We start from the raw sequence: 113,658 nt of genomic DNA, 5'->3' as shown, positions 1-113,658 counted from the left end.
GCCCGTTTCCCGGGCTAATGTGTGCTGCGTACAGCGCGGACGCCGCGCACAGTGGACGCCCGCGCACAACCGACCGTCGGAGGGACAAGGCCGTGGAGGTCAAGATCGGCGTGCAGCACGCGCCCCGCGAGATCACCCTGGAGAGCGGGCAGTCCGCCGAGGCCGTCGAGCGCGCGGTAGCCGACGCGCTCGGCGGCAAGGCGCAGGTGCTGAGCCTGGAGGACGAGCACGGCCGCAAGATCCTGGTCCCGGCCGACCGGCTCGCCTACGTCGAGATCGGTGAGCCGAGCGCTCGCAAGGTCGGCTTCAGCGCACTCTGAGCGGTCCGCACGACGGCGGCGGGGCCCGGTGAGATTTTCCTCACCGGGCCCCGCCGCCGTTGTGCGCCGGTGCGCCGCGGCCCGCCCCCCTCGATCAGGATTGCCCCCGCTTGGGCCCGGGTAGGACCGGCAGGACCGACACGTGATCACGGGTCGGTCCGGTCCGCACACGGGAAGGACGCGCCATGATCTTCTGGGAAGCGCTCGGCTCGGTACTGATCGGTCTCGCCATCTCTTACGGAGCGAGCCGACGGCTGCCCCGCCGACTGCCCGCCACGCCCCTCGTCCTGTCCACCGGCCCCGGCGCGGCGCTCTTCGGCGCGATGATCGCCCACACGGTGCTGGGCTCGGGCTACTCGGTGGTCGTCCTCATGGTCGCGCTCGGCTTCGCCGCGGCCCTGCTGTCGCTGCTCATCCGGCCCCGGACCGGCCGCCGCCGGTCGGTCCCGGCCTGAGCGGCCGGGCGCCGGGCCGGGCCGCGGCGCTGTGAGCCGCCGCCCGATCCACGAAAGCCCGCCGCCGGACAGGACCTAGGCCGCCAGGCCCAGCGCCGACATCCGCTTGGTGTGCGCCTCGGTGATCCGCGAGAACATCCGGCCGACCTCGGCCAGGTCGAAGCCGTCGGCCAGCCCGCCCACCAGCATCGTGGACAGCGCGTCACGGTCCGCGACCACCCGCTGCGCCTGCGACAGCGCCTCGCCCATCAGCCGCCGGGCCCACAGCGCCAGCCGCCCGCCGACCCGCGGGTCGGCCTCGATCGCGGCCCGCACCTTCTCCACCGCGAAGCTCGCGTGGCCGGTGTCGTCCAGCACCTGGAGCACCAAGCCGCGGGTGTCGGAGTCCAGCCGGGCCGCCACCTCGCGGTAGAAGTCACTGGCGATCGAGTCGCCCACGTACGCCTTGACCAGGCCCTCCAGCCAGTCCGACGGCGCGGTCTGGCGGTGGAACCCGTCCAGCGCCGCCGCGAACGGCTCCATCGCCGCGGTCGGTGCCTCGCCGACCGCCGCCAGCCGGTCCCGGAGCCGCTCGAAGTGGTGGAACTCGGCCGAGGCCATCTTCGCCAGCTCCGCCTTGTCCTCCAGGCTGGGCGCCAGCTTGGCGTCCTCCGCGAGCCGCTCGAAGGCGGCCAGCTCGCCGTAGGCGAGCGCCCCGAGCAGATCCACCACCGCGGCCCGGTACTGCGGGTCGGCCGCGGCCGTGGCCCAGTCCTGGGCGGCGATCCCGGTCGGGGTCTTCTCGGTCTCAGGCGTATCAGACGTCTCCATGGAGCGCACAATAGTCCGCCCGACGTACCGGGGAAGGCCCTGGTCAGCCAAGTCCCTCCACGCCCCGGTTCGGGTTGCCCGGTCACAGATGCGCACTTCCGGGGTACAGTGGTATTTGCACCCGTCGAGTATCGGCGGGTCGTTCCACGAATGCGGATGCCCGGTCGGTGGCCCGATCGGCTCCAACACCCGACCGCCCTCCGCGCGGCGCGCATCTCATGCGTACGGCAGGAGGGACCCGCTCGCGGCGTGATCGCTCGAGCGAAGGCAGTGGTCCCGCGCCGAATCGGCCACCAAGGCCGGTGTACCCGGGCGCCGTGCGACCCCCTTCGCCGCCTCTCGCCGCGTCTCACAGAAGAGGCAAGCATCCTGACCACCTTCCGAGACCTCGGGATTCTCCCCGAGACGGCCGAAGCCCTTGAGGCCGTCGGCATCACGTCCCCCTTCCCCATCCAGGAGATGACGCTCCCGGTCGCCCTCTCGGGCTCCGACGTCATCGGCCAGGCCAAGACCGGCACCGGCAAGACGCTGGGCTTCGGCCTCCCGCTGCTGGAGCGCGTCGTCGTCGCCGCGGACATCGAGGCGGGCCGGGCCAAGCCCGACCAGCTGACCGACGCCCCGCAGGCGCTCGTGGTCGTCCCCACCCGCGAGCTGTGCCAGCAGGTCACCAACGACCTGCTGACCGCAGGCAAGGTCCGTGCCGTCCGCGTGCTGTCGATCTACGGCGGCCGCGCGTACGAACCGCAGGTCGAGGCCCTGAAGAAGGGCGTCGACGTGGTCGTCGGCACCCCCGGGCGGCTGCTCGACCTGGCGGGCCAGAAGAAGCTGCGGCTCTCCTCCGTCAAGGCGCTCGTCCTCGACGAGGCCGACGAGATGCTCGACCTGGGCTTCCTGCCCGACGTCGAGAAGATCATCAACATGCTCCCGGCCAAGCGCCAGACCATGCTGTTCTCGGCGACCATGCCGGGCGCCGTCATCGGTCTCGCCCGCCGCTACATGTCGCAGCCCACGCACATCCGCGCCACCGCGCCGGACGACGAGGGCCAGACCGTCGCCAACACCACCCAGCACGTCTTCCGGGCCCACTCGATGGACAAGCCGGAGGTCGTGGCGCGCGTGCTGCAGGCCGACGGCCGCGGGCTCGCGATGATCTTCTGCCGTACGAAGCGGACCGCCGCCGACATCGCCGATCAGCTCGCCCGCCGCGGGTTCGCCTCCGGCGCGGTTCACGGCGACCTCGGCCAGGGCGCCCGCGAGCAGGCGCTGCGCGCCTTCCGTAACGGCAAGGTCGACGTCCTCGTCTGCACCGACGTCGCCGCGCGCGGCATCGACGTCGAGGGCGTCACCCATGTGATCAACTACCAGTCCCCCGAGGACGAGAAAACCTATCTGCACCGCATCGGCCGCACCGGCCGCGCGGGCGCCTCGGGTATCGCCATCACGCTCGTCGACTGGGACGACATCCCGCGCTGGCAGCTGATCAACAAGGCGCTGGACCTGCCGTTCACCGACCCGGAGGAGACGTACTCGACCTCCGCCCACCTGTTCGAGCTGCTGAGCATCCCGAAGGGCACCACCGGTATCCTGCCGCGCGCCGAGCGCACCCGGGCCGGGCTGGGCGCCGAGGAGGTCGAGGACCTCGGCGAGACCGGCGGCCGCGGCCGCCGCTCCCCCGCCGCCGCCGCGCCCGAGGAGCGCCCCGCGCGCCGCACCCGTACCCCGCGGGTACGCCGCCGCACCCGCGGTGGCCAGACGGTGGACGGCTCGGCCCCGGCCGAGACCGAGGGCACCGAGTCCGCGACCGAGCCGCGCCGCCCGCGCCGCCGTCGCCGCACTCGTTCCGGTGCGACGGGCGACACGGACACCGCGGCCGTCACCGCCGTCGACACGGTGGAGGCGACCCCGCCGCCGGAGGCCCCGGCGGCCGAGGAGACCCCCACCAAGCCGCGCCGCCGCACCCGCGCCAAGGCCGCCGCCCCTGAGACGGCCGCCGAAGCAGCGGTCGCCACGGCCGAGGGCACGACGGAGGCCGCCGAGGAAACCCCGGCCAAGCCCCGCCGCCGCACCCGCGCCAAGGCAGAGACAGCCGAAACCGCGGTAGCCACGGCCGAGAGCACCACCGAGGCCGCCGAGGAAACCCCGGCCAAACCGCGCCGCCGCACCCGCGCCAAGGCCGCCGCCCCTGAGACGGCCGCCGAAGCAGCGGTCGCCACGGCCGAGGGCACCACCGAGGCCACCGAGGAAACCCCGGCCAAGCCCCGGCGCCGCACCCGCGCCAAGGCGTCCGCCGAGACGGCCGAGGCCGGGACCGAGGCGGCGGAAGCCGCCACGGCCACACCGCGCCGCCGCACCCGGGCCAAGGCCGCCACGGAGGAGACGGCGGTCGCGGAGACCGAGGCCCCCGCCAAGCCGCGCCGCCGCACCCGTACGACGGCCAAGGCCACGGAGGCCACGGAGGCCACGGAGGCGACCGCTCAGCCCGACGAGGCCGAGGCGAAGCCGGTCCGCCGCCGCACCCGCACCCGCCCGGCGACGGACACCACACCGGACGCCTGACGGCACACGGCACCCGACGGGGCCTGATCCGCAATCGCGGATCAGGCCCCGGGCGCGTCAGCCCCCAGCCCCCCCAGCTCCCGACCGACGCCCAGGGCGTCACAGCCCTCGCCGCACCGGCCCACCGGCTACGTCGGCCCCGCTGCGCCGGACCCGCGTATATCCCGAAGTGCTAGCCCCGGGAAGTCGTCCAGCCCCGCCAAACCCCCGCGCACCAGGCCGGGCACGCGGCCCCACGGCGGACCACTCCACCGGGTACGTCAGCCCGGCTGCGCCAGACCCGCGTATGCCCCTATGCACCAGACCCGGGGAGCCACCCGAGCGCGCAGTCCTCGGCGCACCGGCCCACCGGCTACGTCGGCCCCGTTCCACCAGACCCCGCGCACGCCCGAAGCGCGAGCCCCGGTCGTCCAGCCCCGCCAGACCCCCGGCACGCCAGACCCGGGCACGCGGCCCACGCCACCGGGTGCGTCGGCCCCGTTGCACCAGAGCGTGCGGAGTACGCCAGCCCGGGCACCGTCAGACCCCCCTGCGCGCCCGCGCTCAACCGGGCGCATCCGCCGCGCCATGCGAGCCCGCGCCGGGACCCGCCGGGGCGGGTGTACGCCCGGCGGGGTCCGGCGGGACCGGGTCCGCTGAGCCGCCCTGAAACCCTGGCGGGAAGCCACAACGTACCGCCCATTCACGCCCCGTTCTCGGTGCCCTGTATAGCCTCGTCCCCATGAGCAGGCCGCCGTTTCTCACCCTTCCTACGGGCGTCCGCGCCCATCGTCTCTCGACCGCGCGCGGCGAGTTCGCCGTGCATGACGCGCGGCCCGGCCGGGCGGTGCGGGGGGCCGTGTTGCTGGTGCCGGGGTTCACCGGGAGCAAGGAGGACTTCATCGCGCTCCTGGAGCCGCTGGCCGCCGCCGGTTTCCGGGCGGTCGCGGTCGACGGGCGGGGGCAGCACGAGAGCCCCGGGCCGCGCGACGAGGCCGTCTACGCGCAGGACGAGCTGGCGCGGGATCTGCTCGCGCAGGCCACGGCGGTGGCGGACGACGCGGGGCCGGTCCATGTGCTGGGGCACTCCCTCGGCGGGCTGATCGCACGGGCCGCCGTGCTCCGCGCCCCCGCCGCCTTCGCCTCGCTCACGATCATGAGCTCCGGGCCCGCCGCCATCGCGCCCCCGCAGCGGGAACGCACCAAGCTGCTGATCGACGCGCTGGGCGTGATGGACATGGAGTCCGTCTGGCAGGCGATGCGCGAACTCGATCCGCCCGAGGCGGCCGATGAGGTGACGCCACCCGGCGTGCGGGACTTTCTGCACGCGCGCTGGATGGGCACCGTTCCGGAGCAGCTGATCGCCACCGGGCGGCAGCTGAACGCCGAGCCGGACCGGGTCGGGGAGCTGGCCGCGACGGCGCTGCCCAAGCATGTGCTCTCGGGTGAGGTGGACCACGCCTGGCCGGTGCCGCTGATGGACGGGATGGCGGAGCGGCTGTCCGCCCGCCGGACCGTGATCGAGGGCGCGGAGCACTCCCCCAACGCCGAACGGCCGCATCCCACGGCGGACGCGCTGATCAGGTTCTGGAAGAACCTCGGCTAGACCTCGGCTAGTACTGCGCCTGGAGGTGCTCCCAGAAGCCGTCCCGCAGCGCCCGCCGCAGATCGGCGTGGGCACGCAGCGACAGCCGCAGCATCCCCTCCGCGTCGATCAGCAGCTCCTGGTCGACCGAGCCGGGCAGATAGGGGTGGCCGGGCAGCAGGTCGGCGAGGCTCTCGCGGCCGCGTGCGGAGAGCCACTGGGCGGCGATCTGGGCGCCGATGAAGCGCACCTCGTCGCGGGAGGGCGCGGGCCCGCACAGCGGGCTGTCGCCGTTCGGCTCGTAGCCGGTCGCCCGCCGGGTGACGTACGGCTTGCAGAAGTCGAGGTCGAAGGTGCGCTGGCTGTCGACCTCCCACAGCAGCGGCTCGGCCTGGTTGCGCCCGTCGAGGGCCTCGATGCCCCACAGATGGACGCGCGCGCCGTACCCCTGGGCGGCCTCGACGGCGGAGACCAGGTCCTCGTCGCCGCCGATCAGCACGGCGTCGCCGATGGCCCGGTGCCGGGCGAGGGATTCCAGGTCGGAGCGGATGAGCGAGTCGACGCCCTTCTGCTGGTTGTTGGCGTTGAGGTTGCCCAGCCGGACCTTGACGTCGGGCAGCTCGGCGATGCTCTGCTGCTCCGGGGTGTGGATGCGGCGCCGGGCCCCGTCGAACCAGTAGACCCGCAGCAGCCGGCTGTCCGGGAAGATCATCCGGGCTTTGTCGATGAACGCCTCGATGATCCCCTCCGCGTCGAGCTCGAAGGTCCGGCGGTCCTCCGTTCCGGCGACGAGCCGCCCGGCGGCCGCGTAGACATATCCGGCGTCCACGAAGATCGCGTGGGTGGAGGGGGTGGTCGCGACCTCGGCGAGCACGCGATGCAGCAGCTCGTTGGTGCGCTCGATGCCGTCGACGATCGAGGCGAAGTCTGGTTGGCCCGGAGGCATCACGTCACTCATACGCGGCTCATTCTCCGGGCCCCCGCCGGAGAGGCACAACCGGACTCCCTCTCATCGGCTGACCGACCGGTCGGACGCCCGACCAGGGAATACTTAGTCTGGCGAAAAATTTCATTAGCGTAGGGAATCTTTTCAAGGCATGCTGGGTTGAACAGGTTGTGGAACGCGCGGCAGCGAAGCCGCGCGTCTCGCGTACAGACCAGTTCTCCAGCAGGAGGATCAGACGAAGGGAGAAGCCTTGCAGCGCTTCGAGATCATGCGCCTTGACGATGTCGACGGCAACGCCGTGGACAGCACCGTCGTGGACGCCGCCTCCGTCAACCGGATCGTGCAGCAGGCCGCCGCGATCGGCCAGCGCATCTACATCCGTCCAGCCGAAACCGCCGCCCGGTAGTAGCACCGCCGCAAGCGAAGCACCAGACGCAGACGAGTCACCGATGCGAGTGACGACGCGCGTGACAACACAAGTGACGTATTACCGCAGCCGCCCCCGTACGCCGTCGTACGGGGGCGCTTCGCGTGGGGCCTGCGCCGCCCGGCGCACGATCTCCGCGTAGACCTCGGGGTCGGTGGTGTACTCGCCGAGCCGACAGGTCTTACGGCTGCCGTGGTAGTCGCTGGAGCCCGTGGTGAGCAGCCCGTGCTCGGCGGCGAGGGCGCGCAGCCGGGCCCTGGTCGGCTCGTCGTGGTCCATATGGTCGACCTCGACGCCGTCGAGACCGGCCGCGGCCAGCTCCCCGATCGCGCTCTCCGGTACGCACTCGCCGCGCTTGACGGCCAGCGGATGCGCGAAGACGGCGACCCCGCCCGCGCCCTTGATCAGCCGGACCGCCTCGAAGGGGTCCAGCTCGTGCTTCTCCACGTACGCCCGGCCGCCGTTCGACAGCCACTCCGAGGAGAACGCGTCCGAGACGGTCTCGACGATGCCCGCCTCGACCATCGCGGTAGCGATGTGCGGCCGTCCGACGGCCCCGTCCCCGGCGATCTCCGCCACCCGCTCCCAGGTGACGGGCACGCCCAGCTCGCGCAGCTTCCCCACCATCGCCCTGGCCCGGGGCACCCGGTCGTCGCGCACCAGCTCGCGCTCCCGCGCCAGCTCGGGCTCGACCGGATCGAAGAGATACGCCAGCATGTGCAGGCTCACCCCGCCCAGACGGCAGGACAGCTCGGCGCCGGTGACCAGCTTCAGCCCGTCCGGCAGCGCCCCGGCCGCCTCCTCGTACCCGGCGACCGTGTCGTGATCGGTCAGCGCGACGACGTCCAGCCCGGCCGCGGCGGCATTGCGCACCAGCTCGGCGGGGGTGTCCGTACCGTCCGACGCGGTGGAGTGGGTGTGCAGGTCGATGCGCACGAACGCGGGCTCCCAGCAATAACAGGGTGAACGGACGGCCTGCTTCAGGGTAACCGCACCACCGGGCATGCCCGCGTCAGGGTGCGACCGGCCGAGCCTTGCGCGAGCCGTACGCAAGCCATAGTCCACGCCTTACGGCAGCTTCAGGACAGCAGCCGCGGCGACAGCGCACCGCACGGCACCAGATCCACCTCGGCGCCCGCGTCCCGCAGATCGGTGAGCACCATCTCGTCGTACATCAGCAGCCCGGTCCGCTCGGGCCAGACCACCGCCCACAGCCACAGCCCGCACGCCTCCCCCGCGAACACCGCGCGGTCGTCCGGGGTGCCCTCGACGTGCCACAGCGGGGTCGGCCGCCCGGCGGCCAGCACCTTGACGTGCGGCGGCTTGTCCACCCGCATCCCGGGCCCGGGATCGGGGCCGGGGATGCCCGCGTACCGCGCGCCGAGCCCTACGCCCAGCTCCTCCGCGATCAGCAGCAGCTCCCCCGGGCCGCCCAGCGGGCCGGGGCCCGAGCAGGCCACGACGGTGGCGCGGCCGCCGTTGCGGTCGTCACCGGCGCACGCGACCCCGGTGAACAGCCAGCCGACGGGCAGCGGCCACGGCATCCATACGGGCACCCGGGCGCGGTTGGTGACGACCACGAGCGCTTCCACGCTCGGCGGGACGACCGGCTGGACGGGGTGCACCGTGCCGTGCACACCGCACTGCCAGGAGTCGGCGAAGAGACCGGGCGCACGCACGCGGCCACCGCACTTCGGGCAACTGGGTTCGCCCCTCATAGGGCCCCACGGTCCTCCCCGCCCGTCTCCACGTCAAGGACGATCACCCGTGTGGAGGGGACCGGGCCTCAGGCCAGCGGAACCCCGGATCTGGCCGGATCGCGCAGGTCCGTACCGTGCCGCAGCCAGCGGTCCTGGAGCGCCCCGGCGCCGTGGACCCGCTTCCACGCCGCCTCGTTCCCGGTCATGGGCAGCAGCGGCAGGAACCGCACCGGCTCCATCGGCGCGATCAGCTCCAAGTCCTCGACCAGACCGCCCGGTTCGCCGACCAGTACGGAGGTGAAGGGCGCCCCGGTCCACAGCGGGCCGCCCAGCTCCAGCGACGCGCCCGGGGCCACCACCACGCCCTCGACCTGCGGCGAGGCGGCCAGCACGGCGAGCGGCCGCAGCACCTCGTCCAGGACGGCGGAGCCGGGGCCGGGGCCGCCGCCGCGCACGGTGAGGACGAGCTCGGCGCGCGGGCCGCGGAGATGGTCGGCGATGGCGGCGGTAGGGTCGGTCATCGGATGGTCCGACATGCCGAGGGTGGCGTACCGGACGACGTTCCCGTCCGCGCGGAAACGCAGCACCTCGATGCGGTCCGTACCGACGAACGTGATGGCGGCCCGGGCGTCCGGCTCGCCCAGCGCGGTGGTCAATCGGGCCTCGACCAGCTGCAGAACGTCTGACATGCGGTGAGCATAGATCGCGTATCGAACGGGCAAAGCGGCGGCTTGACGGTTCTGCCGACTGATAGCCTTGCTGCCTGCCCAGGGAAATACGTCGTCCCCCACGGGGGACCGGCCGGAGGAGGTGGGGGCCGCGGTGGATCCTAGTCGACCGTGCAGTACCGACAGTTCTCCCGTCGTTTCCCCTTGGTATGCGGCTTCATGATCTGAGACCTCCGTACCCCACCGCCTCGCGGTGAAACACGCGAAGTCTCCTCGCATCAAGGGCACGTGACGGCAGAGCGCCTTCGTAACGCATCTGTTCCGTTCTCCGCGAACTCCGTCAGCGTCATCGCACGGAGCGCCGCCCGCTTTGCGGACGTACGTACGCCTCAGGGGAGTGCCGTACGTCCACCTTCCGGGCGCAGCGCTGCGCCGCGCGCCCGCCGCTGACGGCCGGCCCGTGAAGGAGCCCGCCATGTCGATGATCCGTGACCTGCGTGCAGCCGTCCGCCCCGCCCTGCGCCGCGCCCACAACACCAGCAACTACGACGCCACCCGCGACCCGTCGGTCACCAGCGCGGTGGTCGACTGCGCCGTCTACCGCGACGGGAAGCGGGTCAGCGACCACGTCAGCCCGGCGCACGCGATGGAGCGGGTGCGCGCCGAGGGCGGGTTCGCCTGGATCGGGCTGCACGAGCCGACCGAGCGCGAGTTCGCGGGCATCGCACAGGAGTTCGGGCTGCACCCGCTGGCCGTCGAGGACGCGGTGCAGGCGCACCAGCGGCCGAAGCTGGAGCGGTACGACGACAGCCTGTTCACCGTCTTCAAGACCATCCACTACGTGGACCACGCCGAACTCACCGCGACCAGCGAGGTCGTGGAGACCGGCGAGGTGATGTGCTTCACCGGCCACAACTTCATCGTGACCGTGCGGCACGGCGGCCAGGGCTCGCTGCGCGCCCTGCGCCACCGGCTCCAGGAGGACCCGGAGCTGCTGGCCAAGGGTCCCTCGGCGGTGCTGCACGCCATCGCCGACCAGGTCGTGGACGGATATCTCGCGGTCGCGGACGCCGTCCAGGACGACATCGACGAGGTCGAGATCGAGGTCTTCTCGCAGGCGACCTCCCGGCGCGGCGGCGACGCGGGCCGGATCTACCAGCTCAAGCGTGAGGTGCTGGAGTTCAAGCGGGCCGTCTCGCCGCTGCTGCGGCCGATGCAGCTGCTGAGCGAGCGCCCGATGCGGCTGGTGGACCCGGACATCCAGAAGTACTTCCGGGATGTCGCGGACCATCTGGCCCGGGTCAACGAGCAGGTCCTGGGCTTCGACGACCTGCTGAACTCGATCCTCCAGGCGAACCTGGCGCAGGCGACGGTCGCCCAGAACGAGGACATGCGCAAGATCACCTCCTGGGCGGCCATCTGCGCCGTCCCGACGATGATCGCCGGGATCTACGGCATGAACTTCGACTACATGCCGGAGCTGCACTGGAGGTTCGGCTACCCGATGGTGCTGGCCGTCACGGTGGGGATCTGCTTCACGATCCACCGCGGCTTCAAGCGGAACGGCTGGCTCTAAGGGGTGTCGGCCCGGGGCGGCTCGCGGTCCCCCAGGACGACGAGCACGAGCCCGCCGAGGATCACCGCGAGCGCCGGGTAGGCGGCCACCGGCGGCTGCTGGTCCAGCCACACCGCCGCGATCAGGGCCGCGCCCGGCGTCTCCAGCAGGATCGCGGTCGACGTCACGGACGGGCCCAGGCCCTTGACCACCCGGTTGATCAGCGTGTGCCCGAGCAGCTGCGCGGTGACCATCAGCAGCACCAGCCGCAGCCAGGTGTCCCCGTTGTAGCCGTGCAGCCGCGCGCCCGCGACCAGGCAGGTCAGCAGCAGGAAGAGGCTGGCCGTGGAGTAGCAGACGTAGGTGTACGCGGTCGTGCTCGCCACCCGGCGCACCTCCGCCCCCAGCACCACGTACCCGGCCCCGGCCACGCCGCCCACCAGCGCGAGCGCGTCGCCCGCGAGGGCTTGCGGGGAGGCAGACAGGTCGACCCCGGTGAGGATCACCACTCCGAGGAACGCCAGCAGCGTGCCGAGGATTGCCACCGGGCGCGGGCGGTGGCCGCGCAGCCGCAGCAGCAGCGCGGTCCAGATCGGGGTCGTGGTCACCAGCGCGGTCGAGGAGGCCACGGAGGTCATGTGCAGGCTCGGCAGCCAGGTCCCGAAGTGCAGCGCGAGCAGCGCCCCCGAGGCGACGGAGAGCCCCACCGCCCGGCGCCCCATCCGGCGCAGCTCGCCCCGGTGGCGCCACAGGGCGAGCGGGGTGAGCACGCCGACCGCCATGGCGTTGCGCCAGAACGCGACGGCGAGGGCGGGGGCCGCGGTCGCGGCGGCCAGCGGCGCGGAGAGCGACACCCCGGCGACGGCGACCGCGAGCAGGGCGGTGTCCAGGGCCGGGTGCGGTGGGGTGGCGACGGCGGTGGGTGCGGGGACGGGGTGGGCGGAGCGCGTCGTGGGCACGGGCTCAGCGTAAGGTGCGTGCGGCAGGTATGGAACTGTCGTTTCGGTGGGTGGGATGTGCGGAGGGCACCGGCCCCGCTGTCCTAGGCTGTTCGCATGACGCAGACGCCGACGCCGACTCCACTGGACGCCATGGACCCGATCGACCGCGCCCTGGTCGAGGAGGCGGCCAAGAAGTCCGCCCTCGTCTGGGTTCAGGGCTCCGAGGGTGCCGCCCGTGCGCTGTGGCACATCTGGCACGAGGGCGCCGTCTGCCTCGTCGGGGACGGCCCCGACGAGCAGCCGCTGAAGGGGCTCGGGCTCGTGGACGGCGGCGCCGCGACCGTGACCCTGCGCAGCAAGGACAAGGGCGGGCGGCTGGTCGGCTGGACCGCCCGGGTGGTCGAACTCGCCCCGGACGGCGAGGCGTGGACCGCGGCCGTCGGTGAGCTCAAGGGCAAGCGGCTGAACGCGGCGGACGCGGACACGATCGCGGAGCGGTGGGCCCGGGAGTGCCGGGTGCTGCGGCTGGAGCCGGTGGCGGAGGCCGCGCTCGTGGCGGCGGAGACGGGTTCGCTCGCGGCGGCGCCGCTGCCCACCTCCGCCGTGACGCGGCAGCCGATCCCGGCGGGGCTGCCGAAGCTGATCGCCCGCGGGAAGCGGGCGCGCAAGGCGGGCTAGCCCGTCGCGCCCGCGGGGGACGGGCCTACGTCCCCGTGGGGATCTGCTGGCCGTAGTCCACCACGTGGTCGTCATCCGGTGCGGCCAGCTTGAAGTCCTTGTTCCAGTCCGCGAGCCGGATCACCCCCGCGTCGCCCGCGCGCTCCAGCCGCAGCGGGTACGGGCGGCCCTCCAGGGAGACGTCGAGCGTGCCGCCGCCGCCCTGGCCGCCGAGGATGCGGATCGTGCGGATGCCACCGACCTCGCCCCGGTCGCCCGCGGTGATGGTGCCGTGCAGGCCGAGCAGCCCGTCCAGCATGACGCTCTTGTCCGTGAAGCCGCTGAGCCGCTTGTACGCGGGGTCCCCGGACGGCACCTTTACGTACTTGTCCTCAAGCTTGCCCGCGGCGGCCGCGTCACCGCTGTGGCCGCCACTGCCGCCGCTGCCGCCGCCGGCGCCCTGGTGCGCCCAGAAGCCCGCGTCCGCCTTGAGGTACAGCTCCTCGCCCACCCGCAGCAGTTCGTACCGGCTGCCCTTGGTGGAGACGACACCGGTGCCGCCGTCGCCCTTCAGCTTCATGTCGACCTTGTAGGTGCGGCCCTTGGACATGAGGCTGCCGGACAGATGGACCGCGTCCGCACCCCCGGCCGCCGTCCGCGCCTTGCTCTCGATCTTGGTGGCGGGGAGCTTGCCCACACCGTTCGTTCCCGCGTCGGGGTCCGCCGTCTCCCCTTCGCCGCCGCACGCGGTGAGCGTCGCGGCCAAGCCCGCGCACATCACCGCGACGAGAGCCGTGTTCCGGATGCGCACGTCCGCTCTGCCTCCTGATGCCGGTCCGGTGCAGTACGGCAGCGTACCGGTGCCGTACGGAACTGTGCGCAGGGCGCCGGGAGCCGCTCGCCCGGCGGCGGGGCAGAACGGGGCAGGCTAGCCTGAACCAGGCGATGACGCACGGATGCGGCAGAGAAGGAGGCGCAGGAGATGCCCGCAGGCGCCTCGCGGATCTACGTCTCGCATCTGGCCGGGATCGCCGTCTTCGACCCGAACGGCGACCAGGTCGGGCGGGTGCGCGACCTGGTGGCGATGCTGCGGCTGGCCGGGCGCCCGCCGCGGGTCCTCGGGCTGGTCGTCGAGGTGGTCACCCGCCGCCGTATCTTCCTGCCCATGACGCGGGTGACCGGCGTGGAGTCGGGCCAGGTCATCAGCACCGGCGTGGTCAACATGCGGCGCTTCGAGCAGCGCCCCACCGAGACGCTGGTCCTCGGCGAACTGCTGGACCGCACGGTGCGGGTGGTGGAGACCGGCGAGGAGGTCACCGTCCTGGACGTGGCGATGGCCCAGCTGCCCGCCCGCCGCGAATGGGAGATCGCCAAGGTCTTCGTACGCCGCGGCAAGAGCGGTGCGCTGCGCCGCCGCGGCGAGACGCTGACCGTGGACTGGTCGGCCGTCACCGGATTCTCGCTGGAGGAGCACGGGCAGGGCGCGGAGAACCTGCTGGCCACCTTCGAGCAGCTGCGCCCCGCCGACCTCGCCAACGTCCTGCACCATCTGTCCGCCAAGCGGCGCGGCGAGGTCGCGGCGGCGCTGGACGACGAACGGCTCGCGGACGTCCTGGAGGAGCTGCCCGACGACGACCAGGTGGAGATCCTCGGCAAGCTCAAGGAGGAGCGCGCGGCCGACGTCCTGGAGGCCATGGACCCGGACGACGCGGCCGACCTGCTGTCCGAGCTGCCCGAACGGGACAAGGAGCGGCTGCTGGCCCTGATGCGGCCCCGGGAGGCCGCCGACATGCGGCGGCTGATGTCGTACGAGGAGGGGTCGGCGGGTGGGCTGATGACCACCGAGCCGATCGTGCTGCGGCCGGACGCCACGGTCGCGGAGGCGCTCGCGCGGGTGCGCGTCCAGGACCTCACCCCGGCGCTCGCCGCCCAGGTGTATGTGTGCCGCCCGCCCGACGAGACGCCCACCGGGCGCTATCTGGGCACCATCCACTTCCAACGGCTGCTGCGCGACCCGCCGTTCACCCTCGTCGGCTCGGCCGTGGACACCGATCTGCGGCCGCTGCGCCCGGACACCCCGCTGCCGGTGGTCGCCGGGCATCTGGCGACGTACAACCTGCTGGCGGCGCCGGTCGTGGACGAGGGAGGGTCGCTGCTGGGCGCGGTGACCGTGGACGACGTCCTCGACCATCTGCTGCCCCCCGACTGGCGGGAGCGCGAGCTGTACGGCGGCCCGGAGATCCCGGAGGTGGGCGATGGACGGTGACGGCGGCCGTCTCGACCGGCCCAAGGAGCGCCGCCGCAGTCCGCTGCCGCGCTGGGACCCGGAGGCGTTCGGCAGGACGTCGGAGCTGATCGCCCGCTTCCTGGGCACCGGCCGCTTCATCGCCTGGATGACGGTCTTCGTCGTCGCCTGGCTGGCCTGGAACACCCTGGCCCCGGGCCCGCTGCGGTTCGACCCGTTCCCGTTCATCTTCCTGACGCTGATGCTCTCGCTCCAGGCCTCGTACTCGGCGCCGCTGATCCTGCTCGCCCAGTACCGGCAGGCCGACCGCGACCGCGTCAACCTCGAACAGGACCGGGCGCGGGACGAGCGGTCCATCGCCGACACCGAGTTCCTGACCCGGGAGATCGCGTCGCTGCGCACCGGGCTGGGCGAAGTCGCGACGCGGGACTGGATTCGCTCCGAGTTCGAGGGGCTGGTCCGGGAACTGGACGAGCGGCGGCCCGCGCCGTCGCCCTCGCCCTCGCCGTCGTCCGCGCCCTCGCGTGAGGAACGCGACCGCTGACGGGCTTACCGGCGCGTACCCCCGGCGCCGTACCATCTCCATATGGCTACCGACACTGTCCCGGCACCGAGCGAAGACGCGGTGCGCACCGCGCTCGCCACGGTCAACGACCCGGAGATCCACAAGCCGATCACGGACCTCGGCATGGTCAAATCCGTCGAGATCGCCGCGGACGGCACGGTCGCGGTGGAGGTCTACCTCACGGTCGCCGGCTGTCCGATGCGCGAGACGATCACCAGCCGGGTGCGGGACGCGGTGAGCCAGGTCGACGGCGTGACCGGGGTCACGGTCGAGCTGGATGTGATGAGCGACGAGCAGCGGCGCGAGCTGGCGACCTCGCTGCGCGGCGGCAAGGCCGAGCGCGAGGTGCCCTTCGCCCAGCCCGGCTCGCTGACCCGGGTGTACGCGGTGGCCTCCGGCAAGGGCGGCGTCGGCAAGTCGTCGGTGACGGTCAACCTGGCCGCCGCGATGGCCGACGACGGGCTCAAGGTCGGTGTCGTGGACGCCGACATCTACGGCCACTCGGTGCCGCGCATGCTGGGCACCGACGCCCGCCCGACCCAGGTCGAGGACATGATCATGCCGCCGTCGGCGAACGGCGTGAAGGTGATCTCGATCGGGATGTTCACCCCGGGGAACGCCCCGGTGGTGTGGCGCGGGCCGATGCTGCACCGCGCCCTCCAGCAGTTCCTGGCCGACGTCTACTGGGGCGACCTCGACGTCCTGCTGCTGGACCTGCCGCCGGGCACCGGTGACATCGCGATCTCCGTCGCCCAGCTGGTGCCGGGCGCCGAGATCCTGGTCGTGACGACGCCGCAGCAGGCGGCCGCCGAGGTGGCCGAGCGGGCGGGCTCGATCGCCGTCCAGACCCATCAGAAGATCGTCGGCGTGGTGGAGAACATGTCCGGGCTGCCCTGCCCGCACTGCGACGAGATGGTCGACGTCTTCGGCACCGGCGGCGGCCAGTCGGTCGCCGAGGGGCTGTCCCGGACCACCGGGACGACGGTGCCGGTGCTGGGCTCCATCCCGATCGACGTACGGCTGCGCGAGGGCGGCGACGACGGCAAGCCGGTCGTGCTGTCCGACCCCGACTCCCCCGCGGGCAGCGCGCTGCGGGCGATCGCGGGCAAGATCGGCGGACGGCAGCGGGGCCTCGCGGGCATGTCGCTGGGCGTCACACCGCGCAACAAGTTCTGAGCGGACGAACAGACCGCACCTACGTGCGCGGGGGCGGCCTCACCCATGAGGCCGCCCCCGCGCACGTGTTACCGGCGCTATGCGTCGTAGCCGGTGATGTCCTTGACCACCGAGAAGCCCAGGCCGTAGGCGCTCATCCCGCGCCCGTACGCCCCGATGTGCACGTTCTCGCCCGCCGAACCGGCCAGCACCCAGCCGTACTCCGACTCGCGGTAGTGGAAGTCCGTCGGCACGCCGTCCACCGGCAGCGACATCGGGGACCACTCCTCGCCGTCCAGGGCGTCCGCCAGCTCCCAGGCGATCGCGGTCTGCTGGTCCAGCCAGTCCTGGCGCAGCCCCCGCTCCATGCGGGTCGGCCAGGTGCATGACAGCAGCCCCGAACCGGCCAGCCAGGCGGCCGAGGAGACCGAGGTGGCCTCCAGCTTGCCGGTGCCGTCCGCGCTGTCCCGTACGGGACGGCCGCCGACGGTCACCACCGCCGCGAAGCGCTGCTGGTCCATAGCGGTCTCGACGCGCAGCGACGGCTCCTCGCCGTGCCCGGTCGAGCCGTACTCCACCCGCCCGTCGGCGGCCGCGCCCACCTGCATGAGCCAGCGCGGCCCGGTGAACGCCTCGTCAAGGCCGTACCAGGGGAAGGCGGCCATCAGGTAGCCGTCGACGCTCCGCCGCGCCTCAGCGGGCATCCCCCGCGTCGCACCGTCCACCCCATGCACCCCTAGCCGACTCGTCGTGCTCATGTGCGCGGAGCCTCCTCGTTGCCCTTCGTCGTGGGCGGCCCGCCCCCCTTCGGGCGACCTCACCCCGGACAAAGGGAGGATAGCCATACGGGTCAACCAGCCCGGGCATACGGGGGGATCAGGTGGCGTCGGAGTCGAAAGGCGGACGGTCCTCGCGAGGCTGCGCATCGCGCTTGCGCAGCAGGTCAGGGGTGCCGGAGTCGTCCTTGGAGAGGGACAGCGGGGTGGAGCTGGAGCCCCCTGAAGAGCCGTGTGCGACGTCACTCTCCCGGCCGCTCACGGAGTCGGCGACCTCGGCCATCTCCTTGCGGAGGTCGAAGCCGTTCTGGATCTCCTTGAGGCCCAGCTCGTCGTTGTCGAGCACATGCTTGCGCACAAACGTCTTGGGGTTCAGGTCCTCGAACTCGAAGTCCTTGAACTCGGGGCCGAGCTCGGTGCGGATGTCTTCCTTGGCGCTGTCGGAGAACTCGCGGATCTTGCGGATGAACTGCGATACATCCCGGATGACCTTCGGCAGCTTGTCCGGGCCGAAGATGAGCACCGCAAGGACGACGAGCGCGACAAGCTCGAGGGCCCCTATGTCGTTGAACACCCTGCAGCTCCTAGAGACGTCTGAGGCCGGAAATCAGGCCACTTCACACCGTACCTGGCGGTGGGGGCGCCCCGGGAGACGCCCGGACCAACAACGGGCATCAGCCATCGCTGCTCGCCGATCCCAGCGTCAGCTTCACGGTGCGCTCGTCGCCGTCGCGCTTGACCGTCAGCGTCAGCCGGTCGCCGGGGCGGTGGCTGCGGATCTTGACGATCAGCTCCTGGCCGCTGTGCACCCGCACGCCGTCCACCTTCGTGATCACATCGCCGGCCTCGATCCCGGCCTTGTCGCCCGGTCCGTCCGGGGTGACCGGCGCCCCGGAGGCGCCCTTGGTGTTCACCCGGGCACCGTCGCCCGTGTACTCCATGTTGAGCGTGACGCCGATCACGGGGTGGGTGGCCTTGCCGGTGTTGATCAGCTCCTCGGCGACCCGCTTGCCCTGGTTGATCGGGATCGCGAAGCCCAGGCCGATGGAGCCGCCCTGGCCGCCCAGCTCGGCGCCGTCGTCGGCGGCCCGGATGGCGCTGTTGATCCCGATGACCCGCGCCTTGCCGTCGACCAGCGGGCCGCCGGAGTTGCCCGGGTTGATCGGGGCGTCGGTCTGCAGCGCGTCCACATAGGAGATGTCGCTGCCGTCCTCCTTCTCGCCTCCCGCGGTGATCGGGCGCTCCTTGGCGCTGATGATCCCGGAGGTGACCGTGCCCGCCAGGTCGAAGGGGGCGCCGATCGCCACCACCGGGTCGCCGACCTGGACGGAGTCGGAGTTGCCCAGCGGCAGCGGGCTCAGCCCGGAGACGCCCTCGACCCGGATGACCGCCAGGTCGTACCCGGCGTCCCGGCCGACCAGCTTGGCGCGGGCGCTCTGGCCGCCGTTGAAGGTCACCGATATCGCGCCGTCGGAGCCGGCGGGCGCCACGACGTGGTTGTTGGTGAGGATGTGGCCCTGCTTATCGAGGACGAACCCGGTGCCGGTGCCCTCCTCGGAGCTGCCGCTGACATGGATGGTCACCACGCCCGGCAGCGCGCTGGAGGCGATGCCCGCGACGCTGCCCGGGGCCCGTGTGCCCTTCTCCAGCGGGGCCTGCGGAAGCTTCACGTCGATGCCCCCGGCGGCCCGGTCCCGCTCGACGTACGCGCCGATGCCGCCGCCCAGACCCCCCGCGATCAGCGCGATCAGCAGGACGGCGACGAACGCACGGCGGCGGGAGACCACCTTGCGCTCGGCGGGCGGCGGGGGCACGGTCCAGGGGTCGTAGCTCTGCCACTGGGCCGGGGCGGCCTCGACGGGGCTCACTCCGGGGTACGGCGCGCCGGGGTCCCCGGGCGGCAGCGGGGTGCCGTGCGCCGGGGTCATCATCCCGGGCTGCGGCATCCCCGGCTGGGCGGCCGGGGGCTGCGGCATCCCGGGATGCGGCATCTCGGGATGCGGCATCTCGGGGTGGACGGTCCCGGGCTGGGGAGCAGGGTGCGGGGCGGGCTGCGGCATCTCGGGCCGAGGAGCCGGAGGCGGGGCGGCGCCGGGCGGCAGGTGTGTGCCGTGCGCCGGGGTCGTGCCCGGGTGCTGTACGGGCGGGGCCGGGGCCCAGGGCCCGGGACCGCCGTAGGGCGGGGTGCTGTACGGATCGGGGTCGTGCAGCGGCCGTCTGACGCCCGCATCGGCCCTGCCCGCCGCCTCGCGGCCCTCCCCGGAACCGGAACCGGACGGCCGCTCCACGGCCTCCGGCCCTGATAGCACCGACCGCTCGGCCGGTGCCTCCGCCGGTGTCCGCGCCGCCGTCTCCTCCGACGGTTCCGACGGTTCCACGCCGGGCTCCGCCGCCTCGTCCGTCGGCCGGTCGCCGGGTCCTGCGACCGGACGGCTCCACCACTTCGGCTTGGGCCCGGGGGCCTTCCGCTCGTCCATGATCTCCCCAAGTTCCCGCGACAAGGCGCCGATCGCGCCGCCCGGGTCATACGTCACCGCGACTCTTCGAGGCTCGCTCGCCTCCGGGGCGCCTTCAGCCTCCCCGGCCTCCGCCGGGGGTGCCCGGAAGCGATTCAATCAGTCCGCCCGGTCCCGCGTGCGCGGAACGGGCGGAACGACCGGACGTGTGAGCGATATTGCGCAGAATCCCCGGGCCAGGACCAAGACCAGGGCCACGACTAGGGAGGGGGTGTGCTGAGCCCCAGGTAGGGGGAGACACCCGGGGCGGGCTGGACCGGCCCCTTCAGCTGGGTCGGCGCGGGCGCCGCCGGGGTGGATGTCGAGGCCCGCAGCAGCTCCGTGACCGACAGGACCGGCTGTATCAGCGGGTTCACCGCGGCACCGGAGGGCCCGCCCAGCACCGGGTGGCTCGACGTCGCGCTCGGGGACGGGAGCCCGGCCGGTCGCGTCTCGGCGGTGGTGAGCAGCCCCACGTCACGGCTGCGCCCTTCGCGCGCGCCCGTGCCGACGGCGTCGGCGTCGACCGGGGTGACCGCGGTGTCCGAACCGTCCGTCCGGGGGCCGGGGTCGACCGCCGCCTCCAGCGGCAGGGCGGCACCGAGCGCGAAGGCGGCCAGGGACACCGCGCCCGCGGCCGCGAAGGCGAAGCGGCGGCGCGGCCCGGGACGCTCGACCTCATGAATCCGGAAGCCGCGCCCGCGCTGCGCCGAGGCCGCGGCGACCGGGTCCACCGGGGTCACCACGGGGAGGTAGGCGAAGGCCTGCTCACGCCTGCGCTCCGAGGCCCGTACGTCCGGTGCGTCGCCTCGCACATCTCTTACATCCCGTACATCCCGCACATCTCTTACGTCCCGCGCGCCGCCGCGCAGGCCGAGGAGGCCCGGGTCCGCGAAGGGGGAACCGCTTCCCGAGCCGTCGTCGCCGATGGCCGGGAGGCCCTGCAGACGGGCCAGGAAGCCCTCGGACGGCGCCGGGGGCGCCGTCTCGGCGAATACGCTCTTCAGCCGCCGCTGCGCGTCGGCTTCCGCCTTGCACTTACAGCACGTCGCCAGGTGTGCGAGGACGCGCTCACGCGCGTCATGCCCGAGTTCACCGTCGACCAGAGCCGCAAGGCGGTCGCCGAGATGCTGCTCGGCGGGGGACGGACCGCCTGATCGGGTCACGCGATCCCGACCTCCCCGCTCAGCCGCGGTCCGGAGACCCGCGGCGCCACCGCGGCGACCTCACGCTGCTGCTCGGCGCGCGCCCCCGCCGGTGCGCGGTGCTGCAGCGCCTTGCGCAGATGGGAACGGCCACGGTGGATACGGCTGCGGACGGTACCGAGCTTGACACCGAGCGTCGCGGCGATCTCCTCGTACGACAGGCCCTCGATGTCACAGAGCACGACAGCCGCGCGGAACTCCGGCGCCAGGGTGTCGAGCGCCTGCTGCACATCGGCGTCGAAGTGGGTGTCGTTGAAGTGCTGCTGGGGAGAGGGCTCGCGGCTGGGGAGCCGCTCGGCCGCGTCCTCGGCGAGGGCGTCGAAGCGGATGCGCTGACGACGGCGGACCATGTCGAGGAAGAGATTGGTGGTGATGCGGTGCAGCCAGCCCTCGAAGGTGCCCGGGGTGTACGTCGACAGCGAGCGGAAGACGCGGACGAACACCTCCTGGGTGAGGTCCTCGGCGTCGTGCTGGTTACCGGTGAGCCGATAGGCCAGGCGGTAGACTCGCGCGCTGTGGGTGCTGACGATCTCCTCCCAGGTGGGAGGCGTCCACGCCGCAGCGTCCCCCTCCGCACCGAACGACGCGGTCGTGGCAAAGGTCGCGGTGGTGGAGTCAGCGGAACGGGAACGGTCAGCGGTGTCGGTCACGGATCTCGGCTCGCCCGCTGACCTGCGAAAGCGCCTCAGCACTCGCCGGTCACCGGCCGTAGCCGCACCTCCCCTGTCGGCTCTGGTGGTGTCCAGTAGAGCCCCTACCATATCCACCTCGCCCGTTAGCTCCGGATAAGTATTTTTGACCTGCATTTGCCCGTGATCCATGCGGTCCCCCCTTCCCTCTACAACGGCTGGTCCCATCTGCGGGTTCCCGTGCCCAGCGGATACAGTCACCGTTGCGCCAACTACGGGGACAGGAGAGGGTCATTACCGGCAACCGGCAGACGAGCTGGGCGTTCGCCGACGCGTTTGTCGCCGAGGACGAAGCCCTTCACTGGGCCCGTGACCGGGCCCGGGAGGCAGGGCTGCGCTCAGTGTCCGCGGGCACCGGCGCCGCGCTGGGCCTGCTCGCCGCCGCCGCGGACGCCAAGGCCGTCGCCGAGATCGGCACCGGGACCGGCGTCTCCGGCATCCATCTCCTGCACGGCATGCGCCCCGACGGCGTGCTGACCACCGTCGACACCGAACCCGAGATGCAGCAGTTCGCCAAGCAGGCGTTCCGGGCCGCCGGGTTCGCCGGAAACCGGGCGCGCTTCATCCCCGGCCACGCCCTGGACGTCCTCCCCCGGCTCGCCGACGGCGGCTACGACCTGGTGTTCTGCGACGGTGACCGGCTGGAGTGCCTGGACTACCTGGAGGAAGCCCTGCGGCTGCTGCGGCCGGGCGGCCTGGTCTGCTTCGAGGGGGTCTTCGCCAACGGGCGGACCGTGGACTCGGCCGCCCAGCCCGCCGAGGTGCTGCGGGTGCGTGAGCTGCTGCGTACCGTGCGCGAGTCCACCGTGCTGCAGTCCTCGCTGCTGCCGGTCGGGGACGGCCTGCTGTGCGCCGTCAACCGCGGCGGCTGACGCCCCGGTCAACGGCGATGGCGTCAACGGCGGTGGCCGAGGCCCCGGAACCCATCTCGCCGAAGCCTCACCGAAACGGCGGACGACGGTCCCCGCACACAGCCCCGCCCCGGCGTCCGGTACCTCGTACCGGACGCCGGGGCGGGACTCGGGTGATGGTGGGGCCGGTGGCTCAGCCGACAACCTTCTTCAGTGCATCGCCGAGCGCGTCGGCCTCGTCGGGTGTCAGCTCGACGACGAGCCGACCGCCGCCTTCGAGCGGAACGCGCATGACGATGCCCCGCCCCTCCTTGGTCACCTCGAGCGGGCCGTCGCCCGTCCGCGGCTTCATGGCCGCCATGCTCGTTCCCCTTCCTGAAACCAGCTCATCGCAGCCGACAACCCAGGCGTCACCGGCATCGAACACGTTGCTTCTCATTCATTATCCCGCATGCCATGACCCGATGACCAACATCGGTCGGCAACCCCCATGCAAGGCGGTCCCCCAAAACCACTCAATTCGGGGAGGCGATCGCGATAACGTACGCCCGCCGCGACCGAACACCTGCCCACGGGAGGGCCGCTTATGACCGACACCGTGCTTTACGACCTGGCCGACGGCCTCGCGACGATCACTTTGAATCGTCCCGACGCCATGAACGCGCTCAACATCGACACCAAGGTGGCGCTGCGCGACGCGCTGCTGCAGGCCGCCGAAGATCCGGCGGTCCGGGCCGTCCTGCTCACCGGCACCGGGCGGGCTTTCTGCGTCGGGCAGGACCTCAAGGAGCACATCGGGCTGCTGGCCGCCGACCGCGAGGCGCACGCCCGGGGGGAGCAGGGCGAGGGCTCGACGATGACCACCGTCTCGCTGCACTACAACCCGATCGTGACCGCGATCGCCGGGATGCCGAAGCCGGTGATCGCGGCGGTGAACGGGGTCGCGGCCGGGGCCGGGGCGGGCTTCGCCTTCGCCGCCGACTACCGGATCGTGGCCGACACCGCCTCGTTCAACACCTCGTTCGCGGGCGTCGCGCTCACCGCCGACTCCGGCGTCTCCTGGACCCTGCAGCGCCTGATCGGCCATGGCCGCGCCGCCGACCTGCTGCTCTTCCCGCGCGGTGTCAGCGCGGCGGAGGCGCTGGAGCTGGGCATCGCCAACCGGGTCGTGCCCGCCGCGGAGCTGTCCGCCGAAGCGGCGGCGGTCGCCCGACGGCTGGCCGAGGGGCCGACCGCGGCCTACGCGGCGATCAAGGAATCGCTCGCTTACGCGGCCGGGCACAGCCTCACCGACTCTCTGACCAAGGAGGACGAGCTCCAGCGCCGGGCGGGCGCCTCGGAGGACCACCGCACCGCGGTGGACGCCTTCGTCCAGAAGCAGCAGCCACGGTTCACAGGCCGCTGATCGGGCTGCTGACCCGGCTGCTCAGACGCTGTCCCGGACGTGGCAGTCGGCCAGGTGATCATTGACCAGGCCGCAGGCCTGCATCAGGGCGTAGGCCGTGGTGGGCCCGACGAAACGGAAGCCGCGCTTCTTCAGCTCTCGGCTGAGCGCCGTGGACTCCGGGGTGATCGCCGGGACGTCGGCCATGGTGTGCGGGACCGGGCGCGCCACGGGGTCGGGGGCGTAGGACCAGATCAGCTCCTCCAGCTCGCCCCCGGCCAGCTCCGCCGCGGCCCGGGCATTGCCGACCGTGGCCGCGATCTTGGCCCGGTTGCGGATGATGCCGGGGTCGGCGAGCAGCCGCTGCTCGTCGGCCTCGGTGAACTCCGCGACCGCCTTGATCCGGAAGTCGGCGAAGGCGGCCCGGAACCCCTCCCGGCGGCGCAGGATCGTCAGCCAGGACAGCCCGGACTGGAACGCCTCCAGACAGATCCGCTCGTACAGCGCGTCATCGCCACGGACCGGACGGCCCCACTCCGTGTCGTGGTACTCGCGGTAGTCCGCCATGGACTCCGGCTCCAGCCCCCAGGGGCAGCGCGCCAGGCCGTCCGCTCCGGCGACCGCGCCCTGGGCGCTCACGCTCCGCTCCCGTCGAAGTCGGCCGGGTAGTCGGCCGGGCGGTCCGGTGAGTAGTCCGGCGGGTATTGCGCCGGGCCCTCGGCCGGTTTGCCGTCCCCGAACCCCGCCGGGGTCCGCGCGCCCGCCAGGGCCTCCTCCAGCTCGGCGATCCGGGCGTCCCGCTCGGCCAGCTCGGCGCCGAGCCGCCCCAGCACGTCGTCCACGTCCGACATCCGGTAGCCGCGCAGCGTCATCGGCAGCCGCAGCGCCTCGACATCGTCCCGGTCCAGCGGCCGGTCGGCGGGGAGCGGGTCGTCCAGCCGGTCGGGCGGCGCCTCCGACAGCTGGCCGCCGTCGCCGCCGCCCACCACGGCCAGGGTGACCGCGCCGACCACGACGACCAGCGTGATCAGCAAGAACAGAAACACGGTGATCGTTCTCCTCGGCTAGGGCATCGGGCCACGGCGTCACAGGGGGGCGTCGGCCCCGTCAACAGTTAGACCCGATCGTGCCATGCCCCACTGACAGTTATCGTCGCTGCCGGACACCTGAGAGGAAGTACGCATGCTGCGGCTGGGCCGACGCGAGTTCGACGAGAACGAGCGAGTGATCATGGCGATCGTCAACCGGACGCCGGACTCCTTCTACGACCAGGGTGCGACCTTCCGCGACGAGCCCGCGCTCACCCGGGTCGAGCAGGCCGTCGCGGACGGCGCCGCGATCATCGACATCGGCGGGGTGAAGGCCGGTCCCGGGGACGAGGTGAGCGCCGCCGAGGAGGCGCGGCGCACGGTCGGCTTCGTGACCGAGGTCCGGCGGCGCCACCCGGACGTGGTGATCAGCGTGGACACCTGGCGGCACGAGGTCGGCGAGGCGGTCTGCGAAGCGGGCGCGGACGTGCTCAACGACGCCTGGGGCGGCGTCGACCCCCGGCTGGCCGAGGTCGCCGCCCGGTACGGCGCCGGGCTGGTCTGTACCCACGCGGGCGGGGCCGAACCGCGCACCCGGCCGCACCGGATCGGCTACGACGACGTGGTGGCGGACATCCTGCGGGTCACCGTGGGGCTCGCGGAGCGCGCGGCCGGGCTGGGCGTCCGGCGCGACGGGATCATGATCGACCCGGGCCATGACTTCGGGAAGAACACCCGCCACTCGCTGGAGGCCACCCGGCGGCTCGGGGAGCTGAGGGAGACCGGCTGGCCGGTGCTGGTCTCGCTGTCCAACAAGGACTTCGTGGGCGAGACGCTGGACCGCCCGGTCAAGGAGCGGGTGATCGGGACGCTCGCGACGACGGCGGTCTCCGCCTGGCTGGGCGCCCAGGTCTACCGGGTGCACGAGGTGGCCGAGACCCGTCAGGTACTGGACATGGTCTCGTCCATCGCGGGCCACCGGCCCCCGGCGGTCGCCCGCCGGGGACTGGCCTGACGCGCCACGAAGCCTGACGCGTCAAGAGACTTCCTGACGCGTCAGGACGCCCCCCGGGGTCGGTCAGCTGCCGGACTCCTTGGTCACCAGGTCGACCACCTCGTCGATGTCGTCGGTGAGGTGGAACAGCTCCAGGTCCTGCCGGGACGCCTTGCCCTGGGCGATCAGCGTGTGCTCCAGCCAGTGGACCAGACCGCCCCAGTAGGAGCTGCCGAAGAGGACGATCGGGAACCGGGTCACCTTCTTCGTCTGCACCAGGGTCAGGGCCTCGAAGCACTCGTCGAGGGTGCCGAGACCGCCGGGCAGCACCACGAACCCCTGGGCGTACTTCACGAACATCGTCTTCCGTACGAAGAAGTAGCGGAAGTTCACGCCGATGTCGACGTACGGATTCAGCCCTTGTTCGTACGGCAGTTCGATACCGAGGCCGACGGAGACGCCGCCCGCCTCGCTGGCACCGCGGTTGGCGGCCTCCATCGCACCGGGGCCGCCCCCGGTGATCACCCCGAACCCGGCCTCGGCCAGGGCCCGCCCGATCTTCACCCCGGCCTCGTACTCCGGTGATCCCTCGGGCGTACGGGCGGAGCCGAACACGCTGACCGCCCGGCCGAGTTCGGCCAGGGTGCCGAAGCCCTCGACGAACTCCGACTGGATGCGCATCACCCGGAACGGATCCTCGTGCACCCAGTGGGTGGCTCCCTGGCTGTCCAGCAGCCGCTGATCGGTCGTACCGGGCCGCATCTGGTGGCGACGGCGCACGACCGGGCCCAGACGCTGCTCCCGCAGCGCTCGCTCTTCCTCGGCGTTGCCCATTTGTGTGCTCCCTTCGCCAAGATCTGTCAAGATCTGTGGTTCAGCGTAGGCCCACCGGGCGGCGAAAAGCCGAAATCCGCGCCACGCTCATCTGTTCTCTGATCTGCGTCTCTGATCCGCGGGGAAGCGGAGCGGGGGGCTCAGCCGGTCAGCCAGACCCGCAGCCGCTCCTCGGCCTGAAGGATCAGCGCGGTGTCCACGTGCTCCTCGCGGGTATGGGCCAGCTTGGGGTCCCCGGGGCCGTAATTCACCGCGGGCACGCCGAGCGCCGAGAAACGGGCGACATCCGTCCAGCCGAACTTGGGGGCCGCCTCCTCACCGATCGCCGCCACGAACGCGGCGGCCGACGGGTGGGACAGCCCCGGCAGGGCGCCGGGCGCGGTGTCGGTGGCGGTCACCTCGAAGCCGTCGAAGACCTCGCGGACGTGGGCCAGCGCCTCCGCCTCCGAACGGTCCGGTGCGAAGCGGTAGTTCACGGTGACGGCGCAGGCGTCGGGGATGACGTTGCCCGCGATCCCGCCCTCGATGCCCACCGCGTTCAGCCCCTCGCGGTAGGTGAGCCCGTCGATGCCGACGTGTCGCGGCTCGTACGCGGCCAGCCGGTCGAGGATCGGGGCGGCCTTGTGGATGGCGTTCTCACCGAGCCAGCCGCGCGCGGAGTGGGAGCGGTGCCCGCCCGTGGTCACCCGCACCCGGAGCGTGCCCTGGCAGCCGCCCTCGACCTTGCCCTCGGTGCCCTCCAGCAGCACGGCGAAGTCGGCGGCCAGCCACTCGGGGTGGTGCTCGGCCAGCCGCTTCAGCCCGTTCAGCTCGGCGGCGACCTCCTCATGGTCGTAGAAGACGAAGGTGAGGTCGCGGTTGGGCTCGGGCACGGTCGCGGCGATGCGCAGCTGCACGGCGACGCCGGACTTCATGTCGGAGGTGCCGCAGCCCCACAGCGTGCCGTCCTCGTCCAGCCGGGACGGCACGTTGTCGGCGATCGGCACGGTGTCGAGGTGTCCGGCCAGCACGACCCGTTCGGCACGCCCCAGCTGCGTGCGGGCGACGACGGCGTCCCCGTCCCGGTCGACGGTCAGATGCGGCAGGGCGCGCAGGGCCTGCTCGACGGCGTCGGCGAGCGCCTTCTCGTCGCCGCTGACCGAGGGGAAGTCGACGAGCCGGGCGGTGAGCCGGGCCGCGTCCAGGGACAGGTCGAGTGCTGGGTGTGCCATACCCGTGACCCTAACCCGCGCCTGCGGACCGCCCGCCGCGGCGGCCCGGTGCCCGGAATCGGGCTCGGCCCCGGACTCGGGCGCGGACTCGGGCGCGGACTCGCCCCGGGCTCGGGCGCGTGGCCTTCCCCACCCCCGGCCCCTGTGCCGCACCGGCAAGCGGGCCACCCAGTACCGTGGGCCGCGTGCCCCGGTCCGTCGTCTCCAGCCGCCCCCGTCTGCTCCGTGCCGCGATCGCGTGTGCCGTTCTGCTGGGGCTCGCCGCGTACGTAGCGGTACATCTGCTGACCGCCGGCGTCGGGCCGCCGCGCTGCGTGGCGCGGGCCGAGGGCGGCGATGTACCGCTCGACCCCGAACAGGCCGTGAACGCCGCGACGATCGAGGCCGTGGCCGCCTCCCGCGGGCTGCCGGAACGAGCCGTCACCATCGCGCTCGCCACCGCGCTCCAGGAGTCGGGGCTGCGCAACATCACCCACGGCGACCGGGATTCGCTCGGCCTGTTCCAGCAACGCCCCTCCCAGGGCTGGGGAACGGCCCGGCAGATCCAGGACCCGGTGTACGCGGCCGGACGGTTCTACGACCACCTGGTGAAGGTGCCCGGCTACTCGCGGCTGCCGCTCACGGTGGCCGCGCAGCGGGTGCAGTACAGCGGTTTCCCGCAGGCGTACGCGAAGCACGAGACGGAGGCCGTGGTGCTGACCGCGACCCTCACCGGGCGTTCGGCGGCCGCCTTCAGCTGTCCGGGCCCGCCGGACGACGGGAAGACGGGCGATCCGGCGCGCCTCCAGGCGGCGCTGAAGCGGGAGTTCGGCGCGGACGGCCGGTCGCGGCTGGGCGTGGCGGGCCAGGGCGGCGGCAGCCACGCCGGGACCTCCCGGGAGGTGCTGGTCCCGGTGGCGGACGCCTCGGCCCGGGGCGGCAGGACGGAACGCGGCTGGGAGCTGGCCTATTGGGCGGTGGCTCACTCGGACGAGTTGCGCATCGAACGGGTCTCTTACGGCAAGCACATATGGACCGCCCGGAATTCAGGGGACGGCTGGAGCACGTCCGACAAGAGTTCCGGGCCGGATATACGACTCTCCCTCACGCGTTAACGGGATAGATCGCCGCAGCTCAGCGCCGCTGGCGGGGCATTAACAGGGCGTCGAACAGCCACTGTGGACGCATGTTTTGCGCGTAAACGGATAATGCGACGCATTATCAATTCTTTACCTAGCCGCACCGCAACCTTCACGCGGCTCACGCGATATTCACTGCGTCCGATGGCTGGACACTTCACGCCATATGTCCCCCCGTCAAAGGAGAACCATGTCCCTCCCTCTCACGCGTCGGATCGCTCGGGCCGCGCTGCTGGTCGCGGCGAGCGCGACTCCCGTGGTCGGTGCCGCCGACGCCGCGAGTGCGGCGGATACGGCGCTGCCGCAGACCCCCAAGCTGGGCGGGCTGAGCGCGCTGGACCCCTCCTCCGTCGGTGAGCTGGCCGACGTCGCCTCGCAGCAGGCCGGGCGGACCGTCAAGGAGATTCTCCCGGCCAAGGCCGCCCCGGCGCAGACCGCCCCGGAGAAGTCCGCGGCCGCCCAGCCCGCCACGGCGGAGAAGGCGGAGAAGCCCGCCCCGGCCAAGGGCACCCAGGCCAAGGCCAAGGCCCACGCCGCCAAGGACGGCATGGGCAAGGGGAAGGGCAAGGGCGGCGCCCACGCCAGGGGCAAGGGCGGCGCCCACGCCAGGGGCAAGGGCGGGCTGCACGCCAAGGGCAAGCACAAGGCGGCGGGCATGAGCAAGGGCCTGGCCAAGGGCAAGGGTCTGCACGCCGCCAAGCGCCCCGCCCCCGCCCCGGCGCCCGTCCCGGCACCGGTTCCGGCTCCGCTGCCCGCTCCGGCGGCCGTCCCGGCGCCTCAGCAGGCCGCGCCCGTCGCCCCTCAGGCGGCCGACGAGCTGCCGGTCAAGGGCCTCCCGATCAAGGGCCTGCCGCTGCTGGGCTGATCTGCCGCCGCTGGACCGAAAGACCAGGCGCCCCTGCCGCTACGGCCGCGGGGGCGCCCCGGTTCGTCGTCGTTCGTGGTCAGGAAGATCCGGCGCCCGGAAGGTTCGTCGTCCGGAAGGTCCGTCGTCAGCCAGCCAGGCGGCGGACCGCCGCCGCCACGCGCTCGTCCGTCGCGGTGAACGCCACACGGACGTGTTCCCCGCCCGCCGGGCCGTAGAACTCGCCGGGCGCCACCAGGATGCCCAGCTCGGCCAGCGCGCCGACGGTGTCCCAGCAGGGCTCGTCGCGGGTGGCCCACAGGTACAGCGACGCCTCGCTGTGCTCGATGCGGAAGCCGTACCCCTCCAGCGCGCCGCGCAGCGCGGCCCGCCGCGCCTCGTAGCGCTCGCGCTGCTCCGCGACGTGCTTGTCGTCGCCGAGCGCGGCCACCGTGGCGGCCTGCACCGGCGCGGGCACCATCATCCCGCCATGCTTGCGGATCTTCAGCAGCTCGCCGAGCACGCTCTCGTCACCGGCGAGGAACGCCGCGCGGTAGCCCGCCAGGTTGGACCGCTTGGACAGCGAGTGGACCGCGACCAGCCCGTCGAAGCGGCCGCCGGAGATCTCCGGGTGCAGAACGGACACCGGGTCCGCCTCCCAGCCCAGCTCCAGGTAGCACTCGTCGCTGACGAGGAGCACCCCGTGGGTCCGGGCCCACTCGACCGCGGCCCGCAGCTCGTCCCGGGACAGCACCCGGCCGGTGGGGTTGGACGGCGAGTTCAGCCACAGCAGCTTCAGCCCCGCCGGGTCCAGGTCCGCGAAGGTGTCGTACGGCACCGGCTCGGCGCCCGCGAGCCGCGCGCCCACCTCGTACGTCGGGTAGGCGAGCCGCGGGAAGGCGACCTTGTCGCCGGGGCCGAGGCCCAGCTGCGTGGGCAGCGAGGCCACCAGCTCCTTCGAGCCGACCACCGGCAGCACCTGGGTGTGGGCGACCCGCTCCGCGCCCAGCCGCCGCTCCACCCAGCCGGTCAGCGCGTCCCGCAGCGCGGGGGTGCCCCAGACGGTCGGATAGCCGGGGCTGTCCGCCGCACCGGCCAGCGCGGCGCGGATCAGCTCGGGGACCGGGTCGACGGGGGTGCCCACCGAGAGGTCGACGATGCCGTCCGGATGGGCGGCGGCGGTCGCCTTGTACGGTTCGAGCCGGTCCCAGGGGAAGACCGGGAGGCGGGCGGAGACGGGTGGCACGGGGTGGCTCGCTTTCTTCGAAACAGCCCGGGGCGTCAGGGGTGTCCGGCACCACGTCCGGCACCCGCCGCGCCCCGGGAATCCCGGTGGATGCCCGGGAACAGCCCGGTCCCGCAGGCCACATGCCATACGGGACCGAAGGCCGCGCCGGGTCTCAAATCCGGGGCAGGGTCACTCGTCGTGCTCCTGCGGCGGAAGCGCGGCGATGAACGGGTGGTCGCGCTCGATCAGGCCGAGCTTGCTCGCACCGCCGGGCGAACCGAGCTCGTCGAAGAACTCGACGTTCGCCTTGTAGTAGTCCTTCCACTCTTCCGGAGTGTCGTCCTCGTAGAAGATCGCCTCAACCGGGCAGACCGGCTCACAGGCCCCGCAGTCGACGCATTCGTCCGGGTGGATGTACAAGGACCGCTGGCCCTCGTAGATACAGTCGACGGGGCACTCCTCGATGCACGCCTTGTCCTTCAGGTCGACACAAGGCTGCGCGATGACGTAGGTCACGCTGTCGTTCCTCCTCTTAGGGCTGTAATCGCGCGGGAGCGCGGCGTCGTCGATGCCCGCATCTAGTATCTCCGTTCCTGGGCACCAGACGCACATGAGGGGTTGGCAGAGCTGTGGATTTCACCACCGGCGGACGGCTAGAGGCCCGAATCACCCCCGGTGACGTGCGCAAACGGGTGTCTGTGAGGCTGCTGACGGGCGACCTCGACGGCCCTGAGAGGTACACCGATGTGGTCGGGGTTCTCACATCGTGGACCGGTGGTGTGCTGCACATCACCCGCCGGACTGGTGAGTCCCTCAGAATCCAGGAGTCCTCGCTGGTCGCGGGCAAGGTGGTGCCCGCCGCACCGGCCCGTCGCCGGGGCCCGGCGGCGAACGCGCGCGAGCTGGACCGGGTCGCCGCCCGCGGCTGGCCGCCGATGACGAGCGAGCGGCTGGGCGAGTGGGAGCTGCGCGCGTCCGGCGGGTTCACCCGCCGCGCCAACTCCGTCCTGCCGCTCGGCGACCCCGGCTGCCCGCTGGACGAGGCGCTGCGCCGGGTGACCGACTGGTACGCCGAGCGCGGGCTGCCCGCGTACGTCCAGGTCAGCACGGGTGCCGAGTCCACCCAGGAGGTGCTGGCCGCGGAGCTGGAGGCGCGCGGCTGGACCCAGGAGGTCTCCGCGCAGGTGCGCATCGCGGCGCTGGCCCCGATCGCCGACCAGGACGCCGACGTCTCGGCCGTGACGGTCTCCCGGCAGATCGACGACGACTGGCTGGCCCGCTACCAGCGCTCCTCCCGGCCCACCCCCGAGGCGCTGTCGGTGCTCTCCGGCGGCCCGTCGGTGTGGTTCGCGACGATACGCGGGGAGGCGGCAGAGGCCCCGGCCGCGATCGGCCGCTGTGTGGTGGACGGCCGCTGGGCCGGGTTCGCGGCGGTGGAGACCGCGCCGGAGCGGCGCCGGGAGGGCCTGGCCCGGGCCGTGATGACCGCGCTGGCCCGCACGGCGCTGGACGACGGCGCCTCGGCCGCGTACCTCCAGGTCGAGACGGACAACGGCGGCGCCCACGCCCTCTACGACGGCATGGGCTTCACCCTCCACCACACCTACCACCACTGGCGCGCCCCCGGCACCGATAGCGCATGAACGAGCGCATGAACGAGACACCCCGCCGCAGATTCGCCGACGCGGCCCGCGAGGAGCGCCCCGACCTGGCCCTGCTGTGCCTGCTGATGGGCCTGGAGGCCGGCGACGGGCTGGACGAGAGCGGGATCGACGAGGCACAGATCGAACTCGACCGGCTGGCCGGTGAGGTTTCCTTCGCCCCCGGCACGCCCGCCGCCTGGGCCGACGCGCTCGCCCGGGTCCTCGGCGAGCGGTACGGCTTCCGGGGCGCCGCGGCCGACTACCGACGGCTGGAGTCCTCGCTGCTCCACCAGGTGCTGCGGCGCCGCCGCGGGCTGCCGATCCTGCTGTCGCTGGTGTGGATGGAGGTCGCGCGGCGCGCGGGCGCGCCGGTGTACGGGGTCGCGCTGCCGGGCCACTTCGTGGTCGGCTTCGGCGATCCGTACGGGGAGCATGTGCTGGCCGACCCGTTCGACGGCGGCCGGAGGCTGTCCGGCCAGGACGCGGCGCTGCTGGTGTCGGGGGCCACCGGCGCGCCGCCGGAACCGTCGGTGCTGGGCCCGGCCGATCCGCTGGACATGATGCTGCGCATCCTCAACAACGTCCGCGCCTGGGCCGCCGCCCGCCCCGAACGCACCGGTGTCCAGCTGTGGGCGGTCGAGCTGTCGCTGCTGCTGCCCAGCCACCCCGCCCGGCTGCGCTACGAGCGGGCGCAGCTGCTGGTCGAACGCGGCGACTTCCTCACCGGGGCGCGGGAGCTGGAGGAGTACGCGGAGGTGGTGGCCGTGATGGAGCCGGAGGCGGCGGAGGCGGTACGGCGCCAGGCGAACGCGGCCCGCGCCCGGCTCAACTGAAGCCTGTCCCCCTCATAGCCAGCCCTTGTCGCGGGCGATGCGGACCGCCTCGGCCCGGTTGCGGGCGGCGGTCTTCTGGATGGCCGTGGAGAGGTAGTTGCGGACCGTGCCCTGCGACAGGTTCAGCGCCCGGGCCAGTTCGGCGTTGGTCGACCCGTCCGCCGAGGCGCCCAGCACCTCGCGCTCCCGCGCGGTCAGCGGGCTGGCCCCGTCCACCAGCGCCGCCGCGGCCAGGGTCGGATCGATGACCCGTTCGCCGCACAGCACCCGCCGTATCGCGTCCGCGAGCTGGGCGGCGGGGGCGTCCTTGACCAGGAAGGCGTCGGCGCCGGACTCCATCGCCCGGCGCAGATAGCCGGGGCGGCCGAAGGTCGTCAGAATCACGATCCGCACCCCGGGCGCGGCCCGGTGCAGCGCCGCGGCGGCCTCGATGCCGCTCGCGCCCGGCATCTCGATGTCCAGCAGCGCGACGTCGGGCCCGTGGGCCAGTGCCGCGTCCACCACCTCGTCGCCGCGGGCCACCTGGGCGACGACCTCGATCTCATCCTCCAGCCCGAGCAGCGCGGCGAGCGCCTCCCGCACCATGGACTGGTCCTCGGCGAGCAGTACCCGGATCATCCGGGCAGCGTATCGGGCGGTGGCCGGTCAGGGGCCGGGGGCGGGTTCGGTGGGGAGGGGGGCAGGGGTGGCGCCGCGGGAGAGGGGGGCCAGGGCGCGGAGGGTGAAGCCGCCGTGGGCGCCCGGGCCGGTCTCCAGGCGGCCGTCGGCCAGCTGGAGCCGTTCGGCCAGGCCGGTCAGCCCGTTGCCGTGCGCGCCGGTCGTGCCGCGGCCGTCGTCGGTGACGGTCAGGCACAGCTCGTCGTCCTCCTCGGAGAGGGTGACGGCGCAGCGGCGCGCCCCGCTGTGCCGGACCACGTTGGTGACCGCCTCGCGCAGCGCCCAGGCCAGCGCGCCCTCCTGGTCGGGCGGGAGGTCCGGGTGGTGGGCCCCGGCCCGGTGCAGGTCGGCGGTGATGCCCGCGGCGGCGAGCGCGGTGCGGGCCCCGGCCAGCTCGGCCTCCAGGGTGGGGCGGCGGAAGCCGCTCACCGCCTCCCGCACGTCGACCAGGGCCTGGCGGCTGACCCGTTCGATGTCGGCGACCTGCTGCGCGGCCTGTTCGGGCTTGCCGGGCAGCATCCGTCCCGCCAGTTCGCTCTTGAGCGTGATCAGCGAGAGCGAGTGGCCGAGCAGGTCGTGCAGGTCGCGGGCGAGCCGCAGCCGCTCCTCGTTGGCGGCGAGCTGGGCGACGGTGGCGCGGGCTTCGCGCAGCGCCCGGGTCGTACGGACCATCTGCCGCACCGCGCTCATCGCGAAGCCGCCGAGCAGGGACGGGACGACGAGGGCGGACATCAGGTCGTGCGAGCCGCGGACCAGCAGCCCGGCGCCCACCATGGCGACGGTGTTCAGCGGGATCGCCCACCGGGCGAGCCGGGTCGGCAGGACCGCGCCGAAGGCGACGGAGACATAGACGGCGAGCACCAGCCAGGGCTCGCCCAGGGTGACCGTGAGGACGGCGGCGAGCACGCAGATCGTGCCCAGCGCCCGGTGGACGGCGGTCCGGGCCAGGTTCCGGCCGGTGTGCCGGAAGACCAGCACCAGATAGATGCCGACGAAGACCAGCAGGCCGAGCGCGCCGAACACGGTGGCGAGGGTGGTGTGGTGGCCGTCCGCGAGGTCGCTCAGCGGCGCGCCCATGTAGGCCATCCAGATCCCGATCCACAACAGCTTGATCAGGGCCTGCCGCCGGTTGTCGGGGCTCTGGCCGATGGCCGGAGCGTCCGTATCGTCCTCGTAGGCTTCGTAGGCGTCGCGCCACCAGGTCGGCCGGTTCATGCCGTACGGGTGTCCTTGCGGTACAGCCACGCCGCGGCGCCCGCGAACAGGACCAGATAGGCGGCGAGCAGGGCCACGTCCTTGAGGTGCGGGGCGTTGCCCAGCTCGATCGCCTGGCCGAGCGCGGCGTAGGCGTGGGTGGGCAGCCAGTCGCCGACGTTCTGAAGCCACCGCGGGTAGGTGGTGGTGGGCATCCACAGGCCGCCGAGGATCGACAGACCGAAGTAGATGATCATCGTCAGGGGGCGGACCGCGTCGCCGGAGGCCAGGTAGCCGATGGCCACGCCCAGGGCGGCGAAGACCAGCGAGCCCGCCCAGATCGCACCGGTCAGCGCGATCCACTCCCAGGCGGCGCCCAGCCGTACGCCCTTGGCGGCGGCGGCCACGATGAAGACGACCACGATGGAGGGCAGGGTGGCGACCGCGGCCGAGGCGATCTTGGCCATCACATAGCCGCGTCCGGGCAGCGAGGTCAGCCGCAGCTGACGCACCCAGCCGCCCTCGCGCTCCTTGGCGATCCGCTCGCTGTTGCCCATGAGGACGGCGGTCAGCGCGCCGAAGGAGGCCATCGCGACCATGTAGTAGAGCGGCATCGACAGCCGGGTGCCGGGGACGAGGTCGGTCTTCCCCGAGCTGCCCGCGATCATCAGAAAGAGTGCGGACGGGTAGATGACCGTGAAGAACATGAACTTCCGGTTGCGCAGGGCGCGGAGGATCTCCAGCTTGATCAGGGTCGTCATCGTCCCGCCTCCTCAGGCGTCGTGGCGGCGTCGGTGATGGCGAGGAAGGCCTGCTCCAGGCCGAGTCCGGCGACCTCCAGGCCGCGCGGGTAGAGCCCGAGCCCGTAGACCGCGTGCACGGTCGCGTCGGCGTCGGTGGACCGCATCCGTACGGTACGCCCCGATACGTCGAGGCCGGTCAGGGCGGGGAGGGCGCGCAGCGCCGCCTCGTCGGGCGGGCCGTCCAGGGTGAAGGAGATCCGCCGGGCCCCGGCCATCGCCTTGATCTCGGCGGACGAGCCGTCCGCCAGCACCCGGCCGCGGTGCAGCACGATCACCCGGTCGGCGATCTCGTCGGCCTCTTCGAGGTAGTGGGTGGCGAACAGGATGGTGCGGCCCTGCCGGGCCTGCTCGCGCATCGTGCCCCAGAAGGTCTGCCGGGACGCGACGTCCATCCCGGTCGTCGGCTCGTCCAGCACGATCAGGTCGGAGGCGCCCGCGGTGGCGAACGCGAAGCGCACCCGCTGCTCCTGGCCGCCGGAGAGCTTGTTCACCTTGCGGCCCGCGATGTCGGTGATGCCCGCCCGCTCCAGGACCTCGTCGACCGGGTGGCCGTGGGGGTGCAGATCGCAGGCGAGCCGGACCAGTTCGCGGACGGTGACCCCCTCCATGAGACAGCCGGTCACGCCGCTCTGCAGCATCGCGCCGACGTGCCCGCGGGCGATGGCCTGCTGCGGAGTGGTGCCGAAGACCTCGACGCGGCCGCTGTCGGGGGTGCGCAGGCCGAGCAGCAGATCGAGGGTGGAGGACTTGCCCGCGCCGTTGGGGCCCAGCAGGGCGATGGTCTCGCCGGGGTGGAGGTGGAGTTCGAGATCGGCCACGGCGCGGACGGTGCCGTAGCTCTTGTTGACGCCGGTGAAGCTGACCACCGGCGGGGCGGGCGCGGTGCGGGCCCGGTCGCCGGTGGCGGAGGGTGCGGTGGTCGCTGTCATGGCCCAAGCTTCGCCGAGCGGGACCGGGCGGCGGCAGTGTCTGTGGTCGTGACCTGGAGATGACAGATGTCATGGGTAAAGGTCACGGCCCCCGCCCGGGGATGCCGGACGGGGGCCGTGCGGGGCCGGTGGACGCCCCTAGTTGGGCGAGGTGGCGATGGTCTGGGTCCGGTCGGCGGTCGACTTGCCCAGCAGCGCGGTCCGCATGGCGATGGCCACTTCCTGCGGGGTGACGGCCTTCTTGGAGCCGTCGGCGCGCTCGATCAGCACTCCGTCGAAGGTCTGGCCGTACAGCCTCTTGATCGCGGCCAGGTCGAAGTGCGGCTGGAGCTTGCCGTCGATCGGCCGCATGGAGAGGATCTGCGGCAGCGAGCGGTCCGGGCCGAACTGGATGGAGTGGGCGTCATCCGTCTTGATCGTGATCAGGCCGGACATCGCGGGCTGGGCGAAGGACTTCATCTTCGCGTCCACCTCGGCCTTGCTGACCGTCGGCCGCTTGGCGACGACCGGCAGGTCGACCGGCTTGTCCTTGCCGGTCTCGGCCCGCTCGCGGTAGGCCTTGGAGACGGAGGCGACCGCCTTGTCGATGTCCAGGCCCTGGCCCTCCTTGCCGTAGAGGGGGACGGCCTTGCCCGGCTTGAACGCGATCGTGCCCTCGCGCGCCGTGCCCGAGTTGCCCGCGAGCCGCCCGAGGGCGTCCCGGAGCTTCTCCTCGTCGACCGTCACGCTGGGCTCGGCCTCGTGGGTACCGCCGAAGAGCGAGCCGATGACCGTCACCGGGTTGTAGTCGCGGCCGGCGACGTTCCGCACAGTGGCCTCGGTGTCCAGGGCCAGGCCCGCGACGGACGGCTTGATCTCCTTCTGCTCGCCGTCGACGGTCACCTTCAGCGGGGCACCGGTGCGGCCGCCGAGCGCGGTGTCCAGCTTGTCGGTGGCCACCTGTTTGGAGGAGCCGCCGATGTCGACGCCGAGGACGGTGGTGCCGTTGGGCACGTCCGCGTGGTTCATCACCAGGCCCGCGGCGTACGCGACACCGGCCGCGACGACCACCAGGGCCCCGAGCATGACCAGCTTGGAGCGGCCCTTCTTCTTCGGCTTGCCCGCCTTGCCCGCCTTGGGTGCCGGACTGCTCGGCGGGGCGCTGTCCCCGGTGGGCGGGGCGGGCGGGCCGGACGCGGTGTCGGCCGACGGGACCACGGGCACCCCGCTGACCAGGGTGTCGCTGGAGACCTGATCCGGCCCGCCGGGGGAGGTGAACTCGGGGTCACGGAAGAGCGACGGCGAGTGGCCGGTGTCGGGGCCGCCGAGCGGACCGGCCGGGCCGGGCTGCACGGTCGGGCTCGCCCCCGTCGTGGCGCCCAGGCTGCCGGTCAGCGGCGAGCCGCCGGGCGGGGTCGGGGGCTGCCCGACCGCGCCGTTCAGCGGGCCGACGCCCGAGCTGTCGGCCAGGCCCGGCGCGCCGGGGCCGGGGCCGGGCGGGGCCAGCAGGTCCTCGTCCCGCGCCGGGGCGCCGGGCATCCGCATCTCGCCGGTGACCGGGCCGGTCGTCGGGCCGCTGGGCTCCGGCGCCCCGGGGTAGCCGCCGGTGCCGGGGGTGTCCGTGAAGTACGGCAGATCGGCCTGCGTTCCGCCGCCCAGGGGAGGCACGGGGAACTGCTGGGTGGTCTCCGGCGCCGGGGGCAGCGGAGTGCTCTGGGTGGTCGAGGAGCCCTTGGGGCGGCGGGGCGGGGCGAACCAGTCGCTGGTCTTGTCGCCGTCGCCCTTGCCGCCCTTTTCGCGGCCCTCGCGGCCCTCACGGTCCTTGGCGCCGTCCGCCCGCCCCTCGGCGGCCGCCGCGCCCAGTTCCGGGGCGCGGATGGCTTCGGGCCGGAGTGCGCCGCCGGTGCTCTCGGCGCCGTCCCCGTCGTCCTCACCGGAGCGGGGGGCGGGCACGCCGTCCCCTTCGACGGTCTTGCGCATGACGAGCGGCGGAATGGGCCGCGAACCCGGGATGTTGATCCGGATGCGGGTCGTCAGAGTGGTTTCGGTCTTCGCGTCCTCAGGCTTGGCCGCGGTATCCGCCTCACCATCACCGACGCCGCCCTGAAGGGCCTCCGGCGACGGGGACAGACGCGATCCGTACGGCGGGGTGCCCGACGGATAGGCGGCACCGCCGCCACCTCCCCGGGCCCCGGAGGACGAACTGTCAGATTCACGGCTCAAAGCAGGTTCTCCCAGTTAGCTCCGCCGCCCGTCAGACCTCGCGCGGGCGGCTCGGCGGCGCGCACCACCATACTGGGCGCCGCGGTCGCGTACTTGGCGGCCGTCCAATGGCCGCGCCTTGTGCGTTGCTCGTGCGTCGGCGTGCGTCGGCGGAGGAGCGTCCGAGGTCCCGGGACATCGCGCCGGGTCCCGGGGACGTCACGCCGTAAACGTCACGTCACTTACCAAGTCGGGCCGCCAGCGCGCCCGGATGCGACACCACCGGCAGGGTGGCACACATCACACCGAGGAACATGCCGCCCAGCAGGAATACGTACGAACCGAAGCCCGCACCGAAGAGGAAGTCCCCTTCCGGACGGGCGCTGGTGAGCAGCAGGACCACGAGCGTCCACGCCCCGGCGGGCACGCCACCGCCCAGCCGCCGGTCGGTCGCCTTGACGCCGCCGTAGCACACGGCCGCGACGCCGAGCAGCGCGAGCAGCAACCCGCCGGGGAACCAGAGCCCTTGGACCACCGCGCCCGCGACGGCCACCAGGGCCCCGAGGACGGCCAGCAGCGCGTATCCCGCGAGACGGGCGGCCGTCATGCCGTCACCCCCGCGAACAGGTCGTCCTCGCGCCCCGCGCCCGGCTCGCCCTTGACGAGCCGGTAGTGCTCGCGGACGAACAGCGGCTGGCCCAGGTCGTTGGAGAGCGCGAAGAAGGGTCCGTCGACCGCGATCTGGGTGGCGTGGGCGCGCATCGCGGCGGTCTTCGCGGCGGCGTACGCGGTGCCGTCGATCACCGCCGAGATCTCCGCGTCGTCCACCACGCCCGGTACGTCGTCGGCGGTGGCGATGCCGGGGAAGGGCGTCTCCTTGCCCGCCGCCCGCAGTCGCGCGAAGCCCTCCTCGACGGCCGCGCGCGGCACGCAGTTCCAGTAGACCCTGTCGACCTCGTGGGGATCGCCCAGGTCAGGGCGGTAGACCGGCCCCGCGGCCAGCTCCACCGCGCGCGTGGCGACGCGGTGTGCCTGGATGTGGTCGGGGTGTCCGTAGCCCCCGTTCGCGTCGTACGCGACCAGGACCTGCGGCCGGATCTCGCGGATCACGGCCACCAGGTGGGAGGCGGCCTCGTCGAGGTCGGCCTGCCAGAAGCTGTCGGGGCGGTCGTTCTGCGGGGCGCCCATCATGCCCGAGTCGCGGTATCTGCCCGGACCGCCCAGGAAACGGTGGTCCTGGACGCCCAACACCTCCATGGCCGCGGCGAGTTCACCGATCCGGTGGGTGCCGAGGGTGTTATCGCGATCGGCGGCGAGGTGGCCCAGGGATGCCGGAATGACCTCGCCTTCTTCACCGAGGGTGCAGGTCACCAGGGTGACGTGGGCACCCTCGGCCGCGTACTTGGCCATGGTCGCGCCGTTGTTGATCGACTCGTCATCCGGATGCGCGTGCACCAGGAGGAGACGACGGGCGGGAAGAACGGTCATGACCACAGCCTACGATTCGCCCACCGGTGCCCGCGGATCGCGGGCCCGGGCCCCCGTGAATCGTCGCCTGCGCGCCGTCAGCGGCTCAGAGCTTCACGTCGCCGATCATGTTCGCCACGTTGGTGGTGAGGTCGTCGATCGTCGGTGCCACCGACGAGCTGGCCAGGTAGAAACCGAGCAGCACACAGATGAGCGCGTGCGCGGTTTTCAGCCCAGCCTTGTTGACCAGCATGAATACGATGATCAGAAGCAGCACGGACAACGAAATCGAGAGCGCCACAGCGACTCACCTCCAGGAACACGCGCTCGGACAGACAACATATTGATGCCACACGGGGCCTACCCACTATGCGCAATCGATCATAACTATCGGCGCGTGCGCACGAGTCGGTGCACGGGAGCATGACAGGGGCGCATGCCTGATCGCACGAACTGGCGCTTGGCCAGGGCGACTTCTCGCTGGTTATCCGCCATCCGGACGCCCACGAAGCTGGCTTGTTCTCGCCGCAGGACGGCCGGACTGTGCCCCTGGCAAGTGATCCGCACGGCGGCTCGCGGGACGGCCGGTAAGGCCCCGAGGCGTGTACCGGCCAGTACGCCCCTCGCGATCTTCAGGACCCGTACGCTCGCCCCATGACCGGACAGCTCTCCTTCCCACGGCAGCACGCCCGCACCCAGCGCTTCACGCTCGGAGCACCGCGGGCCTTCACCGTGGCCCCCGACGACTCCCGCGTGGTCTTCCTGCGGTCCCGCGGCGGCACCGACCGGGCGGGGCTGCTGTGGGTGTACGACGTCGCCGGGCGGCGGGAGTACCCGGCCGCCGATCCGGTGGCCCTGCTCGGCGGCGCGGACGAGAAGCTGTCCGCCGAGGAGCGGGCGCGCCGCGAGCGCAGCCGCGAGGGCTCGGCCGGAGTGGTCGGCTACGCGGTGGACCGGGCCGTGGAGACGGCGGCCTTCGCCCTCTCCGGGCGGCTGTTCGTCTCCGATCTGATCCGCGGCGAGGCCCGCGAACTGCGGGTGCCCGGTCCCGTCGTGGACCCGCGCCCCTCCCCCGACGGCCGCCGGGTCGCCTACGTGGCGGACGGCGCGCTGCGCGTCACGGACACCGGCGCCGGCACCGGCACCGACGGTGAGAGCGGCGAGAGCGGCCAGGGAGACGGCGACGGCGACCGGGCGCTCGCCGAACCGGAGGCCGACACCGTCACCTACGGTCTCGCGGAGTTCATCGCGGCCGAGGAGATGGACCGCACCCGCGGCTTCTGGTGGTCCCCGGACAGCGACGCCCTGCTGGTCGCCCGCGCCGACGACGCCCCCGTACGCCGCTGGTGGATCGCCGACCCCGCCCACCCCGGCCAGGCGCCCGCCGAGGTCGCCTACCCGGCCGCGGGCACCGCCGACGCCGAGGTGCGGCTCGTCCTGCTGGGCCTGGACGGCTCCCGTACGGAGATCGAGTGGGACCGGCAGCGCTACCCCTACCTCGCCCGGGTGCACTGGTCGGCCTACGGCCCGCCGCTGCTCCTCGTCCAGGCCCGGGACCAGCGCGGCCAGCGCTATCTGGCCGTGGACACCAAAACCGGACGGACCAGCACCGTGCACGCCGACGAGGACCCGGTATGGCTGGATCTCTTCCCCGGTGTGCCCGCCTGGACCCCCGACGGGCGGCTCGTCCGGATCGCGGACGAGGGCGGCGCCCGGGCCCTGATGGTCGGCGACCGCAAGCTCACCTCCGGCGCCCTCCAGGTGCGCGCGGTCCTCTCCGTCGGCGAGGACGACGTGCTGTTCTCCGCCTCCCCGGGCGCCGGGGCCGCGCTGCCCGACCGGCCCGGCGAGATCGACGTCCACCGCGCCTGGTTCCGCGGCAGCGGCGACCAGGGCGGCTGGGAACCGGTCGGCAAGCGCCCCTTCCCCGCCGTGCACTCCGCCATGCGCGGCGACCGGCTCATCACGCTCACCTACGCCGGGACGGACCGGCCCGGCGCCCGGGCGGAGCTGCTGCGGGCCGCCGACCACGGGACCGCGGAGACGGTCGCCCAGATCGCCTCGTATGCCGAGACCCCCGTCATCACCGCACGCCCGCAGCTCACCTTCGCGGGCAAGAACGACATCCCCTGCGCGGTGCTCCTGCCGACCGGGTACAGCGAGGGCGACGGGCCGCTGCCGGTGCTGATGGACCCGTACGGCGGACCGCACGGCCAGCGCGTGGTCGCCGCCCACAACGCGTACGTCACCTCGCAGTGGTTCGCCGACCAGGGCTTCGCGGTGATCGTCGCCGACGGGCGCGGCACCCCCGGCCGCTCCCCCGCCTGGGAGAAGGCCGTCCGCGACGACCTCGCGGCCGTCACCCTGGAGGACCAGGTCGAGGCGCTCACCGCGCTCGCCGGGAGCTACCCGCTGGACCTCGGCCGGGTCGCCATCCGCGGCTGGTCCTACGGCGGCTACCTCGCCGGGCTCGCCGCGCTGCGCCGCCCCGACGTCTTCCACGCGGCGGTGGTGGGCGCGCCGGTCACCGACTGGCGGCTGTACGACACCCACTACACCGAGCGCTACCTGGGCCACCCCGAGGAGCAGCCCGCGGTGTACGCGGCGAACTCGCTGGTGACGGACGAGGGGCTGTCCGGCGCGGCGGAGGGCCCGGCCTGCCCGATGATGATCATCCACGGGCTGGCGGACGACAACGTGGTCGTCGCCCACTCGCTGCGGCTGTCCTCGGCACTCCTGGCCGCGGGCCACCCGCATGAGGTGCTGCCGCTCTCCGGGGTGACGCATATGACCCCGCAGGAGCAGGTGGCCGAGAACCTGCTCCTGCTCCAGGTCGACTTCCTGAAGCGGTCGCTCGGGACGGGCTGACTCACCAGCCCGGCGGCGGTCACCAGCCCGGCGGCGGGGACGGCGGAGGCGGCGGAACCGTGGGCGGGGCGGTCGGCGGGGGCGGGGCGTAGCCCGGCGGAGCGGCGGGCGGCGGGACGTATCCGGCGCCCGCCCCGCTGTAACCGCTGTACCCGTCGTACGCCCCCGTGCCGTACGTCCCCGTCGCGTACGGCGGGGCCGGGGCGTCCGTCTCGCCGCGCCGGGCCAGCGCGAGCAGCGCCACCAGACCCACGGCCAGCTCGAAGAACGCGGTCAGCACCGACAGCACCCCGACGGTCGGCAGATCGTCGAGGTGCTCGACGTACTTCAGCTTGCTGTAGAGCGAGATCTCGCTCACCCCGGCCGCCAGCACCAGCACCGCCGCCACCATCCCCAGCGGCCGCGCCAGCGGCGCCCGCCCCAGCGCGGCCGCGGCGGCCACCAGGCAGAGCGCGACGAGGGCCCAGGCCTCCCACGCGGCGGGCGGCGAAAGCAGCGTCACCAGGGTGTGCTTGCCGGTCAGCTGGTACTTGTAGATGTCCCAGTCCGCCTTCTGCGCCCAGTAGATCTGCCAGGCGCCGACGACGGCCCCCGCCGCCCCCAGCAGCAGCGCCCCCGTCACCGCGGCCCCCGGCCCGGGCCGCCCGGGCGGGGCGTCGGCGGGCAGGGCGCCCGGCGCGGCGGGATGTCCGTCGGCGGGCCGCCGGGCCACGGCGACGGTGGCCAGCAGCAGCGCCCCGAGCACCACCCCGGCCCAGGCGCTCAGCGTGGCCCGCGTCTTGAGGTCGTCGGGGATGCCCTGCATCCAGTCCGCGTTCAGGTTCCACAGGCTGGGCAGCCGCAGCACCAGGGTCACGGCCGCGACCGTACCGAGCGCCCCCGCGGCGGCCGGTGAGCGCAGCGCGGCGATCCCGGCGACGACGCAGAGGGCGAGCAGGACCAGATCGAACAGGGAGGAGCCGAAGAGACTCCCCGAGGCCCGGAACGGCATTCCGGACCATGTCCACCACAGATGGCTCGCCTCATCCGCCTTGCCCAGGTCCCGGACGATCCATGCCAGCGAGATCATTCCGAGCACCGCGCAGACGAGTGCGCCGAAAACGCGTGCTCCGCGTGTAAGTATCCGTCCCTGCCCCATAGCCGTAGGTTTCCCCCACCGCACACCCCGGGCAATCGTCGCGGCGCGAAGAAACCCAAAGAAGTACGAAGAAGTGCGCGGATCGTGACCAACCGGATGCCGTTCGAACAGTAACGATCACTGTCAAGCACGTCATGACCTCGATCTGCCAAATGTTCGCTCAAGACTCCGAGGCCGGGCGCATCCGCTCCCGCCCGCCCCCTTGACCCGGCTGTGAATCCGTTGCGAAAGTCCGCTCAACCCGCCACGACGCGGGTAGATACACCGAGTTGACGGTTTGTGCGACGCGGCGGATCACCATGGGGGGCGTACGCGATGACGAGTCCATCCCAGCTCACCGTGGCCGGGAAGACCGCCCCGGCCGCGGAGGGCGGAGCAGCCGGACCGGGCGGACAGCCCGCCGGCTTATCGCCCCGTCAGCTGATGTGGCGGCGCTTCAAGCGCGACCGTACGGGCGTGATCTCCGCCTGGATCGTGCTGTTCTTCTTCGCCGTCGCCGTGCTGGCCCCGGTCATCTCCTCCCTCTACGGCAAGGACCCGTACACGACGTACGGCCTCGACCGGCCCGAGCTGCTGGACCCGCTCACCGGCTATCCGATGAAGCCCAACGGCGGCATCGACGGCGAGTTCTGGTTCGGCATCGAGCCCAAGCTCGGCCGGGACGTGCTGACGCAGCTGGTGTTCGGCATCCGTACCTCGCTGCTGATCGGGCTGGCCGCGACGGTGCTGTCCACGCTCACCGGCATCGTCATCGGCGTCGTCGCGGGCTATCTGGGCGGGCGCACCGACTACTTCCTGGGGCGGCTGATCGATCTGCTGCTGTCCTTCCCGCAGCAGCTGTTCTTCGTCGCGTTCATGCCGGTGATCACCGCGCTGTTCGTCAGCCCGCAGAAGGAGACGCCCACCTACTTCCGGGTGACGGCCCTGGTCACGGTGTTGTGGCTGCTGGGCTGGATGCAGCTGGCCCGGCTGCTGCGCGGTCAGGTGCTGTCGCTGCGGGAGCGCGAGTTCGTCGAGGCCGCGAAGGTGACGGGCGCCTCGCCGTGGCGGATCGTCCGCAAGGAGCTGCTGCCCAATCTGGGCACGCCGATCCTGGTGCAGTCCACCCTGATGCTGCCGGGCTTCGTGACGACGGAGGCGGCCCTGTCGTTCCTCGGTGTCGGGGTGGTCGAGCCGACCCCCGACTGGGGGCGGATGTTCGCCAAGGGCGCCAACTTCTACGAGGGCGACATCACCTACATGTTCTTCCCCGGCATCGCCATGGTGATCTTCGTCGTCGCCTTCAACCTGCTCGGGGACTCGGTCCGGGACGCCATGGACCCGAAGACCACGCGTTGACCCGCACCAGCACCACACGGCAGACGCAGACAACGGCAAGTGTTCCGTCCGACGAGGTCCAGCGAGGCAGGTGCATTCACCACCATGACGTTGAACAGCAGGCGCAGAGCACATAAGTACGCCGTCGCCCTGGCCGCGGGAGCGCTGGCGCTCTCGGCGTGCAGCAGCGGGGGCGGCTCGGCCCCCGATGACTCCAAGGAGCCGAAGATGAAGGCCCAGGGGATCACCCTGGGCAGCGCCGCCGACTCCACCGGGCCCGCCAAGGACCTGCCGGGCGCCCAGAAGGGCGGCACGGTGTCGGTGCTCCAGCGCGACGCGTTCGAGCACCTCGATCCTGGCCAGATCTATGTCAGCGATGAGCTGATCATGCAGACCCTCTACAACCGGACGCTGACGAACTACCGGATCGACGACAAGACCGGGAAGGTCAAGCTGGTCGGCGACCTTGCCACCGACACCGGCAAGTCCTCCGACGGCGGCCGGACATGGACGTACACGCTCAAGGACGGGCTGAAGTTCGAGGACGGCTCGCCGATCACCTCCAAGGACGTCCGGCACGCCGTCGAGCGGCTCTACGCCCCATTCGAGACCAACGGCCCGACGTATCTGCAGCAGTGGCTCTCGGGCGAGGGCCAGAAGTACCGCAAGGCGCTGCCGGACGGCCCGTACAAGGGCGAGCACCTGCCGAAGTCGGTGCTGGACACGCCGGACGCGAAGACCGTCGTCTTCCACTTCGACCAGCCCCGGGCCGAGGTGCCGTTCGCGGTGGCCATGCCCAACATCGGCGCGGTGCCGCCGGGCAAGGACACCAAGGAGAAGTACGACAAGGCGCCGGTGGCCAGCGGCCCGTACAAGATCAAGAACTTCAAGTCGGGCAAGGGCATCCAGTTCGTCAAGAACGATCAGTGGGACCCCAAGACCGATCCGATACGCCATCAGTACGTGAACACCTTCGATGTCTCCTTCGGCCATCAGTGGGTGGACTCCACCCGCCGTCTCGTGGCCGACAAGGGCACCGACAAGAACGGCATGACCTGGACCAACGCCGTCGATCCCTCGCAGATCTCGGCGGTCCTCAAGAACAAGGACGCGATGGCCCGGTCGATGACCGAGACCCAGCCCTATGTGGACGTTGTCTCGATCAATACGGACCGGGTCAAGAACAAGAAGGTGCGCGAGGCGATCGCCTGGGCCTTCCCCAGCGGTCAGTATCTCCAGCAGTTCGGCGGCCCCAAGGGCGGTGAGATCGCGGGCGGTCTGGTCGGCCCGACGCTCAAGGGCTACGACCCGTCCTTCGACCCGTATCAGAAGAAGAAATACCCCGGCGGCAACGCCAAGAAGGCCAAGGAGCTGCTGAAGGAAGCGGGCGAGGAGAACTACGAGCTGGTCTACGCCTACGGCAACGGCGACACCCACCAGGACGCCTCGGTCGTCGTCCAGCAGGCCCTGCAGCGGGCCGGGTTCAAGGTCCAGAAGAAGGAGATCGACCAGACCACCTACTACTCCCAGATCGGGAAGGTGGACAACAAGTACGACCTCTACCGGTCCTCCTGGTCCGCCGACTGGCCCTCCGCGTCGACCGTCGTTCCTCCGGTGTACGGCGGAAAGAACGTCTACGACGACTCGGCGAACTACAGCCATCTGAAGGTCCCGGCGGTCGACAAGGAGATCGACCGCATCGGCAAGGCCGGCGACCTCGACCGGGCCACCACGGAATGGATGAAGCTCGGCGAGAAGGTCCTCACCGACCAGGTGCCCGCGGTCCCGACCTTCTACAACCGGCTGTTCACCCTCTGGGGCTCCGGCATCGACGGGGTGAAGTGGAACCCGATCTACGGGGCCGTGGACCCGACCGCCGTCTTCGTCAAGTAGCCACCGGAACCCGGCCGCGCCGCACCGTACCGCCCGTACCGCGTGCGTCACGCCCACCCCGTACGCGTACGTCACCGCCCGCGGCGCGGCCGCCCCGCACCTACCGGAAGATCTCCGACGCCATGTTGAGATTCCTCGCCCGCCGGTCCCTCGGCGCGATCGTGATCCTCCTGCTGATCAGCGCGATCACCTTCTTCCTCTTCTTCGCCCTGCCCGCCGAGCCCGCCCGGCTCGCCTGCGGCAAGAGCTGCGACCCCGCCTCGCTCGCGATCATCAACAAGAACCTCGGCCTGGACCAGCCGGTCCCGGTGCAGTACGCGAAGTTCATGATCGGGATCTTCGTCGGGCGGGACTTCGCGGTCGGGCACTGCGACGCCCCCTGCTTCGGCTACTCCTTCGTCAGCCAGGAGCAGGTGTGGGGCACCATCGTCGACCGCTTCCCCACCACCCTCTCGCTCGCCCTGGGCGGCGCCGCGGTGTTCCTGGTCTGCGGGATCGGCATCGGGATGGTCGCGGCCTGGCGGCGCGGCACCTGGATCGACAAGGCCGTCAGCTCGCTGTCGCTGCTGGGCGCGTCCTTGCAGATCTACTTCGTCGGCGTGCTCTGCCTGGCCTGGTTCGTCAGCGGCCTGGGGATCATGGAACAGCCCGCCTACCACCCCTTCACCGACAATCCGGCGAAGTGGTTCAGCGGGATGCTGCTGCCCTGGCTGGTGCTGTCGCTGATCTTCATGGCCAACTACAGCCGGATGACCCGCTCCCAGATGGTCGAGCAGCTCCAGGAGGACCACGTCCGAACGGCCAGGGCCAAGGGGCTGTCCAGCCGGACGGTCTTCTTCCGCTACGCCTGGCGCGGTGCCATCGCCCCCATCGTCACCATCTTCGGCATCGACCTCGGCTCCCTCTTCGGCGGGGCGATGGTCACCGAGTACACCTTCACCCTGCACGGCATCGGGCGGCTCGCCGTGGAATCCGTCCAGCTGACCGATCTGCCGATGCTGATGGGCGTGATGCTGGTCAGCGCCGCGGCCATCGTCGTCTTCAACATCCTGGTCGACGCCGCCTACGCCGTCATCGATCCGCGCGTACGCCTCGCCTAGAAGGACGCCGAAGTGACCACCGAATCCTTCCTGTCCGTGACCGACCTGCACGTCCGCTTCGCCACCGAGGACGGCACCGTCAAGGCCGTGGACGGCCTCTCCTTCGACCTCGAACGCGGCCGGACGCTCGGCATCGTCGGCGAATCCGGCTCCGGCAAGTCCGTCACCAACCTCACCGTGCTCGGCCTCCACGACCCGCGCACCACCACGGTCACGGGCGAGATCCGCCTCGACGGGCAGGAGCTGACCGGCGCGCCCGAACGCGCCCTGGAGAAGCTGCGCGGCAACACGATGGCGATGATCTTCCAGGACCCGCTGACCGCCCTCTCCCCCTACTACACGGTCGGCCGCCAGATCGCCGAGCCGTACCGCAAGCACACCGGTGCCTCCCAGCGGGACGCCCGGCTGCGCGCCATCGAGATGCTGGAGAAGGTCGGCATCCCCAACCCACGGCTGCGGGTGGACGACTATCCGCACCAGTTCTCCGGCGGGATGCGGCAGCGCGCCATGATCGCCATGGCGCTGGTCTGCGACCCCGATCTGCTGATCGCCGACGAGCCGACCACCGCCCTCGACGTCACCGTCCAGGCGCAGATCCTGGACCTCCTCAAGGAGCTCCAGCAGGAGTTCGGCTCCGCGATCATCCTCATCACCCACGATCTGGGCGTGGTCGCCAACACCGCCGACGACCTGCTGGTGATGTACGCGGGCCGGGCGGTCGAGCGCGGCACGGTCCGCGAGGTGCTGCGGGCGCCCCAGCACCCGTACACCTGGGGGCTGCTGAGCTCCATGCCCCGGCTGTCCTCCTCCGTCGACGAACCCCTCAGCCCGATCCCCGGCACCCCGCCGAGCCTCCTCGCGCCACCGCCCGGCTGCCCCTTCCACCCCCGCTGCGGGTACGTATCGCAGGTGGACGGCGAACAGTGCCGGGAGACGCGGCCCGCACTCCCCGACGGCCGGGGCGCCGCCTGCCATCTGGGCGCCGAGCGCAAGCAGACCCTCTTCACCGAGCAGATCAAGCCCCGGCTGGGCTAAGGAGCCGTACACATGAGCATCGTGTCGAGCACCCCGGGGGAGCCGGAACCCCTCCTGGTCGCCGAGAACCTGACCAAGCACTTCCCGATCATGGGCGGCTTCCCCTTCCGCCGGAAAGTGGGCGCCGTCCAGGCCGTCGACGGCATCGACCTGACCGTGCACGCGGGCGAGAGTTTCGGCCTGGTCGGCGAGTCCGGCTGCGGCAAGTCCACCACCGGACGGCTGCTCACCCGGCTGCTGGAGCCGAGCGCCGGGCGGATCGCCTACCAGGGGCGGGACATCACCCACGCGGGCCGCAAACAGCTCGCCCCGGTCCGCTCCGAGATCCAGATGATCTTCCAGGACCCGTACTCCTCGCTGAACCCCCGGCAGACCGTCGGCACGATCATCTCCGGCCCGATGGAGATCAACGGCATCCGCCCGCCCGGCGGCCGCGAGGCCCGGGTGCGCGAACTGCTGGAGACCGTCGGCCTCAACCCCGAGCACTACAACCGCTTCCCGCACGAGTTCTCCGGCGGCCAGCGCCAGCGCATCGGGGTCGCCCGCGCGCTCGCCCTGGAACCCCGTCTCATCGTCGCCGACGAACCCGTCTCCGCCCTCGACGTCTCCATCCAGGCCCAGGTCGTCAACCTCCTCCAGCGCCTCCAGCGCGAACTGGGCATCGCCTTCCTCTTCATCGCCCACGACCTCGCCGTCGTACGGCACTTCTCGCAGCGCGTCGCGGTCATGTACCTGGGGAAGATCGTCGAGGTCGGCGACCGCGACTCCATCTACCGCCGCCCCCGCCACCCGTACACCCACGCCCTGCTGTCCGCCGTCCCGGACGCGGCCGTGGTGATGGCCGAGGACGACTCGTCCTCCGACGCGGGCCGCGAACGCATCCGCCTCGCCGGAGACGTCCCCTCCCCCATCGCCCCGCCCTCCGGCTGCCGCTTCCGCACCCGCTGCTGGAAGGCCCAGGACCTCTGCGCCCAGCAGGAACCGCCCCTGCTGCGCATCGAGGGCAACCACGAGGGCCACCTGTCCGCCTGTCACTTCCCCGAGGCCCCCACCACCGAGGCCCGCACCGAGGACATCGTCCTCGACCCGGCGCTGTCCTAGCGCCCACCCACGATGGAGTCGCACCAGATCAGCCGGGCCGAGACGTCCTTCTCCCGGCTGAACCACCAGGTCGCCCGCTCGGGCGAGTTGAGGCGCGGCGCGTTCCCTCGACGCTGGTCACGTCCGTATGCCCGTCGGGATGGGTCAGCCCCCACGCCGCGATCTCCCCGTCGCGCTCGCCGGATTCCGTGTCGTACTCCTGGACCACGGCGAACAGCCGGGGTGCGAAGTCGTTGACCATCGCGTGGAGTTCCTGGTCGTAGGAGAAGGACATGCCGAACCTCCGTGTGCCGTTACGCTCACCCTGTGCTGAGAGTTGCGCTACAGACGGTAGGGTCAACTCGTGCGCCGGTGCAACAGTTTCCACGAAAGAGGTAATCGGCCATGTGGACCGTGAAACGGTGGGGCGGCAGAGTCACCACACCCGCGAAGGGAGGACCTCATGCCGCCGAGAAGTAACCCCACGGCACGTCAAGTTCGCCTGGGCTCCGAGCTGCGCAGACTGCGCGAGGCCGCTGGCATGTCCGCGAGCGAGGTCGGCGACTTCCTGGGTGGCGGGCACCCGCAGATCAGCAACCTCGAAGCGGGCCGCTACGGGATCAGCGAGGAGCGCCTGCGCACGCTCGCGGCGCACTACTCCTGCGACGACGCGGCGCTCTTAGACGCCATGTGCGCCATGGCGGTGACGGTACGAGGAAAGAGTGGCTGGTGGGAGGAGTACCGCGGAGTACTGGCCCCCGGGCTCCTCGACCTGGCCGATCTGGAACACCACGCCGCCGCGATGCGCGCGTATCACATCTCCCACATCCCCGGCCTTCTGCAGACCGAGGACCACATGCGCGCGATCTTCGCCTACTCCACGCCTCCCCTGCCGCCGGACACGCTCGAAGTGCGGGTGGAACACAGACGGCGACGGAGTGCGGCCCTCGCCGAAGAGCCCGTCCGGGAGTACGAGGCCATCGTCCATGAGGCGGCGCTGCGTATGCGATTCGGGGGACGGAAGGTGGCCCGGGCCCAACTGCGGCATATCCTGGAGCTGTCGGACCGCTGGAACGTCACTATCCGGGTGGTCCCGTTCGAGGCCGACGGCTTCGCCGGTTCCGGAACGTCGATCACGTACCTGGAGGGGGCGGTACGGCAACTCGACACCGTGCAGCTCGATTCAGAGCACGACAGCATCCTCGTGGATGCCGAAGCGCAGCTCAAGCGATATCGGAAGGTACTCGACCGCATGAGAGACGCATCGCTTGCGGCCGAGGATTCCCGCGACTTCATGCACCGCCTCGTGTGCGAGATCTGAAAGGCAAACCAGTGCCCGCATCACTCACCTGGCAAAAGTCATCGTTCTCGGGGGGAGGAGAGGCGAACGCCTGCGTCGAACTCGCGACGTCCCCGGCCGGAATACACCTCCGCGAGAGCGACGACCCCGGCGAACTCCTCACCACCACCCGAGACCAACTGGGCGCCTTCCTGCGCGCCGCCAAGGCCGGAGAGTTCGACCACCTCGCGCCGTAGCCGCGGGACTTGCTATGACGCCTGGCAGAGGGTGGCGGCACTGGGCCGGGTGGCTGGCGTGGCTGCTGCCCCTGGGGCTGGTCGGCGGCATGGTCGCATGGACAGATGACCTGGCCGGGGCCGCGTTGCGGTACGCGGCCGCCCCCTTGATCGATACGTTTCTACGGCACCCCACGGAGCCGCGCGATTCGCACCCCACGGCCGAGACGAGCCCGAGCGTCGCCGGGCCGCTGGTCACGGTGGACGTCACGCCCCACCTCGACAGCGGTTGCGGTACCGACGGCGGGTGGGCCTTCCCCATTCCGGCGGCCCGGCTGGACGATTACGTACCCGGGGACCGGCCCAACCGGAACGGGGCGACCTGGGACCGGGACCCGTACGCCTTCGGAGGCGCGGCGCCGAATGCTCTCAGGCTCAGCCTCAGAGTGGAGGCGCGGGGCGGCCGCACCATCGTCCTCAAGGACTTCACCGTGCACATCGTCAAACGCGCCAAGCCCATGGCGGGTACGGTGCTCGACCCCGCGACGGCCGACCAGGGGTGCGGCGGAGGCGGCGAATCCGCCACCCCCCGCTGGTACGGGATGAAGGACCTCGACGCCTCCCCGCCCCGCTGGACCAGAACGAGTCCCGGGACCTTCCCGCACAAGGTGCCGACCACCGCTCCCGTCACGCTCGAAATCGACGTATCGACACGGCACTGCGAGTGCACCTGGACCGGCCGACTCGACTGGTCGGACGGCGCCGTCTCCGGCACCACGACGATCACGGACAGGGGGCGCCCCTTCCGTACCACCCCGGCCGACGGCCTGCCCAGCTACAGGTGGGACGGCGAAGCGTGGCGAAAATGACCCGGCCCGCAGGTCACCTCGCCCTCCGCCGCGAACACGGGCCATGGCCAGCTCCTCCAACGGTATCGACGCCGGGTCGGCTCCGTCGGGCGCGCAGGGTCCGGGTCATGCCGTCTCCCGTGAATCGAAGCCCAGGTGTTCGGCCAGGAAGCGTTCCACCGCGGTGTAGAGGGCGATCACGTTCTCCGGGTTCTCGATGGCGTGGCCTTCGTCCTCCATGACGGTGTACTCGACGGGGACGGCTCGTGCGCGGAGGGCTTCGACGAGCTGGTCGGACTCGGCGAGGACGACGCGGGCGTCGTTGGCGCCGTGCACCACCATCAGCGGTGTGCGGATCTGGTCGACGCGGCTGATCGGGGAGCGAGCCAGCATGTCGGCCTCCTGCGCGGGGTCGGCCGGGTCACCGACGTACGTGAACCAGTTGGAGGCGAGCATCGGTTTGACGAAGTCGGGCTGGCTGCGCATGAAGTTGGCCAGGTCCGAGACGCCGACGACATCGACGGCGGCGGCGAAGACGTCCGGGGTGAAGGTGACACCGACCAGTGCCGCGTAGCCGCCGTAGGAGCCGCCCATGATCGCGACGCGGTCCGGGTCGGCGTACCCCTGGTCGACCGCCCACCGCACGCCGTCGATGAGGTCGTCGTGCATCTTGCCCGCGAACTCCCCGATACCGGCCCTGGTGAACGCCTTGCCGTAGCCGGTGGAGCCCCGGAAGTCGACCTGCAGCACCGCGCAGCCGCGGTTGGCGAAGAGCTGCGCGGCGGGGTTGTACCCCCAGCTGTCCCGGGTCCAGGGACCGCCGTGGACGAACAGGACCAGCGGCAGCCGGGACGGCTCGATGCCGACCGGCAGTGTCAGGTGCAGGGGCAGGGTCAGACCGTCGCGGGAGGTGATCGGCACCGGTCGCATCGGCGCCAGTGACTCGGGGTCGAGGTGCGGCTTCGCCCGGTGGAGCAGGCGGCTCTCGCCCGTGGCGTGGTCGTAGAAGAAGGTGACCCCGGGGTCACGGTCGTGGGTGAAGGCGGCGACCCAGCGCTGTCCGCTCTCGTCGGAGGACAGCGCGGCGAGATCACCGTCGGACAGCTTCTCCAGATTCTCCAGTACCTCGGCGAAGTGCGGGTCCAGCGCGTGGATCACCTGCCGCTCCCCGAGATAACGGACTCCGAGCAGCTCACCGGTGCCCCCGCTGCGGATCAGAGGGGAGGGCAGGGCGGGAAAGACCTGTGCACGGGTGTCCAGGTCGTAGTCCGGGTGGGAGTCGACCTCTTCCTCCTCACCGGTGGCCAGGTCGAGCCGGGCCAGGCGGAGACGGTCGCTCCCACGGTTCGAGCCCAGCCACACCCCGGTGCCGTCCGGTGTGACCTCCATGGGGTAGATCCCCAGCGGAGCGTCGCCGCCGTCGAACCGCGCCACGGGGTCCAGCGCACCCGTTGCCCCGTCCCACCGGGACAGCTCGACATCGCCCTCGGCCGTCATCGCCACCGCGAACAGCTCGCGCTCGCTGTACAGCCACCCGCCGACAGTGCCCCCGGGGCTCCGGGCGAGGGTCGTGAGGTCGCCGGTGGCGATGTCCAGTTCGACCAGGTCGAACCGGGCCCGGTCGCGCAGGTTCAGCTGGGTGATCACCTTGCCGGGCCGCCCGGCGGGCAAGTCCAGGCCCACGGTCCGCGCACCCGGATAGGGCGTGAGGTCCACCGCGGCGGCGTCCGGGTCCTCCAGGTCGACGCGGTAGAGGTGCACGTTCTCGTCGCCGCCCTGGTCCCGGGTGTAGAGCAGCCACCGCGGGTCACGGGTCCAGTAGTAGCTCACCACTCCGCGGTCCTCGGTGGTCACGCACCGCGCGTCCCCCGGCGCGTCCAGGCTCTCGATCCAGACGTTCATGCGGTTCTTCCACAGCGCCAGGTACGCCAGCGCCTTGCCGTCCGGCGAGAGGGTGGCCCTCGCGCGAGGCGGCGGCCGGAAGAACTCCTCGACGGAGATGGTCCCGCGCGGTGCCATGTCGACCCTTCCTTCAGTTGCCTGTCACTTAATGCCACGATAGCATTTAGTGACAGGCCGAAGGCGTGCCTCGCCCCCAGACGAACTCGGGAGAACCGACCATCATGAAGACCCAAAGCCCCCTGGAGACAGAGCCCGGCACGCAGGCAGGGCAGGCGGCGCAGGCGGAGCCTCGGCAGCGGCCTTCGGTCCTCGACCAGGCCGGAGGCATCAAGGGAATCGTCTACTCGGCGCTGCCCGCGCTGACCTTCGTCATCGCCAACAACTTCAGCGGGCGGCTCAAGGTGTCGATCACCGCCGCCTTCGCCGTCGCGGTCGCCATCGGCGTGGTGCGACTGGTACGCAAGGAGTCGGTGCAGCCCGCGATCAGCGGCGTGTTCGGCGTCGCGCTCGCCGGCGGCGTCGTCTGGTTCACCGGCTCCGCCAAGGACTACTTCCTCATCGGCATTTGGGGGAGCCTGGCCGGCGCCATCCTCTTCCTCGCCTCCGTCCTGGTGCGGTGGCCGCTGGCCGGCCTGATCTGGAACGGGGCCACCGGCAAGGGCCACATCTGGCGCGCGGACAAGCGCTCGCGGCTCTACTACGACATCGCCACCCTGGTGATGGCCGCCCTCTTCGGCGCCCGGTTCGCCGTCAAGCAGTACTTCTACGAGACCGACCAAATCGGTTCCCTGGGCATCGCCAAGATCGCTCTGGGCTTCCCACTGCTCGCCCTGGGCTTCCTGGTGTTCGCCTGGGCCGCGCGGCGCTCGAACAAGCGACTGACGGCCATCGGCCTGCTGCCCGCCAAGAGCGCCTGACCTCCCCAGCCTGACACCGGACGTCACTTAGTGTCACTATGACACTGATGTGCTGGCAGGGACACGAGCGAAGGTGACCGGCATGGCGACGGCCAAGCGTGGCGGAAGCGGGATGAGCGAGCAGCGGCGTCACCGGCTGCGCCTGGAGATCTCCCGGGAGGCGTCCCGCCTGTTCTGGGAACAGGGCGTGGACGCCACCAGCGGTGACCAGATCGCCCAGGCCGTGGGACTGTCCACCCGCACCATCTGGCGCCACTTCCGCAGCAAGGAAAGCTGCGCCGAACCCATCGTCACCCAAGGCGTGGAATGGGAGATGCGCACGCTGCGCGACTGGCCCGCGCATCTCTCGCTCGAAGAGCGCTTCCGCGCGGAGGCGGGCCGGTTCCATCGCGAGGCCAGCGCAGTCGAGGTGGATGACAACGCGCTCGCGATGCGGATGATCCGGCTGGCCGACACGGAACCGGCCCTGCGTACCGCCTGGCTGATGGCCTGCGACCAGGTGGAGCGCGAGATGGCCGAGATCATCGCGAAGCGGCTGGGACACCCGGCCACCGACCTCCAGGTGCGCGTGCACGCCGCGGCGGCCTCCGCCGCCATCCGGGTCTTCAACGAGGAGATCGGCGCGGCTCTTCTCGACGGCGCCGACCGCGCGCAGTGGGCCGACGCCCCGGAACGCATGGCACACGCCGTCCGCAGGGCCACGGGAGGGGCAGTGGGGGACCCGGTCGCCACCTGAGACGGATGGAAATGCTCATGAGTCCGGCCGCCAGAGGAGTGAGTGAGCAGCGGCGCCACCGGCGGCGCCTGGAGATCTCCCGGGAGGCGTCCCGCCTGTTCTGGGAACACGGCGTGGACGCCACCAGCGGCGACCAGATCGCCCAGGCCGTAAGCCTGTCCACCCGCACCATCTGGCGCCACTTCCGCAGCAAGGAAAGCTGCGCCGAACCCATCGTCGCCCAAGGCGTGGAATGGGAGATGCGCGCGTTACGGAGCTGGCCGCGCCACCTTTCCCTTGAGGTTCATCTCGCCGCGGAGGTCGCCGGATACGAGAACGCCGCCGACGCCGAGGACCACTCCGACTCCTTGCTCGCGGTCAGGATGATCCGGCTGGCGGACCACGAGCCGTCGATCCGGACCGCCTGGCTCATGGCCTGTGATCAGGTGGAGCGCGAGATGACCGCGATCATCGCGAAGCGGCTGGGACGCCCGGCCGACGACCTCGCGATGCGGCTGCACGGGGCAGCGGCCTCCGCCGCCTTCCGGGTCGTCAACGAGGAGCTCGGGGCCGCCGCGCTGCGCGGTGTCGTTCCCGTGGACTTCGAAGTCGACGTGATCCGACGCGTGGCGCGGGCCATGCGCGACGCCACCGGAGGCGCGATCGGCGACGCGATCGCCCCTGCCGACGCGGAGATCCCGGAACGGCCCCGCTGAACCGACGGCCCGGACGCCTTCGCGCGGTATGGAACAGGACGTGGGGGCAGCCGAGCCCCCACGTAGGCTGGGTCCCGTGCCAGCCTCCCGCCTGCGTCGTGTCGCCGTCCTGGTGCTCGAAGGCGCGAAGCCGCTCGATGTCGGCATTCCCGCTCAGGTGTTCACGACCCGCGCGAGCATGCCGTACGAGGTGCGGGTGTGCGGTTCGGCGCCCGGTTTCGTGACCGGCGGCGACGGCCTGTCGTACCACGTCGCCCAGGGGCTCGACGCTCTCGCCTGGGCCGACCTCGTCTTCATCCCCGGCTACCGGTTCCCGGACCGCGACGACCCGCCGCGGACCGTCGTCGACGCGCTGATCGCCGCCCACGGCCGGGGCGCACGGCTCGCCGCCATCTCGACGGGTGCCTTCGCGCTCGCCGCCACCGGTCTGCTCGACGGCAGACGTGCCACGACGCACTGGCATTACACGCGGGCGCTGGCGGCGAAGCACCCCCTCGTCCGGGTCGACGAGAACGTGCTGTTCGTCGACGAGGGCAGCGTGCTGACGTCGGCCGGGGCCGCCTCGGGCATCGACCTGTGCCTGCACATCCTCCGGGGCGACCTCGGGGTGGCCGCGTCGAACCACGCGGCCCGGCGCCTGGTCGCGGCCCCCTACCGCAGCGGCGGTCAGGCGCAGTACGTGCCGCGCAGCGTGCCCGAGCCGCTCGGCGAGCGGTTCGCCGCCACCCGCGAGTGGGCGCTGCACCGGCTCGGCGAGCCCCTCACGCTCGATGTGCTCGCCCGGCACGCGGCGGTGTCGGCGCGCACGTTCTCGCGGCGCTTCGCCGAGGACACCGGGTACACGCCGATGCAGTGGGTCATGCGCGCCCGCGTCGATGTGGCCCGGGAGCTGCTCGAACGTTCCGAGCGCGGCGTGGAGCAGATCGCGAACGACGTCGGGCTCGGCACCGGCGCGAATCTGCGGACGCACTTCCAGCGCATCCTCGGGACCACGCCGAGCGAGTACCGGCGCACGTTCACGCAAGGCGAGTAGTGCTTGGCGCGATCCTTTCGAACCGTGGCGCTCACGCCACGGCCACCACCAGATCCCGCACGCGACGCTGGTGACGAACCCAGACGAGCCGCAGAGACACCAAGGGGTATTCATGACTCGCGTCGCCATCAACGGATTCGGCCGCATCGGGCGCAACGTGCTGCGCGCCCTGCTCGAACGCGACACCGACCTGGAGATCGTCGCCGTCAACGACCTCACCGAGCCCGCCACTCTCGCCCGGCTCCTCGCCTACGACTCCACGGCCGGCCGGCTCGGCCGCCCGGTGACGGTCGACGGCGACACTCTCGTCGTCGACGGCCGGCGCATCAAGGTGCTCGCCGAGCGCGACCCGGCGCAGCTGCCCTGGGCCGAACTCGGCGTCGATGTCGCGCTGGAGTCCACCGGCCGCTTCACCTCCGCCAAGGCCGCCCGCGCCCACCTCGACGCGGGTGCGCGGAAGGTGCTGGTCAGCGCACCGTCGGACGGCGCCGACGTCACGCTCGCCTACGGGGTGAACACCGGCGCGTACGACCCGGAGCTGCACACGGTCGTCTCGAACGCCTCCTGCACCACCAACGCGCTCGCGCCGCTGGCCTCGGTCCTCGACGAACTCGCCGGTATCGAGCACGGCTTCATGACCACGGTGCACGCCTACACCCAGGAGCAGAACCTCCAGGACGGCCCGCACCGTGACGCCCGCCGCGCCCGCGCCGCCGGAGTCAACATCGTGCCGACCACGACAGGCGCCGCCAAGGCGATCGGCCTGGTGCTGCCGAACCTCGACGGCAAACTGTCGGGCGACTCGATCCGGGTGCCGGTTCCGGTGGGCTCGATCGTCGAGCTGAACACCACCGTCGCGCGCGACGTCACCCGAGAGGACGTGCTGGCGGCCTACCGCGCCGCGGCGGAGGGCCCGTTGGCCGGTGTCCTGGAGTACTCGGACGACCCGCTCGTCTCGTCCGACATCACGGGCAATCCGGCCTCGGCCATCTTCGACTCGGCCCTCACCCGCGTCGACGGCCGCCACATCAAGGTGGTCGCCTGGTACGACAACGAGTGGGGCTTCTCGAACCGTGTGATCGACACGCTCGGACTCCTCGCCGCCAGCTGAAACGCGAGAAGATCCTCGGGGGTCAGGCCGCCAAGGTCACTTCGGTACCCGGCTCAACGCCCGGGTAGGCGTCGACGACCAGGTTGAGCTGGCGCTGGATGTACCAAACGTTCACGCCAAACACGAACAGCAACAAGCTGCTCAGCAGGGGGCTGCACGTCGCGGGCAGCCCGGCCGCCCGCTGGGCGTTCGCGACGGACTTTCCGGTGTTGTAGAAGGAGATCAGCGGAGCGATCAGGGTCCAGCCCAGGAAGATCATGACCAGCACACTGCCTGCCGGGCTGAGGTCCTGGCGCCGGTCGAACTCCTGCGCCTCCTTGTGGATCTTGTAATACCAGACCAGGTGGTAGATGCCGAGGGTGATGAACGGCAGGACGAGCCACACCATGAGGGTCCCGCGGCGCTGCATGGCCAGGCCGGTGGGGCGGCTCCCCGAGGAGGCGTCAGGGGCGGCGACGCCTCCGCCCGGGCCCTGCTGGTACTGGTTGTTGTGCTGGCTGTCATGCATATCGCGTGCTCCGTGTACTGCTGTTGTTCTCAAGTGGAGACAGCTAGGCAGGGAAATGTGGGAAAAATAGGCGTAGTTGCTGATGTGTGACCGTTCGTCACCGTACCTTGCCGGGATCGGCCCTCGCCACCCGCTGACCGGCGGCGCCGCCCGTCAGCGGAAGCGTGCGAAGACGTGGCAGCGGCCCACGGGGGTGAAGCCGCGGCGGGCGTACCAGAGGCGGGGCCAGTCCTCGCCGTCGGCCACCAGGAACCGCAGGGCGCACCCCGCGGCCGACGCCCGCCGGAGGGCGCCGGACAGTACGGCGTCGGCGTACCCGCGGCGGCGTGCGTGCTCGGCGGTGGCCAGCTCCTCGATCTGGGCGATGCCGTCGGCGGGCTCCAGGTAGAGGTCGGCCCAGGAGGCGACGTCGCCGCCCTCGTCGTGCACGGCCACGAACCGCACGTCCTCGGCCCCGTTCCGCCGGGCGGCCCGCCGCCCCACCAGCTGACGCACCGTCTCCTCGTCGGCGTCGGGCATCCAGCTCCGCTGCTGGTGGGCCAGCGCCCGCCACAGCGGCCCGTACGGACCCGGTTCAAGGTCCGGCTCCACGACCTCCCCGCGCCCGGGCACCGGCTCCGGCACCGGCCCGGTGTGCGTCATCAGCAGCTCGACCGCGTGCTCGTACCCCGCCAGGGTCATCGCGGTCGCACAGGCGAGCCCGAGCCGGTCGTCGTGGACGGTGATCCGGCGGTGCGCCAGCCCCGCCATGGCCGCGTCGGCGACCTCGGGGAGCGAGGCCGGGTCGAGGGGCCCGTCGATGTGGATCTGGTTGTGCTCGTGCGAGCGCGCGTACTGCTCGTTCAGCACCAGGAACCCGCCCGGCACCGGCCTGACCTCGGCGGACTGGCGCCGCGCGAAGAGGGCCCGGAAGTCGATGGCGCGCTGAAGATCATAGGGTCGTGCCATGGCTGCTTCTCACCCTCCGGTCTATCAGGAGTACTACACCCGCACACCTTTCCAGTTTTTCTCGGGCGTCGGCTGGAGGCGGCTGGTGGCCTTCCGGGCCGATGAGTCCGGCATCACCCTGGGCGGACCCGTGACGCGGTACCACAAGTTCACCACCACCGTGCCGTGGCGGGACATCGAGGCGCTCGTCCTGTGGACGACGAAAAAGGCCGGGGAGCGGCCGATCCGGCGCATCGGCCTGAAGCTCCGGCCGGACGTGCCGCACCTTCCCGGCCCCGACGAGAAGATCACGCCGCACCTCGCCGCGAGCATCGCGCCGCACATCGACTACGAGATCGTCAGGAACAACCGCGCCATCGCCTTCTGGAAGGTCGACCACGCCCGGCTCGCGGCTGCCGTGCAAGCGTTCGCGCCCGATGTTCAGTTGGTCGCCCACCCGCTGTACCGGCTCGACGAGCGATCGGGTGGCGGGGGCGGAGTCTCCAACGTCCTCGATCTCTTCTGAGTTCAGGCGGTGGTGCCCTCCGCCGCGAAGTGGCACGCCGACGGGTGCGCGGCGCCGCCCGTCAGCTCCGGGGGCACCGCCAGCACCGGGGGCTCCGCAGCGCAGCGGGGCTCGGCCTTCCAGCAGCGGGTGCGGAAGCGGCAGCCGGTGGGCGGGTCGGCCGGGGAGGGGACGTCGCCGGGGAGCAGGATGCGCTGACGGGGGCGGGCCCGCGCCTCGGGGTCGGGGACCGGGACGGCCGACAGCAGGGCCTGGGTGTACGGATGCGTCGGGTGGTCGTAGATCTCGGTGCCGGTGCCGGTCTCCGCGAAGCGGCCCAGGTACATCACGGCGACCCGGTCGCTGATGTGCCGGACCACCGACAGATCGTGGGCGATGAAGACGTAGGCGAGGCCGAATTCGTCCTGGAGGCGCTCCAGCAGGTTGACCACCTGGGCCTGTACCGAGACATCCAGCGCCGACACCGGCTCGTCGGCGACGATGACCTCGGGGCGCAGCGCGAGGCCGCGGGCGATGCCGATGCGCTGGCGCTGGCCGCCGGAGAACTGGTGCGGATAGCGGTTGACGTGCTCGGGGTCGAGGCCGACGACGTCCAGCAGGTCCCGGACCGCGCGGCGGCGGTCGCCCTTGGGGGCGGCGTCGGGGTGGATCTCGTACGGTTCGCCGATGATGTCGCCCACCGTCATGCGGGGGTTGAGCGAGGTGTACGGGTCCTGGAAGACCATCTGGATGTTGCGGCGGACGGCCCGCAGCGCGCGCCCGGACAGCCGCGCGATGTCCTCGCCCCGGTAGCGGATCGAACCGGCGGTCGGCCGCTCCAGGCCGACCAGCAGCCGGGCGAGGGTGGACTTGCCGCAGCCGGACTCGCCGACGACGCCGAGCGTCTCACCGCGCCGCAGGTCGAAGGAGACCGTGTCGACGGCCCGGACCGCGCCGGTCCGCCGCTTGACCACCACGCCCCGGGTCAGCGGATAGAGCTTGGCGAGGCCGCGTACTTCGAGGACGGGCGCTGTGGGGTCAGCCGCCGACGGGGCCGACGGTACCGGCGGCGCCGAGGGGGTCGAGGGGGTCGAGGCCATGCAGCTCCTCCTTCCAGAAGTGGCAGGCGCTGGCCCGCCCTTGGGCCCCGGCATCAGTCGCCCCGGAGCCGGACACCTCGTACAGCGGCGGCCGGTCGGTGCGGCAGATGTCGCGGGCGCGCGGGCAGCGGGGGTTGAACGGGCAGCCGGCGGGGAGCGCGAGCGGGCTGGGCGGGAGCCCCTTGATCGCGTACAGCTCGCCGCCCCGCTGGTCCACGCGCGGGATGGAGTCGAGCAGTCCGCGGGTGTACGGGTGGGCGGGGCGCCGGTACAGGTCGCGCACCGGCGCGGTCTCCACGATCCGGCCCGCGTACATCACGGCGATGGTGTCGGCGACGTCCGCGACGACGCCCAGGTCGTGGGTGATGAGGATGAGCCCCATGGCGTACTCGCGGCGCAGCTCCGCCAGCAGATCCATGACCTGGGCCTGGACGGTGACGTCGAGCGCGGTGGTCGGCTCGTCGGCGATGATCAGCTCCGGCTCCAGCGCGATCGCCATGGCGATCATGACGCGCTGGCGCATCCCGCCCGAGAACTGGTGCGGATAGTCCCCGGCCCGGGCCGCGGCGGCGGGGATGCGGACCCGGTCCATCAGCTCGACGGCCCGCGCCCGGGCGTCCCGGCGCGACATGCCGCGGTGCACCTGGTACATCTCGGCGAGCTGGGCGCCCACCGGGATCACCGGGTTGAGGGCGGACAGCGCGTCCTGGAAGATCATCGCCATCTTGGCGCCCCGGACGCGGCGGCGCTCCTCACGGCTCAGGGTCAGCAGGTCGCGCCCCTGGAAGAAGACCTTGCCGCCGGTGACGAAGGCGGGCGGGGAGTCGAGGATGCCCATGATCGCCTGGGCGGTCACGGACTTCCCCGACCCCGATTCGCCCAGCACGGCCAGCGTCCGCCCCGCGTCGACGGCGTAGCTCACGCCGCCGACGGCCTCGGCGACGCCGTCCCGGGTGCGGAAGGCGACGCGCAGGTCCCGTACGTCCAGCAGCCGGGTCACGGCTAGCGCAGCTTCGGGTCGATGGCGTCGCGCACCGCGTCGCCGAGCATGATGAACGCGAGCACGGTGATGCTGAGCGCCGCCGCGGGCCACAGCAGCATGTGCGGGGCGTTGCGGATCTGGGTGGACGCGGACGAGATGTCGATGCCCCAGGAGACGGTGGGCGGTTTCAGCCCCACGCCGAGGAAGGACAGCGTCGCCTCCAGCGCGATGTACGTGCCGAGCGCGATGGTCGCGACGACGATCACGGGGGCGACGGCGTTGGGCGCGATGTGCCGCAGCAGCATCCGGCCGTTGCCCGCCCCGAGGGTGCGCGCCGCGAGCACGTAGTCCTGCTGTTTGACGGTGACGACCGCGCCCCGGGCGATACGGGAGATCTGCGGCCAGCCCAGCAGCACGATGAAGCCGACCACCGGCCACACCGAACCGCTGGTCACCACCGACAGGAAGACCAGCCCGCCGAGCAGGATCGGGATGCCGAAGAAGACGTCGGCGATCCGCGAGAGCAGTGCGTCCCACCAGCCGCCGAAGAACCCGGCGAGGCCGCCCAGCACGCTGCCGAGCAGGGCCGCGCCCGTGGTGGCGCAGATGCCGACGGTGATGGAGGCGCGGGCGCCGTAGACGGTGCGGGTGTAGACGTCCCGGCCCTGGAGGTCGAAGCCGAAGGGGTGGCCGGGCGCCGGGCCGTCCTGCGCCTTGGCCAGGTTGCCCTGGTACGGATTGCCGTCCGCGATCAGCTGCGGCCAGACCGCGATGGTCACCAGGAAGAGGATGACCAGCGCGGAGAGGACGAAGACGGGGTTGCGGCGCAGATCGTGCCAGGCGTCGGACCACAGCCCGCGGTTGCCGGGGGCCGGGCCGCCGGGGGCCGGGCGCGGCACGGCGGCGCGCCATCGCAGGCGCGGGAGGGGGCGGCGCCACGGTCGGCTCCCCGGCCCGCTCTGCAGGGTCGCGGTGCCGGTGGCGGCGAGGTCCACCGGCCGGTCGGATGACGTATCGGATCGCGCTTCACAAGGCTGAAGGGGGTCACAGGGCTCAGGCATACCGAATCCTCGGGTCGAGCACGGCGTAGAGGAGGTCGACGAGCAGATTGGCGAGCAGGAAGACGATCACCAGGATGGTGACGAAGCCGACCACGGTCGGCGAGTTCTGGCGCAGGATGCCCTGGTAGAGCTGGTAGCCCACGCCATGGATGTTGAAGATCCGCTCGGTGACGATGGCCCCGCCCATGAGCGCGCCGATATCGGTGCCGATGAAGGTCACCACGGGGATCAGCGAGGTGCGCAGCAGATGCCGGACGACGATCCGGCGGCGCGGCAGCCCCTTGGCGACGGCGGTACGGACGTAGTCGGCGCGGGCGTTCTCGACGAGCGAGGTGCGGGTGAGACGGGTGGTGTACGCGAGGGACACCAGCCCCAGCACCACCCCGGGCAGCAGCAGCTCGGTGAACGGCGCCTCGGGCGCGACGGACGGCCGGGCCCAGCCCCACCGCACGCCGAACACGTACTGCAGCACGGTGCCGCTGACGAACGTCGGGATGGAGACCACGACCAGGGTGAGCAGCAGCACCGAGGTGTCCAGGCCCCGGCCGCGGCGCAGTCCGCTGAGCACGCCGAGGGTGACGCCGAGCGCCATCTCGAAGACGATGGCGACGATGGTCAGCCGCAGGGTGACGGGGAAGGCTCCGGCCATCAGCTCGGTGACGGGCTGTCCGTTGAAGGCGGTGCCGAAGTGGCCGCCGAAAACCTGCCCCATGTAGTGGACGTACTGGCTCCACAGCGGTTCGTCGAGGTAGAGGTCCTTGCGGATGCGGGCCGCGGTGGCGGGGTCGGGGGCCTTGTCGCCGAACAGGGCGGCGACGGGGTCGCCGAGCGCGTAGACCATGAAGAAGATCAGGAACGTGGCGCCGAGGAAGACCGGGATCATCTGCAGCAGCCGCCGCAGCACATAGCGGCCCATGGCTCAGCCGACCCTGATCTGGGAGTAGACGGGGACGCTGAACTGGTTCAGCGTCACGTCGCGGAGCCGGGGCGCGTAGCCCGCGCTGCCGTTCTGGTACCAGAGCGGGATGGCGGGCATCTGCCGGGCGAGGATCTTCTCGGCGTCCTGGAAGGCGGTGATGGACGCCCCGTCGGCGGGGGCGGCGTTGGCCTGGTTCACCAGCCGGTCGAAGCCGGTGTCGCTCCAGTGGCCGTCGTTGGAGGAGGCGTCCGTGTAGTACAGCGGCTGGAGGAAGTTCTGGATCAGCGGGTAGTCCATCTGCCAGCCCGCCCGGAAGGGGCCGGTCATCCGCTTCCCGGCCATCTTGTTGCGGTAGTCGGCGAAGGTGCCGACCGGTTTGCCGACGCACGCCCGGTCGCTGCGCAGCACGGTGTTGACGCTGTTGCAGACGGCGTCGACCCAGTCCTTGTGGGAGCCGGTGTCGGCGTTGTACGTGATCGTCATCCGGCCGCCGGGCAGCCCGCCGCCCGCCGCGATCAGCTTCCTCGCCCGGTCCGGGTCGTAGGAGCAGGCGTCGCCGCACAGCCCCGGCTGATAGCCGCCCTGGCGGCGCAGCACCGGCGAGGTCCAGTCGGTGGCGGGGGTGCGGGTGGAGCGGAAGATCCGGTCGGTGATCTGCGCGCGGTTGATCGCCATGGAGATGCCGCGGCGCAGCTTCGCCCGGGCGGGCCCGCTCCAGGCGCGGTCGTACATGGGGAAGGTAAGGGTCTGGATGATCCCGGCGGGCTGGTTGATGTAGCGGTTGCCGAGGTCGGAGCGGACGAACTTCAGCTGCTGGGCCGGGACATCGTCCACCAGATCGAGATTGCCCGCCTGGAGATCGGTGTAGGCGGTGTTGCTGTCGGTGTAGACGCGGAGGTCGACGCCTTTGTTACGGGCCTTGTCGGGTCCCCGGTAACCGTCCCAGGCGCGCAGCTTCATGACGGAGCCCTTGTCGTACGACCGCACCTGGTAGGGGCCGTTGCCGACGGGCTTCTTCAGCCAGGCCGCGTGGTCCTCGAAGAAGGCCCGGGGCAGCGGCGCGTAGGCGTTGTAGCCAAGGGTCCTGGGCCAGGAGGAGAACTTCTGGGTGAGCCGGACGGTGAAGGTCCGCTCCCCCGTCACCCGCAGCCCGGAGAGGGTACGGGCGCTTGCGCGGCCGGTTACCGGGTGGACCTTGTCGTACCCCTCGATGTACTCGAAGAAGTAGGCGTTGCGCTGCTTGTTGTCGAGCAGGGCGCCGTAATTCCAGGCGTCCGTGAAGGACTTGGCGGTGACCTTCTCGCCGTTGCCGAACCGGTGGCCCTTCTTGATGGTGACGGTGTACGTGCGCTGGTCGTCGGTGGTGATCCGGTCCGCGAGCGCGTCCTTGGCCTCGCCGGTCGACGGGTCGTACCGCTTGAGCCCCCGGAAGATCATGTCGAGGACCTTGCCGCCCTGGACGTCATTGGTGTTGGCGGGCTCCAGCGGGTTCGGCGGATCGCCCCAGGAGGAGCGGACGATGCCGTCGGCCGAGCCGGAGTCACCGCCGCAGCCCGCGACGGCCCAGGCGGCGGTCACACAGAGGGCGCACAGCACACACCGGGCACGCAGGACGTGCTGGGTTCCGCGCATAGCGCCTCCCGAGGACCCGTTCCAAGATCCGTCTCAGGCCCTCATCACACCCCAGGGCCGGGAGACCCGCACGCCGGTGACCGCTGTCCGTGGCAACGGCCCGGCGGCACCATTGGTAAAGCGCGAGCCGAGCGGTTCGTCCCGCGCTCGGCAAGCGCTTTCTATGCCACTGTGGCCTATCGTTCCCCACGATTCAAGCGTCTGTTCCAAATCTTTAATCGATTCAACCGGAGACGCAGAAGGGCGCCCGGCCGGTGGCCGGGCGCCCTCCATCAAGCGATACGCGCGCTACGCGTGCACCACGTCCTTCTCCTCGGCGAAGTGGCACGCCGACTCGTGCGCCGCGAGCGAATCCGTGCCCGCGAAGCGCTCGGGGATGGCGAGCAGCGGCACCTCCTTGGCGCACTTGTCCTCGGCCTTCCAGCAGCGGGTGCGGAAGCGGCAGCCGGAGGGCGGGTTGGCCGGGGAGGGGACGTCACCGGTGAGGATGATGCGCTCCCGGCCCTCCCGCGCCTCCGGGTCAGGAACCGGGACGGCGGACAGCAGGGCCTGGGTGTACGGATGCGTCGGGTGGTCGTAGATCTCGGCGTCGGTGCCGATCTCCGCCATCTTGCCCAGGTACATCACGCCGACCCGGTCGGAGATGTGGCGGACGATGGACAGGTCGTGGGCGATGAAGATGTAGGACAGGTTGAACTCGTCCTGGAGCTTCTCCATCAGGTTGATGACCTGCGCCTGCACCGACACGTCCAGCGCCGAGACCGGCTCGTCGCAGATGATGATCTCCGGGTTGAGCGCGAGGCCGCGGGCGATACCGATGCGCTGGCGCTGGCCGCCGGAGAACTGGTGCGGATAGCGGTTGAGGTACTCGGGGTTGAGTCCGACGACGTCCAGCAGCTCCTGGACCTTGCGCCGCCGGTCGCCCTTGGGCGCGGCCTCGGGGTGGATCTCGTACGGCTCGCCGATGATGTCGCCCACCGTCATGCGGGGGTTGAGCGAGGTGTACGGGTCCTGGAAGACCATCTGGATGTTGCGGCGGACGGCCCGCAGCGCGCGGCCCGACAGCCTGGTGATGTCCTGGCCCTTGTAGAACACCTCGCCCGCGGTGGCGGTCTCCAGGGTCATCAGCAGCTTGGCGACGGTGGACTTGCCACAGCCGGACTCGCCGACGATGCCGAGCGTCTCGCCCTGGTGGAGGTCGAAGGAGATGCCGTCGACCGCCTTGACCGCGCCGACCTGCTTCTTGAAGAGGATGCCCTGGGTCAGCGGGAAGTGCTTGACCAGGTTGCGCACCTGGAGGATCGGCTCGCCCCGGTCGACGTGCGCGTCGAGGGCGGCCACGGCCTCGTCCTCGGTGGCCGCGTCGACCGCCGCCACCTCGCTGACGCCCGGCGTGACGTCCGTGTCCTTCGCAGCGTCCACGGCCTTGTCCTTCGAGGCGTCCACGGCCTTGCCGTCCTTCTCCGTCTCAGCCATGGATCGTCTCCTTCCAGAAGTGGCACGCGCTGCCGCGGCCCGGCAGCGCGGTTCCGTCCTGCTCGGCGACCTCGGCCAGCGCCGGGACCTCGGTGGTGCAGATGTCCTGGACCTTCGGGCAGCGCGGGTTGAAGGCACAGCCGGTGGGGATCTTGAGCAGGTTGGGCGGCAGCCCCTTGATCGCGTACAGCTCCTGGCCCTTGTGGTCCAGCCGCGGGATCGAGTCGAGCAGCCCCTTGGTGTACGGGTGGGCCGGGCGCTTGTACAGCTCGTGCACGGGGGCGGTCTCCACGATCCGGCCCGCGTACATCACCGCGATCTTGTCGGCGACGTCCGCGACCACGCCCAGGTCGTGGGTGATCAGGATCAGGCCCATGTTGTACTCGCGCTGGAGCTCCGCGAGCAGCTCCATCACCTGGGCCTGGACGGTCACGTCGAGCGCGGTGGTCGGCTCGTCGGCGATGATCAGGTCCGGCTCCAGGGCCAGCGCCATGGCGATCATGATGCGCTGGCGCATACCGCCGGAGAACTGGTGCGGGTAGTCGCCCACCCGCTCCTTGGCGGCGGGGATGCGGACCCGCTCCATCAGCTCGATGGCCCGGGCCTTGGCGTCCTTCTTGGACAGCCCCTGGTGGACCCGGAACATCTCGCCGAGCTGGTAGCCGACGGAGAGCACCGGGTTCAGCGCGGAGAGCGCGTCCTGGAAGATCATGGCGATCTTGCGGCCGCGGATCTTCCGGCGGCCCTCCGCGGGCATGGTGAGCATGTCCTCGCCGCGGAAGAGGATCTGGCCCTGCGGGATCTTGCCGGGCGGCATGTCCAGGATGCCCATGATGGCCTGCGCCGTCACGGACTTGCCCGAGCCGGACTCGCCGAGCACGGCCAGTGTCTCGCCCGCGCTCACGGAGTAGCTCACGCCGTTGACGGCCTTGGCGACGCCGTCCCGGGTGTGGAACTCCACGTGCAGATCGCGGACTTCCAGCAGCGGGCCGCCGTTGTCGTCGCGGTCGCGCGCGGAGGGCTCCGCGCCGGTCTTCTCGATGGTGGTCACGTAACGCCTCCCTCAGCGCAGCTTGGGGTCGAAGGCGTCGCGCACCGCGTCGCCGAGCAGGATGAACGACAGCACGGTCAGGCTCAGGAAGGTGGCCGGAACGAGCAGCACATGCGGGGCGTCCCGCAGGACGTTCTGCGCGTCCGAGATGTCCACACCCCACGAGACCGTCGACTGAAGGCCGATGCCCAGGTACGACAGAGTGGCCTCGGCGGAGACGAAGCCTCCGAGCGCGATCGTGGCGACCACGATCACCGGGGCGAGCGCGTTGGGCAGGATGTGCCGGAGCAGGATGCGGCCGGTGCCCGCGCCCAGCGCCCGGGCCGCCGTCACGAAGTCGGCCTGCTTCTGGGTGATGACCGCACCGCGCATCACGCGGGCGAGCGGCATCCAGCCGAAGGTGGCGAGGGCCAGCACCACGGTCCAGATGGTGCGGTGGGTGAACGCCTGCAGCAGCACCATGCCGCCGAGCAGCAGCGGGATGCCGAAGAAGATGTCGGTGAGCCGGGAGAGCACGGTGTCCAGCCAGCCGCCGAAGTACCCGGCGAACATGCCGACCACACCGCCGAAGAGGGTGACGCCGAAGGTCACGCAGACGCCGATGATGACCGAGGCGCGGGCGCCGTAGATCGTCCGGGCGTAGACGCTCTGGCCCTGGCCGTTGTAGCCGAACCAGTCCGGCTGGAAGAAGTGCCCCCACTCCGGCTTGCCCAGGTAGTGGTTGCGCAGATCGGCGTGGCCCGGATCGGTGCTGGTGAACAGGCTGGGCAGGGCCGCCATCAGCACGAACAGCACCAGCAGCACGGCGGAGACCCAGAAGATCGGGTTGCGGCTCAGTTCGCGCCAGGCGTCCTGGCCGAGGCTGCGCGCCTTGGTGATCTCGCTGCCGCCCGGCGGGGGCGCGGTGGCGGCGGCCGTCTCGGGGCCGCTCTCGGGGGCCAGAGTTTTCTCAGGCATAGCGAATCCTCGGGTCCAGGACTGCGTACAACAGGTCGACGACCAGGCTGCTCACCAGGTAGACGAGGACCAGTACGGTCACGATGCCGACGACGGTGGGACCCTCACTGGTCTGAATGGCCCGGAAGAGGGTGTTGCCCACGCCCTGGATGTTGAAGATGCCCTCGGTGACGATCGCGCCGCCCATCAGGGTGCCGAGGTCGGTGCCGAGGAACGTGACGACAGGGATGAGCGAGTTACGCATCAGATGGACGCCGATGATCCGGCGCCGCGGCAGGCCCTTGGCGAGCGCGGTGCGCATGTAGTCGGCGCGCAGGTTCTCCACCACGGTGGTCCGGGTCAGCCGGGACACATACGCGAGCGACAGGGCGCCCAGCACCATGGCCGGTGCGAAGAGCTGCCCGATGTCCATGGAGTCCTGGACGGTCGGGGTGATGACCTTCCATTTGAGGCCGAACAGGAACACGGTGACGAAGCCGATCACGAACACCGGGATCGAGGTCACGATCAGGGTGAACACCAGCACGAACCGGTCCACGAACTTGCCGCGCATCAGGCCGGTCACCACGCCGAGGGCGACGCCGACGACGAGCTCGATGCCGAACGCGAGCAGCGCGAGCCGGATGGTGACCGGGAAGGCGTCGGCCATGAGGTCGGCGACCGGGCGGCCGGTGAAGCTCTGTCCGAAGTCGCCCCGGAACAGCCCGGTGATGTAGTCCCAGTACTGGGCCAGCAGGGGCTTGTCCAGACCGAATTGATGGCGCAGTCTCTCGACCGTGGCGGGGTCGGATGCCCGCTGGCCGAAGAGCGCTTTGACGGGATCGCCGGGCAGCGAATACACCATCAGAAAGATGAGCAGTGTGGTCCCGATGAAGACCGGGATCATCTGGAGCAGTCGCCTCGCGACGTATCGCCCCATGGGTGTCCTCCTGTCGCCGACGCGCCCGGCGACCGCCCGTCCCGGAAAGGACGGGCGGTCACCGGGAGCGCGTCACAGCCTCTCGACTACTTCTTGACCTCGACGTCGGTCCAGATCGCCTGCCGGAACGTGTCGAACTTGACGTTCTGCACGTTCTTGGAGTGACCGCCGTTGGTGTGGTCGAAGAAGAGCGGGATGGAGGGCATCGTGTCCTTGAGCTTCGCCTCGGCCTGGGCGTAGAGCTTGTTGGACTCCTCGATGGTCTTGGCCGAGTCGGCCTGCTCCATCAGCTTGTCGAGCTTCTTGTCGCTGAAGCCGGAGTCATTGGCGCCGGCGCCGGTGCGGTACTGCTCGGCGATGAAGTTGGAGATGTTCGGGAAGTCCTGAACCCAGGCCATCCGGAACGCGCTGTTCATCTTCTTGTCGGTGATCTCGGTGCGCAGCTGCTGGAACGTCGCACGAGGCTCGGCGGCGCACGGGACGCCCGCGTTCTGCTTGATGTCGTTGCAGACCGCCTCGGCCCATTCCTTGTTGCCGCCGTCGGCGTTGTAGGCGATGGTCATCTTGTTGCCGGGGACGCCGCCGCCGTCCTTGATGAACTGCTTCGCCTTCTTCGGGTCGAACTTGCAGTACTCACCACAGGCGTTGGGCTGGTAGCCCTCCACGACCTTCGGGGTCCAGCCGTCGGCCGGGTCCTTCGAGCCCTTCAGCGCGGTCTTGGTGATGGTCTCGCGGTCGATCGCCATGGACAGACCCTGACGGACCTTGGCCTTCTCCGGCTTCGCCCATGCCTTGTCGTACATCGGGAAGGCGATGGTGGTGTTGCCGCCGAACATCTGGTCCGCCGAGCGGTCGCCCAGGTCGGTCTTGTAGACGTTGATCGACGACGGCGGGACCTGGTACATGATGTCCAGCTTGTCGGAGACCAGGTCGTTGTAGGCGCTCTCGTCCTTGTTGTAGAACTTGAAGACGATGCCGCCGTTCTTGGGCTTGTCCACGCCCTCGTACCCGGCGTACTTCTTCACCTTGAACTGGACCTTGTGCTCCCACTTGCCGTCGACCTCGTAGGGGCCGTTGCCGATGGGGGCCTCGCCGAACTTCTTCGGGTCCTTGTAGAAGGCCTTGGGAAGCGGGTAGAAGGCGTCGTAGAAGAGCCGGTCCTTGAAGGTGGAGACCGGGTGCGACAGCTCGATGGTGAACTCGTTGTCGTTCACGACCTTCAGGCCCGACATCTTGTCGGCCTTCGGGTCACCCTTCTCCGGGTGGACCTCGTCGAAGCCCTTGATGTCGGCGAACCAGGAGGAGTTCAGCTGGGCGTTCTTGCCGTTGGCGCCGTAGTTCCAGGCGTCCACGAAGGAACTGGCCGTCACCGGCTCGCCGTTGTGGAACTTCCAGCCCTTCTTGAGCTTCACCGTGAACTTCTGGTTGTCCGGCGAATCGACGCTCTGGGCCACCTGATTGCGCAGCTTGCCCTTGACGTCGTAGTCGACGAGACCACGGAAGAGGTTCTTCAGGATGTAGCCGCCGCCGACCTCGTTGGTATTGGTCGGGATCAGCGGGTTCTGCGGCTCGACGTCCTGATAGGTGTACACGCCGTTCGGGTCGACGGCCGCTTTCTCGCTGTCACCGCTGTCACCGCCGCCGCCACAAGCGGTCGCGCCCAGTGCCACGACCGCGGCCATCGCGACCCACTTGGCGCTCTTGGCACCACGCATGGGTTTGCCTCCTCCGGAGTCCTCTGCTGCTACGAGAGGGGTGCCCGGAGACACGCTGACACCCCTGACAGCGAAAGGGACCGGACCCCCCAGATGTGCTCGAAGGTCCGCGCTCCCCACAGCGTGCGACCCGTTGACCCGAGCTCAATGGACCCCATGATTGAGCACGCCAGCCCCGTAAACCACACCTTATGGGTCTCGCTTTGGTCACATCATCTACGCGCGGAGCTTCGAAATCCGGACAAAACTGCCGCAGACAGACACACGCGAAACGGACTGTTAACACATCATGCGGAGCCCGGACTCCGATATCCGGACGCCCCTCGCCGGATAACCGCTTGACTGGCAGCTTCCTGACACGACGGCAGCCCGGGCCCCCGCGAAGAAGCGGAAGGCCCGGGCTGCCGGGGCGTACGGAGGCGTCTGTCAGCGCCTGGCGCGCGTCATCAACGCTTGGCGCGCGACGCGGCGCGGCCGCGCTCCTTCTGGTCCAGTACGACCTTGCGGATGCGGACCGTCTCCGGGGTGACCTCGACGCACTCGTCGTCGCGGCAGAACTCCAGGGACTGCTCCAGCGACAGCAGCCGCGGCGGCACCAGGGATTCGGTCACGTCCGCGGTCGAGGACCGCATGTTGGTGAGCTTCTTCTCCTTGGTGATGTTCACGTCCATGTCGTCGGCGCGCGAGTTCTCGCCGACGATCATGCCCTCGTACACCTCGGTGCCCGGCGAGATGAAGAGCACGCCGCGCTCCTGGAGGTTCGTCATCGCGAACGCGGTCACCGAACCCGAGCGGTCGGCCACCAGGGAGCCGCTGTTACGGGTGCGCAGGTCGCCGAACCACGGCTCGTGGCCCTCGAAGAGGGAGTGCGCGATGCCGGTGCCGCGGGTCTGGGTCAGGAACTCGGTGCGGAACCCGATCAGGCCGCGGGCCGGGACGATCCACTCCATACGAATCCAGCCGGACCCGTGGTTGGTCATCGTCTCCATGCGCCCCTTGCGGGTCGCCATCAGCTGGGTGATGGCGCCGAGGTGCTCCTCGGGGGAGTCGATGGTCAGCCGCTCGATGGGCTCGTGGAGCTTGCCGTCGATCTCCTTGGTGACGACCTCCGGCTTGCCGACGGTCAGCTCGAAGCCCTCCCGGCGCATCGTCTCGACGAGGATCGCCAGCGCCAGCTCGCCACGGCCCTGGACCTCATAGGCGTCGGGGCGCTCGGTCGGCAGGACGCGCAGCGAGACGTTGCCGACCAGCTCCTTCTCCAGCCGGTCCTTGAGCAGCCGGGCGGTGACCTTGTGGCCCTTGCCGCCCTTGCCGACCAGCGGCGAGGTGTTCGTGCCGATGGTCATCGAGATGGCGGGCTCGTCGACCGTGATCAGCGGGAGCGCGATGGGGTTCTCGGGGTCGGCCAGGGTCTCGCCGATCATGATGTCCGGGATACCGGCCACGGCACAGATGTCACCGGGCCCGGCCACCTCGGCGGCCTTGCGGGTGAGCGCCTCGGTCATCATCAGCTCGGTGATGCGGACGTTGGAGATCGTGCCGTCGCGCTTGATCCACGCGACGGTCTGGCCCTTCTTCAGCTCACCCTGCTCGACGCGGAGCAGCGCGATCCGGCCGAGGAAGTTGTCCGCGTCCAGGTTGGTGACGTGGGCCTGGAGCGGGGCGGCCGCCTCGTACTCGGGCGCCGGGACGGTCTCCAGCAGGGTGACGAAGAACGGCCAGAGGCTGTCGCTGTCGGCCGGGACGGTGCCGTCCTCCGGCTTGGTCAGCGAGGCGACGCCGTCACGGGCGCAGGCGTAGACGATCGGGAACTCGATCTGCTCCTCGGTCGCGTCCAGGTCCAGGAACAGGTCGTACGCCTCGTTGACGACGTCGTCGATCCGGGAGTCCGGGCGGTCCGTCTTGTTGATGCAGAGGATGACCGGCAGCTTGGCCTGCAGCGCCTTGCGCAGCACGAAGCGGGTCTGCGGCAGCGGGCCCTCGGAGGCGTCCACCAGCAGCACCACGGCGTCGACCATGGACAGGCCGCGTTCGACCTCGCCACCGAAGTCGGCGTGGCCGGGGGTGTCGATGATGTTGATGGTGACAGGGTCACTGCCGTCCGCCGGGTGGTACTTGACGGCGGTGTTCTTCGCGAGAATGGTGATGCCCTTCTCACGCTCCAGATCGTTGGAGTCCATGACCCGGTCGTCCACATGTTGATGCGCGGCGAACGCACCTGCCTGCTTGAGCATGGCGTCGACGAGGGTCGTCTTGCCATGGTCGACGTGAGCGACGATGGCGACGTTACGAATGTCGTGGCGCGTGGGCATACGAGCGCGCTTCTCCCGGTTTCGTGGGTGGCAGCGCGCTCCTTTGTCCGGCGCGCCTTTCCGCCGGGCTGCTTACGCCACGGCCTCACCCCATGGTAAGGGGACGGCGCGGGGACGGATGCCGCCACCCGTCCCCGCGCCGTCCCGCACCCCGTCCCGCCTGCTGTTTCTCCCTCCGAGCCGGGCCCAGAGGAGCGGACGTGCTACTTCCGGAAGCCGATGTCCTGGTAGCGGGGGGTGGCGAAGCCGAACGCTCCGGCGTTGCCCACCGTCTTGCGGACCGCGACCAGCTGCGGCGGCTGGTAGAGCGGAATCGATCCGGCCGCCGCCCAGATCCGGGAGTCCGCCCGGCCGACCAGGGAGCGCGAGGCGCCGCCGTCCAGCTCGGTCAGAGCCTGGTCGAAGAGCTGGTCGATCTGGTCCGTACCGACCCGGGTGTAGTTCTGCTCGACCACCAGCGAGCCGTCCGCGGCCGGCTGCGGCTTGGCGTAGATCGGGCGGCCGTCGGTCGCCGGGTAGGCGGAGGCGGGCCAGGAGTAGAGGGCCAGGTCGTACTTGCCGGTGGCGATGTGATCCTTGAAGAAGGCGTCGCTCTTCACCCGGGTGATCTCGGTGCGGACGCCGATCTTGTCCAGCATCCGGCCGATGCGCGCGCCGACGCCGCGCAGCGAGGCGCCGCCGGAGTCGGACGGGATGACGAAGCGCAGCACCAGCGGGCGGCCCTTCTTCTGGACGGCGGCGGTCCGGGCGCGCCCGGACCGGCCCGCGTCCCCCGCGGCGGGGGCGGGCCCCGCCGACTTGTCCGCCTTGTCGCCCGTCTTGTCGCCCGACTTGTCCGCTGTCTTGTCCGCCGCCTGGTCGCCCGTCTTCTCCTCTGTCTTGCCGTCGACCGACTTCTGGCGGGCGGGCGAGCCGCCGGGGCGCCAGCCCGCGTCGGCGAGCAGGGACTGCGCGGCCTGGGCGTCGGGGCCGCCGACGGCGCCGCTGTGGTCCTTGTACCCCTTCTGCTCGGCCATGAGCAGATGGTTGCCGAGCGGCTCGGTGGGCAGGCCGAAGGGCTTCAGTACGAGCTTGGCGAGCGCCTCGCGGTCGATCGCGCGGGCCACCGCGCGGCGCACCCGCTCATCCGCGAGCGGGCCCTTGGCGCCGTTGATGGCGAGCTGGGTGTACGCGGGGTCCAGCGCCTTGCGCAGGGAGAACCGGCGCAGGGCCACGGTCTCGGAGCGCTCGGCGCCCGGGGCCTTCTCGGCCTCGGCCCGGGCCCGGGCGGCGTCCGCGGCGTCCTGCGCGTGGGTCTCCAGCTTGGGCGCCCCCGCCTTGCCGGAGGGGTGGAGCTTTGCTCCGGCGGCCCGCTTCCCGGGAGGCGCCGCGGCCTGGACGCGGCGCGCCGTCGACCGGTCGACCTCGGCCATGTCGAGGCTCCCGTCGATCAGGGCGGCGGCCCGCTTCCCGGCCGGGACGGCCTCGAAGACCAGGCGGCTCAGCCGGGCCCGGTCGCCCCACCACCGGGGGTTCCGTACGAGGGTGACGTTCTTGTCGTCCACGTCGCGGACCATGAAGGGGCCGGAGCCGACGGCGAGCCCCTTGCGGGCCCCGGCGTTGAAGACGGCCGGGTTGCTCATCATGCTCTTCGGGTACAGCGGCGTGAACAGTGACCGCCAGTCGGTGTACGGCTTGGCGAAGGTGACCTTGACCTCGTGGTCCTTCTCGCCCGGCTGAATCCTGGCGATGCGGTCGTATCCGGCGTTGCGCGCGGTCCAGTAGGCGTTCTCCGTGCCGCGCAGGGCCTTCCACTGGGCGGCGAAGTCCTCCACGCCGAGCGGGCGGCCGTCGCTCCACCCCGCCTTGGGGTTGAGCTTGTAGACCACGACCTGCTTGGGCTCGCGCGAGACCACCTCGGCGGACTCCAGGTAGTCGCCGTTGAGCTGCGGACGGCCACGGGCGTCGAGGGTGTGCAGCGCGGGCAGCACCGCTCCGGCGATCCGCTCGGTGCCGGTGTCGGCGGAGCTCTGGAAGGCGTTGAAGGTCGCGGGCCGGGCGTCGAGCGCCCAGTGCAGCGTGCCGCCGGGGGAGGTCTGCGCGCGGGAGGCCGGGGCGATGTCCCGGGCCGCGGGCGACGGCGGCCCGTCGTCATCGCTTGAGCTGCATCCGGTGAGAACGGGCAGTGGCAGCAGCACTCCCGCGGCGAGCAGCATGGCGCAGCGTCGCTTGTCGATGGACATGGCTCGTGACCTCCGGAGTGTGCCGATATTTAGCGCATTTCGCACGTTTTGACGCCTGTCGCATATACTCCTTACTCAAAGCGACGGATCATGGGACAGCACCTCGGGACGGCCATGGAGGGGACAGGATCACCCGACCGGATCAATACGACCGGCGCGCACCCCGGCGCACGGCGGCGTGATCGCGCCGGTGACTCCGCCAATCGCGGCAGATCCCTTCCCAACCAGGACTGTGACGCGTAACACTCGCTGTCGCATGAGCGCCGCCAACCGCACCCGCCGCGGAAGTGAGGGCAAGTCATGTCCTTGAACGACGACCTGACGGCCGTCCAACGCTGTCTCGACGAGCTGGTCCGTTCCGTCACCCGGCTGGAAGCCCGGGTCGGCGCCGGCGGACTGGAGATACGACGCGTCCGCACCGACGCGGACCACCTGCGCGAGAGTCTCGCCCTGCTGCGCGATACGGCCCCCGGCACGGAGCGGCCGCGCCCCGAGATGGTTCCGGTCCCCGACGCCCCGTACAACAGCGCGCTGTGGTCGGACGTCGACGACGAGGGTCTCGGCGCGCGCGACCGCCACGCTCCCTAAAGGGGTCGCCCGGCGCGCACCCGGCTGGTCCGCGCCCGACCGTCCCCCACACCACTCCACCGCGGAGTTTTCCTTGGCCACTGGCACCGACCCCCAAGCCGCCACGCCCTCCGAGCGGGAAGCGGCCACGAGCGGCGTGCGCAGCCCGTCGCGCGCCGCCATCGCCGCCCGCCATCTGCGGACCGACCGCTGGTGGCTGGCGCCCGCGGTCACCGCCGCCGGGCTGTTCGCGTTCATCGTCTACTCGACCTGGCGGGCCTTCGCCGGCGACAACTACTACGCCGAGCCGTACGTCTCCCCGTTCTACTCGCCGTGCGTCGCGCAGAACTGCGTCCCCATGAAGGGGGGCGCGAACTGGGAGATCTTCGGAGCGTGGTGGGGCCTGTCCCCCGCCCTGCTGATCCTGATCTTCCCGCTCGGCTTCCGGCTGACCTGCTACTACTACCGCAAGGCGTATTACCGGGGCTTCTGGGCCTCACCACCGGCCTGCGCGGTCGCCGAACCGCGCGCCAACTACACCGGTGAGACCCGCTTCCCGCTCATCCTGCAGAACATCCACCGCTACTTCTTCTACTTCGCGGTGATCGTCGCGGGAATCCTCACCTACGACACCGTGCTCGCCTTCCGGGACGAGCACGGCCGGTGGGGCCATATGGGCCTCGGCACCCTGGTACTGCTCGCCAACATCGCGCTGATCTGGGCGTACACCCTCTCCTGCCACTCCTGCCGGCACATCGTCGGCGGCCGGCTCAAGCACTTCTCCCGGCATCCGGTGCGCTACCGGCTCTGGGGCTGGGTCAGCTCGCTCAACGCGCGCCATATGCAGCTGGCCTGGGCGTCGCTGATCAGCGTCGCCGTCGCCGACTTCTATGTGTATCTGCTGGCGAGCGGCGCCTTCGACGACCCCCGGTTCTTCTAGGAGAGGTGCCTCACACGATGACGCAAGTCGAACGACAGGCCTGGGACGTGGTCGTGATCGGCGCGGGCGGCGCCGGGCTGCGGGCCGCGATCGAGGCACGCGAACAGGGCATGCGCTGCGCCGTCATCTGCAAGTCGCTGTTCGGCAAGGCCCATACGGTGATGGCCGAGGGCGGCATCGCCGCCAGCATGGGCAATGTCAACACGGGCGACAACTGGCAGGTGCACTTCCGCGACACCATGCGCGGCGGCAAGTTCCTCAACCACTGGCGGATGGCCGAGCTGCACGCCCAGGAGGCCCCGGACCGGGTCTGGGAGCTGGAGACCTGGGGCGCGCTCTTCGACCGCACCCCGGACGGGAAGATCTCGCAGCGGAACTTCGGCGGCCATGAGTACCCGCGCCTCGCCCACGTCGGCGACCGCACCGGCCTGGAGCTGATCCGCACCCTCCAGCAGAAGATCGTCTCCCTCCAGCAGGAGGACAAGGCCGAGACCGGCGACTACGAGGCGCGGCTCAAGGTCTTCCAGGAGTGCACGGTCACCCGCGTCGTCAAGGACGCGGCGGGCGAGCGGGTCGCCGGGGTCTTCGGCTACGAACGGGAGTCCGGCCGCTTCTTCGCGATCGAGGCCCCGGCCGTGGTGCTGGCCACCGGCGGCATCGGCAAGTCCTTCAAGGTGACCTCCAACTCCTGGGAGTACACCGGCGACGGCCACGCCCTGGCCCTGCTCGCCGGGGCCCCGCTGATCAACATGGAGTTCGTGCAGTTCCACCCGACCGGCATGGTCTGGCCGCCCTCGGTCAAGGGCATCCTCGTCACCGAGTCGGTGCGCGGGGACGGCGGGGTGCTGCGCAACAGCGAGGGCAAGCGGTTCATGTTCGACTACATTCCGGACGTCTTCAAGGAGAAGTACGCCCAGTCCGAGGACGAGGGCGACCGCTGGTACGAGGACCCGGACCACAACCGCCGCCCGCCCGAGCTGCTCCCCCGCGACGAGGTGGCCCGGGCCATCAACTCCGAGGTCAAGGCGGGCCGCGGCTCCCCGCACGGCGGCGTCTTCCTCGACGTCTCCACCCGGATGCCCGCCGAGGTGATCAAGCGGCGGCTGCCGTCGATGCACCACCAGTTCAAGGAGCTGGCCGACGTCGACATCACGGCCGAGCCCATGGAGGTCGGCCCGACCTGCCACTACGTGATGGGCGGGGTGGACGTCGACCCGGACACCGCGGCCGCGAACGGCGTGCCCGGCCTCTTCGCCGCGGGCGAGGTCGCCGGCGGGATGCACGGCTCCAACCGGCTCGGCGGCAACTCCCTCTCCGACCTGCTGGTCTTCGGCCGCCGCGCCGGGCTCCACGCGGCCCGGTACGCGCAGGAGACGGCCGCGGCGGGCGCCCGCCCGGTGCCCGACGACGCCCAGCTGGACCTGGCGGCGGCCGAGGCGCTGCGGCCGTTCAGCGCCGAGGACGGCGAGGGGCCGTCCGCGGAGGGCGCGGGAGAGCGACCGCCCGCAAGCCCCGCCGAGAACCCGTACACGCTCCACCAGGAGCTGCAGCAGACCATGAACGACCTGGTGGGCATCATCAGGCGGGCCGGTGAGATGGAGGACGCGCTGCACCGGCTGGCCGCCCTGCGGGTACGGGCGCGGCGGGCCGGGGTCGAGGGCCACCGGCAGTTCAACCCCGGCTGGCACCTGGCCATCGACCTGCGCAACATGCTGCTGGTCAGCGAGTGCGTGGCGCGCGCCGCCCTGGAGCGCACCGAGAGCCGCGGCGGGCACACCCGCGAGGACTGTCCCGAGATGGACCGCGAATGGCGCCGGATCAACCTGGTCTGCCGCCCGACCGACCCGTCGGCCGGTCTCGTGGCACCGCCCGATCCCGGGCGCGGGCAGGTCCGGCTGGAGCGCCGCGAGATGCCGCCCATCCGGCCCGACCTGCTGAATCTGTTCGAAAAGGACGAGCTGGTGAAGTACCTGACGGACGAGGAGCTGACCCAGTGAGCGCGTACGAGGCCCACTTCCGGGTGTGGCGGGGCGATGTGGACGGCGGGGGGCTGCGCGACTTCCGCGTCGAGGTCAATGAGGGCGAAGTCGTTTTGGACATCGTCCACCGCCTCCAGGCGACCCAGGCACCGGACCTGGCGGTCCGCTGGAACTGCAAGGCGGGCAAATGCGGATCGTGCAGCGCGGAAATCAACGGACAGCCGCGGCTGCTGTGCATGACGCGGATGTCGGTTTTCAGCCGCGACGAGACGATCACCCTGACCCCGCTGCGGGCCTTCCCGGTCGTCCGTGACCTCGTCACGGACGTCTCCTTCAACTACACCAAGGCCCGGGAGGTGCCGTCCTTCGTCCCGCCGGAGGGGCTGGGCCCGGGCGAGTACCGGATGCGGCAGGAGGACGTGGAGCGCTCGCAGGAGTTCCGCAAGTGCATCGAGTGCTTCCTGTGCCAGGACACCTGCCATGTGCTGCGCGACTTCGAGCAGAACAAGGAAGCCTTCGCGGGACCGCGCTTCCTGATGCGGGTGTCCGAGCTGGACATGCATCCGCTGGACGCGGCGGGCGAGTCCGGGATCGACCGCAAGCGGGCGGCCCAGGAGGAGCACGGGCTCGGGTACTGCAACATCACCAAGTGCTGCACGGAGGTCTGCCCGGAGGGCATCAAGATCACCGACAATGCGCTGATCCCGCTCAAGGAGCGGGCCGTGGACCGCAAGTACGACCCCCTGGTCTGGCTGGGCAACAAGATCCGCCGCCGGGAGCAGTAGCCGTCCGGTCGTGGGCCCGCCCGGTGGCGGGCCCACGCCGTCAGGCCCACGCCGTCACCAGAGGCTGAGCAGCGCTTCCACCGAGTCCGGGCCCGAGGACTCGCCGTCCGGGAGGGCCAGCTCGAACCAGACCGTCTTGCCGTGCGGGGTGCGGCGGCTGCCCCAGCCCGCGCTGAGCAGGCCGACCAGCTGCAGCCCGCGGCCGCCCTCGTCGGTGTCGCGGGCGCGCCGCCGCCGCGGCTGGACCAGGTTGCCGTCCCAGACCTCGCACACCAGCGTCCGGTCCAGCAGCAGCCGTAGCCGTATCTCGCCCTCCCCGTACCGCAGCGCGTTGGTCACCAGCTCGCTGACCAGCAGTTCGGTGGTGTCGACCAGGCCTTCCAGGCCCCAGGACTCCAGCGCCTCACGGGCGAGTTCCCGGGCCCGGCCGACCGACTGCGGGTCGCTGGGCAGCTTCCAGTCGCCGACCGAGTCGCCCGGCAGGCCCTGCACCCGGGCCATGAGCAGGGCGATGTCGTCCTCGCCGTGGTGGGTGTCGAGGCTGCTCAGGACGTGGTCGCAGATGTCTTCGAGTGAGCTGTCGGGGCTGTCCGCGCCCTCGTGGGTGGACAGGGCGGTACGGAGTTCCTGGAGCCCCTCGTCCAGCGCGTGGTCGCGGGATTCGACCAGGCCGTCGGTGTAGAGGGCCAGCAGCGCACCGTCCGGCAGCTCCACCTCGATCTCCTCGAACGGCTCGCCGCCGACCCCGAGCGGCATCCCCGGCGGCACCTCCATCAGCAGGGCGCCGTCCCCGGGTTCGACCAGGGCGGGCGGCAGATGGCCCGCGTTGGCGAAGGTGCAGCGCCGGGTGACCGGGTCGTAGACGGCGTAGACGCAGGTGGCGAGGTAGACCTCGGACAGGTCCGAGGAGCCGTCGGCGGACCGCCCGGCGGCCCGTGCGCCGGCGGCCGAGCCGCCGGGCGCGCCCAGCCCGCGGGCGATCTCGTCCAGTGCGGAGAGCACCTCGGCGGGCTCCAGGTCCAGCAGGGCCAGGGTGCGGACGGCGGTACGCAGCTCGCCCATCGCGACGGCGGCCCGCAGGCCGCGCCCCATCACATCGCCGACCACCAGCGCGGTGCGGTGCCCGGGCAGTTCGATGACGTCGAACCAGTCGCCGCCCACCTCGGTGGCCTCGTTGCCCGGCAGATAGCGGCAGGCGATGTCGAGCCCGGCGGCCTCCGGGTCGCCGGGCGGGAGCAGGCTGCGCTGGAGGATCAGCGCGCGCTCGTGTTCTCTGCGGTAGAGCCGGGCGTTGTCGATGGAGACGGCGGCGCGGGCGGCCAGTTCGACGGCGAGCGCCCGGTCCCGCTCGCCGAAGGGTTCGCTGCCCTTCGTACGGGAGAACTGGGCGAGTCCGACGACGGTGTCGCGGGCGACCATCGGCACCAGGAGGGTGGACTGCAGCATCGCGCCGAGCTCCAGGCCCTCGCCGTTGTCGCGCCCGGTGACGACCCGGACCTGGGCGGTGCGCAGGGCGTGGGCGCACAGCGAGTGGAACGGGTAGCGGTGCACCTCGCCGACGTCGATGGGCTTGGGCAGCTCGTCCTGGCCGTCGGCGTTGGTGCGGTAGATGTCGCCGAAGGCGACGGGGCCGTCCGAGACGGCGCTGGCGAAGGCGACGCGGCGCAGTTCGGCGCTGCCGTCGGCGAGCCCGGGCGGGGTCTCGTCGCCGGACAGCAGCCCCTGGTAGAGGTCGACGGAGGCCAGGTCGCAGAACTGCGGAACGGCCACGTCCAGGAGTTCGCGGGCGGTGGTCTCCAGGTCCAGCGAGGTGCCTATTCGGGCCCCGGCCTCGTTCAGCAGCGCCAGGTTGCGGCGTACGCCCGCGGCCTCCTGCTCGGCGCGGCGGCGGCCGGTGACGTCGGTGGCGAGCCCGGCGATGCCGATGGGGCGGCCCGATCCGCTGTGCAGCCGGTACAGCGACACCGACCAGCGGCGGCGGTCGTGGCTGCCGGGAACGGGGCCCATGATCGGCATGTCCGTCAGGGCGCTTCCGCTGTCCAGGACTTGGCGCAGGGCGGCGGCGAGCCGGTCGGCCTCGGCGCGGGGCAGCAGATCGTGCGCGGTCGCGCCGGGGTACTCCCCGACCGGGCGGCCGAAAACCTTCGCAAAGCGGTCGTTGACCCGGAGCATGCGCAAATCTGTACCGAAGAGAAAGAAACCAAGCGGAGATTGACCGAAAACGGCCTGTGAGGCGGCAAGATCGGTTTCCAGTCCGCGCAGGGCGCCCACATCGACGGCGATACAGAGCGCGGTGCGCTCCCCGTCCTCGCCCTGGCTCGGCATCACGTACACCTCGGCGGTCCCGAGTCCGCCGGGCGCCTGAGGGTTGCGGTAGGGAACCAGACCGGTCCACTCCCGGCCGTCCAGGATGTCGGCGACCCTGCGGTGGCCGGTCTCCCGCAGCTCAGCCGGTACGAAGGCCTCCACCGGGTCCATGCCGACGGCCTGGGCCGCCGTCAGCCCGAGCAGCTCGGCGGCGCGTTCACTCCACTGTGCGATCCGGCCGTCGGAGCCCAGCGAGAAGGAGGCGACATGGATGTAGTCATAGATCGATCCGGGCGGACTGCTCTGCCATACATCGGACATCGATGACATTTGCGACACCGGCGGCACCTGCGAACCAACCGTCCCCTCGGGGATATCCGCCCCCGCTGGCTTCTCGCTCATGCGCCCGTCCCCTCCGGCTCAGGTGCTCCGACCGGCTACAGATAGCCGAGTATCCAGCACCACGGCCATCCGGAGTACGGTCTTCACGATCACAGCACTATCTCAGCCCGCAATCCGTTTCCGTCCCGGCTTTAGATGAAGCGCTCAAGATCAGCGCTCCCCCTCACTCCTAACCGGGGAGAGGCAGCTCGAACCACACGGTTTTTCCGGCCCGCCCTCGCCGGGTGCCCCAACGCAGCGCGGCCCGGGCGATCAACTCCAGCCCCCGGCCGCTCTCGTCCTCCGGGGACGCCGTACGCGCGTGCGGTGGAGTGTCCAGCGGGTCCGACACCTCCACCCGCAGCACGGAACGCGGCACGCCGGTTTCGCGACGGGCGTACACGCGCAGCCCGATCGGACCACTCGCGTACCGCAGGGCGTTGGTCACCAGCTCACTCACCAGCAGCGCCGTCACATCGCCCAGCGCCGACAGCCCCCAGTCGTCCAGCGACTGCCGGACCAGGAGACGGGCGGCGCGCACCGAGCCCGGCTCGGCGGGGAAGACCCACTCGGCGAAACCGGGGGTGGGCCCGGCGGCCGTCCCTGCGCTCTCACTCACGCCGATCACTTCCCAGCCGCTCCCAGCCGCTTCCGGCCGTTCCCAGCCAGCCGCTTACGCCGCTGCACGGCCCCGCCGAAATGGAGGGATTCAGAGGGGTTAATGAGCACATACCCGAATTCCCGGCCCGATACCGCCCCGAGCCCTCCCGGCAGGGCCGAAAGAGCTCACAGGGGATCAGCGGGCGCGCGGACGGGGGTGTTCCGCGGCGCGCAGCCGCCGGACCGCCTCCGCCACCGCGGGCCGGTCCTCATCGAGCCAGTCGACCTCGTCCACCCGGTCGGGGGTCAGCCAGCGCAGCTCGTCGTGGTCCTCCAGCGGACGCGGCTCCCCGGAGCGCAGCGCGGCGGTCCACACCCGCAGGACATAGCCGGGCTTGAGCGGCCATTCGCCGGGCAGCGGCTCCAGCGGCTCGACCTCGACGCCCAGCTCCTCGCGCAGCTCCCGCACCAGCGCCTGCCGCGCGGTCTCGCCGGGCTCGGCCTTGCCGCCGGGCAGCTCCCAGCGCCCGGCCAGCTCGGGCGGCGCGCTGCGCCGCGCGGCCAGCAGCCGCCCCTGGTCGAACACCGCTCCGCCCACCACCACGCGCACCGTCATGCGGGCACTCTAGGCGGTGCCGCCCAGCGTCTGGCCACGCGGCGATCAGTCGCACAGAGCCCGGCGGGCCGGATTCTCCCGCCCGGACGAACGGGAGACTCCGGCCCGCCGGCAGGGAGGCCTTCTCACAAGTTGTACGGACCGTACGGGCGGCGTCAGCCCGCCTGCCCGGTCGCAGCGGTCCGCTCGACGACATAGAGCTGTTCCCGGCCCTGGCCGTCGAGCCGGTCGGCGACTTCCTGGGCCTCCGTACGCGTGGCGTAGCGGCCGACGCGATAGCGGTTGCCGTTGCCGTCCTGGCGGATGACGAGCCATGGCAGCACAGTGTTGCCGTCACTCATCGCTCCGCCCCCTCCGTTGTGGCGCGCCCGGGCACGCGTCTGGGCGACACCCTTAAGGAAATCCCGTTCCGCATATGCCCGAGCCTACGCCCTACCTTCACGCAGCGGATACGTGTTCTTACAACGAGGCACGCATCCGGCCACGCGCTCAGGAGCGCGCGGAGACCGTCTCCCGGTCCGCCTCGCCGGTCAGGTCCTCGGCCGTGGTCTCGGCCAGCTCGCGCTCGGCCTGCAGCAGCGACGGATTGCGCCAGGCGCTGCGCACGCCCCAGGCGTAGAAGCCGAGGGCGATCAGGGCGACGAGCAGGATGTCCCAGCCCTCGGGCACATAGCCGCGGCCGCCGAACTCCTTGCCACCGGCCCATGAGAACGCGGCCATGACCAGCAGGTACGTCACCATCCAGGCGCCGGACATCAGATGCGGCTTCAGCTCGGCCCACGGCTTGCGCAGCTCGTACCAGGCCCAGATCGGCAGACCGATCGCCATGATGAGGATGACCTTGCCGGTGAGCGGCCAGCGGGCCCAGTAGAGGACGAGCGATCCGAAGACCATCGCGACCGGCGCGATGACCGGCATCGCGCGCAGCTTCACCGGACGCGGCAGGTCCGGGGAGAGCCGCCGCAGCGACATCACGGCGACCGGGCCGGTGATGTACGAGATGACGGTGGCCACGGAGACGATCTCGGCCAGTGAGCCCCAGCCGCGGAAGACCGCGAGGAACGCGAAGGCGATCACCAGGTTGAGCACCAGCGCCGGGCGCGGGATGCCGGTCTTCGGGTCGACCTTGCCGAAGACGCCGGGCAGGTGGCCGTTCTCCTGAACGCCCTGGACCATGCGGGAGGTGGTGGCCGCGTAGATCATGCCGGTGCCGGACGGGGAGACGAAGGCGTCCGCGTACAGCAGCAGCGCCAGCCAGTTCAGGCCCCAGGCGAGGGAGAGGTCGGCGAGCGGGGAGTTGTACGAGAGCTTGGCCCAGCCGCCGTGCGCGAGGTCGGCCGCCGGGACGGCGGTCAGGAACGCGATCTGCAGCGCTACGTAGATCACCAGCGCGATGAGGATGGAGCTGATGACGGCCTTGGGCAGCGACTTGCCCGGGTTGCGGGCCTCGCCCGCCATGTTGAGCGGCGACTGGAACCCGTTATAGGCCCAGACGATGCCGGAGACGGCGACGGCGGTGAACACCGAGTTCCAGCCGTTCGGCGTGAAGCCGCCGTTGCCGGTGACGTTGCCGGTGTCGAAGTGCGACATCAGCAGGGCGCCCGCGGTCAGGGCCGGGACGACGAGCTTGAAGACGGTGATCGCGGTGTTGGTCTTCGCGAAGAGGGTGATCGCGAACCAGTTGAGGAAGAAGTAGAAGACGAGCAGCACGGACGCGAGCGCGACACCGCTGCCGGTCAGCTCCTTCCCGTCGTACAGCGCCTTGGCCCAGCCGAAGTCCCAGGAGCTCATGTACTGGACGGACGCGGTCGCCTCACCAGGGATGACGGAGACGATCGCGATCCAGTTGGCCCAGGCGGCCAGATACCCGGCCAGCGAGCCGTGCGAGTACTGGCCGTACCGCACCATGCCGCCGGCCTTGGGGAACATCGAGCCGAGCTCGGAGTACGTCAGGGCGATGGTCAGGGCGACCGCCGCACCGATCACCCAGGCAAAGATGGCGGCCGGGCCCGCCAGCGCCGCGGCCCGCGCGGCGCCGAACAGCCAGCCGGAGCCAATAATCGAACCGAGGCCCACCGCGGTGAGGGCCACCGTGCCGAGTGACCGTTTGTAATGCGAGTGGGAACCCTGCTCCGTACTCAACGCCCCTCACGCTCCTTTCGCCCCCCAGACCTGATGCAAACGCGCGCCATCGTACAAGCGAAATAAGGGTGCGCTTTACGGGCTTGAGGTCGATCTGAGCTGACGACGGACACATGTGATCTACGCAACACACCAATCCCGCACGGGCATTGCGGAGAGCATGAGGCCCACTACCGGAAGGGCCTTCGCGGAATCTTTACGGACCGGGCACGGCATTCGACGTCGCACGAAGGCACTGGCCAGACGGCACGGAGCAGCGCGGGGGCGGCACGGGGGGCCGCACCCTCACCGGCGCCGCCATTCCGCTCCGATATCGCCGAATGCGTCCGATTCGACAAGTCGCGGGCATTGATTCCGATGCACGGGTTTTGAATAGCGGAGGACGGGGAACCAGGCGCCACTCACGGACCAACAAGCTCAAATGAAGCTCAAGTTGGCCGCGAGCCGGAGAAAGAACAGCCGAATAAATTACCGGCCCTTTACCCGCCTCGGCTCCCTCGTCCCCCTCTGCCCCCTCTTCTGCTTTACCCGGCTTATCCGTCGCTCGCACGCACCGTCGGCACCGGCAACAGCACCGGCACGCCTTGCGGCCCCTTGGCGCCCTTGACTCCCTTCCGGCAGGCGTCCCCGCATTCGGCGTCCAGCGAGCAGCACAGCGAGCAGATCGCCCCGGCCTGCACCGGGCAGTCGGCGATGTCCGGCAGCTCGTACTCCGTCTCGCACACCGCACAGGTGTGGGTGGCGGTGATGTCCGCCACCTCCACCCCCGGGCCGTTCACCGGGTTCGGCCGGGCCAGGTAGTAGCGCCCCCGGGTGAGCCAGGCCAGCAGCGGGCTGAGCACCAGCGCCAGACCGCAGGCGATGAAGGTGGAGAACGCCTCGGCCACCTCCCCGAACGCGCCGAAGAAGGCGGTGATGGAAACCGTCGAGGCGATCACCATCGCGCCGAACCCCGCCGGGTTCACCGAGTACAGATACGCGCGTTTGAACTCGATGTACTTGGGGCTCAGCCCCAGCGGCTTGTTGATCACCAGATCGGCGGTGACCGCCGCGATCCAGGCGATGCCGACGTTGGAGTAGAAGCCCAGCAGCTTGTTGAGCACCGCGAACATGTTCATCTCCATCAGCGCCAGCGCGATGGCGAGGTTGAGGAAGATGTACCAGACCCGGCCGGGGTGGCGATGGGTCACCCGGGAGAAGAAGTTGGACCAGGACAGTGAGCCGCTGTAGGCGTTGGTCACATTGATCTTGACCTGGGAGACCACGACGAACAGCGCGGCGGCCGGCAGCGCGACCGAGCCGAGCCAGGGCTTCAGCGCCTCGATCTGCGGGGCGATGGGCTCCAAGGCGTGGGTCGTGCCGACCGCGCCGAGCGCCACGAAGGCCAGGAACGCGCCGCCGAGCTGCTTGGCCGCCCCGATCACCACCCAGCCGGGCCCGGCGGCCAGCACCGCCAGGTTCCAGCGCCGCCGGTTCTGCTCGGTCTTGGCGGGCATGAAGCGCAGATAGTCGGCCTGCTCACCGATCTGGGCGATCAGCGAGAGCGCCACCCCGGTGCCGAGCCCGTACCCGATCCAGTCGAAGCCGGAGCCCGCCCCCTCCGTACCGCCGAAGGAGGCGAACGACGCCCAGGCGTCCGGCCGCTCGAAGGCGAGCACCACGAACGGCAGCACCAGGCCGATCAGCCACAGCGGCTGGGTCCACGCCTGCACCTTGGCGAGCGCGCCCATCCCGCGGAAGACGATCGGGATGACGATCAGAGTGGTGATCAGATAGCCGATGGGGAGCGGGATATGGAGGGCCTGATGCATGGCCTGCGCCATGATCGAGCCCTCCAGCGCGAAGAAGATGAAGGTGAAGCTCGCGTAGATGAGCGAGGTCAGAGTCGATCCGAAGTAGCCGAATCCGGCACCACGGGTGATCAGATCCATGTCCAGCCCGTAGGTCGCGCAGGCGCGCGCGATCGGGATACCGGTCAGGAAGATGATCGTCGCCGCGGTGAGGATCGAGGCGAGACCGCTGGTGAAGCCGTACGTGAAGACGATGGACGCGCCGATCGCGAAGTCGGCGAGGTACGCGATGCCGCCGAGCGCCGTCGACGCGACCATGGTCGGCGACCAGCGGCGGTAGGAGTGCGGCGCGTAGCGCAGCGAATAGTCCTCGCGGCTCTCGTCGGCGGCGAGCCGGGCGTAACTGCGCCGCGGCGCGCGAGGCCCGGTCGCCCCCGTCTGTGTCTGCGTCTGATCGGGTGTGACCGTATCCGTCATGGCGGCTTCCCCTGTCGTTCGGCGCGTGAGCGGTACGCCTGAGGAAGCTAGGCCGGGCACGTGTCGGCAGGCCGCGGGCGGGTGTTGCCGGTCCGTTAAGGCGAAGGGGCGGACGTAAACTCGCGGTCACACCACAACGGGCGGCCACACCGCAACGCGCGCTCACACCACAACTCGCGGTCACGCCGCCCCGGACGGCAGGCGCCCCGGCGTCACTTCACCGGCAGGTGGTACGCGACCCGATAGCGCTCGGCCAGCGTCACCACGTCCGCGGTCTCCACCGGCCGCCCCCCGGCGAAGTACGTACGGGAGATCACGAGCACCACATGGCCCGGCACCCCGCCCAGCGCCAGCACCTCCTCGGCGAGCCCCGGACGCGCCCCGACCTCTTCCGCCACGTTGTCCACCACCACGTCGACGGCCGCCATCCGCTCGACCACCCCACGCCCGGCCAGCGGCCCCTCCTCGGGCAGCATCACGGGGGTGCGGCCGGTGACGGCGAGCGACTCCCAGGACGTGGAGAGCATCACCGGCTCGCCCGCCGCCCTGAAGAGATACCGGGTGCGCATCACACGCTCCCCCGGCTCGACCCGCAGCCGCTCGGCGATCTCCGGACTCGCCCCCTCCTGCTCACTCCCGGACTCCCAGCTGCCGCTGACCCGGTCGTCCCCCTGCTCCTGCCGGAACGGGCTGGACTCCTTCCGGATGTGGTAGCCGGTGCGCATCAGCCGACGCGGAACGGGCTGCTCACGGACGTACGTACCCGACCCGGAACGGCCCTCGACCAGGCCCTCGGCCATCAGCACCTTGCGGGCTTCGAGGGCGACGGTGTCGGAGACCCCGTACTCCTCGCGGATGCGCGCCTGGGAGGGGAGGCGGGCGTGCGCCGGCAAATCGCCCGCGACGATCTTCTTCCGTAGGTCGTCGGCGACACGGAGGTATGCGGGCTGGTCACCAAAGGCCACGTGCACTCCCAGTGGTTGACAGTCAGCAACAGCTTGACAACCGACGGTTGCTGATAGCAACTGACGGCCAAAGCTTCACTAGAAGTGGTGAACTGCAGTTCGGGGACGTTTATATCGACAGGCATCCGGTTCAGCCGGTTTCATGACGATCATCAACCCGCGCCCCGCCGACCCGAGGAGAACCGTGCCCCAGCACCGCCCCCGTCTCTTCCCCGGCGCACTGCTCGTCCCCCTGCTCCTCCTGCTGACCACGTCCTGCACCGACACCAACACCGGCTCCGCACCTCGACGAGGCGCATCCGGAGTCGGCGACCCCCTCTTCCCCACCCTCGGCAACGGCGGCTACGACGTCACCCACTACGGCCTCACCCTCGACTACGCGCCCGCCACCCACCGGCTGCGCGGCACCGCCCGGATCACCGCCCGTACCACCCGGGCCCTCAGCTCCTTCCACCTCGACCTCGCCGGACTGCACGTCCGCGAGACCACCGTGAACAGCCGCCCCGCCCGCGCCACCCGCCACAGCACCGAGCTGACCCTCACCCCCGCCACCGCGCTCCCCAAGGACCGCACCTTCACGACGACCGTCGTCTACGACGGCAAGCCGAAGACCCTCACCGACCCGGACGGCTCCCGCGAGGGCTGGCTCCGCACCGCCGACGGCGCCGTCGGCCTCGGCGAACCGACCGGCTCCATGACCTGGTTCCCCGGCAACAACCACCCCTCCGACAAGGCCGCGTTCGACATCGCCGTCACCGTCCCCCGGGGCTACGCGGCCGTCTCCAACGGCGAACTCACCCGCCGCACCACCCGCAACGGCCGTACCACCCACCACTGGCGCACCCGCGACCCCATGGCCACGTACCTGGCCACCGTCGCCATCGGCCGCTTCGACATCCACACCACCACCGCCGACGGCCTCCCCCAATACGTCGCCATCGACCCCACCGAGGCCAAGGCCTCCCGCGACGTCCCCGCCCAGATCACCAAGATCACCGCATGGGAACGCCGCACCTTCGGCCCCTACCCCTTCGCCTCCACCGGCGCCATCGTCGACCACCTCCCTGACCTCGGCTACGCCCTGGAAACCCAGACCAAGCCCTACTTCGCCGCCGCCCCGGACCAGCGCCTCATCGTCCACGAACTGGCCCACCAGTGGTTCGGCAACTCGGTCACCCCGCGCACCTGGAAAGACATGTGGCTCAACGAGGGCTTCGCCACCTACGCCGAGTGGCTCTGGACCGAACAACACCACGGCCGCACCGCGCAGCAGACCTTCGACGACTTCTACGACGGCACGGACGACGAGAGCAAGGGCATCTGGGCCTTCCCACCCGCCGCCCCGCCCTCCCCCGGCCACGTCTCCGACCCACCCGTCTACGGCCGCGGCGCCATGGCCCTCCACCAACTCCGCCGCGCCGTCGGCGACCCCGCCTTCTTCCGCATCCTCCGCACCTGGCTGAAGACCCACCGCCACGGCAACGCCGACACGAAGCAGTTCATCACCCTGTCCAAACGCCTCTCCGGCAAGCCCCTGGACAAGCTCTTCAAAACCTGGCTCTACGCCAAGGCCAAACCCGCCCGCTGACGGCCCGCCCTCTGGCCCATTCGGGCGGCCTCACCGCGTCCGCCCGGGTGTAGTGGGCGTCCGAACGGCCCACCGGAGTGGCGTCCAGCGGATTCGGTCCGGCCGCGATATCTACCGTCACCAGAGAGCGGAAGCTCGCGTCGGACGATCGCGCGTCATTCCGACTGGGGCGCCCGGACAGTAGGGAGATCGGCGATGACAGCGCAAGCGATGTGGGCTCTCAGTACGAGAAAAGAGATCAGTCGCGCCGTGTCGGTGTGCACTGCCGCCCTGGCATTTCTCGGCGCGAGTTGTCCTCCGGCTCCCGCGACGGATTCCCGGGCGGCCTCGCCCCGCTTGTGCGCGACGAAACCCGCCCCGCCGTCGAGTAGTTCCGGCAGGGCGCACGGTGCGACCACTCCGGAATCGACCACCTCGGGAAGCGAGGTATGGAACTTCGTATCCGCGCCACGCCTCCATCCCATGCGGGTCGGCGTGACCACGCGCAAACCGGGAACGGCCGCCGGGAACATCTTCGTCGCGCCCTACAACACGGGCGCGACGGTCGTCGGCCAGACGGGCTCGCTGATCCTCGACGACTCCGGTGATCCGGTCTGGTTCCGCCCCCTCCCCTCCGCCAGTCTCCAGAACGCCGACTTCAAGGTGCAGACCTACCGCGACCCCCGGAGCGGCCGGACACAGCCGGTGCTCACCTGGTGGCAGGGGTCCATCGCCATCCCGCCGACGTACACGAACCTGCCGGCCGGAGCCCCGGAACCGGGCGGGTGCTATTACATCTACGACCGCCACTACCGTCTCCTCAAGACGGTCTTCGCGCATCACGGTTTCTTCCCGGACGAGCATGAGTTCCTGCTGACCCGCAGGGCCACCGCGCTGTTTCTCGCGTCGAAACCGATCCCCATGGACCTCACCCGTTACGGCGGGCCGAAAGACGGGGCGATTCTCGACAGCCAGATCCAGGAGGTCGACCTCGCCACGGGGAAACTCCTCTTCTCCTGGGACGCGCTGAAGCACCTCGACCCCGCCGATTCCGAGGTGTCGGCCTCCGACGCGTCGTCGTCCGGCGGGGTGTGGGACGCCTACCACCTGAACTCGATCGACGAAGGGCCAAAGGGCCGGCTGCTGGTCTCGTCCCGCAACATGTGGGCCGCGTACGAGATCTCCAAGAACACCGGGAAGATCCGGTGGCAGCTCGGCGGCAAGAAGAGCGACTTCTCCTTCGGCCGGAACGCGGATTTCTTCTGGCAGCACGATGTGCGATACCGGCCGGGGCACGAGATCAGCATGTTCGACGACGGATGCTGCAACCAACCGGTCGGCGCACCCGAGCAGAAGTCCCACGGCTTGATCCTCAAGCTCGACTTCCCCAAGCACCGGGCAACCGTCGCGAGGGCCTACTACCACCATCCGGCGCTGTTCTCGGCGTCCCAGGGAAACACCCAGGGGCTTTCCAACGGGAACGAGTTCATCGGATGGGGGCAGAGCTCTTACTACTCCGAATACGCCGGTGCCGGGAACTCCGAGCACGCCCCCACCCGAAACCTGCTCTACGACGCGAAGATGCCGGGCTCCAACATCTCGTACCGGGCGTTCCGCGACACCTGGGCCGGCACCCCCTACTACCGGCCGCACGCGGCCGCCCGGCGGACCGGACCACACAGCGTCGTCTACGCCTCCTGGAACGGCTCGACGCGAACCAAGGCATGGCAAGTGCTCGCCGGACCGACTCCCCGGTCCCTGTCGGTGGCCGTCGGGCACACCAGGCGAACCGGCTTCGAGACGGCCGTCACGACACCCGCACCGGGCCCGTACTTCCAGGTGCGGGCGCTGGACGCGGCAGGGAAGGTCCTGCGGACATCCAAGGCCGTGAAACTCGGGGGCCGCGCAGCTACACGTTGAAGCGGAACTCCACCGAGTCGGCTACCGAGCCCGCCTGAAGTCCGCGACGGGTGTGGCGCTGTGTTCAGGTGATGCGTGCATCTCAGTAGTGGTAGCGGGCAGCGAGGATCACGATCTCCTTGTCCGTGACCAGGTAGACGAGACGGTGCTCGTCGTCGATCCGCCTGGACCACGCACCGGGCAAGTGGTATTTCAATGGCTCGGGCTTGCCGATCCCCGAGAAAGGGTCTCGCTTGACATCCTCGATGAGCCTGTTGATCCGAGCGAGCATCTTGCGGTCGTTCTTGAGCCAGGACGTGTAGTCCTCCCAGCCCTGATCTTCGAAAACAAGCCTCACGCAGCACCCGCAGCAGGGTCCGCCGCGTCCGGATCGATCAGCTCGCGCTCCGACACGTTGATGTTGCCCAGGGCATTCTCATACGCCTTGAGCAGACGCCGTGCATTCGCAGGCGAGCGCAGCAGGTACGAGCCCTCGCGCAGCGCCGCGTAATCCTCGGCCGAGACGAGCACTGCGTTGCCATGCTTGGAGACGATCTCGATGGCCTCGTGGTCGTCATTGACCTTCTTGATCAGCGGAAAGAGAGCCTTGCGGGCTTCGCTCGCGGTTATGGACATGACCTGACCCCTTCCATCAAGTAGTACTGGATAACGTACCACTCCCGGCCCCCTCCAGAGAGGCCGTGAAGGACCAGGTATCCCAGCGCCATCCCGGAACGGGAAACACCAAGGGGCCGCCTCCCGGAGGAGTCGGCCCCGTCAACCTGCACGTTTGTCGGGTCAGCAACGTGGCGTTGCTTCACCCCGTTCACACGTTGAAGCGGAACCTTCAGTGCACCGCTCCCACCTGCGCAAACATCCGCCAAACTGATCGCATCCAGCCCCGATCCAGCACGTCACGCTGCGGAGGCAGACTCCTCCGAGTTCTCGATCGCCGGGCGCATGGCGTTCTGCATGATGTCTCGACAACGATCCCACACCTCGGGAACCAGGTGGCCGTAGATGTCCACGGTGGCCCTGATCGGACTTGTGGCCGAGCCAGCGCGGGACCTCACGGATCGGCACGCCGTTCGCCAGCGCTGTCTCCCAAACCCCCGACCCCTCGCCTGGCCCGTGCTCGAAACCGTGCACCGCCACCTCATGACCAAGCAGGACATTCACCATCAATCCGCTGACCCCTCCTCGCCCAGCACCGAAGGCCATACCACGCTATGGTTGATGTATGGCTACCAAGAAGGTGACTATCACTCTCGACGAATCCCTGGCCGAAGCCCTGGCCGGAGCCGCCGAGGAAGAAGGCATCCCGCTCTCCCGCCTCGTCGCCGGAGCCGCCGAACGCGAGCTGCGCCTGCGGGCTGGCCGGGCCGTCGTCCAGGAGTGGCAGGCCGAACACGGCGCCTTCACTCCAGAGGAGCTCGCTGCCGCCCGCGCGGACCTGGCCGCTGCCGACGCCGAGTACTTCAGCAGCCCGGGAGCCTCGGCCGCGTGAACATCCCCTACCTGTACGACGCCGGGGTCCTCATCGCCATCGACAACGACGACCGACGCATGTGGGCCCGTCACAGCCTGGCTCTGGAAGACGGCCGGGACATCCACGTCCCGTCCGTCGTCGTCAGCCAGGCATGGCGGGACTCCCGCCGCCAGGTCAGACTCGGCAAGTTTCTCGCCGGGTGCCATGTCGAACCCGTCGGCCTCGAAACCGCCAAAACCGCAGGCATTCTCTGCGGCAAGGCCGGCACCTCCGACATCGTCGACGCCACCGTCGTGACCATGGCAGCCAGCCTCGGCGCCATCATCTGGACCTCGGACCCGGACGACATCCGCACCCTCATCGACGCCCAGGACACCAAACCCGCCTCTGTAATCCGCACCGTCTGACCACCGTTGGTCTCCGACGACCAGCCCGTGCGGGCCCACAGATCACCAGAGCGGCGCGAGGTGCCTCGTCGTCCCAGGCGATCTTCGGTTTGCCCGGGTCCGGTGTAGTCGTGCGCCCGGCAGTGCTCCGTGGCCACCTCCTGGGCGCCGGGGACCTCACGGATCACCCGGCGGATGGCGGAGACGATCTGAGTGACGGTGCCCTGGGTGGCCACCGCGTCATCGAGCACGGTGGAGTCCAAAGCGCGCCGCTGCCTGCCCTTGAGCACACCGGTCGCGGCCACGATTCCCCTGACCTTGGTGAAGATCCGCGTCGGATCGGCCTAGTGGCGAAGATGGCGCCGGAAGTACGTCAGCAGCGACGGGTCGAACGCGGTGTCGTACAAGCCGAGCCCGCAAGCGGCCTTCCAGCGCAGGTCACACCGCAGATCCTGGACCGTCTCGAAGTCCGACAGCCCCTGCAGGCTCTGCAGCACCACCGTCGCGGCCAGCACCTGCGGCGGCAGACTCGGCCGCCCGTTCACCGACGGATACATGTCCGCGAACATCGGCGGCGGAAACAGATCCTCACGGTGCTCGGCCAGGAACGCGAACACACTCCCTACCGGGATCAACTCCCGGCAGGTCTCCCACACATCCGGCCCGACCATCTCCCCGACCCACTCACCCTGCATGCCTACAAGACTGGCCCCGGCCCTGCCGGGCCGAGGCCAGAACCCGCAACATTTTCAGTGATCTCCTAGGCAGTGCCCCAAGGCGTCCAGAGCGCCGAACAAGGGAACAACAGTTCGCGAGCGATAGATTTCTGCCAGCGGCGCGATTGCGAGTGAAGGGAGTTGTCGAGCCGGATATTTGGGGATCTCTGCGTACGGCGGTTTAGGGGGTGCTAGCGTGACGGATTGTGTATCGCGACCTTTCCCACCCGCCTCACTTGCCTGATGAAGGACTGGTTCGCCGCGTCAAGGCGCTGGCTTGCACGGCTCCGTTGCAGGCGTTGGATCAGCGCAAGGCGTCGCTGGATTGGGCGAACGCCAAGGTCTATCACATGGCCGAAATCGCGTTGCACACGATCGATCAGGTCACCATCGCGATGGACTTCGACACCGGAGCCGAGCACGCCAAAGTACTTGAGCAGGTGAAGCACTTCGTCGCGGCTCAGGCGCCCGACAGAGGTGACGCCGAGCACAGCGCGGTGGCCGACTGGGTACTCCAGCGGCTGATCAATGTCGGCACCATCGAACGTGGATTCTCCTGGCCCTACGGGCTCGTCGGCGACGAGGGAACCTACAACCGATTCGAGTTCGACTTCAAGCTGTTGGTGGAACAGTCGACACCCGACGGGTTTTCGCTGCGCGCCACCGACGAGGCCATCAACGTACTCGTCGGCGCATTGGACACGGATGTGGAGTCCGCGCAGATCGCCGCCGAGGTCAAACTCGACAATCTCATCCGACGCGGTCGGCTCGCCGATGCCAAACTCGCCGCCGAACAGGCCAGGTACCGCACGGTCCAATACGGAGAGACCCTACGTCGCTACCTGGACGCCACTCGCCGCGACGTGCGCACTGTGGACTGGGAGCGGGTGGTACCGGACCTGCTTTTGGACGCCCTTGAGCACATCGAGGGGCGCTACACGGCGGAACACGCCATCCTGACCAACATCACCGCCGCGCGGGACGACTCCGACGATCCGCGCCACAAGCAGCGGGCAGCGGAACTCGTGGAGATCGTCCGCGACTGCATCCGCCGTCATATGCAGCTTCAGAAAGCGGTACAGGAAGCGGGGGATCAATTCCGTTCCGAACAGGACCGTCAGCTGTTCTCCGGCGAACCGCAGCGCGCCGCACTGCACTTGCACGGGCAACTGCTGGTACCGCTGCTCGGGCTTCCCGTGGGTAAAGCACTCGGGCCGGTGTACGACTTCTTCCGGGGAGCGGTCGCCCCGGCGCCCCCCGAAGTTCTCACGCTGTCGTCACTTGTAGGACGCCTGCTGCAACCGCCCTCGGAGCCTGAGAGGTTCGCTGGCGAGGTCCGGGAACCGCACCTCGACACCCTGCCGGAACGCGAATTGTTCACTCCCGAACATTTTAGGCTGTCAAGCGAGATCCTCTCCCTGCCTGGTGGCTCCGCGTTGCTGAGTGACTTGCTCGCCCGTGCGCACCGCCATGATCCTCAGGTCGCCCGGCTGGTGATGCATCGGGCGGCACACGCCTTCAATCCGCCCGTCGGTGACGCGGTTCGTGAGCGCGTACCTGAGGTGTTGATCGCCGTACCCACCGGGGATCCGCTGCACGACCCGGAGTTCGGTGGCGACGAACTGTGGCTCACGAAAGTAGGCGTAAAGCCAGTCGTTCCTGGATCAGAAGAGCCCGGTACGGCTCGGCATGAGGAGTTCGGTGATGAGATCTCGCTTCACGGATGACGACGCCGAACAGGCGGCGCAATTACTCGCCTTCGCGATGCGCCCTCGGCTACTGCCAAGTCGCGACAACGCCTACCGAGAGCTGTTGCGCCGTTACCGGCACGACGGCGCGTTCCGAACCCTGACCGGGCGCATCGCCACCGGTCTGGGGCTCAGGGTGCTGGGGGAACACGAGGACATCGGCCTCGCAATCGCCGCGGACGGAGGTTCTCCCTTCGAGACCAGGATAGAAACCTATGCCCGCCGCACCCAGAAGGAAGGCGGCTATGCAGAGCGCTTTCTGCACGGCATCATCCACCTTGCCGTCGCCGCGGTGTCCTTCCCTCGGCCGGACGACCTCGCCAAAGACGAGTACGTCGGCAGGGTCAGTGTCGATGTGGTCGACGCCGTCGTTCGCGAAGCCTGCGACCGGTTGCGGGAGAAAGCGGCGTCCCGGGAGGAGTCGGCTGACGTACCCAGTGACGCACCGGAACTGGAATTGGCCTGGCACGCGTATGCCAACCGGCCCGAGGCATTCCCCACCAAGGACAAGCGTCGAGCGATGAACACCACCAAGGGCATGGTTTCCCGAGCCCTGAACTTCCTCGCGGAGCAAGGCTTCCTGACACCGATGAAGAACGCCGGCGAGGACGTCTTTCAGACCACACGGCGTTACCAGCTTCAGGTGCGCGAACTTGCGGCCACCAGCGCTTTCGAGGAGTTGGTGGCGCTGGGCGTGGTCCTTCCCATGGCTGTGGCGACCGGACCGGGATGCGTGGCGGAGGCCCCGGAGGATGTATGAGCTGTCCCGAGTACTCCTGCAGTCCGTCGGGCCCAAGGCGGCGCGCTACGAGAACGTTCTCCTGGACTTCAGCGGCGTCGGAGATCCCATCGCCGACCGTCCCGCCACCTTGTTCAGCGTCAGGGACGAGCAACCTGTCCGGCGCCCCTCCCCGGCCACGGTGCTCTTCCTTGAGAACGGCGGCGGCAAGTCCGTACTGATCAAGCTGATCTTCTCGGTCCTTCTGCCCGGACGCCGTCAAGTGGTGGGTACTCGTGATCCACGTACGCTGAGCGGATTCGTCCTCGACAACGATGTGGCCCACATCGCGCTGGAGTGGACACACACCCGCAGCGGGCGTCGGCTGGTGACGGGCAAAGTCGCCGAGTGGCGCCACCTCAAGGCGACTCCCGACGCATCCAACTTGATGGAACGCTGGTACCACTTCCGCCCTACACAGGGGACCACACTCGACACCCTCCCCGTGGCCGAGGACGGACGATATCTGCGGCTGGCCGACTTCATCGGCGAACTCGACGAGGCCCAACGGGCTAATCCCGAACTTGAGTTCAATCATTTCCGCGTTCAGTCGGAATGGACGGAACGACTCACAGACCTCGGCTTGGACCCCGAACTCTTTCGCTACCAACGGGCGATGAACGCCGGGGAAGGTGAGGCGGCCGACGTCTTCTCCTTCGCCAGCGACGCCGCCTTCGTGGAGTTCCTGCTGTCGGCCGTGGTGCCCACCGGACCGGCCCAGGATCTCGCCAACCTGCTGAACTCCTACGGCGACAAGCTCGGCAGGCGTGGTGCGCTGACCTTGGAACGGGACTTCGTGGCCAGCGCGCTGGAGTTCCTCGAACCGCTGGCCGGCATCCATACCACCGCTCTCACCGCCCAAGAGGAACAGCGGGACGCGAGGAAGACGCTGGACACCTTTGTCCGGTCTATCAAGGTACGCGCGTTCCGTGAGGCCGAGGCCGCGAAGGCGAGCGAGGACGTTGCCAAACGCCTTGGCGGCGACCTGCGGCGGGCCGTGCTCCATCACGAGAAGCTCGTGGCTGCGGCTCGTGAACTGGGCCGCCTCACAGCCTTGTTGAAGCTGGACGAAGCCCGGGAGGAACAACAGAGGGCCCGCGCCGCCTGGAACCGAGCGCAGGAGACCGAATGCGCCTGGAAGGTTGTACCCCGCCTGGCCAAGAGTCTGGAGGCGATCGCCAACGCGAACCGGTTGCGTGAACTGGTCCGGCGTACTGAGGAAGCCGCCCTTCCGGCACTGCAGGCCCGGGACGCCGCGCTAAAGGTTCTCGTCTGGGCACTGCGCACCATGTCACGACGCCTCACTGAGCAGGCGACGACGGCGCAGCGGCAGGCAGAACGCGAACGCGCGCTGTCCGAGCAGGCTCAGACCGAGCACAACGCGGCCGTTGGCCTGGCTGCCGAGCACCAGGCGCAGGCCAAGGCGCTCGACACCCGTATCCAGGAAGTGCGGGACGCCCTCGCAGGCGCCGTGCGCGACGGTCTGCTGAGCGACGGCGTGACGGCTCGTGACGCCGCGCGGCAAGCCGAGGAGGAGGCCCGTAAGAACGCCGGGGAGATATCCCGGCAGGAGTCCGCCGCCGAGGACGCGGCAGACCTTTACGATGCTTCCCACCGGGCCTGCCGAGCCGCAGAGCAGACTTTGGCCGAGGCCCGGCACTCTCTCGATCTGGCCCGCCGCGACTGGACGAGAGCCGACGAGCGTACTCGTGCCTTGGAAGCGGAGATCCAACCGCTCGCACTCCTGGACATCGACCGTCTCGACCTGGAGGTGGACGCACCCAGGCTGGTGGGCAAGCTCGCTCAGCGACGTGACGCCGCGGATGTAGCGAGGACCGAGATCCGTATCGCCATGGTCCGTGACGAACGGGCCAGGCTCGCGTTGGAGACGAACGAGCTACTGCCGCCCTCCCCCGAGGCCGCGGAAGCGTGCGAGACATTGCGAGAAGCCGGTGTCGATGCCTATACCGGCTGGGACTACCTCGCCGGTCTGCCCCGGGTCGAGCAGCGCCATACGCTCATTGAGCGCGTGCCGCATCTGGTCACGGGCGTGCTCCTGAACGATCCCGAGCAGGCGGCGCGGGCAACGGAGATCCTGGCCTCCCGAAAGCTGTGGCCCAGCACGCTGGTGGCGCTAGGCACCACCACTGACATGCACGAACTCGACGCATCACTCTCCCGGCTGGATTTCGTAGTGCCTCCGCATCCGGCGCTGTACGACGAGCGAGCAGCCTCGGAGGAGCGGCTCGCCCTCGGTCGTCGCCATGACGAACACCGCGCGCGGATCGCCGAGTGGGATGCTCGGCAACGTATGTTCCTCTCGCTGCTCAACCGCCTTGAGGAGTGGCAGGCGGATTTCCCTGAAGGAAGGCTCGCCGAACTGCGCGAGATCGTCACCGCCCGGGTGCAGGCTCACGACGAGGCCCAGGAGGCGCTGACCGAGCAAACCAGGCAGCGTGAGGTTGCAGCCGCCCGTCTCAAGGCCATCCGCGAAGCCATTCCGCCGCTTCGTACGGCGCAGTCGGCACTGGAAACCCGCAAGTCCACGTTGAGTGGGCTGGCCAGCCAGGAGGAGCGGATCCCCGACTGGCAGACCGCAGTGGACCGGGCTCGGACGGCGGAGGTTCGAGCACGGGAGGCCGCTCAACAGGCAGAAACGGCCGCCAAAAGTCACCGGGCCGCCAGCGCCGAGCACGTGCGCACGATGGACCGTCTGACCGGGTCCGCTCACCGCATCACCGCCGAACTGGATGAGCTTCCGGGCGCCGATGCCGTTCCGGAGGGCAGGACGGAGGTTCCGGCGGAACCGCTCCCCGTGCTGCGCCGTGCCTACGAGGCTGCGGCCATCGAATACGAACGGGCATCAGTCGGAGCCGACCTCCTTCTCGACATGCGTCAGGCGGAACAACGCGAGAGGGACGCCGCGCGGGAGCTGGAAAACGATTCGCCCGAAGCACGAGCAACCGCCCGGGCGTTGCTGAACGGTCCTGACGGAGTGGACGGCGCGAGCCGGGCTGCCGCTCAACGCCGTGCCGAACAGGCGCTCCGCGACTGTCAGACCTCACTGGCCGGGGCGGACGCGAGTATCGCGGAACACCGAGCGGTCCTCAAAGACTTTCCGGATCCGCTCACCGACGTGGATCTCGCTCCCTACGGCCCGCCTCAGCACGTCATACACGGTATACGCCTGATCGAGGCGGCGGAGCACGATCGGGATGAAGCCGGACGTATCCGGCGCGAACTCACGTACCACAGCGAGCATGCTGAGAGTACCGCCGTCTCTCTGCTCTCATCCGCGAAAAACTTCACGGACCTGATCACCGTCCTGTCCCGGTCGGGTGAACCCCGCGAAGACGACGTGCCGTACGAGGGCGGTGTCTCGGCCGCCCGAGACCGGCACACTGTGCTGAAGACCGAGTACGACCGAGTCGGCACGAAGGTCGAGACGGCACTCGCCGAAGAACGGACGTTGACCGATCATCTGGTCGGGTTCGCCGCGGACGCCCGATTCGGAGAGTTGTCCTCCCCCAGCCGCACTGTGATCCAGTCCTGTCCTCGTGCCGAACTGCCCGCGCGAGCGGCCGAATGGAGTGACAACCTCCGCGCCAGACTGCGCAGTCTCACCGTGGACCTGGACTCCATCGAACGGCACCGCCGACAGATCGTGCTCCAACTGTGCCAACAAGTGCAGGAGGCGCTGCGGACTTTGAAGCGGGCGCAGTCTCTTTCCCGACTGCCCAAGGGTTTGCAGGAGTGGTCCGAGCAGGAATTCCTGCGGATCCGCTTCACCGAGGTCTCCGAACAGGCGCTGGAGGACCGGCTCGGTACCGTCGTGGACGAGACCGCTGAAGCGGTGATCCGCGGAAAAGAGATCAAACGGGACGGTCTGGCACTGCTGCTACGCGGAGTGACCGAAGCAGTCGCCCCCAAGGGGTTCCGGGTACGGATCCTCAAGCCGGACGCCGTTCTACGGACGGAGCGGGTGCCGGTCTCGGCCATGAAGGACGTCTTCTCGGGCGGCCAGGTGCTGACCGCGGCCATCGTCCTCTACTGCACCATGGCAGCGCTACGCGCGAACGAGAAGGGCAGGGTGCAGCACCGCCGGAACTCGGGCGTGCTGTTCCTGGACAACCCGATCGGTCGGGCCTCGGCCGGCTATCTGCTGAGGCTTCAGCAGTCGGTCGCCCGTGCGCTGGGTGTCCAACTCGTGTACACCACAGGGCTGAACGATTTGGCGGTCCTGGACTCCTTCCCGCTCGTCATCCGCCTGCGCAATGACGCCGATCTGCGCGCACACCGCATGTACCTCAGCGTCGTGGGCGACGGGAGAAAGCATCTTCTTGAGCCTCTTGAGGAGGGCGAGAATCCGGTGATCACATCCATCAAGTACCACGCCCGTAACGATGCGGAGCACAACCACCACCAGGACCGCGAGGAAGAGAGCGTTGACCGATCTGAGTCGCCCCGCGCGTGAGCTGCTGAACGCGCTGTACGAGCACGCCGGTTCGCGGAAGAAGTGGGACGGTACGCGCAAGACCGGCGTCTCTTTGCCGGAGCTGCGCCGCGTCTTCCGTACGGTGCCTCGTCCGAAAGTCGAGGACGAACTGGAGGCGGTGGTTCTGCGCCGTCAGCTGGACGAGCTGTACGGGTACGGGGCCATCGCCGCAATGAAGGGCGACGACGGGGAAAAGGTTCCGTTGCCGAAGGGAGTGTGGGTGCTTCCCACCCACCCGTCGATGAAGAAGGTGCGGGAGCCGCTTCCTCCCTTGCACCCGAGGATGCGCAAGGTGGCCCAGTACTGGGACAGTGCCGCCCCCAGAACGCGGATCGGCTACCGCGCGGTCAACAACTGGTTCCTTTCCGAACCCGACATGACACCTGCACCGAAACGCGAGCGTGCTCTTGACATCTTCGGCAGTCGAACCTACTCGGGATGCTTCGATGCCGAGGAAAAAGCGTTCGACGAGTTGGGCGGCCCGTTCTTCTCGGACCGGGAAGCTCTGTACGAACTGCTACAGATGTACTCAGCACCGCCTCAGATCATCACCGAGAGACTCATCGTGGAGAGCGACGGTTGCTACGGACGCATCGGCGATGGTGACATTCTCCTGGTCGTGGAGAACGTCACCACTTGCTGGTCGTTGATAGAGGCCTTGGACGGGATGGAGGGCCACGCAGTCGGCTACGTGGCCTGTGGGATGGGAAGTGCATTCTTGGCCTCACTCGCCAGTGTCAAGATGCTCCGACGCGGCAAGATCGCGGAGATCCGCTACTTCGGTGACCTCGACCCGACCGGGTTGTCCACCCCGGCTGCGGCTGCGGAGGAGGCCCTCAAGGACAAGGACCTCCCCTCAGTGCTCCCTGCGGTCGGGCTCTATGACGCGCTGCTGGGCATCGGCACTCCATTGCCGCGCAAGGAGAGGCGCCTTACGACACAACAGGCGGCCGGCCCAGTGCGGTGGCTCGATCCCTCGCATCAGGCCATGGTGACCGCGCTGCTGTGCGGCGAAGACCGTCTCGCCCAGGAATGGGTCAACCTGCGGTATCTGAAGGCGAACAGCGAGTGGCTCAGGGGCATGCACAGATGAATGAGAGTTTTGCGCTCCCGCGCCGCGATCCCAGTTTCCTCGGACGGACCGAGTTGGTGGACGACGTACTCCCCGGATATCTGGACCGGGCAGATGACGGCGTACCGGTCGTGCTCAACGGGCGAGTGGGCATCGGGAAGACGGTGATGAGCAGCGAACTGGCGCATCGGCAGCACTCTCGGTACGCGGATGTGAGTTGGATCGATATGGCAACCTCCGGTTCTGGTCAGTCGGCCGAACGGATCGCCTCCTGTCTGACCACCGTCAGCGGAAGATCGGGCCCTCATCTATTGGTGTTGGACGGGGTGTCGGACCCGGAAGACGTCGTCCGGTATCTGCCTCGGGACGAGACCAAGGTCCTGATCACCTCGCGGGCCGACACAGGGATCTGGCACCGGATCGCTCGGGTGATCCAGGTTCCGGTGCTGCCCCGAGAGGAGTCGGTGCGCCTGCTGAGAACACAGGTCCACGGACTCACGGAGGCCGACGCCATGCGTCTGGCCGGCGCGTTGGACGACCTGCCGCTCGCCATGGAGAAAGCAGCGAGTTGGCTGATGAGCGGCATGACACCGGGGCAGGTGCTGGAACAGTTGAAGTCGAGCGCTTCGAGAATCCTCAGTGGGTATCGCTCATCCGATTTTTCGGGATCGCTCGCAGGTAGATTATCGAAGGCCACGAGTGTGCTTGCAGCCGGATCCGAGGAAGACCGGAGGATGCTTCATCTTCTTCACGCAGTGGCCGTTCTCGGCCCCGATCCGTTTCCCACCCGCGCGTTGAGGGGGGACCGATGGGAAGTTTCGGAGTCGGATGCCCAGTATCTCCTGACTATTTGCGACCTGCATCGTAGACTGGGAGGTTTGCGCGATCGAGGGCTGATGATTTTACAAACCGGGGCGGCGAAACTCGATGAAATCAGCGGCGCGGTCATCCGTGACCTACTCGCCGCCTGCCCTGAGGACACGGCTAGCGCCTTCGCGTTGGCGGAACAGTTGTTGGTGGCAGCGGTGCCAGAGCGTGCCGCACCGGAGAGGGCGTGGGGTGACTGGGCGCTGGCCGCCCCATCCGTCCTCGCTGTCGATCCTGCGAATATTCGCACAGAACCTGGGCGAAAAGCGCCACTTGACACATATAACTACTTGGTGGACAGCGGCAGATACAGGGAGGCCATTGACGGTCTTGGCAATCTCCGCATGGCATGGGCGGAGCACTTCGCGCAACATCGCCCCGATGACCTCGTGGCGATGTCACTGCTGGCTCGTGCCCACTTCGGACGTGGGCACTACGAAACAGCCGAGCGACTCAACTTGCAGGTCTACTTGGAAAGGGAGAGAGAGCTGGGCCCGGGCGATCCTAGGACTCTGGCCGCTTCGGCGTATTGCGCGCTCGATCTCGGCGCCAAGGGCCACCACTCCGACGCGCGCCAGCTTGCCCGACAATCCTGGCTGGAACAGTGCAATCTCTTCGGCCAGGAAAGCCGACCAGCGATGCGCACAGGAAGCTATCTGGCACGGCTCGAGACATCGCAGGACCCCGCCCAAGCTTATCAACTGGGCCTGCATATTTACCGCCTACAACGGGACCACCTAGGTATCCGCCACCAGCACACCCTCGACACAGCCCATCATCTGGCGCTCTGTCTCGTCGCTCTGAACGAATTCCGGAAAGCCCTCCCACTGCTGGAGGAGACCCTGAAATATCGGAAGGAGATCTTGCCTCACGGCCATCCGGAAACTCTCTGGACCGCTGCGCATTACTATCTGCTGTCGGCCGACTTGGGTCGTCCGGTGCCCCAGTCGGCCACGCAGTGGACTTTTGATGGCCTTCGCAAGGCTTTCGACAGGGATCAACACGTCGTACGCCGCTTGATGGCAATGGTGAAGTGCTGACCACTCGACATCAAGTCCACCTTGCCTGAAGGGGCATACGAGATGAAAGGACTGCCTCGACAGCGCCGAGCCATACACCTCGGGTCAAATCGTCCCGCTCGCCCAACGACACGAAAGGGGCCGAGTTCTCGAGGAGGCTCGGCCCCAAACCGGCACGCTAAACGAATGACTTGAACGTAGAGTAACGCACCGGTCACACGTTGAAGCGGAACTCCACTACGTCGCCGTCGCGCATGACGTAGTCCTTGCCCTCCATGCGGGCCTTGCCCGCCGAGCGGGCGTCGGCGACGGAGCCCGTCTCGACCAGGTCGTCGAAGGAGATGACCTCGGCCTTGATGAAGCCCTTCTGGAAGTCGGTGTGGATGACACCGGCCGCCTCGGGGGCCGTGGCGCCCTTTTTGATGGTCCAGGCCCGGGATTCCTTGGGGCCGGCCGTGAGGTAGGTCTGGAGGCCGAGGGTGTTGAAGCCGACGTGGGCGAGGGTGGCGAGGCCGGGTTCGGTCTGGCCTACGGACTGGAGGAGTTCGAGGGCCTCCTCGTCGTCCAGTTCGGCGAGGTCCGCTTCGAGCTTGGCGTTGAGGAAGATCGCCTCGGCGGGGGCGACGAGGGAGCGCTGTTCGGCCTTGAAGTCCTCGTCGGTCAGCTCGTCCTCGTCGACGTTGAAGACGTAGAGGAACGGCTTGGTGGTGAGCAGGTGCAGGTCGTGGAGGACGGCGGCGCGGTCGCTGCCCTGGACGATGCCGGCGGAGAAGAGGGTGTGGCCCTCTTCGAGGATGGCCTTGGCCTCTTCGACGGCCTTGACCTGGGCCTGCTTGTCCTTCTGGATGCGGGACTCCTTGACCAGGCGGGGCAGCACCTTTTCGATGGTCTGGAGGTCGGCCAGGATCAGCTCGGTGTTGATCGTCTCGATGTCGCTCTTGGGCGAGATCTTGCCGTCGACGTGGACGACGTTCTCGTCCTTGAAGGCGCGGATGACCTGGCAGATGGCGTCGGACTCGCGGATGTTCGCCAGGAACTTGTTGCCCAGGCCCTCGCCCTCCGAGGCGCCCTTGACGATCCCGGCGATGTCGACGAAGTCGACGGTGGCGGGGAGCTTGCGGGCCGAGCCGAACAGCTCGGCGAGCTTGTCGAGGCGGGGGTCGGGGACGCCGACGACGCCGACGTTGGGCTCGATGGTGGCGAACGGGTAGTTGGCCGCCAGCACGTCGTTCTTGGTCAGGGCGTTGAACATGGTCGACTTGCCGACATTCGGCAGACCGACGATTCCGATCGTGAGCGACACGTTGGCGACTTCCCGTAGCTTCCCGGAGCGGGATCGAATGTAAGGACAGGGGCATGGCCCTCGGGCCGGTCCACCAGTCTACGGGGCCGTCTCCGGTCACCCATCCGGGCTGACCGTCACCCTCCCGGGCTGACAATCAGTCGAACAGACTGCCAAGGTCCCGCGAAGGGCGTGTCCCAGTCCGGATTTCGGCCCTCCGCCCGCCTACGTTGGTCTGGTGGAGCATTACAGGACACGTACGCCCCGCCGGGCGGCCGCTCCCTCGCCCCGCCCGGCGGCGGACGACACGTACCCGGGCAGGAGCGGGGGCCGGAGCAGGAGCGGGGGGCAGGGCGCGGCGCGCGGCGCGCGGCCGGTGGCGCGCCCGGGCGGACGCGCCGGGCGCGACGGGCGCGGCAGACTGCTCGGCGCGGCCGCCGCGCTGCGCGACCGGCCCTTCACCGTGCCCAGCGCCCGGCTCACCGCCCTGGGCGCGGGTCTGCTGACCGCGCTCGCGATGTTCGCCTTCGGCTGTCTGGACGCGTTACTCCTGTCCGGGTCGCCCACCGCGTACGGGGTGTTCTTCCTGCTGGCGTGCGCGGGCTGCGGGATGTGGGTACGGCCCGCCGACCTGTTCCCGGGGGCGATCGGGGTGCCGATCGCCTTCACGGCCGGGCTGCTGCCGATCAACGACGGCAGCGAGGGGTTCGCGGGCCAGGCGCTGGGCGTCTTCACCGCGCTGTCGCTGAACGCGGGCTGGCTCTACGCCGGGACGCTGCTCACCGCGGTGATCGTCCTCGTCCGCAGAATCGCCCTCATGGGGAGGCAGCGGCGGCGCCGTCAGCAGCGTCAGCCGCGGCCATCGCGGCACCCACGATCCCCGCGTTATTCTGCAGCTGCGCCGGAACGATCTCGGCCCTGACGTCCTCGATCAGCGGCAGGAACTTGTGCGCCTTCCGGCTCACCCCGCCGCCGATCACGAACAGCTCGGGCGAGAACAGCATCTCCAGGTGCGCCAGGTACTTCTGCACCCGGTGCGCCCAGTGCGGCCAGCTCAGGTCGTGGTCCTCCCGGACCTTGGTGGAGGCGTGCTTCTCCGCCTCGTGGCCGTCCAGCTCCAGATGGCCCAGCTCGGTGTTGGGAACCAGCCTGCCGCCGGTGAAGACCGCGCTGCCGATGCCGGTGCCGAGAGTGAGCACGATCACGGTGCCCTTGCGGCCCCGGCCCGCGCCGAAGGTCATCTCGGCGACTCCGGCCGCGTCCGCGTCGTTGAGTACGGTGACCGGGGCGCCCAGCCGCTCGCCGAGCACCCCGGCGAGGTCGGTGCCGATCCAGCTCTTGTCGACGTTCGCCGCGGTGAGGGTCGTCCCGTCCGTCACCACGCCCGGGAAGGTGACCCCGATCGGGCGCCCGGCCCAGCCGAAGTGCCCGGCGACCTCCACCACACCGTCCACGACCGCCTCGGGCGTGGACGGATGCGGGGTGAGGACCTTGTGGCGCTCCTCGGCGAGGTCGCCACGGTCCAGGTCCACCGGCGCGCCCTTGATCCCGGACCCGCCGATGTCCACGCCGAACACCCGTGCGGCAGTGCCGCCTCCGTCGGTCACTGCTGTGCGCCGTCGGTACCGGTGGCCGCGGCCGTTCCGGCGGCCGCGGCCTCGGCGCGCAGGTCCCTGCGCAGTTCCTTGGGCAGCGAGAAGGTCATGGTCTCCTGCATGGGCTGCACGACCTCCACGTCCCCGTAGCCGCGCTCGGCCAGCCACTCCAGGACGCCTTCGATCAGCACGTCCGGTACGGAGGCGCCCGAGGTCACGCCGACCGTCGTCACGCCCTCCAGCCAGGCCTCGTCGATCTCGCTCGCGTAGTCGACCAGGTGGCCGTCCTTGGCACCGGCGCCGATCGCGACCTCGACCAGCCGCACCGAGTTGGAGGAGTTCTTGGAGCCGACGACGATGACCAGGTCGGATTCGGCCGCGACCTGCTTGATCGCGATCTGGCGGTTCTGGGTGGCGTAGCAGATGTCGTCGCTGGGCGGGCTGATGAGCTGCGGGAAGCGGTCCTGGAGCGCGTCCACCGTCTCCATGGTCTCGTCGACCGAGAGGGTGGTCTGGGACAGCCAGACGACCTTGGACTCGTCGCGGACCTTGACGTTCTCCACATCGCCCGGGCCGTCGACCAGGGTGACGTGGTCCGGCGCCTCGCCGCTGGTGCCGATGACTTCCTCGTGGCCCTCGTGACCGATCAGGAGGATGTCGTAGTCCTCATTGGCGAACCGGACGGCTTCCTTGTGGACCTTGGTGACCAGCGGGCAGGTCGCGTCGATGGTGGCCAGCTTGCGCTGCGCGGCCTCCTCGTGGACGACCGGCGCGACGCCGTGCGCCGAGAAGATCACGATGGAGCCCTCGGGCACCTCCTCCGTCTCCTCGACGAAGATCGCGCCCTTCTTTTCCAGGGTCTGGACGACGTACTTGTTGTGGACGATCTCCTTGCGCACGTAGATCGGCGCGCCGTACTGCTCCAGGGCCTTTTCGACGGCGATCACGGCACGGTCGACGCCCGCGCAGTAGCCACGCGGGGCAGCGAGCAGGACGCGGCGGGCGGAGGTTGCAGTCATGTCCCCCATGGTAGGGGCGATGACAACAGGCTCTGTCGGTGGTGGCCGATACGCTCGCGGGCATGGCTGTCAACACGTCCGTGGAAGCGCCGATCCCGGTCGGCGAGGTGTCCCGGCTGATCGGGGGATGGATCGACCGGCTCGGGGCGGTGTGGGTCGAGGGGCAGATCACCCAGCTGTCGCGGCGGCCGGGCGCCGGGGTGGTCTTCCTGACACTGCGCGACCCCAGCTACGACATCTCGCTGACCGTCACCTGCTTCCGCGCCGTCTTCGACAAAATCGCGGACACGGTCTCGGAGGGCGCCCGGGTCGTCGTGCACGCCAAACCGGAGTGGTACGCGCCACGCGGCCAGCTGTCGCTGCGGGCCGCCGAGATCCGGCCGGTGGGCGTCGGGGAACTGCTGGCGCGGCTGGAGCAGTTGAAGAAGGCCCTGGCGGCCGAGGGGCTGTTCGCCGCCGAGCGCAAGAAGCCGCTGCCGTTCCTGCCGCAGCTGATAGGGCTGGTCTGCGGCCGCGCCTCGGCCGCCGAGCGCGACGTCCTGGAGAACGCCCGGCTGCGCTGGCCCGCCGTCCGCTTCGAGGTGCGCAACGTCGCGGTGCAGGGGACGCACGCGGTGCCGCAGGTGATCGAAGCGGTCAAGGAGCTGGACGCGCTGCCCGCGGTGGACGTGATCGTGGTCGCGCGGGGCGGCGGCAGCGTGGAGGATCTGCTGCCGTTCTCGGACGAGCAGCTGGTACGGACGGTCGCGGCGTGCCGTACGCCGGTGGTCTCCGCGATCGGGCACGAGCCGGATTCGCCGCTGCTGGATCTGGTCGCCGATCTGCGTGCCTCCACGCCCACGGACGCGGCGAAGAAGACCGTGCCGGACGTGGGTGAGGAGCTGACGCGCATCCAGCAGCTGCGCGAGCGCGCGCTGCGCAGTGTGAACGGGCTGCTGGACCGCGAGGAGCGGGGGCTGGAGGCCGCGCTCGCCCGGCCGTGCCTGCGGCAGCCGCGGCGGATGGTGGAGGAGCGCGAGGAGCAGATCGAGTCGGTGCTCGACCGCGGCCGCCGCTGTCTGGGGCATCTGCTGGACCGGGCGGACTCGGAGCTGGCGCACACCCAGGCCCGGGTGGTGGCCCTCTCCCCCGCCGCGACGCTGCGGCGCGGCTATGCGGTGCTGCAGCATGCCGACGGGTCGGTGGTGCGGGCGGCGGCGGAGGTGTCGGCGGACGAGGAGCTGCGGGCGCGGGTCGCGGAGGGTGAGTTCACGGTGCGGGCGGCTGTCGGACCCGCTGAGGCTGTCGGACCTACTGAATAGGCTGAGGGGCATGGCGAAGACGGACGAGAAGGCCGACGGGACGACCGGCGCGGCGGCAGAGGCGACACTCGGCTATGAGCAGGCGCGGGACGAGCTGGTCGAGGTCGTGCGGCGGCTGGAGGCGGGCGGCACCAGCCTGGAGGAGTCGCTGGCCCTGTGGGAGCGGGGCGAGGAGCTGGCCGGGGTGTGCCGCCGCTGGCTGGAGGGGGCGCGGGCGCGGCTGGACGCGGCGCTGGCGGGGTCGGGGAGCGGTGCCGGTGGTGGCGGCGCGGAGGGGGATGGCGAGGGCTGACGGGGCGGTGGCGCCTGCGGCGGGCGGAGCCCCACCCCGCCCCTTCCCGAACCGGGGCTCCGCCCCGGACCCCGGCTGGGGCTGCGCCCCAGACCCCACTTCGGGGGCTCCGCCCCCGCACCCCCGCCGGGGCTCCGCCCCTGGACCCCGCTCCTCAAACGCCGGTGGGGCTGGGGGTGGGG

Annotated in this window: 103 protein-coding genes and 2 pseudogenes; 48 read left to right on the top strand and 57 right to left on the bottom strand. The window is 70.5% G+C overall.

Annotated elements, in window-relative coordinates:
- Positions 1-92 precede the first annotated feature (92 nt).
- Positions 93-320 (top strand): DUF3107 domain-containing protein, encoded by a 228-nt coding sequence (locus ABZ370_RS28110; RefSeq protein WP_358626070.1) that lies wholly within the window; start codon positions 93-95, stop codon positions 318-320.
- Between the two features lie 185 nt (positions 321-505).
- Positions 506-775, top strand: a complete 270-nt coding sequence (locus ABZ370_RS28105) for a hypothetical protein (RefSeq protein ID WP_358626068.1) — start codon at positions 506-508, stop codon at positions 773-775.
- Positions 776-850: 75 nt separating this feature from the next.
- On the opposite strand, the gene ABZ370_RS28100 is transcribed toward ABZ370_RS28105, so the two are convergent.
- Positions 851-1,585: a ferritin-like fold-containing protein gene (locus ABZ370_RS28100; RefSeq protein ID WP_358626066.1), complete on the bottom strand. Its 735-nt coding sequence runs from the start codon at positions 1,583-1,585 to the stop codon at positions 851-853.
- 459 nt (positions 1,586-2,044) lie between these two features.
- On the opposite strand from ABZ370_RS28100, the gene ABZ370_RS28095 reads away from it, so the two are divergent.
- Both ABZ370_RS28095 and ABZ370_RS28090 read left to right on the top strand, forming a co-directional pair.
- On the top strand, positions 2,045-4,141 hold the full coding sequence (locus ABZ370_RS28095; RefSeq protein WP_358626064.1) for a DEAD/DEAH box helicase: 2,097 nt from the start codon (positions 2,045-2,047) through the stop codon (positions 4,139-4,141).
- Between the two features lie 721 nt (positions 4,142-4,862).
- Positions 4,863-5,726, top strand: coding sequence for an alpha/beta hydrolase (locus tag ABZ370_RS28090; RefSeq protein ID WP_358626062.1), 864 nt, complete (start codon positions 4,863-4,865; stop codon positions 5,724-5,726).
- A gap of 7 nt (positions 5,727-5,733) precedes the next feature.
- Here ABZ370_RS28090 and ABZ370_RS28085 read toward each other — a convergent pair whose 3' ends face one another.
- Positions 5,734-6,663: an NYN domain-containing protein gene (locus ABZ370_RS28085; RefSeq protein WP_358626061.1), complete on the bottom strand. Its 930-nt coding sequence runs from the start codon at positions 6,661-6,663 to the stop codon at positions 5,734-5,736.
- Positions 6,664-6,901: 238 nt separating this feature from the next.
- Between ABZ370_RS28085 and ABZ370_RS28080 the strand changes: the two genes are divergently transcribed.
- Positions 6,902-7,057, top strand: a complete 156-nt coding sequence (locus ABZ370_RS28080) for a hypothetical protein (RefSeq protein WP_009715242.1) — start codon at positions 6,902-6,904, stop codon at positions 7,055-7,057.
- Positions 7,058-7,138: 81 nt separating this feature from the next.
- On the opposite strand, the gene ABZ370_RS28075 is transcribed toward ABZ370_RS28080, so the two are convergent.
- From ABZ370_RS28075 to ABZ370_RS28065, 3 genes are all read right to left on the bottom strand, one after another.
- Positions 7,139-8,014, bottom strand: a complete 876-nt coding sequence (locus tag ABZ370_RS28075; RefSeq protein WP_358626060.1) for a PHP domain-containing protein — start codon at positions 8,012-8,014, stop codon at positions 7,139-7,141.
- A 143-nt stretch (positions 8,015-8,157) separates the two neighbouring features.
- Positions 8,158-8,796 carry a DUF6758 family protein gene (locus tag ABZ370_RS28070; RefSeq protein ID WP_358626059.1) on the bottom strand — a complete coding sequence of 213 codons (639 nt, stop codon included), beginning with the start codon at positions 8,794-8,796 and terminating at the stop codon, positions 8,158-8,160.
- A 68-nt stretch (positions 8,797-8,864) separates the two neighbouring features.
- Positions 8,865-9,467, bottom strand: a complete 603-nt coding sequence (locus ABZ370_RS28065; RefSeq protein WP_358626057.1) for a suppressor of fused domain protein — start codon at positions 9,465-9,467, stop codon at positions 8,865-8,867.
- 454 nt (positions 9,468-9,921) lie between these two features.
- On the opposite strand from ABZ370_RS28065, the gene ABZ370_RS28060 reads away from it, so the two are divergent.
- Complete coding sequence (locus ABZ370_RS28060; RefSeq protein ID WP_358626055.1) at positions 9,922-11,022, top strand: magnesium and cobalt transport protein CorA; 1,101 nt, start codon at positions 9,922-9,924, stop codon at positions 11,020-11,022.
- On the opposite strand, the gene ABZ370_RS28055 is transcribed toward ABZ370_RS28060, so the two are convergent.
- Complete coding sequence (locus tag ABZ370_RS28055; protein WP_358626053.1) at positions 11,019-11,960, bottom strand: DMT family transporter; 942 nt, start codon at positions 11,958-11,960, stop codon at positions 11,019-11,021. The two genes, ABZ370_RS28060 and ABZ370_RS28055, sit on opposite strands and share 4 nt — an antisense overlap.
- A gap of 96 nt (positions 11,961-12,056) precedes the next feature.
- Here ABZ370_RS28055 and ABZ370_RS28050 point away from each other — a divergent pair, with 96 nt between their 5' ends.
- Positions 12,057-12,620, top strand: coding sequence for a hypothetical protein (locus ABZ370_RS28050; RefSeq protein ID WP_358626051.1), 564 nt, complete (start codon positions 12,057-12,059; stop codon positions 12,618-12,620).
- A 25-nt stretch (positions 12,621-12,645) separates the two neighbouring features.
- Here the strand turns inward: ABZ370_RS28050 and ABZ370_RS28045 are convergent, their stop codons facing one another.
- A complete protein-coding gene (locus ABZ370_RS28045) occupies positions 12,646-13,377 on the bottom strand; it encodes a hypothetical protein (RefSeq protein ID WP_358626162.1) in 732 nt (243 codons plus the stop codon).
- 204 nt (positions 13,378-13,581) lie between these two features.
- Here ABZ370_RS28045 and ABZ370_RS28040 point away from each other — a divergent pair, with 204 nt between their 5' ends.
- Genes ABZ370_RS28040 through ABZ370_RS28030 form a run of 3 tightly spaced genes read left to right on the top strand, consistent with a single transcriptional unit; the run spans position 13,582 to position 16,585 of the window.
- Positions 13,582-14,865 (top strand): CBS domain-containing protein, encoded by a 1,284-nt coding sequence (locus ABZ370_RS28040; protein WP_358626050.1) that lies wholly within the window; start codon positions 13,582-13,584, stop codon positions 14,863-14,865.
- Positions 14,855-15,388, top strand: a complete 534-nt coding sequence (locus ABZ370_RS28035) for a DUF1003 domain-containing protein (protein ID WP_358626048.1) — start codon at positions 14,855-14,857, stop codon at positions 15,386-15,388. The genes ABZ370_RS28040 and ABZ370_RS28035 overlap by 11 nt, the downstream gene beginning before the upstream one ends.
- A 42-nt stretch (positions 15,389-15,430) precedes the next feature.
- A complete protein-coding gene (locus tag ABZ370_RS28030) occupies positions 15,431-16,585 on the top strand; it encodes an Mrp/NBP35 family ATP-binding protein (protein WP_358626046.1) in 1,155 nt (384 codons plus the stop codon).
- Positions 16,586-16,662: 77 nt separating this feature from the next.
- Here the strand turns inward: ABZ370_RS28030 and ABZ370_RS28025 are convergent, their stop codons facing one another.
- The 5 genes from ABZ370_RS28025 to sigE all read right to left on the bottom strand — a co-directional run bounded on the left by ABZ370_RS28025 (position 16,663) and on the right by sigE (position 21,801).
- Positions 16,663-17,268: a hypothetical protein gene (locus ABZ370_RS28025; RefSeq protein WP_358626160.1), complete on the bottom strand. Its 606-nt coding sequence runs from the start codon at positions 17,266-17,268 to the stop codon at positions 16,663-16,665.
- A gap of 172 nt (positions 17,269-17,440) precedes the next feature.
- Positions 17,441-17,914, bottom strand: a complete 474-nt coding sequence (locus ABZ370_RS28020) for a sec-independent translocase (protein ID WP_358626044.1) — start codon at positions 17,912-17,914, stop codon at positions 17,441-17,443.
- 100 nt (positions 17,915-18,014) lie between these two features.
- Positions 18,015-19,817, bottom strand: coding sequence for a trypsin-like peptidase domain-containing protein (locus ABZ370_RS28015; RefSeq protein ID WP_358626158.1), 1,803 nt, complete (start codon positions 19,815-19,817; stop codon positions 18,015-18,017).
- 239 nt (positions 19,818-20,056) lie between these two features.
- A complete protein-coding gene (locus tag ABZ370_RS28010; protein ID WP_358626042.1) occupies positions 20,057-21,001 on the bottom strand; it encodes a zf-HC2 domain-containing protein in 945 nt (314 codons plus the stop codon).
- Positions 20,998-21,801, bottom strand: coding sequence for an RNA polymerase sigma factor SigE (gene sigE / locus ABZ370_RS28005; RefSeq protein ID WP_358626040.1), 804 nt, complete (start codon positions 21,799-21,801; stop codon positions 20,998-21,000). Before sigE ends, ABZ370_RS28010 begins: the two co-directional genes overlap by 4 nt.
- A gap of 131 nt (positions 21,802-21,932) precedes the next feature.
- Between sigE and ABZ370_RS28000 the strand changes: the two genes are divergently transcribed.
- A complete protein-coding gene (locus ABZ370_RS28000) occupies positions 21,933-22,601 on the top strand; it encodes a class I SAM-dependent methyltransferase (RefSeq protein ID WP_358626038.1) in 669 nt (222 codons plus the stop codon).
- A gap of 172 nt (positions 22,602-22,773) precedes the next feature.
- Here the strand turns inward: ABZ370_RS28000 and ABZ370_RS27995 are convergent, their stop codons facing one another.
- Positions 22,774-22,941 carry a DUF3117 domain-containing protein gene (locus tag ABZ370_RS27995; RefSeq protein WP_003966491.1) on the bottom strand — a complete coding sequence of 56 codons (168 nt, stop codon included), beginning with the start codon at positions 22,939-22,941 and terminating at the stop codon, positions 22,774-22,776.
- A gap of 225 nt (positions 22,942-23,166) precedes the next feature.
- Between ABZ370_RS27995 and ABZ370_RS27990 the strand changes: the two genes are divergently transcribed.
- Positions 23,167-23,985: an enoyl-CoA hydratase-related protein gene (locus ABZ370_RS27990; RefSeq protein WP_358626036.1), complete on the top strand. Its 819-nt coding sequence runs from the start codon at positions 23,167-23,169 to the stop codon at positions 23,983-23,985.
- A 21-nt stretch (positions 23,986-24,006) separates the two neighbouring features.
- Here the strand turns inward: ABZ370_RS27990 and ABZ370_RS27985 are convergent, their stop codons facing one another.
- On the bottom strand, positions 24,007-24,603 hold the full coding sequence (locus tag ABZ370_RS27985; RefSeq protein ID WP_358626034.1) for a DNA-3-methyladenine glycosylase I: 597 nt from the start codon (positions 24,601-24,603) through the stop codon (positions 24,007-24,009).
- Positions 24,600-25,010, bottom strand: a complete 411-nt coding sequence (locus tag ABZ370_RS27980; RefSeq protein WP_358626032.1) for a DivIVA domain-containing protein — start codon at positions 25,008-25,010, stop codon at positions 24,600-24,602. The genes ABZ370_RS27985 and ABZ370_RS27980 overlap by 4 nt, the downstream gene beginning before the upstream one ends.
- A 136-nt stretch (positions 25,011-25,146) precedes the next feature.
- Between ABZ370_RS27980 and folP the strand changes: the two genes are divergently transcribed.
- Positions 25,147-26,007 (top strand): dihydropteroate synthase, encoded by an 861-nt coding sequence (gene folP / locus ABZ370_RS27975; protein ID WP_358626030.1) that lies wholly within the window; start codon positions 25,147-25,149, stop codon positions 26,005-26,007.
- 63 nt (positions 26,008-26,070) lie between these two features.
- Here the strand turns inward: folP and ABZ370_RS27970 are convergent, their stop codons facing one another.
- Positions 26,071-26,820 (bottom strand): TIGR00730 family Rossman fold protein, encoded by a 750-nt coding sequence (locus ABZ370_RS27970; protein ID WP_358626028.1) that lies wholly within the window; start codon positions 26,818-26,820, stop codon positions 26,071-26,073.
- Positions 26,821-26,960: 140 nt separating this feature from the next.
- Positions 26,961-28,031, bottom strand: a complete 1,071-nt coding sequence (dapE, locus tag ABZ370_RS27965) for a succinyl-diaminopimelate desuccinylase (protein ID WP_358626026.1) — start codon at positions 28,029-28,031, stop codon at positions 26,961-26,963.
- Between the two features lie 176 nt (positions 28,032-28,207).
- Here dapE and ABZ370_RS27960 point away from each other — a divergent pair, with 176 nt between their 5' ends.
- Together ABZ370_RS27960 and ABZ370_RS27955 are read left to right on the top strand one after the other, a co-directional pair.
- Positions 28,208-29,125, top strand: coding sequence for a hypothetical protein (locus tag ABZ370_RS27960; protein ID WP_358626024.1), 918 nt, complete (start codon positions 28,208-28,210; stop codon positions 29,123-29,125).
- A gap of 214 nt (positions 29,126-29,339) precedes the next feature.
- Positions 29,340-29,528 (top strand): annotated as a pseudogene (locus tag ABZ370_RS27955) (ATP-binding protein); the annotation flags it as partial.
- A gap of 613 nt (positions 29,529-30,141) precedes the next feature.
- Here the strand turns inward: ABZ370_RS27955 and dapC are convergent.
- Both dapC and fdxA read right to left on the bottom strand, forming a co-directional pair.
- The gene (gene dapC, locus ABZ370_RS27950) at positions 30,142-31,239 is read right to left on the bottom strand and encodes a succinyldiaminopimelate transaminase (protein ID WP_358626022.1); all 1,098 of its coding nucleotides are present in this window, start codon (positions 31,237-31,239) and stop codon (positions 30,142-30,144) included.
- A 171-nt stretch (positions 31,240-31,410) separates the two neighbouring features.
- Complete coding sequence (gene fdxA, locus ABZ370_RS27945) at positions 31,411-31,737, bottom strand: ferredoxin (RefSeq protein WP_014054705.1); 327 nt, start codon at positions 31,735-31,737, stop codon at positions 31,411-31,413.
- A gap of 113 nt (positions 31,738-31,850) precedes the next feature.
- Between fdxA and ABZ370_RS27940 the strand changes: the two genes are divergently transcribed.
- Together ABZ370_RS27940 and ABZ370_RS27935 are read left to right on the top strand one after the other, a co-directional pair.
- The gene (locus tag ABZ370_RS27940; RefSeq protein WP_358626019.1) at positions 31,851-32,864 is read left to right on the top strand and encodes a GNAT family N-acetyltransferase; all 1,014 of its coding nucleotides are present in this window, start codon (positions 31,851-31,853) and stop codon (positions 32,862-32,864) included.
- Between the two features lie 8 nt (positions 32,865-32,872).
- Entirely contained in the window at positions 32,873-33,697 is an 825-nt protein-coding gene (locus ABZ370_RS27935) for a transglutaminase-like domain-containing protein (protein ID WP_358626017.1), read from the top strand.
- Positions 33,698-33,709: 12 nt separating this feature from the next.
- Here the strand turns inward: ABZ370_RS27935 and ABZ370_RS27930 are convergent, their stop codons facing one another.
- The 8 genes from ABZ370_RS27930 to ABZ370_RS27895 form a co-directional block, all read right to left on the bottom strand.
- Positions 33,710-34,315: a response regulator transcription factor gene (locus tag ABZ370_RS27930; RefSeq protein WP_358626015.1), complete on the bottom strand. Its 606-nt coding sequence runs from the start codon at positions 34,313-34,315 to the stop codon at positions 33,710-33,712.
- Between the two features lie 27 nt (positions 34,316-34,342).
- Positions 34,343-35,569, bottom strand: a complete 1,227-nt coding sequence (locus ABZ370_RS27925) for a sensor histidine kinase (RefSeq protein WP_358626013.1) — start codon at positions 35,567-35,569, stop codon at positions 34,343-34,345.
- On the bottom strand, positions 35,566-36,309 hold the full coding sequence (locus tag ABZ370_RS27920; protein WP_358626011.1) for an ABC transporter permease: 744 nt from the start codon (positions 36,307-36,309) through the stop codon (positions 35,566-35,568). The genes ABZ370_RS27925 and ABZ370_RS27920 overlap by 4 nt, the downstream gene beginning before the upstream one ends.
- Complete coding sequence (locus tag ABZ370_RS27915) at positions 36,306-37,280, bottom strand: ABC transporter ATP-binding protein (RefSeq protein WP_358626009.1); 975 nt, start codon at positions 37,278-37,280, stop codon at positions 36,306-36,308. Before ABZ370_RS27915 ends, ABZ370_RS27920 begins: the two co-directional genes overlap by 4 nt.
- A 138-nt stretch (positions 37,281-37,418) precedes the next feature.
- Positions 37,419-39,482 (bottom strand): hypothetical protein, encoded by a 2,064-nt coding sequence (locus ABZ370_RS27910; RefSeq protein WP_358626007.1) that lies wholly within the window; start codon positions 39,480-39,482, stop codon positions 37,419-37,421.
- Positions 39,483-39,699: 217 nt separating this feature from the next.
- Positions 39,700-40,068, bottom strand: coding sequence for a DUF6113 family protein (locus ABZ370_RS27905; protein WP_358626005.1), 369 nt, complete (start codon positions 40,066-40,068; stop codon positions 39,700-39,702).
- The gene (mshB, locus tag ABZ370_RS27900; protein WP_358626003.1) at positions 40,065-40,949 is read right to left on the bottom strand and encodes an N-acetyl-1-D-myo-inositol-2-amino-2-deoxy-alpha-D-glucopyranoside deacetylase; all 885 of its coding nucleotides are present in this window, start codon (positions 40,947-40,949) and stop codon (positions 40,065-40,067) included. Before mshB ends, ABZ370_RS27905 begins: the two co-directional genes overlap by 4 nt.
- Before the next feature lie 85 nt (positions 40,950-41,034).
- A complete protein-coding gene (locus tag ABZ370_RS27895; RefSeq protein ID WP_055548098.1) occupies positions 41,035-41,229 on the bottom strand; it encodes a hypothetical protein in 195 nt (64 codons plus the stop codon).
- Between the two features lie 353 nt (positions 41,230-41,582).
- Here ABZ370_RS27895 and ABZ370_RS27890 point away from each other — a divergent pair, with 353 nt between their 5' ends.
- A complete protein-coding gene (locus ABZ370_RS27890; protein WP_358626001.1) occupies positions 41,583-43,796 on the top strand; it encodes a prolyl oligopeptidase family serine peptidase in 2,214 nt (737 codons plus the stop codon).
- A gap of 19 nt (positions 43,797-43,815) precedes the next feature.
- Here the strand turns inward: ABZ370_RS27890 and ABZ370_RS27885 are convergent, their stop codons facing one another.
- Positions 43,816-44,865, bottom strand: a complete 1,050-nt coding sequence (locus ABZ370_RS27885; protein WP_358625999.1) for a hypothetical protein — start codon at positions 44,863-44,865, stop codon at positions 43,816-43,818.
- A gap of 384 nt (positions 44,866-45,249) precedes the next feature.
- Here ABZ370_RS27885 and ABZ370_RS27880 point away from each other — a divergent pair, with 384 nt between their 5' ends.
- The 5 genes from ABZ370_RS27880 to ABZ370_RS27860 all read left to right on the top strand — a co-directional run bounded on the left by ABZ370_RS27880 (position 45,250) and on the right by ABZ370_RS27860 (position 51,380).
- Positions 45,250-46,272 carry an ABC transporter permease gene (locus ABZ370_RS27880; protein WP_358625997.1) on the top strand — a complete coding sequence of 341 codons (1,023 nt, stop codon included), beginning with the start codon at positions 45,250-45,252 and terminating at the stop codon, positions 46,270-46,272.
- 84 nt (positions 46,273-46,356) lie between these two features.
- Complete coding sequence (locus ABZ370_RS27875) at positions 46,357-48,144, top strand: ABC transporter substrate-binding protein (protein WP_358625996.1); 1,788 nt, start codon at positions 46,357-46,359, stop codon at positions 48,142-48,144.
- A 122-nt stretch (positions 48,145-48,266) separates the two neighbouring features.
- Entirely contained in the window at positions 48,267-49,244 is a 978-nt protein-coding gene (locus ABZ370_RS27870) for an ABC transporter permease (protein ID WP_358625994.1), read from the top strand.
- A 12-nt stretch (positions 49,245-49,256) separates the two neighbouring features.
- On the top strand, positions 49,257-50,279 hold the full coding sequence (locus tag ABZ370_RS27865) for an ABC transporter ATP-binding protein (protein ID WP_358625992.1): 1,023 nt from the start codon (positions 49,257-49,259) through the stop codon (positions 50,277-50,279).
- 12 nt (positions 50,280-50,291) lie between these two features.
- Complete coding sequence (locus ABZ370_RS27860; RefSeq protein ID WP_358625991.1) at positions 50,292-51,380, top strand: oligopeptide/dipeptide ABC transporter ATP-binding protein; 1,089 nt, start codon at positions 50,292-50,294, stop codon at positions 51,378-51,380.
- Between the two features lie 28 nt (positions 51,381-51,408).
- On the opposite strand, the gene ABZ370_RS27855 is transcribed toward ABZ370_RS27860, so the two are convergent.
- Positions 51,409-51,654: a hypothetical protein gene (locus tag ABZ370_RS27855; protein WP_358625989.1), complete on the bottom strand. Its 246-nt coding sequence runs from the start codon at positions 51,652-51,654 to the stop codon at positions 51,409-51,411.
- A 168-nt stretch (positions 51,655-51,822) separates the two neighbouring features.
- On the opposite strand from ABZ370_RS27855, the gene ABZ370_RS27850 reads away from it, so the two are divergent.
- The 3 genes from ABZ370_RS27850 to ABZ370_RS27840 are packed head-to-tail and all read left to right on the top strand — an operon-like array spanning position 51,823 to position 53,743.
- The gene (locus tag ABZ370_RS27850) at positions 51,823-52,680 is read left to right on the top strand and encodes a helix-turn-helix transcriptional regulator (protein WP_358625987.1); all 858 of its coding nucleotides are present in this window, start codon (positions 51,823-51,825) and stop codon (positions 52,678-52,680) included.
- Between the two features lie 11 nt (positions 52,681-52,691).
- Positions 52,692-52,895: a DUF397 domain-containing protein gene (locus tag ABZ370_RS27845; protein WP_358625985.1), complete on the top strand. Its 204-nt coding sequence runs from the start codon at positions 52,692-52,694 to the stop codon at positions 52,893-52,895.
- A 14-nt stretch (positions 52,896-52,909) separates the two neighbouring features.
- Positions 52,910-53,743, top strand: a complete 834-nt coding sequence (locus ABZ370_RS27840) for a hypothetical protein (protein ID WP_358625983.1) — start codon at positions 52,910-52,912, stop codon at positions 53,741-53,743.
- Between the two features lie 105 nt (positions 53,744-53,848).
- On the opposite strand, the gene ABZ370_RS27835 is transcribed toward ABZ370_RS27840, so the two are convergent.
- The gene (locus ABZ370_RS27835; RefSeq protein WP_358625981.1) at positions 53,849-55,741 is read right to left on the bottom strand and encodes a S9 family peptidase; all 1,893 of its coding nucleotides are present in this window, start codon (positions 55,739-55,741) and stop codon (positions 53,849-53,851) included.
- A gap of 104 nt (positions 55,742-55,845) precedes the next feature.
- Here ABZ370_RS27835 and ABZ370_RS27830 point away from each other — a divergent pair, with 104 nt between their 5' ends.
- The 5 genes from ABZ370_RS27830 to gap all read left to right on the top strand — a co-directional run bounded on the left by ABZ370_RS27830 (position 55,846) and on the right by gap (position 60,116).
- Positions 55,846-56,541: a DUF3159 domain-containing protein gene (locus ABZ370_RS27830; protein ID WP_358625979.1), complete on the top strand. Its 696-nt coding sequence runs from the start codon at positions 55,846-55,848 to the stop codon at positions 56,539-56,541.
- A gap of 82 nt (positions 56,542-56,623) precedes the next feature.
- Positions 56,624-57,277 (top strand): TetR family transcriptional regulator, encoded by a 654-nt coding sequence (locus tag ABZ370_RS27825; protein WP_358625978.1) that lies wholly within the window; start codon positions 56,624-56,626, stop codon positions 57,275-57,277.
- Positions 57,278-57,294: 17 nt separating this feature from the next.
- A complete protein-coding gene (locus tag ABZ370_RS27820) occupies positions 57,295-57,972 on the top strand; it encodes a helix-turn-helix domain-containing protein (protein ID WP_358625976.1) in 678 nt (225 codons plus the stop codon).
- Between the two features lie 76 nt (positions 57,973-58,048).
- Positions 58,049-59,005 carry a helix-turn-helix domain-containing protein gene (locus ABZ370_RS27815; protein ID WP_358625975.1) on the top strand — a complete coding sequence of 319 codons (957 nt, stop codon included), beginning with the start codon at positions 58,049-58,051 and terminating at the stop codon, positions 59,003-59,005.
- Between the two features lie 112 nt (positions 59,006-59,117).
- Positions 59,118-60,116 carry a type I glyceraldehyde-3-phosphate dehydrogenase gene (gene gap / locus ABZ370_RS27810; protein WP_358625974.1) on the top strand — a complete coding sequence of 333 codons (999 nt, stop codon included), beginning with the start codon at positions 59,118-59,120 and terminating at the stop codon, positions 60,114-60,116.
- A gap of 22 nt (positions 60,117-60,138) precedes the next feature.
- Here the strand turns inward: gap and ABZ370_RS27805 are convergent, their stop codons facing one another.
- On the bottom strand, positions 60,139-60,624 hold the full coding sequence (locus ABZ370_RS27805; RefSeq protein WP_358625972.1) for a DUF4234 domain-containing protein: 486 nt from the start codon (positions 60,622-60,624) through the stop codon (positions 60,139-60,141).
- A gap of 153 nt (positions 60,625-60,777) precedes the next feature.
- Positions 60,778-61,572: a GNAT family N-acetyltransferase gene (locus ABZ370_RS27800; protein WP_358625970.1), complete on the bottom strand. Its 795-nt coding sequence runs from the start codon at positions 61,570-61,572 to the stop codon at positions 60,778-60,780.
- Between ABZ370_RS27800 and ABZ370_RS27795 the strand changes: the two genes are divergently transcribed.
- On the top strand, positions 61,571-62,077 hold the full coding sequence (locus ABZ370_RS27795) for a hypothetical protein (RefSeq protein ID WP_358625968.1): 507 nt from the start codon (positions 61,571-61,573) through the stop codon (positions 62,075-62,077). The two genes, ABZ370_RS27800 and ABZ370_RS27795, sit on opposite strands and share 2 nt — an antisense overlap.
- Before the next feature lie 2 nt (positions 62,078-62,079).
- On the opposite strand, the gene ABZ370_RS27790 is transcribed toward ABZ370_RS27795, so the two are convergent.
- The 12 genes from ABZ370_RS27790 to ABZ370_RS27735 form a co-directional block, all read right to left on the bottom strand.
- The gene (locus tag ABZ370_RS27790; RefSeq protein ID WP_358625966.1) at positions 62,080-63,156 is read right to left on the bottom strand and encodes a dipeptide ABC transporter ATP-binding protein; all 1,077 of its coding nucleotides are present in this window, start codon (positions 63,154-63,156) and stop codon (positions 62,080-62,082) included.
- Positions 63,095-64,156, bottom strand: a complete 1,062-nt coding sequence (locus ABZ370_RS27785; protein ID WP_358625964.1) for an ABC transporter ATP-binding protein — start codon at positions 64,154-64,156, stop codon at positions 63,095-63,097. Before ABZ370_RS27785 ends, ABZ370_RS27790 begins: the two co-directional genes overlap by 62 nt.
- Positions 64,157-64,158: 2 nt before the next feature.
- A complete protein-coding gene (locus tag ABZ370_RS27780) occupies positions 64,159-65,199 on the bottom strand; it encodes an ABC transporter permease (RefSeq protein ID WP_358625963.1) in 1,041 nt (346 codons plus the stop codon).
- The gene (locus tag ABZ370_RS27775; protein WP_358625961.1) at positions 65,192-66,115 is read right to left on the bottom strand and encodes an ABC transporter permease; all 924 of its coding nucleotides are present in this window, start codon (positions 66,113-66,115) and stop codon (positions 65,192-65,194) included. The genes ABZ370_RS27780 and ABZ370_RS27775 overlap by 8 nt, the downstream gene beginning before the upstream one ends.
- Positions 66,116-66,118: 3 nt before the next feature.
- Positions 66,119-67,750: an ABC transporter substrate-binding protein gene (locus ABZ370_RS27770; protein ID WP_358625959.1), complete on the bottom strand. Its 1,632-nt coding sequence runs from the start codon at positions 67,748-67,750 to the stop codon at positions 66,119-66,121.
- 288 nt (positions 67,751-68,038) lie between these two features.
- The gene (locus ABZ370_RS27765; RefSeq protein WP_358625957.1) at positions 68,039-69,226 is read right to left on the bottom strand and encodes a dipeptide ABC transporter ATP-binding protein; all 1,188 of its coding nucleotides are present in this window, start codon (positions 69,224-69,226) and stop codon (positions 68,039-68,041) included.
- Positions 69,219-70,277 carry an ABC transporter ATP-binding protein gene (locus tag ABZ370_RS27760; RefSeq protein ID WP_358625955.1) on the bottom strand — a complete coding sequence of 353 codons (1,059 nt, stop codon included), beginning with the start codon at positions 70,275-70,277 and terminating at the stop codon, positions 69,219-69,221. The genes ABZ370_RS27765 and ABZ370_RS27760 overlap by 8 nt, the downstream gene beginning before the upstream one ends.
- Positions 70,278-70,289: 12 nt before the next feature.
- Entirely contained in the window at positions 70,290-71,234 is a 945-nt protein-coding gene (locus ABZ370_RS27755) for an ABC transporter permease (protein ID WP_358625953.1), read from the bottom strand.
- Positions 71,227-72,153, bottom strand: a complete 927-nt coding sequence (locus ABZ370_RS27750; protein ID WP_358625951.1) for an ABC transporter permease — start codon at positions 72,151-72,153, stop codon at positions 71,227-71,229. The genes ABZ370_RS27755 and ABZ370_RS27750 overlap by 8 nt, the downstream gene beginning before the upstream one ends.
- 86 nt (positions 72,154-72,239) lie before the next feature.
- Positions 72,240-73,868: an ABC transporter substrate-binding protein gene (locus ABZ370_RS27745; protein WP_358625949.1), complete on the bottom strand. Its 1,629-nt coding sequence runs from the start codon at positions 73,866-73,868 to the stop codon at positions 72,240-72,242.
- A gap of 446 nt (positions 73,869-74,314) precedes the next feature.
- Positions 74,315-76,180 (bottom strand): translational GTPase TypA, encoded by a 1,866-nt coding sequence (gene typA, locus ABZ370_RS27740; protein WP_358625947.1) that lies wholly within the window; start codon positions 76,178-76,180, stop codon positions 74,315-74,317.
- Between the two features lie 203 nt (positions 76,181-76,383).
- A complete protein-coding gene (locus ABZ370_RS27735; RefSeq protein WP_358625945.1) occupies positions 76,384-78,402 on the bottom strand; it encodes an ABC transporter family substrate-binding protein in 2,019 nt (672 codons plus the stop codon).
- 300 nt (positions 78,403-78,702) lie between these two features.
- Between ABZ370_RS27735 and ABZ370_RS27730 the strand changes: the two genes are divergently transcribed.
- The 4 genes from ABZ370_RS27730 to ABZ370_RS27715 all read left to right on the top strand — a co-directional run bounded on the left by ABZ370_RS27730 (position 78,703) and on the right by ABZ370_RS27715 (position 82,673).
- Positions 78,703-78,990 carry a hypothetical protein gene (locus ABZ370_RS27730; protein ID WP_358625943.1) on the top strand — a complete coding sequence of 96 codons (288 nt, stop codon included), beginning with the start codon at positions 78,703-78,705 and terminating at the stop codon, positions 78,988-78,990.
- A 73-nt stretch (positions 78,991-79,063) separates the two neighbouring features.
- Positions 79,064-79,909, top strand: a complete 846-nt coding sequence (locus tag ABZ370_RS27725; RefSeq protein ID WP_358625941.1) for a hypothetical protein — start codon at positions 79,064-79,066, stop codon at positions 79,907-79,909.
- A gap of 17 nt (positions 79,910-79,926) precedes the next feature.
- A complete protein-coding gene (locus ABZ370_RS27720; protein ID WP_358625939.1) occupies positions 79,927-81,906 on the top strand; it encodes a fumarate reductase/succinate dehydrogenase flavoprotein subunit in 1,980 nt (659 codons plus the stop codon).
- A complete protein-coding gene (locus ABZ370_RS27715; RefSeq protein ID WP_358625937.1) occupies positions 81,903-82,673 on the top strand; it encodes a succinate dehydrogenase/fumarate reductase iron-sulfur subunit in 771 nt (256 codons plus the stop codon). The genes ABZ370_RS27720 and ABZ370_RS27715 overlap by 4 nt, the downstream gene beginning before the upstream one ends.
- Before the next feature lie 54 nt (positions 82,674-82,727).
- Here ABZ370_RS27715 and ABZ370_RS27710 read toward each other — a convergent pair whose 3' ends face one another.
- The 7 genes from ABZ370_RS27710 to ABZ370_RS27680 all read right to left on the bottom strand — a co-directional run bounded on the left by ABZ370_RS27710 (position 82,728) and on the right by ABZ370_RS27680 (position 91,951).
- Positions 82,728-85,382, bottom strand: a complete 2,655-nt coding sequence (locus ABZ370_RS27710; RefSeq protein WP_358625935.1) for a SpoIIE family protein phosphatase — start codon at positions 85,380-85,382, stop codon at positions 82,728-82,730.
- A gap of 169 nt (positions 85,383-85,551) precedes the next feature.
- Positions 85,552-85,989 carry an ATP-binding protein gene (locus tag ABZ370_RS27705; RefSeq protein ID WP_358625933.1) on the bottom strand — a complete coding sequence of 146 codons (438 nt, stop codon included), beginning with the start codon at positions 85,987-85,989 and terminating at the stop codon, positions 85,552-85,554.
- A gap of 168 nt (positions 85,990-86,157) precedes the next feature.
- Positions 86,158-86,577, bottom strand: coding sequence for a (deoxy)nucleoside triphosphate pyrophosphohydrolase (locus ABZ370_RS27700; protein ID WP_358625931.1), 420 nt, complete (start codon positions 86,575-86,577; stop codon positions 86,158-86,160).
- A 155-nt stretch (positions 86,578-86,732) separates the two neighbouring features.
- Positions 86,733-86,918, bottom strand: coding sequence for an SPOR domain-containing protein (locus ABZ370_RS27695; RefSeq protein ID WP_358625930.1), 186 nt, complete (start codon positions 86,916-86,918; stop codon positions 86,733-86,735).
- Positions 86,919-87,066: 148 nt separating this feature from the next.
- The gene (locus ABZ370_RS27690; RefSeq protein ID WP_358625928.1) at positions 87,067-88,719 is read right to left on the bottom strand and encodes an APC family permease; all 1,653 of its coding nucleotides are present in this window, start codon (positions 88,717-88,719) and stop codon (positions 87,067-87,069) included.
- A gap of 533 nt (positions 88,720-89,252) precedes the next feature.
- Complete coding sequence (locus ABZ370_RS27685) at positions 89,253-90,986, bottom strand: hypothetical protein (RefSeq protein WP_358625926.1); 1,734 nt, start codon at positions 90,984-90,986, stop codon at positions 89,253-89,255.
- Between the two features lie 212 nt (positions 90,987-91,198).
- Entirely contained in the window at positions 91,199-91,951 is a 753-nt protein-coding gene (locus tag ABZ370_RS27680; RefSeq protein WP_358625924.1) for a GntR family transcriptional regulator, read from the bottom strand.
- A gap of 151 nt (positions 91,952-92,102) precedes the next feature.
- On the opposite strand from ABZ370_RS27680, the gene ABZ370_RS27675 reads away from it, so the two are divergent.
- Positions 92,103-93,539, top strand: coding sequence for a M1 family metallopeptidase (locus tag ABZ370_RS27675; RefSeq protein WP_358626156.1), 1,437 nt, complete (start codon positions 92,103-92,105; stop codon positions 93,537-93,539).
- 474 nt (positions 93,540-94,013) lie between these two features.
- Positions 94,014-95,438: an arylsulfotransferase family protein gene (locus tag ABZ370_RS27670; protein WP_358625922.1), complete on the top strand. Its 1,425-nt coding sequence runs from the start codon at positions 94,014-94,016 to the stop codon at positions 95,436-95,438.
- 82 nt (positions 95,439-95,520) lie between these two features.
- Here ABZ370_RS27670 and ABZ370_RS27665 read toward each other — a convergent pair whose 3' ends face one another.
- Together ABZ370_RS27665 and ABZ370_RS27660 are read right to left on the bottom strand one after the other, a co-directional pair.
- Positions 95,521-95,775 (bottom strand): Txe/YoeB family addiction module toxin, encoded by a 255-nt coding sequence (locus tag ABZ370_RS27665; RefSeq protein WP_358625920.1) that lies wholly within the window; start codon positions 95,773-95,775, stop codon positions 95,521-95,523.
- Positions 95,772-96,053 (bottom strand): type II toxin-antitoxin system prevent-host-death family antitoxin, encoded by a 282-nt coding sequence (locus ABZ370_RS27660; protein ID WP_214975196.1) that lies wholly within the window; start codon positions 96,051-96,053, stop codon positions 95,772-95,774. The genes ABZ370_RS27665 and ABZ370_RS27660 overlap by 4 nt, the downstream gene beginning before the upstream one ends.
- 604 nt (positions 96,054-96,657) lie before the next feature.
- On the opposite strand from ABZ370_RS27660, the gene ABZ370_RS27655 reads away from it, so the two are divergent.
- Entirely contained in the window at positions 96,658-96,924 is a 267-nt protein-coding gene (locus ABZ370_RS27655) for a hypothetical protein (RefSeq protein ID WP_358625918.1), read from the top strand.
- Positions 96,921-97,313 carry a PIN domain-containing protein gene (locus ABZ370_RS27650; protein WP_358625916.1) on the top strand — a complete coding sequence of 131 codons (393 nt, stop codon included), beginning with the start codon at positions 96,921-96,923 and terminating at the stop codon, positions 97,311-97,313. The genes ABZ370_RS27655 and ABZ370_RS27650 overlap by 4 nt, the downstream gene beginning before the upstream one ends.
- 43 nt (positions 97,314-97,356) lie before the next feature.
- Here ABZ370_RS27650 and ABZ370_RS27645 read toward each other — a convergent pair.
- Positions 97,357-97,963, bottom strand: a pseudogene (locus tag ABZ370_RS27645) (transposase); the annotation flags it as partial.
- Positions 97,964-98,244: 281 nt separating this feature from the next.
- On the opposite strand from ABZ370_RS27645, the gene ABZ370_RS27640 reads away from it, so the two are divergent.
- From ABZ370_RS27640 to ABZ370_RS27620, 5 genes are all read left to right on the top strand, one after another.
- Positions 98,245-99,735 (top strand): hypothetical protein, encoded by a 1,491-nt coding sequence (locus ABZ370_RS27640; RefSeq protein ID WP_358625914.1) that lies wholly within the window; start codon positions 98,245-98,247, stop codon positions 99,733-99,735.
- Positions 99,713-100,516 (top strand): hypothetical protein, encoded by an 804-nt coding sequence (locus ABZ370_RS27635; RefSeq protein ID WP_358625912.1) that lies wholly within the window; start codon positions 99,713-99,715, stop codon positions 100,514-100,516. The genes ABZ370_RS27640 and ABZ370_RS27635 overlap by 23 nt, the downstream gene beginning before the upstream one ends.
- Positions 100,509-105,008 carry a hypothetical protein gene (locus ABZ370_RS27630; protein ID WP_358625910.1) on the top strand — a complete coding sequence of 1,500 codons (4,500 nt, stop codon included), beginning with the start codon at positions 100,509-100,511 and terminating at the stop codon, positions 105,006-105,008. Before ABZ370_RS27635 ends, ABZ370_RS27630 begins: the two co-directional genes overlap by 8 nt.
- Complete coding sequence (locus tag ABZ370_RS27625) at positions 104,980-106,122, top strand: hypothetical protein (RefSeq protein ID WP_358625908.1); 1,143 nt, start codon at positions 104,980-104,982, stop codon at positions 106,120-106,122. The genes ABZ370_RS27630 and ABZ370_RS27625 overlap by 29 nt, the downstream gene beginning before the upstream one ends.
- Before the next feature lie 146 nt (positions 106,123-106,268).
- The gene (locus tag ABZ370_RS27620) at positions 106,269-108,008 is read left to right on the top strand and encodes a tetratricopeptide repeat protein (protein ID WP_358625906.1); all 1,740 of its coding nucleotides are present in this window, start codon (positions 106,269-106,271) and stop codon (positions 108,006-108,008) included.
- A gap of 193 nt (positions 108,009-108,201) precedes the next feature.
- Here ABZ370_RS27620 and ychF read toward each other — a convergent pair whose 3' ends face one another.
- Entirely contained in the window at positions 108,202-109,290 is a 1,089-nt protein-coding gene (gene ychF, locus ABZ370_RS27615) for a redox-regulated ATPase YchF (RefSeq protein WP_358625904.1), read from the bottom strand.
- Between the two features lie 217 nt (positions 109,291-109,507).
- Between ychF and ABZ370_RS27610 the strand changes: the two genes are divergently transcribed.
- Positions 109,508-110,191: a DUF6542 domain-containing protein gene (locus ABZ370_RS27610; RefSeq protein WP_358625902.1), complete on the top strand. Its 684-nt coding sequence runs from the start codon at positions 109,508-109,510 to the stop codon at positions 110,189-110,191.
- On the opposite strand, the gene ppgK is transcribed toward ABZ370_RS27610, so the two are convergent.
- The gene (ppgK, locus tag ABZ370_RS27605; protein ID WP_358625900.1) at positions 110,085-110,876 is read right to left on the bottom strand and encodes a polyphosphate--glucose phosphotransferase; all 792 of its coding nucleotides are present in this window, start codon (positions 110,874-110,876) and stop codon (positions 110,085-110,087) included. The genes ABZ370_RS27610 and ppgK overlap by 107 nt on opposite strands.
- Positions 110,873-111,892: a 4-hydroxy-3-methylbut-2-enyl diphosphate reductase gene (locus ABZ370_RS27600; RefSeq protein ID WP_358625898.1), complete on the bottom strand. Its 1,020-nt coding sequence runs from the start codon at positions 111,890-111,892 to the stop codon at positions 110,873-110,875. Before ABZ370_RS27600 ends, ppgK begins: the two co-directional genes overlap by 4 nt.
- Positions 111,893-111,945: 53 nt before the next feature.
- Here ABZ370_RS27600 and xseA point away from each other — a divergent pair, with 53 nt between their 5' ends.
- Together xseA and ABZ370_RS27590 are read left to right on the top strand one after the other, a co-directional pair.
- On the top strand, positions 111,946-113,184 hold the full coding sequence (gene xseA, locus ABZ370_RS27595) for an exodeoxyribonuclease VII large subunit (protein WP_358625896.1): 1,239 nt from the start codon (positions 111,946-111,948) through the stop codon (positions 113,182-113,184).
- Positions 113,185-113,194: 10 nt separating this feature from the next.
- Positions 113,195-113,476, top strand: a complete 282-nt coding sequence (locus ABZ370_RS27590; RefSeq protein ID WP_358625894.1) for an exodeoxyribonuclease VII small subunit — start codon at positions 113,195-113,197, stop codon at positions 113,474-113,476.
- Positions 113,477-113,658 lie beyond the last annotated feature (182 nt).

The sequence above is a fragment of the Streptomyces sp. NPDC005962 genome (assembly GCF_040629205.1).
Lineage (GTDB): Bacteria > Actinomycetota > Actinomycetes > Streptomycetales > Streptomycetaceae > Streptomyces.
The sequence above is the reverse complement of the archived record's forward strand: the minus strand, read 5'-3'. Positions and strand labels throughout refer to the sequence as shown.

What these genes read in the sequence shown, in the direction of transcription:
- ABZ370_RS28105 (WP_358626068.1), top strand. Translation starts at nt 506, where the DNA reads ATGATCTTCTGGGAAGCGCTCGGCTCGGTACTGATCGGTCTCGCCATC.
- ABZ370_RS28100 (WP_358626066.1), bottom strand. Translation starts at nt 1,585, where the DNA reads ATGGAGACGTCTGATACGCCTGAGACCGAGAAGACCCCGACCGGGATC.
- ABZ370_RS28095 (WP_358626064.1), top strand. Translation starts at nt 2,045, where the DNA reads ATGACGCTCCCGGTCGCCCTCTCGGGCTCCGACGTCATCGGCCAGGCC.
- ABZ370_RS28090 (WP_358626062.1), top strand. Translation starts at nt 4,863, where the DNA reads ATGAGCAGGCCGCCGTTTCTCACCCTTCCTACGGGCGTCCGCGCCCAT.
- ABZ370_RS28085 (WP_358626061.1), bottom strand. Translation starts at nt 6,663, where the DNA reads ATGAGTGACGTGATGCCTCCGGGCCAACCAGACTTCGCCTCGATCGTC.
- ABZ370_RS28070 (WP_358626059.1), bottom strand. Translation starts at nt 8,796, where the DNA reads ATGAGGGGCGAACCCAGTTGCCCGAAGTGCGGTGGCCGCGTGCGTGCG.
- ABZ370_RS28065 (WP_358626057.1), bottom strand. Translation starts at nt 9,467, where the DNA reads ATGTCAGACGTTCTGCAGCTGGTCGAGGCCCGATTGACCACCGCGCTG.
- ABZ370_RS28060 (WP_358626055.1), top strand. Translation starts at nt 9,922, where the DNA reads ATGTCGATGATCCGTGACCTGCGTGCAGCCGTCCGCCCCGCCCTGCGC.
- ABZ370_RS28050 (WP_358626051.1), top strand. Translation starts at nt 12,057, where the DNA reads ATGACGCAGACGCCGACGCCGACTCCACTGGACGCCATGGACCCGATC.
- ABZ370_RS28045 (WP_358626162.1), bottom strand. Translation starts at nt 13,377, where the DNA reads ATGTGCGCGGGCTTGGCCGCGACGCTCACCGCGTGCGGCGGCGAAGGG.
- ABZ370_RS28040 (WP_358626050.1), top strand. Translation starts at nt 13,582, where the DNA reads ATGCCCGCAGGCGCCTCGCGGATCTACGTCTCGCATCTGGCCGGGATC.
- ABZ370_RS28035 (WP_358626048.1), top strand. Translation starts at nt 14,855, where the DNA reads ATGGACGGTGACGGCGGCCGTCTCGACCGGCCCAAGGAGCGCCGCCGC.
- ABZ370_RS28030 (WP_358626046.1), top strand. Translation starts at nt 15,431, where the DNA reads ATGGCTACCGACACTGTCCCGGCACCGAGCGAAGACGCGGTGCGCACC.
- ABZ370_RS28025 (WP_358626160.1), bottom strand. Translation starts at nt 17,268, where the DNA reads ATGCCCGCTGAGGCGCGGCGGAGCGTCGACGGCTACCTGATGGCCGCC.
- ABZ370_RS28015 (WP_358626158.1), bottom strand. Translation starts at nt 19,817, where the DNA reads ATGGACGAGCGGAAGGCCCCCGGGCCCAAGCCGAAGTGGTGGAGCCGT.
- sigE (WP_358626040.1), bottom strand. Translation starts at nt 21,801, where the DNA reads ATGGTAGGGGCTCTACTGGACACCACCAGAGCCGACAGGGGAGGTGCG.
- ABZ370_RS27995 (WP_003966491.1), bottom strand. Translation starts at nt 22,941, where the DNA reads ATGGCGGCCATGAAGCCGCGGACGGGCGACGGCCCGCTCGAGGTGACC.
- ABZ370_RS27990 (WP_358626036.1), top strand. Translation starts at nt 23,167, where the DNA reads ATGACCGACACCGTGCTTTACGACCTGGCCGACGGCCTCGCGACGATC.
- folP (WP_358626030.1), top strand. Translation starts at nt 25,147, where the DNA reads ATGCTGCGGCTGGGCCGACGCGAGTTCGACGAGAACGAGCGAGTGATC.
- ABZ370_RS27970 (WP_358626028.1), bottom strand. Translation starts at nt 26,820, where the DNA reads ATGGGCAACGCCGAGGAAGAGCGAGCGCTGCGGGAGCAGCGTCTGGGC.
- dapE (WP_358626026.1), bottom strand. Translation starts at nt 28,031, where the DNA reads ATGGCACACCCAGCACTCGACCTGTCCCTGGACGCGGCCCGGCTCACC.
- ABZ370_RS27935 (WP_358626017.1), top strand. Translation starts at nt 32,873, where the DNA reads ATGAACGAGACACCCCGCCGCAGATTCGCCGACGCGGCCCGCGAGGAG.
- ABZ370_RS27930 (WP_358626015.1), bottom strand. Translation starts at nt 34,315, where the DNA reads ATGATCCGGGTACTGCTCGCCGAGGACCAGTCCATGGTGCGGGAGGCG.
- ABZ370_RS27925 (WP_358626013.1), bottom strand. Translation starts at nt 35,569, where the DNA reads ATGAACCGGCCGACCTGGTGGCGCGACGCCTACGAAGCCTACGAGGAC.
- ABZ370_RS27920 (WP_358626011.1), bottom strand. Translation starts at nt 36,309, where the DNA reads ATGACGACCCTGATCAAGCTGGAGATCCTCCGCGCCCTGCGCAACCGG.
- ABZ370_RS27915 (WP_358626009.1), bottom strand. Translation starts at nt 37,280, where the DNA reads ATGACAGCGACCACCGCACCCTCCGCCACCGGCGACCGGGCCCGCACC.
- ABZ370_RS27905 (WP_358626005.1), bottom strand. Translation starts at nt 40,068, where the DNA reads ATGACGGCCGCCCGTCTCGCGGGATACGCGCTGCTGGCCGTCCTCGGG.
- mshB (WP_358626003.1), bottom strand. Translation starts at nt 40,949, where the DNA reads ATGACCGTTCTTCCCGCCCGTCGTCTCCTCCTGGTGCACGCGCATCCG.
- ABZ370_RS27890 (WP_358626001.1), top strand. Translation starts at nt 41,583, where the DNA reads ATGACCGGACAGCTCTCCTTCCCACGGCAGCACGCCCGCACCCAGCGC.
- ABZ370_RS27885 (WP_358625999.1), bottom strand. Translation starts at nt 44,865, where the DNA reads ATGATCTCGCTGGCATGGATCGTCCGGGACCTGGGCAAGGCGGATGAG.
- ABZ370_RS27880 (WP_358625997.1), top strand. Translation starts at nt 45,250, where the DNA reads ATGACGAGTCCATCCCAGCTCACCGTGGCCGGGAAGACCGCCCCGGCC.
- ABZ370_RS27875 (WP_358625996.1), top strand. Translation starts at nt 46,357, where the DNA reads ATGACGTTGAACAGCAGGCGCAGAGCACATAAGTACGCCGTCGCCCTG.
- ABZ370_RS27870 (WP_358625994.1), top strand. Translation starts at nt 48,267, where the DNA reads ATGTTGAGATTCCTCGCCCGCCGGTCCCTCGGCGCGATCGTGATCCTC.
- ABZ370_RS27860 (WP_358625991.1), top strand. Translation starts at nt 50,292, where the DNA reads ATGAGCATCGTGTCGAGCACCCCGGGGGAGCCGGAACCCCTCCTGGTC.
- ABZ370_RS27855 (WP_358625989.1), bottom strand. Translation starts at nt 51,654, where the DNA reads ATGTCCTTCTCCTACGACCAGGAACTCCACGCGATGGTCAACGACTTC.
- ABZ370_RS27850 (WP_358625987.1), top strand. Translation starts at nt 51,823, where the DNA reads ATGCCGCCGAGAAGTAACCCCACGGCACGTCAAGTTCGCCTGGGCTCC.
- ABZ370_RS27840 (WP_358625983.1), top strand. Translation starts at nt 52,910, where the DNA reads ATGACGCCTGGCAGAGGGTGGCGGCACTGGGCCGGGTGGCTGGCGTGG.
- ABZ370_RS27835 (WP_358625981.1), bottom strand. Translation starts at nt 55,741, where the DNA reads ATGGCACCGCGCGGGACCATCTCCGTCGAGGAGTTCTTCCGGCCGCCG.
- ABZ370_RS27830 (WP_358625979.1), top strand. Translation starts at nt 55,846, where the DNA reads ATGAAGACCCAAAGCCCCCTGGAGACAGAGCCCGGCACGCAGGCAGGG.
- ABZ370_RS27825 (WP_358625978.1), top strand. Translation starts at nt 56,624, where the DNA reads ATGGCGACGGCCAAGCGTGGCGGAAGCGGGATGAGCGAGCAGCGGCGT.
- ABZ370_RS27820 (WP_358625976.1), top strand. Translation starts at nt 57,295, where the DNA reads ATGAGTCCGGCCGCCAGAGGAGTGAGTGAGCAGCGGCGCCACCGGCGG.
- gap (WP_358625974.1), top strand. Translation starts at nt 59,118, where the DNA reads ATGACTCGCGTCGCCATCAACGGATTCGGCCGCATCGGGCGCAACGTG.
- ABZ370_RS27805 (WP_358625972.1), bottom strand. Translation starts at nt 60,624, where the DNA reads ATGCATGACAGCCAGCACAACAACCAGTACCAGCAGGGCCCGGGCGGA.
- ABZ370_RS27795 (WP_358625968.1), top strand. Translation starts at nt 61,571, where the DNA reads ATGGCTGCTTCTCACCCTCCGGTCTATCAGGAGTACTACACCCGCACA.
- ABZ370_RS27800 (WP_358625970.1), bottom strand. Translation starts at nt 61,572, where the DNA reads ATGGCACGACCCTATGATCTTCAGCGCGCCATCGACTTCCGGGCCCTC.
- ABZ370_RS27790 (WP_358625966.1), bottom strand. Translation starts at nt 63,156, where the DNA reads ATGGCCTCGACCCCCTCGACCCCCTCGGCGCCGCCGGTACCGTCGGCC.
- ABZ370_RS27780 (WP_358625963.1), bottom strand. Translation starts at nt 65,199, where the DNA reads ATGCCTGAGCCCTGTGACCCCCTTCAGCCTTGTGAAGCGCGATCCGAT.
- ABZ370_RS27775 (WP_358625961.1), bottom strand. Translation starts at nt 66,115, where the DNA reads ATGGGCCGCTATGTGCTGCGGCGGCTGCTGCAGATGATCCCGGTCTTC.
- ABZ370_RS27770 (WP_358625959.1), bottom strand. Translation starts at nt 67,750, where the DNA reads ATGCGCGGAACCCAGCACGTCCTGCGTGCCCGGTGTGTGCTGTGCGCC.
- ABZ370_RS27765 (WP_358625957.1), bottom strand. Translation starts at nt 69,226, where the DNA reads ATGGCTGAGACGGAGAAGGACGGCAAGGCCGTGGACGCCTCGAAGGAC.
- ABZ370_RS27755 (WP_358625953.1), bottom strand. Translation starts at nt 71,234, where the DNA reads ATGCCTGAGAAAACTCTGGCCCCCGAGAGCGGCCCCGAGACGGCCGCC.
- ABZ370_RS27750 (WP_358625951.1), bottom strand. Translation starts at nt 72,153, where the DNA reads ATGGGGCGATACGTCGCGAGGCGACTGCTCCAGATGATCCCGGTCTTC.
- ABZ370_RS27745 (WP_358625949.1), bottom strand. Translation starts at nt 73,868, where the DNA reads ATGCGTGGTGCCAAGAGCGCCAAGTGGGTCGCGATGGCCGCGGTCGTG.
- typA (WP_358625947.1), bottom strand. Translation starts at nt 76,180, where the DNA reads ATGCCCACGCGCCACGACATTCGTAACGTCGCCATCGTCGCTCACGTC.
- ABZ370_RS27735 (WP_358625945.1), bottom strand. Translation starts at nt 78,402, where the DNA reads ATGTCCATCGACAAGCGACGCTGCGCCATGCTGCTCGCCGCGGGAGTG.
- ABZ370_RS27730 (WP_358625943.1), top strand. Translation starts at nt 78,703, where the DNA reads ATGTCCTTGAACGACGACCTGACGGCCGTCCAACGCTGTCTCGACGAG.
- ABZ370_RS27720 (WP_358625939.1), top strand. Translation starts at nt 79,927, where the DNA reads ATGACGCAAGTCGAACGACAGGCCTGGGACGTGGTCGTGATCGGCGCG.
- ABZ370_RS27710 (WP_358625935.1), bottom strand. Translation starts at nt 85,382, where the DNA reads ATGAGCGAGAAGCCAGCGGGGGCGGATATCCCCGAGGGGACGGTTGGT.
- ABZ370_RS27700 (WP_358625931.1), bottom strand. Translation starts at nt 86,577, where the DNA reads ATGACGGTGCGCGTGGTGGTGGGCGGAGCGGTGTTCGACCAGGGGCGG.
- ABZ370_RS27695 (WP_358625930.1), bottom strand. Translation starts at nt 86,918, where the DNA reads ATGAGTGACGGCAACACTGTGCTGCCATGGCTCGTCATCCGCCAGGAC.
- ABZ370_RS27685 (WP_358625926.1), bottom strand. Translation starts at nt 90,986, where the DNA reads ATGACGGATACGGTCACACCCGATCAGACGCAGACACAGACGGGGGCG.
- ABZ370_RS27660 (WP_214975196.1), bottom strand. Translation starts at nt 96,053, where the DNA reads ATGTCCATAACCGCGAGCGAAGCCCGCAAGGCTCTCTTTCCGCTGATC.
- ABZ370_RS27655 (WP_358625918.1), top strand. Translation starts at nt 96,658, where the DNA reads ATGGCTACCAAGAAGGTGACTATCACTCTCGACGAATCCCTGGCCGAA.
- ABZ370_RS27635 (WP_358625912.1), top strand. Translation starts at nt 99,713, where the DNA reads ATGAGATCTCGCTTCACGGATGACGACGCCGAACAGGCGGCGCAATTA.
- ABZ370_RS27630 (WP_358625910.1), top strand. Translation starts at nt 100,509, where the DNA reads ATGTATGAGCTGTCCCGAGTACTCCTGCAGTCCGTCGGGCCCAAGGCG.
- ABZ370_RS27620 (WP_358625906.1), top strand. Translation starts at nt 106,269, where the DNA reads ATGAGCAGCGAACTGGCGCATCGGCAGCACTCTCGGTACGCGGATGTG.
- ABZ370_RS27600 (WP_358625898.1), bottom strand. Translation starts at nt 111,892, where the DNA reads ATGGGGGACATGACTGCAACCTCCGCCCGCCGCGTCCTGCTCGCTGCC.
- xseA (WP_358625896.1), top strand. Translation starts at nt 111,946, where the DNA reads ATGGCTGTCAACACGTCCGTGGAAGCGCCGATCCCGGTCGGCGAGGTG.
- ABZ370_RS27590 (WP_358625894.1), top strand. Translation starts at nt 113,195, where the DNA reads ATGGCGAAGACGGACGAGAAGGCCGACGGGACGACCGGCGCGGCGGCA.